Raw genomic sequence first — 115,343 nt, forward strand, 5'->3', positions numbered from 1 at the left:
CTTAAGGTGGTTATTGCGGCGGGGCTCACCTCTTCCCATCCCGAACAGAGAAGTTAAGCCCGCCTGCGCAGATGGTACTGCAGTTATGTGGGAGAGTATGTCGTCGCCTTTCTTTTGAAAAACCCTATCCGAACTGGATGGGGTTTTCTGTTTTATATATTTTTCTGAAAACCTGCGGATCTTATGAAATCTGGAAATTAAAAAGCCTATTTAATGCCGCGCTGCGTTAGTTATGGGAGCGGCATCTCCCGATTTAGAAAAACTGCGGCTAAAAAGCCTTGTTTTTCTAAATCGGGAATACAGCGGACAGCCCGACCCGCAGGGGAACGCCATGATTGTAATCTTACTGGTTTTATAAGTGTTAAATTATAGTCAATTGTTTGAGGTAAATATTGATACTTTAGACTTTTTGGATTTGAATGAGTATTTTTGTGTTTAAATTATTTATTTAAATATGAAGAAAAATATTTTATTGTTAGCACTTCTAGCTGTAACAGGTTTAAGTGCGCAACAACGTCCAAAGTTAGTTGTGGGTATAGTTGTCGATCAGATGAAAATGGAATATTTATATCGTTTTTCAGACGATTTTTCTCCAAATGGCTTTAAGAGGTTAATGAATGATGGATTTACTTTCCAGAATATGCATTATAATTATATGCCAACTTACACAGCTCCAGGACATGCTTCAATTTACACAGGTACTACACCTGCTACTCACGGAATTGTTGGTAATGAATGGTTTAGTAGAACTCTTGGAAAAGAAATGTATTGCACAGATGATGCAGGAGTTAAAACTGTAGGTGACGGTACTGCTGAAGAAGGTGCAATGTCTCCAAAAAACCTTCAAAGTACTACAATTACTGACGAAGTTAGAATGGCTACCAATTTTAACGGAAAAGTTATTGGGATGAGTTTAAAAGATCGTGGAGCAATATTGCCAGCAGGTCATTTTGCTAATTGGGCTTTTTGGTTTAGTAAAACAGGATCTTTTATTTCTAGTAGTTTTTACGGCGAAAAATTGCCTGATTGGGTTACAGAATTCAATAATGAGAAAAACTACCTAAAATATATTAATAAAGGCTGGGATTTGTATAAGCCGGTTTCTGTTTATAATGAAAGCCTACCAGATAATAATCCTTATGAAGGGAAATTGTATGGCAGTGCAGCTCCTGTTTTTCCATACGATTTGAAATCAATGTATGAGAAGAATGATGCTGGAGTAATTAGAGCTACTCCTTTTGGTAATGATTTGCTGGCTGAATTTGCAAAAAAGGCAATCGAAAAAGAAGAATTAGGAAAAGATAATATTACAGACTTCCTAACAGTTAGTTTTTCTTCTACAGACTATGTAGGTCACTTGCTTGGACCAAGATCTATGGAACTTCAAGATACTTATTTGAGATTGGATCAAACAATTGCTGATTTTTTGGCTTATCTGGACAAAACAGTTGGTAAAGGAAATTATTTGCTTTTCTTAACAGCTGATCATGCTGGAGCTGAAAACGTGATTTATCTAAAAGATCGTAAATATAATGTAGACAATTATCCTTCTAAAGAGGTTAAGAAAAGTTTACAGGATTTTTCAACTAAAACTTTTGGTGTAGATTTGATTCAAAACTATTCTAATTTTAATGTGTTTTTTAATAAGCAGATTATAAAAGATAAAGGTTTAGAGCTAGCGAATGTTAAAAAAGCTTTTAAAGAGTTTTTAATTACTCAACCGCAAGTTAAGAAGGTTTATACAGAAGAAGAAGTTTTGGCGAATGCTGGAAATGATTATTCTTTAAATTTTGTAGCGAAAGGTTATGACGTTACGCAAAACGGAGATTTGGTTATTGTAGATAAACCTGGAGTTATTGAATATACAGCTACAGGTACATCTCATGGAACTATTTATAGTTATGATACACATGTTCCAGCAATTTTTTACGGATGGCACATTAAAAAAGGTGAATCTTATGATAAAAAAGCAATTACAGAAATCGCTCCCACTATAGCTCAGAAAATTAAAGTTACTTTTCCGAATGGAACTGAAGCTAAAGTAATGACTGAAGTTTTAGATAATAAAAAATAAGCATTAATTATATTTTAAAAGCCTGTCTTCGCGACAGGTTTTTTTATGCAAAAAAAAAGGCTTTTCAATAAAGAAAAGCCTTTTGTAAAAGTGATTTAGTAAGCACTTGTTTAAGTATTAGCCTATGCGTTTGCTAACACTATTTCTTCGTTAAAAGGAAGATTCCAAGCTTCTGCAACTCCTTTGTAAAGGATTTTTCCATTAGCTACGTTTAATCCTTTTTTCAATTCTTCATTTTCTGCACACGCTTTTTCCCATCCTTTGTTTGCTAGTTGTACAGCATAAGGTAAAGTTGCGTTTGTTAAAGCTAAAGTAGAAGTGTAAGGTACAGCTCCTGGCATATTAGCAACACAATAGTGAACGATATCGTCAATAATGAAAGTTGGGTTTTCGTGAGTAGTTGGAGTACAAGTTTCGATACATCCTCCTTGATCTACAGCTACGTCAACAACAACAGTTCCTGGACGCATTAATTTAAGCATATCACGAGTAATTAAGTGAGGTGCTTTTGCTCCTGGAATTAAAACTGCTCCAACAATTAAGTCAGCATCTTTAATTGCTCTTGTAATATTGTAGTGGTTTGACATTTCTGTATTTACGTTTGCAGGCATGATATCATCTAATTGACGTAAACGTGGTAAGCTTAAGTCCATGATAGTTACTTGAGCACCTAATCCGGCAGCCATTTTAGCAGCTTGAGTTCCTACGATTCCTCCACCTAAAACTAATACTTTTGCTGGTGGAACACCTGGAACACCTCCTAAAAGAATTCCTCTTCCTTTTAGTGGTTTTTCTAAGTATTTAGCTCCTTGTTGAATTGCCATACGACCTGCAACTTCAGACATTGGAACTAATAATGGTAAGCTTCTGTCTGTTTTTTCTACAGTTTCGTAAGCTAAACAAACAGCTCCTTTTTCTAACATTGCATGAGTCAATTCTTCAGAAGAAGCAAAGTGGAAGTAAGTGAATAATAATTGATCTTTTTTGATCAATGGATATTCAGAAGCAATTGGCTCTTTTACTTTGATGATCATTTCTGCAATAGCATAAACTTCTTCAATTGTTGGTAAAACAACTGCTCCAGCTTCAGCATATTCCGCGTCAGCAAAACCACTTCCTAAACCAGCAGTAGCTTGAACATAAACTGTATGTCCGTGTTTTTTCATTTCAGAAACACCTGCAGGAGTTAAGGCAACTCTGTTTTCGTTATTTTTTATTTCTTTAGGAACACCTATTATCATTTTGTTATATTTTTTGTTATTTATTGAAATTGTTTTACAAATCTACAGATAGAGAATAAATTATGGTTTAATGCTTGATAAATAAGAAAATATTATTTTATTTTTTACTTTTACAGAAAAATATTCTGTTTTGACTTGGAATTTATTCTTCAAAAAGAAAAAAAGACTAAATCGGACTAATTTTAATAAAACGTTTTCGTTATGGTTTTAGATGAAATTGACAAAAAAATCCTACGTCTTTTACAGGAAGATGCGCATTATACTTTAAAAGACATCGCAAACAAAATAAATTTGTCTTTAACTCCTGTTCACGATCGAGTGAAACGTCTTGAAAAAGATGGGATTATAGAGAAATATGTCACTCTTTTAGACAAGAAAAAACTGGGAAATAATTTGACCGTTTACTGCCAAGTTACTCTCACTAAGCAAACTTACGATACTTCGGAAGGGTTTAATCAGTCGATTTTGGATTTGCCTGAAGTTGTGGAATGCAATTACGTTTCTGGAAATTTTGATTATATGCTTAAAATTATAATTCCTGATATGGAAAGTTATCATCATTTTCATCAGAAAAAACTATCGGTCCTGCCTGAAGTTTCTTTAATAAATACTGTTTTTGTTATTTCTGAAGTAAAAAGTACAACTGTACTTCCTATATAAAGAAAAACCACCAAGTTTGACTTGATGGTTTTAAAAAACAGTTAGTTTGGCTGAATTAATAATAAGTATAACGTCTTACTTTGGCAATATATTTTGCTAAGCGAATAACTTGATGGCTATATCCATATTCGTTATCGTACCAAATATATAGTACGATATTTTTTCCGTCTTTTGAAACAATTGTAGCATTGCTATCATAAATAGATGGAGCAGAAGTTCCAACTATATCAGAAGAAACCAATTCGTTGTTTAAAGAATACTTTATCTGCTCAACCAATTCTCCTTCAAGAGCATATTTCTTCATGATTTTATTAATCCCCGCAATTGAAGTTGCTTTTTTAACTTCTAAATTTAAAACCACAAGTGATCCATTTGGAACAGGAACTCGAATAGCGTTGGAAGTTAATTTTCCTTCTAATGTTGGTAAAGCTTTTGCCACGGCGCTTCCTGCTCCAGTTTCGGTAATAACCATATTTAAAGCTGCAGCTCTGCCACGACGATATTTTTTATGCATATTGTCAACCAAATTTTGGTCGTTTGTATATGCGTGAATGGTTTCTAAATGTCCTTTTACAACACCAAATGTTTCTTCAACTACTTTTAAAATAGGAGTAATGGCATTTGTTGTGCAAGAAGCAGCAGAAAAGATATTTAATTCGTCAGGATTAAAATCATTATGATTTACACCATGAACAATATTCGGCACGCCTTTTCCAGGAGCAGTCAATAAAACCTTACTTGCTCCATTTGAAGTTAAATGTCTTTTTAATGCTTCTTCAGTTGTAAATGCTCCCGTATTATCAATAACTAAAGCATCATTAATTCCGTATGTAGTATAATCAATTTCTTCAGGGGAATTTGCAGTAATAATATGAACTGTTGTTCCGTTAATAATTAGGGCATTGTTTTTAGAATCGGCTATTACAGATCCTTGAAAATCTCCGTGAATGGAGTCATATCGCAATAGAGAAGCTCGTTTCTCTAAACTTGATACATCATTTTTATCACGGGTTACAATTGCTCTCAATCGCAATTGACTTCCTTTTCCTGTTTTAGACATTAGCTCTCTTGCCAATAAACGTCCGATTCTTCCAAAACCATACAAAACAACGTCTTTCGGCTGAATTTCTTTTGAAGATTTTGCTTTTTTCAATTTTTCAATAACAAAATATCTAGCGTCAGGATATTTTTCATCTTCTAAACGATACTCGTAAGTTAATTTTCCGAGATCTATTTTTGCTGGCGGAAGATCTAAAGACAAAACCACTTTTGCAATTTCAACCGAATCGAAAATAGTTATTGGTTTGCCTACAAATTCACCAGCATATTGATGAAGATTGATAATATCGCTTAAGTTTTTATCCAATAATTGATTTTTAAATAAAACCATTTCGATTGATTTGTCATACCATAAATCGCTTATGGTTTTGATTAATTCGACTCCGGCTTTTCGTCGGTCGACTTGTAATGTTACCTCTTTTTGGTACAATGTTTTGTTACTCATAATTGAAAAAATAAAATGCTCACTATTTTAAAATTTGGCGCAAAAGTATCTATTTCAATCGATTTCGTAAACTATTTTAGCATTTATTTTCGAAAATAAAAAAGCCACCTTAAATTTCTTAAGATGGCTTTTTTGAAGTTTTTTAGTTTCAGTTCAAGAACTGTAAACGGAACTTAAATAATTATTCTGAAGATCTCTCCGTTTCTGTTGATCATTTCAATTCGAACACTTTGTCCTTCGTCTTTTTTACTTAAAAGTTTTGAAACTGTTTCAACATTTGTTGCTTTAACGTTATCAATACTCAAAATGATGTTTCCTAACAATTCGTTTTGATATTGCATTAAATTCTCGTTGGTGATGTTTTTAATTTTAACACCATAATCAATTCTAAACTTTTTCTTGTCAGCAGCATCAATGTTTTCTAATTCAATTCCTTTAACTTCGGCGCTGTAAAATTCGTTTTTACTTAAAGTTACAGGAACAGTTTTTGTTTTTCCGTCTTTGATATAAGTTACTTTAACCACATCGTTTGGACGTTTTGTATTGATGTAACCTGATAAATCGGCATAAGTAGAAATATTCTGCTCATCAAGTTTTACAATAATGTCTCCTTTAGTTAAACCAGCTTTCTCTGCACCAGAATTTTTAGAAACTCTATTAATATAGAAACCTTGAGTTTCGGTAATGCCCAATTCTTTAGAAGCCATGCTGTTTAATTCACCACCTTCAACGCCAAGAATTCCTCTTTGCACATTTCCATATTCCATAATGTCCTCAATAATCTTGCGTGCAATATTAGAAGGAACAGCAAAAGAATACCCAACATAAGAACCAGTCATTGACGAAATCATGGTATTAATTCCAATTAATTCACCGCGTGCATTTACTAACGCTCCACCGCTATTACCTGGGTTTACAGCAGCATCAGTTTGAATGAAAGATTGGATTCCGCTTTGGTCTAAATTTCTGGCTTTCGCCGAAACAATTCCGGCAGTTACAGTTGAAGTCAAGTTATAAGGATTTCCAACTGCCAACACCCATTCACCCACTTTTACGCTATCAGAATTGGCAAAAGCAGTGTAAGGAAGTTTTTCGTCAGCATTGATTTTCAAAAGTGCAATGTCCATTTTCGAATCAGTACCGATTAACTTCGCTTTGTATGATTTTTTGTTGTTTAAAGTAATTTCAATTTCTGTAGCGTCTTTAATTACGTGATTGTTCGTAACGATATACCCGTCTTCAGAAATAATTACACCAGAACCAGTTCCTACTTGTTCTTGCTGTTGCTGTCCACCATATCCGTAGAAAAACTCTAGCATTGGGTTGCTGACAGTTCTTCTAGAAACATTTTTTACGTGAACAACAGTATGAATTGTTTTGTCTGCGGCTTCAGTAAAATCTAGTATTTCGGCACCTAAACCAACATTTTTTCCGTAAGAATTAGGGGCAAGAGTTACAACAGAATTTCCTTTGCCAAAAAAAGAATTGTTGCTTTCAAATAATAACTTGTAAGCACCAAGAGTAATAGCACCACTTAATAATGACACTAAAAATAAGGCTGAAAATCTTTTCATATTAGAATTTGTAATTAAGTTATTAGGATTTACGTTTCATGTTTTATTTAACGTAAAATTACTTCAAAAAATTATTTGTAAAAACGGTTTAACGCTCTTTAACAATGATTAACATTTCATTAATTAATAGTTCGTACTTTTGTACATCTAACAACTAAAAAATGCAAGTAGAATTTTATAAATATCAAGGCACAGGAAACGATTTTGTAATGATTGATAACCGTACAAATTTTTTTCCAAAAGAAGATGTAAAACTTATTGAGCGTCTGTGCGACAGACGTTTCGGAATTGGAGCTGACGGATTAATTCTTTTAGAAAATGATTCAGAAACCGATTTCAGAATGGTTTATTACAACTCTGATGGAAACCAAAGTTCGATGTGCGGAAATGGCGGCCGTTGTCTGGTTGCTTTTGCCAATCAATTGGGTGTAATTGATGATAAAACGACTTTTATCGCAACTGATGGATTACACCATGCTTCTGTTAATGCTGATTCGATTGTTTCTTTGCAAATGATTGATGTGAACGAAATTCAGAAAAAAGATTCTTATACTTTCTTAAATACAGGTTCGCCTCACCATGTTCAAATTGTAGACGATTTGGAACATTATAATGTAAAAGAAAACGGAGCCGCAATTCGTTATGGCGAATTATATGGAGAAAAAGGGAGTAATATCAACTTTGTAAAAAAAGTAGATAATGATACTTTTTCTTTGAGAACATACGAAAGAGGAGTAGAAGACGAAACTCTTGCTTGCGGAACGGGCGCTACAGCCGTTGCAATTGCTATGAATGCAATTGGAGAAACCGATAAAACTTCGATAAATTTAAATGTTGAAGGCGGAAAATTGGTAGTTTCTTTTGATAAAGATAATGATGGTTACACGAATGTTTTCTTGACAGGGCCTGCAAAATTTGTTTTTAAAGGAACAATTGAGATATAAATATAAAAATTCCAATTTTTTAAAATCACAAATTCCAATCCCGATAGCTATCGGGACTAAAATCTAAAATTGTAAATGATCACACTCAAAGGCGAAAACATTTATTTGCGTGCACTCGAACCTCAAGATTTAGAGTTCATCTATTCTATAGAAAATGATGAGAATATCTGGGAAGTCAGTAATACGCAGAGCCCTTACAGCCGTTTTTTGATTAAACAATATTTAGAAAATGCCCATCAAGATATTTATGAGGCAAAACAGCTTCGTTTGGCGATCTGTCAAGACGAAGATTTTCCTGCTGTTGGATTGATTGATTTGTTTGATTTTGATCCTAGAAATAATAGGGCGGGAATTGGCATTGTAATTCAGAAAGAGGAAAATCAAGGGAAAAATATTGGTTCTGAGGCTTTAGAACTTTTAATTAAATATTCTTTTTATAATTTAAATCTTCATCAATTGTATGCAAATATTGGTGTGCAAAATGTAGCCAGTATTGCACTTTTTACTAAATTTGGTTTTAAGAAAATCGGAATAAAAAAAGACTGGATTTTGTATCATAACCACTATCAAGATGAAGCAATTTTTCAGCTAATTAATAAACAAATTTAAATTTTAAGCTTTGAGTCTAAAAAAAATAATCACGATAAGTGCCGTAGCCATAATTTCAGCTTTATTGATTTATGGTTTTATTTTAATCAGTAAAATATTTAGTTCTAATACTAAATTTGAAGAAAAAGAAGTATACGTTTATGTGCCAACAGACGCGAATTATGCTGATGTAAAAAAGATTTTAGCACCTTATGTCAAGAATTTTGACAATTTTGAAATGGTTGCTGAAAAAAGAGATTACCCAGAAAATGTAAAATCAGGACGTTTTCTTTTAAAGAAAGATATGAACAATATCGATTTGGTTCGTGCCATGCGTTCTAATATTCCAGTTAAATTGGTTTTTAATAATCAAGAGCGTTTAGAAAATTTTGCAGGAAGAATTGGTGCAGAAATCGAAGCTGACAGCACATCTTTAGTAAAAGCATTTAGAGATTCTACTTTTTTAGCAGCAAATGGTTTTAATGAAGAAAATGTTTTTGCAATGTTTATTCCAAACACTTATGAAGTTTATTGGAATACTTCTGCAGAGAAGTTTCGTGATAAGATGATTAAAGAATATCATAATTTCTGGACAGATGAAAGAATTGCCAAAGCGAAAGCACAAGGTTTAACTCCAGTTCAGGCTACAATCTTAGCTTCAATCGTTCATAAAGAATCGGTTAAAAAAGACGAAAGACCTCGTATTGCGGGTGTTTATCTGAATCGTTTACGTTTAGAAATGCCATTGCAAGCAGACCCAACGGTTATTTATGCTTTGAAACTAAGAGATAATAATTTTGATCAAGTGATTAAAAGAGTTTTTTATAATGATTTGGTAATGAGATCTCCGTATAATACTTATATAAATAAAGGACTTCCTCCAGGGCCAATTGCGATGCCTGATATTACAGCATTAGAAGCAGTTTTAAACCCAGAGAAAAACGATTATATTTATTTCTGTGCAAGTGTTGAACGTTTCGGATATCACGAATTTGCAGCAACATTGGCAGAACATAATGTAAATGCGAAAAAATATTCAGATTGGATCGCGAGTCAAGGAGTGACAAGATAAGTTTGCATTAAATAAAATATTAGAAACCGAAGTGAATTTTAGCTTCGGTTTTTTTATTGCAAAATGCTTTCGAAAACGCAAAAAATATGGAATTGTTAATTTGTGTGTTTTTTGATCTTTATTAATAAAAAAATAAGCAATTTTCGAAGTTGAATTTTATAAAATTCAAAAACTGAATTTCAAGATTCGCATAAAAAAACGCTTTTATTCCGTAAGTTAATTCTTTCTTTTTAATAAAAAATGCTTAAAATTTATATAAAATTAGATTTTTTTTTGCCGTAAAAATTGATTTTTAAAGTTAAAAAATCATTACCAAAATCTTTCGGAATCTATTAGTATACTTGGGATGAAAGCGATTTTAGAATTTGTCTTAAAAATGCTAAATCACTGGTTTTTAGTATATTTTGAAAATGTCTTATCTTTGCACCGTAGAAATTTCAAGAGAGTGACAGTGTCTTGAAGAAAAACAATTTATGATAAAGAAATGGTATTTTTATGCGAGTTTAGTCGTTATTATTACATTTTTAAGTTTGGGATTTATTCCCTCTAGTCACGAAACCAAACCTTGGTTTTTAATTGAAAAAACAGATGGATCAGAATACATTTTTCCATCAAAAGAAAAGGATGATTATCCGAACACCAACGTCCCATACACAGGCAATCATCTTATAGGATTTAAAGAAGCAGTAGCTTTTAAAGAATCACAAGGGAAATACAGATTAGTGAATTCTCTTGGTTATATGGGCAAATATCAATTTGGTTCTAAAGCTTTAAGAGCAATCGGAATTAATGATAACAAAGCCTTTTTAAAAGATCCTGCATTACAAGAAAAAGCTTTCATGGCTTTGTTAGCCAAAAACAAATGGATTTTAAGAAACGAAATCGAAAAGTATGAAGGCAAAATCATCAGTGGTATTGAAATTACCGAATCTGGAATTTTAGCTGCAGCGCATTTAGGCGGGGCAGGTTCTGTAAAGAACTTTTTCAAAAATAAAGGAAGCAGACATTTTAGAGATGCTTTTGGAACTTCTTTGAAAAGCTATATGAGAGATTTTGCGGGTTACGATCTTTCTTTTATAGAAGCGGATAGTAACGCAACAGTTAATGACTAAACGTAAAAAAGAAAAATCCCTTTAAAAGGGATTTTCTTTTTTAATCTATTAAGGCTTCTAAGATTTTTATAGCCGCTTCACTTATTTTAGTTCCTGGACCAAAAACTGCTGATGCGCCAGCATCAAACAAGAATTGATAGTCCTGAGACGGAATTACGCCGCCCACAATTACCATTATATCATCGCGTCCGTGTTTTTTTAGTTCTTCTATAACTTGCGGAACCAATGTTTTGTGACCCGCTGCAAGTGATGAAACACCTAAAATATGAACATCATTTTCTACAGCTTGTTTTGCTGCTTCTGCGGGAGTTTGAAAAAGTGGACCAATGTCAACATCAAAACCTACATCTGCATAACCTGTAGCTACGACTTTTGCTCCACGATCGTGCCCGTCTTGTCCCATTTTAGCAATCATAATTCTAGGACGTCTTCCTTCTTGTTTGGCAAAAACATCTGCTAGTTGTTTTGCCTTCTCAAAATTTTCGTCATTTTTTATTGCTGCACTATACACTCCGCTAAAAGATTTAATTTGTGCTTTAAAACGGCCGAAAACAGTTTCCAATGCATTGCTTATTTCGCCAAGTGTTGCTCTGTTTCTAGCGGCTTCAATGGCATTTTCTAATAAGTTTCCTTGGCCTGTCTGTGCACAAAGGATTAATTTTTCTAGTGACTTATTTACTTTTTCAGAATCTCGCGTTTGTTTTATTTCTTCAAGACGCTCTACTTGCTGTTTGCGAACCAGCTGATTATCTACATCTAAAATATCTAACGGATCTTCTTTTTCTAAACGATATTTATTTACGCCTACAATAATGTCTTGTCCGCTGTCAATTCTTGCTTGTTTTCTTGCAGCAGCTTCTTCAATTCGAAGTTTCGGAATTCCAGCTTCAATGGCTTTTGTCATTCCGCCGAGTTCTTCTACTTCTTCAATTAATTTCCAAGTTTTTTCAACGATATCATTGGTTAAACTTTCAACATAATAACTTCCAGCCCAAGGATCTACCGTTTTTGTGATTTTGGTTTCTTCTTGAAGAAATATTTGGGTATTTCTAGCAATTCTAGCTGAGAAATCTGTTGGGAGGGCAATAGCTTCGTCTAAAGCATTTGTATGCAAAGATTGTGTTCCGCCAAAAACTGCAGCTGAAGCCTCAATACAAGTTCTAGCTACATTATTGAATGGATCTTGCTCAGTTAAACTCCATCCGCTGGTTTGGCAATGTGTTCTCAATGCTAGAGATTTGTCACTTTTTGGATTGAACTGTTTTAATAATTTAGCCCAAATCATACGTCCAGCCCTCATCTTGGCAATTTCCATAAAATGATTCATACCAATTGCCCAAAAGAAAGACAATCGTGGTGCAAAGTCATCAATAGTCATTCCTGTAGATAATCCAGTTCTGATATATTCTAAACCATCTGCCAAAGTATAAGCTAATTCAATATCTGCGGTTGCGCCAGCTTCTTGCATGTGATATCCAGAAATAGAGATCGAATTGAATTTTGGCATTTTTTTGCTCGTAAATTCAAAAATATCAGCAATAATTTTCATCGAAGGAGTTGGAGGATAGATATAGGTATTTCGTACCATAAACTCCTTTAAAATATCGTTTTGGATGGTTCCTGCTAATTTTTCAGGAGAAACACCTTGTTCTTCAGCTGCAACAATATAAAATGCCATAATTGGAAGAACAGCTCCGTTCATAGTCATAGAAACAGACATTTCATCTAACGGAATCTGGTCGAAAAGTACTTTCATGTCTTCTACAGAATCTATCGCAACGCCAGCTTTTCCGACATCGCCCACAACTCTTTCATGATCTGAATCATAACCGCGATGTGTAGGAAGGTCAAAAGCAATGGAAAGTCCTTTTTGACCTGCAGCCAAATTTTTTCTGTAAAAAGCATTGCTTTCCTCTGCTGTAGAGAATCCAGCATATTGGCGAATTGTCCAAGGGCGTCGCACATACATTGTGGCGTATGGGCCACGTAAGTTAGGCGCAAAACCAGCTCCGAAATCAAGAAATTCTAAATCTTCGATATCTTTCTCCGAATAGTTTTTTTTGATTTCAATTCCTTCAGCAGTCGTAAAGTTTTCGGTCAAGTTTTCTAATTCTTGACTTTCAACTTTCAACTTTTGACTTTGAAGCGTAATATGTTTAAGGTCTTTTCTCAATTGTAAAATATTATTTAAAATTGGTTTAGTTCACTATTTCTGGATGTGTGAAAAACGGATTTTATAACAATCTTATTATCGTAAATAGAATAATGTATGGCGTAAGGAAAAGTCTTTAAAAAGACAATTCTTGTTTTGTCATATCTTATTTGGAATAAGAATGGATCTTTTTTTAGAATTGCAAGGCTTGCTTTAAATGAATCGTTAAATCTTATTGCTAAATTAGGGTGAATGTCTTTGTACCAAAGCAATGACTTTTTATAATCTGACTTTGCTTCTGTAATAATCTCTATTTTATAATTCATTTTCAATTTCCTTTAAAAAATCATCAATGTCAGTCGCATCGCTTGGATTTTTTAAGTATTTCTCTGTCCTTTCTCTCACTTGGTCAATTTGCCACTGTGGAATTTTGTATTCATTATTTTGAATAGGCAAAATAATTACTTCTACTTCATCTGCTTTAAAATCATCAGGTAAAATAACAGTTACTGAATGGTTTTTAACCGTTATTATTTGTCTAATTGCTTCCATAATTATTTAGGTTTATATTCAAATATAGATTTTTGAAATCAATTTCTATTCCAATTCCAATCTTTCTTGCTCCATTTTCTCCGCTAATCTTTTTTCGATTATTGGCGTAATTAATGTTTTTCTTGGTTTTATTTTAACGAAAGGAAACAATTCTAAATCGTGTTTCATTCTGTCTTCTTTGTTCGGATATTTATTTGTGCCTAATAAAACTTCTTTTTTAGCATCAAATAATTCCTGCTCTTTATTTGCACTTTCTTGAATTTTCTTTTTGATTGTTCCGTCGTTTAGAAGTTTTAAAAATCCGCCGTTTGCTTCAATCTCTTTAAACAAAGCCAGACTTTTTTCGGCGAGTTGCATCGTTAAACTTTCGATATAATAACTTCCATCGGCTGGATTATTTACTTTATCAAAATAACTTTCGTGTTTTAAAATCAGAAGCTGGTTTCTAGAAATTCGATCACCAAATTCGTTGTCTTTATGATATAAAGCATCATACGGTAAATTAGCGATTGCATCTGCGCCTCCCAAAATTGCCGACATGCATTCGGTTGTAGTTCTTAACATATTTACGTTGTAATCGTAAATAGTTTTGTTTCGTTTGGTTGGCGTTACCAATAAATGGCATTTAATTTCTGAATTATATTCTGCAGCAATTAAATCAAAAAGCATTCGAAGTGCGCGGAGTTTAGCAATTTCAAAGAAATAATTTGTTCCAACAGAAACTTGAAAAACAATTGATTTTGCATTATCAGCAAAACGATTTAGATATTCGTTTGCATGCGCTAAACTGTAAGCAATTTGTTGTGTGATATTGGCTCCCGAATTTTGATATAATCCTAAATCTACACTTAGTATATTTAAGTTAGTTGTATTTTTAAAAACCAGATTTAAAGTATCAAAATTTGTTTTTTCAGAAGTAGAGAACCAATTTCCTTCACGTGCCAATTGTCCAATTGGATCAAAATTGCAATAAAAATGTGCTTTTTTCTGAAGCGAAATAGTATCTAATTTTTTTACGAAATCGATTGAAATGAAATTGAAATGAAAATAAACGGTTCTATTTTCTAAAGGAAGATTTTCCAATAGTTTTTCAATGTCGATTTTTTCGTTTTGAATAGTAAAACGAAGGCTTTCTGCGCCTCTTTCTAAAGTGTTTAAAGCGCGTTCAATAGATTTTTCTATATCGAAAACAAAGATATTCTGGCAGATTTTAAAATCTGAGGCTTGAGTATTTACATTTGCTGCTTTTGTAAATTCATCGCTATGATAAAAAGGTTTTACCTGAATATCTTCTGGCGAATTCCATATAACAGTCTGATTGTAATCGGCTCCATCCAATTCAAACTGAATTTTTTGTTTCCATTGTTTGGATGAAATCGGATTAAAATCGTCGAATAGGTTAGTGGCCATTTTATGTTGTTTGATTATTCTTTTTCTTGAATCGTGTCTCCTTCAAATTGAATGATGTAAATATCTTCGCTGTCTTTTTTCATAAAATACTTTTCGCGTGCGTATTTCTCAATTTGTTCAGGATTTTTGAGCAATTTAATCTGCTCTTGGTCTTTTTTGATTTCTTCTTGATAATATTTTTTATTATCCTGAAGTTCATTGATTTGTCCATCTAAAAAACGATGGTCAAAATAGGAGTAATTGTCTAGAAATAACATCCAAACTATAAAAAATAGCAAAACCCAAACGTATTTGTTACCAAGGTATTTAAACCATTTTTTGTCTTTGTATGGATTTTTAAATTTCATTTCTAAACGAATATTTCTTTTGAATTTGAGTGTTGTCTCTAGCCCCGATAGTAGTGAAAATCCTTTTGTGTCTCGTTTCTTTAACGAGACACAAAAGATTACATCACTTATTTTTTATTTCAAGCGGAGTTCAGTGAACTTCGTTTGTAACGAATAGCGGGACACGAGCGAAGCGAATTGGCGTAGCAATCAGCTCCTAATTATTATGGTTTAAATTTACGATAAAAATTATGAAATTCTCTGATTAATTACAGCGCGAACTACATCAATTGCTACCGTATTGTATTTGTCATTCGGGATAATGATGTCTGCAAAAGCTTTAGATGGTTCGATAAATTGCTCATGCATAGGCTTTAAAGTTGTTTGATAACGATTTAAAACTTCGTCAATATCACGTCCACGTTCTGAAATATCTCTTTTTAAACGACGAATTAATCTTTCGTCAGAATCCGCATGCACAAAAACTTTAATGTCAAACATGTCTCTCAATTCTGGATTTGTCAGAATTAAGATTCCTTCTACAATCATTACTTTTCTAGGATGTGTAGAAACGGTATCATCGGTTCTATTGTGCTGAATGAAAGAATACACCGGCTGGTCAATTGTTTCTCCTGCTTTTAGCGCTTTTAAATGTTTTACCAATAATTCGAAATCAATCGCTCTTGGGTGATCGAAATTGATTAATGCTCTTTCGTCAAATGATAAATTATCAGTTTGTTTATAGTACGAATCCTGAGAAATCACCCCAACTTCAGTATGTGGCAATTCGTTCATGATTTGGTGTACTACCGTTGTTTTTCCACTTCCTGTTCCTCCTGCAATTCCTATAATGAGCATAAATTTGATGTTATAATTTGTTCCGCAAAAATAATAATTTAACTGAATTGAATAAACATATTGTTTGTTTTAAACCATATAAGCGATGTAAGTTAATTTTAGTCAATGGATGATAATGAAAATAGTTTTTCACTGAATTTATAGCACATATAATGAGAAAAGAATAGATAATTTCTATTGCATATTTATATAATAAGCTGTGTAATTCTTTAAGCTTAAATGAACTTATAAATAAACTCTAAACTTATAATTCCTTATATGAACTTATTGGTGAAAAATCAAAAAGTCCTCACAGGAAGCGAATAAACATATTTGTTTGTTTTAAACCATATAAGTGATGTAAGTTAATTTTAGTCACTGGATGATAATGAAAATAGTTTTCACTGAATTTATATCATATATAATGAGAAAAGAATAGATATTTCTTTTGAACATTACATAGACTGTCAATAATAAGTTGTGTAATTCTTTAAGCTAAAATGAACTTATAAATAAACTCTAAACTTATAATTTCTTATATGAACTTACATGGTAAAAAAAACTAAAAAAAATCCCGAAAGTAAACCTTCGGGATTTCGTGCAATCAGTATAGTTTTAAAAATATTCTGAATTTAGTAAGCACTTGTAATTATTTATTCTTTTTTGCTTTTATCATCATTTCAAGCTGATCCCAAAGTTCTTCTGGAATTGCTTCTAATAAGTTAAATTGTCCAGCGCCTTTTAACCATTCGCCTCCGTCAATCGTAATGACATCTCCGTTGATGTAAGATGAAAAGTCAGAAACTAAATAAGCTGCTAAATTGGCTAATTCTTGGTGATCTCCCACTCTTTTTAGTGGCACTTTTTTAGCCATATCGAATTTTTCTGAAAGATCTCCTGGCAATAATCTGTCCCAAGCTCCTTTTGTAGGGAATGGTCCTGGAGCAATGGCGTTGGAACGGATTCCGTATTTTGCCCATTCGACAGCCAAACTTCTAGTCATAGCTAAAACTCCAGCTTTTGCAGTAGCACTAGGAACAACGTAAGCAGAACCTGTCCAAGCATAAGTAGTAACGATATTTAAAATCGTAGCCGATGTTTGTTTGGTGTCTATCCAGTGTTTTCCAAAAGCCAGTGTACAGTTTTTAGAACCTTTAAGTACGATATCTATCACAGTATCAAATGCATTTGCCGACAATCTTTCTGTTGGCGAAATAAAATTTCCTGCCGCATTATTTAAAAGAACATCTACTTTACCGAAAACTTTTAAAGTTTCCTGAAGCATATTTTCTACTTCTTCGTAATGACGAACGTCACATTGTAGAGGAAGACATTTGCCTCCAGTTTGGCTTTCCAATTCGGCAGCTGTAGTTTTTAACTTTTCTAAATCTCTAGAAGTTATGGCTACTTGAGCTCCTAATTCGAGAAAATATTTGGTCATAGCTTTACCTAAACCACTTCCGCCGCCTGTAACGACAATAACTTTGCCTTGTAAAGCATCGTCACGTAACATTTTATCTGTATAGCTCATACTTTTTCTTTTTTACAATATTAGTTAAATAAAATAGGATGCACGCATAATAATGTTATAAAATTTGAGAAATTTTATATTTCAGATAATTTTTTTGCTGCAGACTCAAGCGTGAAGTTGTCTTTGGCGAAACAAAAACGAATTAATTTCTGGTCTTTATGATCGGAATAAAAAGTCGAAATCGGTATTGCGGCAACTCCGTGATCAATAATCAGATTTTTGCAGAAAGTTACATCGTCATCATTTGAAATGCTGGCATAAGAAGCAACTTGAAAATAAGTTCCTTCGCAAGGTTTTAATTCGAAACGACTGTTTTGAAGCAATTTCTGAAAATAATCTCTTTTTTCCTGATAGAATTTTCCAAGCAAATTTACATCGACAACATCTAAATATTCGCTAATTGCAAATTGAGAAATGCTGTTTACACTGAAAACCAAAAACTGATGCACTTTTTTGATTTCTTTCATTAAATGTTCTGGCGCAATTGTATAGCCGATTTTCCATCCCGTAATATGAAATGATTTTCCGAAAGAAGAAACCATGACGCATTTATCTAAAAGAAAATCTTTGGTGTGTGCCGAAATATGTTTTTCTTCGAAAGTGATGTATTCGTAAACTTCATCAGACAAGATGATAATGTCAGGATATTTTTCAAGAAGATTTTTTAATTGAATAAAATCATTTTCGGTTAAAATTTTTCCAGTTGGATTATGCGGATTATTGATAATCATCAGCCTTGTTTTTACAGAACAGGCTTTTTCAATTCTTTCCCAATTTGGAGTATAATCATCATTTAATGCCACTCGAACAGGTTTAGCTTTACAAAGTAAAACAGGAGATTCATAAGAATCGTAACTCGGATCAAGAATAATTACTTCATCATTTTCTTTTACTAAAGCTAAAATCGTAGTAAAAATCCCTTGAGTTGCGCCAGCAGTAACCAGAAGTTCAGTTTCTGGATTTATGGTTCTTTTATAAGAATCAAAAGTTAGTTTAGCAATTTTATTCATTAACGGCGGATAACCTGCCATTGGTGTATATTGATGAACGTTTTCTTTTGCTAATCTCGCCACAATATCTGTAAGTCTTTCATCAACAGGAAAATTTGGAAATCCTTGCGAAAGATTTATCGCATTGTATTCGGCTGCCATTTTTGACATGACAGTGAAAATGCTTGTGGTTACGTTTGGGAGTTTGCTCATGATGAAGTTTGATTAGGAGGAGCTTGTTTGATGAAATTAGAAACAATTAAATTTTAATTAATAGTTATGGGAATTGCATATAAAACTCTAACTTCTTTTCCTTGTAATTTTCCTGGAGACCATTTAGGAGATAAATTTAAAACTCTAATTGCTTCATTAGCAGTATTGAAACCAACATCTTTTATGATTCTTATTTCATTTAACGATCCATCTTTTTCAATAATAAAAGTAGCAACTACTTTCCCTTTTACGTTAACAGGTTTTTCTTTTGGAGTAACATAGTTCTGAGCGATAAGCTTGTAAAATTCATTCAAGCCTCCTGGATATTCAGGTTTAATATCTATTCCAGCAGTATTGTAAACCATATCCTCATCATCAGGGATGTTGGTTTTAGTATTTTTAGATTGGCAAAATGTATTTTGTGTAATGCAAATTAAAATCAGAATTAAAAACTTTTTCATAGATGATGGTTGTAAAGTTAGTTTACATTTTATGAATAATAAAAATAGTAGGACGTTTATCAATATCAATTTTCAATTTTTTCCAATCGGATACTTTCAAGGTTTTAATAAATTCTGTTGGCAAAGTAATATCGGTTGCGATACATAAATGTGTGGACGGATTTAAAATCTGCAATAGATCTTCAATTAATTTATTGTTTCTATATGGAGTTTCAATAAATAGCTGAGACTGATTTTTGTCCTGAGATAATCTTTCAAAATGACGAATTGCCGATTTTTTCTCGTCTTTATCAATTGGTAAATAGCCATTGAATGTAAAACTTTGGCCGTTCATTCCAGAAGCCATCATCGCCAATAGGATAGAAGAAGGGCCAACTAACGGGACAACTTGAATTCCCTTTTCATGAGCCAATTTTACAATTACAGCACCAGGATCAGCAACGCCTGGACAGCCGGCTTCGCTCATTAAACCCATATTTTTTCCTTCTAATAAAGGTTTGATGAAATCTAAATGTTCGCTAGTTTCGGTTCTTTTATTTAAAGTAAAAAGAACTAATTCTGATTGTTTTTTCTCTGGATAAACCGCTTTTATAGATTTTCTGGCAGTTTTGTCATTTTCAACAATATAATGGTCGATAACTTCTATCGTTCTTCTAACAGTTTGAGGTAAAACATCCATCGGATCGCTTTCGCCCATTGTGGTTGGAATTAAATATAGTTTTCCGAAAGATTTCATAATGCGTTTTGTTTTAAATTAAAAAATTCAATTATCTCTTTTTTAGAAACAATTGAATTGTATTAGGAGTGTTTTTTAAGAAGCTGATCTGCAATAAGATCAGTTACTTCGTCCAGCATTTGGTAAACGTTGTCAAAACCGTTTTCCGAACCATAATATGGATCTGGAACATCGACATTTTCGTTTGGAAATAATTCGTTCAAAATCATGCGGATTTTGTTTTTATGTTCTGGAGTTTTGGCTAAATGTAGCACATCGCGAAAATTCGAACCATCCATTACATAAATATAATCGAATTCATCAAAATCAGAAACTTGAATCTGTCTTCCTTTTTGAGCGCTGATGTTAATTCCGTTTTTTCTGGCAACTTCAATAGAGCGTTTATCAGGACAATGTCCGATATGCCAAGAACCTGTTCCAGCAGAATCTACAAAGAATTTATCTTGAGGTAATTTTGAAGCTAAAATTCCTTCGGCTAGGGGAGATCTACAGATATTCCCTAAACAAACCATTAAAACTTTTATTGGCATGAGTTGCGTTTACAGCGTTAGCTTTTTATTGATATCTTCAACAAACTTTTTAAACTGTTTGTCTGTAGAAACTAAATTGTCTACTGTTTTACAAGCGTGAAGAACAGTTGCGTGATCGCGATCTCCAATTTGTGAACCAATATTTGCTAAAGAAGCTTTAGTGAATTTTTTTGCAAAGAACATCGCTAATTGTCTTGCTTGCACCACATGCCTCTTTCTGGTTTTAGATTGAAGAGTTTCAATATCCAATTGGAAATAGTCTGAAACAATTTTCTGAATATAGTCGATAGAGATTTCTCTCTTTACGTTTTTAACAAATTTCTCTACAACACTTTTTGCCAATTCAATCGTAACTTCTTTTTTGTTGAAAGAAGATTGAGCGATTAACGAAATGATAGCCCCTTCTAATTCTCTAACATTAGATTTGATGTTTCTCGCAACATATTCCAAAATATCTTCCGGCATTTCTACACCATCACGATATAAAATGTTTTTTAAGATTGAGATACGAGTTTCATAATCAGGCTGATGTAATTCTGCAGATAATCCCCATTTAAAACGAGACAATAATCTTTGCTCAATATCCTGCATATCAACAGGAGCTTTATCTGAAGTAAGAATTACTTGTTTTCCGTTTTGGTGTAAATAGTTGAAAATATGAAAGAATACATCTTGTGTTCCAGATTTTCCAGATAAAAACTGAACGTCGTCAATAATTAATACGTCGATCAATTGGTAAAAATGAATAAAGTCATTACGATTATTCTTTTTAACAGAATCGATATATTGTTGCGTAAAAATCTCAGCAGAAATATATAAAACGGTCTTTTCCGGATACTTATCTTTTACTTCTACGCCTATAGCATGCGCTAAGTGTGTTTTTCCTAAACCAACTCCACCAAAAATCAATAATGGGTTAAATGAAGTTCCTCCTGGTTTGTTGGCAACCGCCATACCCGCAGAACGAGCCAAACGGTTAGAATCTCCTTCTAAGAAATTATCAAAACTGTAGTTCGGATTTAACTGAGACTCAATTTTTAAATTTCTAATTCCAGGAATTACAAACGGATTTTTTAATTCAGGATTTAAGTTTTTAAACGGAGCATCAACCTCTTGCGGTTTCATTGGCACTCTGTTGGCACTTGGCAGCTGCTCGGTAAACGGCTGTTTATTGCCATAAGTGTTCTCCATTTTAATTTTATAGAGTAACTTTGCGTTTTTTCCCAGTTCTTTGGTAAGCGCAACTTTCAATAATTTTACATAGTGCTCTTCGAGCCATTCGTAGAAAAATTTACTTGGAACCTGAATGTATAATGCGTTATCGGTTAGCTCAACTGATTTGATTGGTTCAAACCAAGTTTTATATGCTTGGTCTTGAATATTATCCTTTATAAAGGACAAACAGTTTTCCCATACCGATTGAGCAGTTTTAGTCATAGATTCAGATAAATTTTTATTATTGTTATAAAGATTCTCCTAATAAAAGAGGAGCAATTTTATTCCGTATTTCGGGATAACAAATATGTGAACAAATTTCTGTAAAAAAAAATATTTTGGTATCTAATTTTATAAAAAAAAGTTGTAAAGAGGCTTTTTAAATTCGAATTTTTTTAATATTTTATCAATGAAAAATCACCAGACTCAAGTACGAGTTCGTTACTCAGAAACTGACCAAATGGGAGTCGTTTATCACGGCAATTATGTTCCTTATTTTGAAATTGGACGCGTGGAATGGCTTAGAAATAAAGGGGTTTCGTATAAAAGCATGGAAGAAAGCGGAATTGGCCTTCCAATTGTGAACATGAATATCAATTATAAAAAGTCGGCGAGATATGACGAACTTTTAACAATTCATACCACTTTCAAAAGTCACTCTTCTGTCAAGATTGAATTTGATTGCGCGATCTATAATGAGACAAATGAGTTATTAACAACTGCGACGTTTATTTTAGTATTTGTTGCGTTAAAAACGGGTCGTCCAACAGCTCCTCCAGAGTACATTTTGGATATATTTAAAACGCTTGAATAATTGTTAAAACGCGATGCTTTTTTGTAACGTTTTATACTAATTTAATATCGATTTCGAACATTAAATCAAAAATGCTGAACACGGTTTCGGCATTTTTTTTTCGTGTTTTGGTCACAATTTTACCAATTGGCAAACCCGATATTTCATCCATTTCCATTTCCTGAGAAACGATTTCTAATTTCTTTTCTTTAATTACTCGCATTACTTTATTCATGTTTTTATAATCAAAAGAAATTAAAAATTCGACATCAATGGTTTTTTCTACAATTTCGCAAATCTGTAATGTTTCTTGAGCCGTAGTTCTGTAAGCGCTTATTAAACCGCCAACACCTAATTTTACTCCTCCAAAAATACGAACGACTACAACTAGAACGTTGGTTAAGCCAAAAGATTGTATTTGGCCGTAAATTGGTGCGCCAGCTGTATTGCTTGGTTCGCCATCATCATTGGCGCGATACGAAATTTTGTTTCCAACGCCAATTTGGTAAGCGTAACAATAATGCACTGCGTGCGGATGCTGTTTTTTGAGTTCTTCTATAATGGGTTTTACTTCGTCTTCATGGTCAATCGGAAATGCATAGCCAAAGAATTTACTGCCTTTTTCTTTAAACAGTATTTCTTCAGATGCGCTTGCAATAGTTTGATAAGTGTCGTTAATTTCCAAAAGAGATAATCTTAATTTTATTTTTTAGCCACAGATTAAAGGATTTTAAAGGATTCCTTTTTTTTAAATCTGTGCAAATCTTTTAATCTGTGGCTTATTTTATCTTAAAGTATATTTTTTTTATAAAGATCAACCACATCTTCTTTTCCGACTTGAAGATTCCAGACTTTAATTCCTAAAGCTGCTGCGCTGTCTGTGTTTTCGGTTTTATCATCAACAAACAAGGTGTTTTCGGCAGTCAAATTATTTTCGTCTAATACAAATTGGTAGATTTTTGGATCTGGTTTTCTCATTCCGATATCAAACGAAAAATATACTTTTTCAAAACAGGCATAAAAATCTTTGTAGAAAGAAACGCCACTTTTTTCTTCAAATGTATTGATATGAATAGAATCGGTATTGCTGAGCAGAAATAAACGATATTTTTTTGATAATTCTTGAAGAAACTCCAATCTATAAAAAGGGAAATCTGCCAAAACAGCATTCCAAGCTTTTAAAATATCTTCTTTAGAAGCATTTGGCAATTGTTTTTGAAAACCGCCAACAAAATCTTCTGGCGAAATTGCTCCAACTTCAAACGAAAGATTCAATTGGTCAAAATCAGAATTCCATTCCGTCATTCCTAGTTTTTGCAAACCAGAAATTGTGGCAGGTTTATCCAAGTTGATAAAAATATCTCCAAAGTCAAAAATTATAGCATTAATCATAATTTCTAATCAGTATTAATTCGTCACTTAAAATATTGGTTTTTGAACTATTTTTCCTCGAAATAACAGGCGCTTTTGTTCCTGTTGAAAAATTTGCTTTTCCGATAAAAATTCGGGCTTCATCCCAAAGATTCTCATCTATAAAAGATTGAAGTGTTTGTCTTCCACCTTCAATAATTACAGATTGAATCTGATTCTGATATAAGACATCCAAAATCTGCGGAATTATATTTTTGTCAAAATCAATTGCTTCAAACTGCGTATTTCCTTTTGAAGTTTTTAATGCTTTAGAAAAAACAATTGTTTTTACCGTTTCATCAAAAATAAAACTGTTTTCTCCAATTCGATTGTTTTGATCGACAACGATTCTTGTCGGATTATTTCCAAACCAATCTCGGGCATTCAGCTTAGGATTATCGTCAACAACAGTTTGTGTTCCAACTAAAATAGCCTGTTCTTCAGTTCGCCATTTGTGAACCAATTGTCTCGAATACTCATTTGTAATCCAAATCGGTTTACGATCTTGACCGATGGTTTTTTCTGGAGCCAAAAAGCCATCTAGACTTTCTGCCCATTTTAAAATAATATAAGGTCGCTTTTTTTGGTGAAAAGTAAAAAAACGTTTATTCAATTCGTTGCATTCGTCTTCTAAAATCCCAACCGTAACATTAGCACCGGCTTCAATCAGTTTTTTTATTCCTCTTCCAGCAACTTTTTCGTTAGGGTCAACCGTTCCCACAACAACATTTGTAATTTTATTGGCAATAATCAGATCGCAGCAAGGAGGCGTTTTGCCAAAATGGCTGCAAGGTTCTAAACTCACATAAATAGTTGCTTTTTTTAGCAAAGATTTATCTTTGACAGAATTAACTGCATTTACTTCAGCATGCGGTTCGCCCGCTTTTTTATGCCAGCCTTCGCCAATAATCTGATTTTCATAGACAATTACACTGCCAACCATTGGGTTCGGGTAAGTTGTTCCAAAACCATTTTGAGCAAGCTCTATACAGCGTTTTATGTATTTTTCATGTATATTCACAGTGCAAAAGTAGTTAATTTTGAGTTGATCGCTAGCGTAAAAAAATCTAGTTATGAAACAATCTCAAAAGTTGTAACGGTATCAAAAAACTATCTTTATTTTTGTATTTATAATGAATTAGAATAAAAAAATGGTAAATTGGCTAATAAGGGCAATTAAAAAAGAAGACAATCAAGCAGTTGCAAGTTTGATACGATCTGTTTTTGATGAAATGGAAATTCCAAAAGTGGGAACGGCATATGAAGATCCATATCTGGATTTGATGTTTGAAGAATACAGCAAGCCCAAATCGGTTTATTTTGTTGTCGAAAATGAAGGAGAAATTGTTGGCTGTGCGGGAATTGCGCCTTTGGAAAATGGAGATCCTGAAATTTGTGAATTGCAGAAAATGTATTTCCTTCCAAAAACAAGAGGTTTGGGAATTGGAACGCAAATGATGGAAAAATGTTTAGATCAAGCCAGAGCTTATGGTTTCAAAAAATGTTATATCGAAACCATGCCATTTATGCATGCTGCACAAAAGCTATATGTAAAATCTGGTTTTGAATATTTAGATGCTCCGTTAGGTTCGACGGGACATTGTTCTTGCCCTGTATGGATGCTGAAAGTTTTGTAATTAAAATGTAACAATTTTAAGCTAACAAGACTTATTGAAGATAAAAATGTCAGTTTTCTGCTGATATAAAATGCTCAAAAACTAAAAATGAAGATTAAACAATATCGTACTCAGTTTATTAAAGAATTAGCTCCTTTTTACGATGCGTACGAAGCGGAGAGCTTTTTTTATCTGATTTTGGAAGATAAACACCAGCTTCGTCAGATTGATTTGGCTTTAAATCACGAATTAACATTTGAGGAGAATGATTTTGTAATATGGGACGAACTGCTGAAACAGCTTAAAAAAGAAGTTCCAATTCAATATTTGCTTGGGAAAACAAATTTTTACGGTTTGGATTTTGAAGTAAATGAAAATGTGCTGATTCCGAGACCTGAGACAGAAGAATTGGTCGAATGGATTATTAATGAGAATGCTGGTTCAGAAAAATCTAAAAAAATAAAAATTCTTGATATTGGAACAGGAAGTGGCTGTATTGCTATTTCGCTGGCAAAAAATCTTCCAAACGCAGAAGTTTTTGGAATTGATGTCTCTAAAAAAGCTATTGAAACGGCAAAAAGAAACGCTATCACCAATAATGTCGATGTTACTTTTATGCTTCTAAATATTTTAGAGACAGAAGAGTTTACTTGTCAGTTTGATATAATTGTTTCGAATCCGCCGTATGTTCGAAATTTAGAAAAAGAAGAGATTAAAAAAAATGTGTTGGATTATGAACCACATTTAGCGCTTTTCGTAGAAGATAATGATCCGCTTGTTTTTTATCGAAAAATTGTTTCTCTGGCGCATAAAAGTCTTCGTGAAAATGGAAAATTATATTTCGAGATCAATCAATATCTTGGAAAAGAAATGGTTGAGCTTTTAGAAAATATGAAATTTAAAGATATCGAACTTCGAAAAGATATTTATGATAATGACCGAATGATAAAAGGGGATATTTAGAGTGTTCAGTGTTCAGTTTTTTAGTATTCAGTTTTGCTTTATAGTTTTTAATTAAACTGATCACTAAAAAACTGAACACTGAACACTAAACTATTCATAACGCAACGCTTCAATAGGGTCTAATTTTGATGCTTTAATAGCTGGATATAATCCCGAAACCAATGCCACGCAAAAACTCGTCGCAAAAGCAGCAAAAATTGCCATCCACGGAATTACAAATGCAAAACTCATAGCTGTTGCTATAGCAAAACCGAGCAAAATTCCTAAAATGATTCCGACTAGACCTCCAATTTGACCAATCAATAAAGTTTCGATAAAAAACTGAAAAGCAACGGTAGATCTTTTTGCTCCTAAAGCTTTACGAACACCAATTTCGCGAGTGCGTTCTGTAACCGAAACGACCATAATATTCATTAAAGCAATAGAGGATCCTAAAATCGTAATTACAGAAATAGTCCAAGCGGCTATACTTAAATATTGCGTTATACTGAGAATACGGTTAATTAAATCGTCGCTTCTCACTACTCCAAAATTATTATCGCGCACTGGGCTTAGCTTGCGAACTCTTCGCATAGTGCTTGTGGCATTGTCAATGGCTTCGTCTAAAACTTCTTTTTTAGAAACCATAACGCTTACGGTATAATTTATGTTTGGCGCAGTAAACAAAGATCTCGCTACCTGAATCGGAATTAAAACACGCAAATCCTGACTATTTCCAAACGTCGAACCTTTTTCTTTTAATACTCCGATAACTTTAAAGCGTGCACCTCGAATAGAAATGATTTTATCGATCGGATTTATGTCTTTTAAAAGTCCTTTTTCAAAATCAGAACCCACAACACAAGAATAAGTATTATTTTCAATATCAAACTGATTAAAACTTCTTCCTAAACTAGTTTCAAGTCCAGAATTGGTAATAAAATGTTCGTCAACTCCAACTACAGTAATTTCTGGGTCTGTTTTTTCACCTAAATATTTTACTTCCGCAGTTGTGGTTGCAGTAAAAGAAAGAGAAGTTTCTGTAAAAGGGTATTTGTATTTTGTTTTGAAAGCAACAGCTTCTGGATAAGAAATAATCGGGTTGATTACTTCGCGTTCATTCCCGCCGCGGTTTCGAACTTTATTTTCGTATTGGTTAATATTGAAAGTATTGGCGCCCATTGAAGCAAAATCGTTCGAAATAGTATTGTCCAAGGCCGAAACAACGGTTAAGATTCCGACCAAAGCCGTAATCCCGATAGCAATAATTAAAACGGTAAGAATAGTACGCAGCAATTGGGTTTTTATAGAACCAAACGCAATTCGAATATTTTCTTTAAATAATTTTAGCATCATGACCAATTTGTCACGAAAATACGTTTTTTGTTACAAGTTTGTTTTCTAACAGTTAATATTTATTTTAAAAAGTAAGATATTTGCAGGCGATTTAGCATTTGCAGAAAATCAAAAAATCAAATAAATAAATGTCAAAGTGTTTTAGAATTTAAGATTCAGAAAAAAATCTAAAATCTAAAATCAACAATCTAAAATAAATAAGATGGCTTCAAAACCAAGTATACCAAAAGGAACAAGAGATTTTTCACCAGCAGAGGTGTCAAAACGTCAATATATTATTCAAACTATAAAAGCGAATTTCGAAAAATTTGGTTTCCAGCCAATCGAAACGCCTTCGTTTGAAAATTCAGATACCTTAATGGGGAAATATGGAGAAGAAGGAGATCGTCTGATTTTTAAAATCTTGAATTCAGGAAATTTTTTCTACAATAAAAGTAAAATTGAACTGCCAGAATCAATTGAAGAATTACAGTTAAATTCTGCAGAAAAAATATCTTTAGAACAGAGAATTGAATTAAATAAATTCACAGGAAAAATTTCTGAAAAAGCGTTGCGTTACGATTTGACAGTTCCGTTTGCTAGATATGTCGTGCAACACCAAAGTGAAATTGAATTTCCCTTCAAAAGATACCAGATTCAGCCAGTTTGGAGAGCAGATAATCCGCAAAAAGGGCGTTTTAGAGAATTTTTTCAATGCGATGCCGATGTTGTAGGTTCAAAATCGCTTTGGCAGGAAGTGGAATTGGTTCAATTATATGATACTGTTTTTACGGCTTTAGGTTTAGAAGGCGTTACAATCAAAATCAATAACCGTAAAATTTTATCTGGAATTGCTGAGGTAATTGGTGCATCAGACAAATTAATTGATTTTACAGTTGCATTGGATAAACTGGATAAAATTGGAGAAGACGGTGTTAAAAAAGAAATGATCGAAAAAGGAATTTCTGAAGAGGCTTTAGTAAAAGTACAGCCACTTTTTAGTTTCTCAGGAACTTTTACAGACAAAATAGCACAGCTTTCGGAATTATTGTCATCTTCTGAAGAGGGAATGAAAGGTGTTGAAGAATTGAAATTTATTTGTGACAACGTTGCTGTTTTAGGACTTTCGACAGCTACTTTAGATTTGGATGTGACGCTTGCTCGTGGATTAAATTATTACACCGGAGCTATTTTTGAAGTTGCGGCTCCAAAAACAGTAGCGATGGGTTCTATTGGCGGCGGCGGAAGATATGACGATTTGACTGGTATTTTTGGTTTAAAGAATATGAGTGGTGTCGGAATTTCTTTTGGATTAGACCGAATTTATTTAGTTCTTGAAGAATTACAGTTGTTCCCAGAAACTGTTGCAGCTACCTCAAAAGCGATATTTTTGAATTTTGGAGATAAAGAAGCTTTATATGCTTCACAGGCGATTCAGAAATTGAGACAAGAAAATATAAAAGTAGAATTGTATCCTGATAGTGTAAAAGTTGGAAAACAATTTCAATACGCAGACAAACGTTTGATTCCGTTTGCCGTATTGGTTGGAGATCAGGAAATTGCTTCAAATTCGTATGCGTTAAAAAATTTAGTTTCAGGAGAGCAAGTAACTGTTGATTTTGAAGGATTGAAAAATGCTTTGCTAGCTTAAGTTTAACCGCAAAGAGCGCAAGGGTTTACGCAAAAGGCGCAACGATTTTTTGCCACAAATTGCACGAATTTTTACGAATTTTTTTAAATATAGCCCACGGTTTCAATCGTGGGAGCGCAAAGATTTTTTTTGACACAGATTAAAAAGATTAAAAAGATTTTTTTAGCCACAAATTGCACAAATTTTCGCGAATTTTTTTAAACATAGCCCACGGTTTCAATCGTGGGAACGCAATGTTTTTCTTGTTTCAAGTAGATTTTACAGATTTAGAAAAATTAATTTGAATTTATAATCTAAAGATTCAGAGAGACTTGGCTTAAATCGGTTTAAATCGGGGAAAAATAACTTGGTAGAGAAGAAAAAAAGCATTTAATTTGCCACCTCAAGTTACGGGCGTAGTTCAAGGGTAGAATAGCGGTCTCCAAAACCGTTGATGGGGGTTCGAATCCCTCCGCCCGTGCAAAACATAGTAGATGACAACTCTGTCAGATAAAAAAGCTCAAGCATAAAAAAAAGCTTCGTCTCTATAGGCGAAGCTTTTTTTAATATAAGGTAAATTTGAATTAATAATTATTTAGAGGCCGAAGCCAACCCTTAAATTCAATTTTTGGTGATAATAATTAATGTTTATTGGTCTCAAAGATAAGATAAACTAAAACGTAATAGTCTTAAAATTATAATAAATTTTTTCTGCTCAATTATGTTTTTTAAATGTCTCATAATTAATAAAGTGACAATTTGACATTTTATAAGATTTGGCAGTACTTTTGCAATCTAACAGAAAGAAATAAAAAATGAAGTTTAAAAATATTTTTAAAAATAAAAGTAATATGACTACGGAAAATACAGAATTCGATCAGGAATTAGATGATGCAACGATAGAGACTAACGCTAATGGAGAGCAATTAATTGTTGAAGAATTAAGTGTTGAGGAGCAGTTAGCTCAAGACTTAGCTAAAGAAAAAGATAAGTTTTTGAGATTATTCGCCGAATTTGAAAATTACAAAAAAAGAACTTCAAAAGAGCGTCTTGAATTATTTAAAACAGCAAACCAAGAAGTTTTATTGGCTATGCTTCCAGTTTTAGATGATTTTGACAGAGCTGCTGTAGAAATTAATAAATCTGATGACGAAAATCTTAAAAAAGGAGTGGAGCTAATTCACGAAAAACTAAAAAGTACTTTAGTTTCTAAAGGTTTAGAACAGGTTGATGTAAAAGCAGGCGATGATTTTAATGCGGATTTTGCTGAAGCAATTACTCAAATTCCCGCACCTTCTGATAAATTAAAAGGTAAAATTGTTGACGTTATTGAAAAAGGGTACAAATTAGGAGACAAAATTATTCGTTACCCTAAAGTTGTAACTGGAAACTAAAATGCAGATAAAAATTTCAAATGCATTTTTGGAATTTGGAATTTTAAAATTTGGAATTTAACCTTATTATGAAAAAAGATTTTTACGAAATACTAGGCATTTCAAAAAATGCTGATGCTGCCGAAATTAAAAAAGCATATAGAAAAAGCGCTTTAAAATACCATCCTGATAAAAATCCAGGCGACAAAGAGGCAGAAGAAAACTTCAAATTGGCGGCAGAAGCTTACGAAGTTTTAAGTGATCCGCAGAAAAAAGCAAAATACGATCAATACGGTCATCAAGCATTTGATGGTTCTGGGGGATTTGGCGGTGGTCATGGCGGTATGAATATGGATGACATTTTCAGCCAGTTTGGTGATATTTTTGGAGGCGGATTTGGCGGTTTCGGAGGTGGAGGCGGTGGCCCTCGCCGTGCGAAAGGAAGCAATCTTCGAATCAAAGTGAAACTTACTTTAGAGGAAATTGCAAATGGAGTTGAGAAAAAAGTAAAAGTAAAACGTAAAGTTCAGGCTAAGGGCGTAACGTATAAAACTTGTACGACTTGTAACGGTCAAGGTCAAGTAATGCGTGTAACCAATACCATTTTAGGAAGAATGCAATCTGCATCTACTTGTCATACTTGTGGTGGTTCTGGACAAATCTTAGATAAAAAACCTTCTGAAGCAGATGCTCAAGGAATGGTTCAAGAAGATGAAACAGTATCAATCAAAATTCCTGCGGGAGTTGTTGATGGAATGCAGTTAAAAGTTGCAAACAAAGGTAACGATGCGCCAGGAAACAGTATTCCAGGAGATTTAATTGTAGCGATTGAAGAAGTGGAGCACGAATTCTTGAAGCGTGAAGGTGAAAATGTTCATTTCGATTTATACATCAGTTTCCCTGAAGCAGTTTTAGGAGCTTCTAAGGATATTGAAGCAATTAACGGAAAAGTTCGTATTAAACTGGAAGAAGGAATTCAATCTGGAAAAATATTAAGATTAAAAGGAAAAGGAATTCCGAGTTTAAACGGTTATGGAAGCGGAGATTTACTGGTTCACGTAAATGTTTGGACACCAAAAACATTAAATAAAGAACAAAAACAATTCTTTGAAAATGCTTTGACAGACGACCATTTTGCTCCAAGTCCAGAGAAATCAGAGAAATCATTTTTTGAAAAAGTAAAAGATATGTTCTCATAATCGGAACTTTTTAAAATTATAAATAAATTAAAAACCCATTCTAGCATAAATTAGAATGGGTTTTTTGCGTAATATGACACAATTTCGCTTCGAATTATTTACTTTTACAGTCGCTGAACCGTAACAGGCAAAGTGACGCAGTAAATCCTTAAAAATAGCATGAGTAACTTACTAGAAGTACATAAAGTCGTAAAAAAATACGGCGACTATGTAGCACTTAACGAAGTTTCATTAAATGTGCCAAAAGGCAGTATATATGGACTTTTAGGTCCGAATGGAGCCGGAAAAACTTCCCTTATCAGAATCATAAACCAAATTACCCTGCCAGACAGCGGTGAAGTGATTTTGGATGGAGAAAGATTACAGCCTAAACATGTCCAAACAATTGGATATCTTCCAGAAGAAAGAGGTTTGTACAGTTCGATGAAAGTGGGAGAACAATGTTTGTATTTGGCGCAAATGAAAGGGCTTTCTAAAGCTGAAGCTAAAAAGCAATTGGATTATTGGTTTGACCGATTAGGAATTCAAGGCTGGTGGAACAAGAAAATACAAGAACTTTCTAAAGGAATGGCACAGAAAATCCAGTTTGTGGTTTGTGTTTTGCATAAACCAAAATTGCTCATTTTAGACGAACCTTTTTCTGGATTTGATCCTGTAAATGCGAATGTGATTAAAGATGAAATTTTGGCATTGAAAGAACAAGGCTCAACGATTATTTTTTCGACTCACAGAATGGAAAGTGTAGAGGAACTTTGCGAAAATATAGCTTTAATTCATAAATCAAATAAACTAATAGAAGGTAAAATTGGCGATGTAAAACGACAGTTTAGAACCAATAGTTTTGAAGTTGGAATCTTGACGAGTAATGTTGAAGGTTTGATGTATGATATTACACAAAAATTTACCGTTTCTCCAGCTAGTTTCAAATCGCTAAATGATGATTTGAAATTAAATATCCAGATTGGAAACGCGGCGCCAAATGAATTATTAAATGTTCTAACACAGCGCGGACAAGTGACACATTTCGTCGAAAAAATTCCAAGCGTTCACGATATTTTTATTCAAACGGTTACTGAAAACACAAAATAAAATTCCAAAAAATAAATTCCAAATTCTAATTGTTAGGTTTTGGAATTTTTAAATTGAAAATTACGAAGAATGAGTATAATTTCGTTGATTATAAAAAGAGAATTTATTGCCAAAGTCCGCAATAAATCTTTTGTTGTCATGACTTTTTTAAGTCCGCTTTTATTTGTCGCTATTGCCCTTTTTATAGGTTATTTAAGCTCAATGAAAGCAGAAACCAAACGCATTGCAATTCATGATGAAACTGGACTTTTTGCTTCAGATTTTTTAAAAGAAAATAAAAAAGGTGCCGAGTTTAAATATCTTAATTTATCTGAAGTTGATGTAAAAGCTTTAAAAGACAGCATCACAAAAGAAAATTTCAACGGACTGATTGTTATTCCGAAAACAAAAAATATAAAAGATTTAGAAAGTAAGATTGAGTTTATTTCTAATAATAGCCCGAGCATTTCTTTTATCGAAAGTACACAGGATATTATAGGAAATAAAATTACAAAACTAAATCTCGAAGAAGCAAAACTGGATACTTTGGCTATTCAGAAAGCGCAATCTGATGTGAATATTCATTTGGTTAAAGCTTCTGGAGAAGAAAGTTTGAAAGGATTAAACGAAATTAAAATCGGAATTGGAGGTGCATTTGGTTACTTGATTATGATGTTTATTATTATTTACGGAAATATGGTAATGCGAAGCGTCATCGAAGAAAAAACAAACCGAATTATCGAAATCATTATTTCATCTGTTAAACCGTTTCAGCTAATGATTGGTAAAATTGTTGGAACTTCGCTAGCAGGAATTCTGCAATTTATAATCTGGGCAATAATTGGTCTGGGATTAATGTTTGCAGCTTCGGCATTTTTTGGAGTAAATGTGGGGCCAACAGCGAGAATTTCACCAGAAATGATGCAATCAGCACAGCATCAATTATCAGGGTCTGCACAAATGTATATCGCCGAATTATGGAACCTGCCAATTGCAAGTATCATAATCGGATTTGTGATTTATTTTATTGGAGGTTATTTTCTTTACAGCTCATTTTACGCTGCAATTGGAGCCGCAGTCGACAATCAGACCGATTCTCAGCAATTTCTGCTTCCAATCTTAATGCCTCTGATTTTGAGTGTTTATATCGGATTTTTTACTGTAGTAAATGACCCTCATGGAAGTGTTGCCGTTATCTTTTCGATGATTCCGTTAACCTCGCCAATTGTAATGCTAATGCGAATTCCGTTTGGCGTGCCGTGGTGGCAAATCGCAATTTCGGTATCATTATTGTTTGCTACATTTTTCCTTGTGGTTTGGTTCGCTGCAAAAATTTACCGTGTAGGTATTTTAATGTACGGCAAAAAGCCAACATGGAAAGAATTGTATAAATGGCTTAAATATTAACTTTATAGTTGCAAAGTTTCAAAGTCAGAAAGACACAAAGTTTTTCTCTCTGTCACTTTGAACCTCTGTTACTTTGAATCTTAAAAGAAAATGAGTAAAATCCTAATTATAGAAGACGAAGCAGCGATCAGAAGAGTTTTGGTGAAAATTTTATCAGAAGAAAATGATTTGTATCAGGTTGATGAGGCTGAAGATGGGGCTGTGGGACTTGAAAAAATAAAAAATAACGATTACGATTTGGTTTTGTGCGATATCAAAATGCCAAAAATGGACGGTGTTGAGGTTTTAGAAGAAGTAAAAAAGATAAAACCCGAAATTCCGATGGTTATGATTTCTGGTCATGGCGATATGGAAACGGCGATTCAAACCATGCGTTTGGGAGCTTTTGATTATATTTCGAAACCGCCAGATTTGAATCGTTTGTTGAATACGGTTCGTAATGCTTTGGACAAAAAACAATTAGTAGTTGAAAATAAAATCCTGAAGAAAAAAGTCAGCAAAAACTACGAAATGATTGGGGACAGCGAATCGATTAATCATATTAAAGTGATGATTGATAAAGTGGCACCAACAGAAGCCAGGGTTTTAATTACGGGACCAAACGGAACGGGAAAAGAATTAGTAGCGCATCAGCTGCACGAAAAAAGCGAACGTTCTGCTTTTCCTTTAATCGAAGTGAACTGTGCGGCAATTCCGAGCGAGTTGATCGAAAGTGAATTGTTCGGACATGTAAAAGGTGCTTTTACATCGGCAGTGAAAGATCGTGCCGGTAAGTTTGAAGCTGCAGACAAAGGAACTATTTTCTTAGATGAGATTGGTGACATGAGTCTTTCGGCGCAAGCCAAAGTATTGCGTGCATTACAGGAAAGTATGATTACACGTGTAGGTGCAGACAAAGATATTAAAGTCGACGTTCGTGTGGTTGCGGCAACCAATAAAGATTTAAAAACAGAAATTGCCGAAGGCCGTTTCCGTGAAGATTTATACCATCGTTTAGCAGTAATTTTAATCAAAGTTCCACCATTGAATGAAAGACGTGACGATATTCCTGCTTTGATTTCGCATTTTACAGAAAAAATAGCGTCTGAGCAAGGAAATGCGGTTAAGTCGTTTTCGGCGCAAGCCATTAAATTATTGCAAGAATACGATTGGACAGGAAATATTCGTGAACTTCGAAATGTGGTGGAAAGGCTGATTATTTTGGGAGGTAACGAAATCTCTGAAACCGACGTAAAAATGTTCGCAAGCAAATAAGATTTGAGATAAGATTTTTCAATCTAAAATCTAAAATCAAAACTCTAAAATTTAGAAATGAAACTAAAAAAAATAAACGAGAAATTACAAGACGGTCTAATTGAAAATGGTCTGACGGAAGCCAATGCTTTGCAAATGGAAACTTTTTCGACGATAAAAAGTGGTGCCGACTGTGTAATTATTTCGCCAAACGGAAGCGGAAAAACAACTACGATTGTTTTAAATGTAATTCAGCAATTGGTAGGAAAAAATGAAGAGTCGCCTCGTGCCTTGATTATTGTAGAAGACAAAGAAAAGGTTTTGGCTATGGAAGAGCTTTTCGAAAAATACGGTAAATACACCAATCTTGAAGTCTACGGCGTGCATGATAAAGGCGACATGGATTATGACAAAAATTATGTTTCAACAGGAATTGACGTTTTGATTGGAACGCCAACAAAATTAAATGATATGTTTAGTACGGCGGGTTACAACGTAAATCGTCTCAAAATGCTGATTTTAGATGATGCAGATCCAATTTTGAAATTACGTCACGAACCTAAAATTATGCGTATTTCAAACAGTATTGCTAAAACACAGCGAATCATTTTTGCTGAAACTTTGTCAGAACGTGTTGAGATTCTAGCCGACAGAATGCTGATTGAACCGTATTTGTTTGATATGGATGAAGAAGGGGAAGAAGAACTCGACGAAGAAGAGGATGATATTGAAGAGGAAGAATAAATAATCAGTCTCGGTTTTCAGTTTGCATAAACTAAAACCGAGATTTTTGATTTAAATAAAATTATAATTTAAGTAAAAGAATAGATCATGGGACTAATGAAAGTGTTTTCGGGAAGCGAAGTATTAGCACTTGCTTTGCAGGAAAGATTAGAAGAAGCTGGAGTAGAAACAGTAAAAAAAGATAATATCCAATCGGCTCGCTTGGGCGGATTTGGACAAACAGATTTGGCAGTCGAATTGTTTATTCAAGAAACAGATTTCGCAAAAGCAAATCCAGTTGTTGAACAGTTTAGAATGAGTATTTAAGATAAGCTATTTAGTCCCTAGTCCTTAGAGAATAAGAAATAAGGACCAAGCTAGGGACTCAGCTAAGTACTAAGGACTAAAAAAAGGACTAAAAAAAGGACTAAAAATGCAATACAAAATGTTAGTGCTCGACATGGATGATACCTTGTTGACAGACGACCACAGAATTTCAGATTTAAATAAAAAAGTACTTTTAGAAGCGCAGGCGAAAGGGGTTTATGTAGTTTTGGCTTCTGGAAGGCCTACAATTGCAATGATCGCTTACGCTAAAGAATTGGAACTAGATCTTAACGATTCGTATATGCTTTCGTTTAATGGAGCGATAATAAGTCGTGTAAAAGACAATCTGATTTTATTCGAACAGAAATTAACTGTCGAACAAATTCATGCTTTATACGATTATAGCGTTAAAATGAATACACATATCATCACGTATTTAGATGATGAAATTATTAGCGAAACAGATTCTGAATACATAGAAATCGAAAAGGAAATTACAGGAATGGCGCATCGCAAAGTTTCTAGCTTTAAAGATTATGTTGACAGGCCAGCGGTTAAATGTATTTTATTGCAAGATCCAGAGTATTTAAAAACGGTTGAAAAAGATTTAATCGATTTTATGCCGCATTTAAGTGTTTCGACATCAAAACCTTTTTTTCTTGAGGTAGCACAATTAGGCATTGATAAAGCGGCAAGTTTGAAACGTTTAGCCGAAGAAAAGCTGGGAATTCATCAAAGTGAAATTATAGCTGTTGGAAATGCAGGAAATGATCTGACAATGATCGAATATGCAGGACTTGGCGTTTGGGTAGACAATGTGACACCCGAATTGCGAGATAAAGCAGATTTAATCGTATCTTCAAATAATAATGATGGAGTGGCTGAGGTTGTGCAGCGCTTTATTTTAAATTAAAAAGAGATGAAAAAGCCAATTGAAACAGAACGTTTGATTTTAAGAGAGATGTTGCTTTCTGATGCAGAAGGCATGTTTGAATTGGATTCGAATCCAAATGTGCATTTGTTTGTTGGAAATAAACCCGTAAAACATATTGAAGAAAGTATTGAATATATCAAGTTTGTTCAAAAACAATACAAAGATTTCGGGACTGGAAGATGGGCTGTTGTATTAAAAGACACAAATGAATTTATTGGCTGGTCTGGAATTAAATTTATTACAGACGAAATCAATAATCATAAAAATTTCTATGAATTAGGATATCGTTTTATCGAAAAACATTGGGGAAAAGGATATGCGTCTGAAGCAGGAAAAGCTTTTGTAGATTACGCATTTAATGAAATGAAAGTTGAAGCACTTTATGCTTACGCAGATGCTGGAAATGAAAACTCAAGAAAGATTCTCGAAAAATTAGGTTTCCATTTTGTGAATTCTTTTACTTATCAGGAAGAATTAGAAGTTTGGTACGAACTCAAAAATCCAAACTCAAACTAAGAAATGTATTCCAAATCTTTACATACTTAAAAGTCAGTAAAGATTTGGAAACAAATCAGAGTTAAAATATTATTTTTTTGCTACAGAAACAAAATATTTATTTCCGTCACCCATAGTTAATTTTACACGCTCGTCGCAAAGATCGATTGCAAAATTTGCGCTTTCGTAACAGCTGCAAGTTGTGTTTTTGTCTTTAGACATTTCTGTTTTACAGTTGTTGTTTTTAAAGCTAGCCAATTGTGGTGTGTATAAACTAACCAAGTCAGTAGAAGCAGTTACTAAAGAAATGATACTTGCAGAATTGTTGTTTGTAATTCTGTATACAATTCTGTCCGTGTAGTTTACTTCGTTAACAGTTACTTTACGAATGTAGGTATAAGCTGTAGATCCTTCACCTGGTTCTTTAACTTCAAACTTAAACCCAACTGCACGAATAGCAACATCAAATTGCTGTTGTGAGTTAAAGCTTGCCCAAGTCGTCAATGTACTAATTGTAGGGAACGGATTTGCGTTTGCGGCTGGAGCATTAGTTTGCGCTTGCGAACTAAATAGGGTTAAGAACATCAAGCAGATCGTGGGTAAAAATGCTTTCATAAAGCGTGGTATTTGTATTTTAATTTTGCCTACTCTCTTTGGTTTTCGGCTTTCCCATTTCATTTTGTAACACAAAACAACAACATAACGAGTAAAATTCAAAATTGTTATGCCCGAATTATTATTAAATTAATTAAAGCTTATTAAAATTCTTTAATATGAATTTATTGCTAACAAGATTCATAACAATGGTAAATGTAAGAAATTTTGAATTTATAATCGAAAAAAATGTACTTAATCGATAAAATTTGCTTTTAGTCGATTATTTTGTCATTTTATTCTTATCAGAATGTTAAAATGTTAAAAATACGAGTGCTTTCTTATTCGAAAAAAAAAAGTAAAAAGATTAACTTTTGAATGTTTCTAAATTAACATTAATGCAAATTATTGATTGGAAGTGAATTAATCGCTTTCTTTTGATGAATATTGTTTGTAAATTTGCAGCCTTAAATTTTTTGACAACGATTTCATTAATTTAAGACAGATTATGGAAAATAGAAAGAAAGTTGCCTTTTATACGCTGGGTTGTAAACTGAATTTTTCAGAGACTTCTACAATTGCCAGAAATTTTAATGACGAAGGTTTTGACCGCGTCGATTTTGAAGAAATAGCAGATATTTATGTCATTAATACTTGCTCTGTAACAGAAAATGCAGATAAGCAGTTTAAGCAGGTAGTAAGAAAAGCAATGAAGCTTAACGAAAAAGCTTTTGTTGCTGCAGTTGGCTGTTATGCGCAATTAAAACCAGAGGAATTGGCGGCTGTTGATGGTGTTGACTTGGTTTTGGGTGCAACAGAAAAATTCAAAATCACAGACTATATTCATGATTTGAGTAAAAATGATATGGGTGAAGTTCACTCGTGCGAAATTGCCGAAGCGGATTTCTACGTAGGAAGTTATTCTATCGGTGATCGTACACGTGCCTTTTTGAAAGTCCAAGACGGCTGCGATTATAAATGTACATATTGCACCATTCCGTTAGCACGTGGAATTTCGAGAAGTGATGCTTTAGAAAATGTATTAAAAAATGCCAAAGAAATTTCAGCTCAGAATATTCGCGAGATTGTTTTGACTGGTGTAAATATCGGTGATTACGGAAAAGGGGAGTTTGGAAATAAAAAACACGAACATACTTTCTTAGATTTAGTTCAAGCTTTAGACAAAGTAGAAGGAATTGAACGTTTAAGAATTTCGTCTATTGAACCAAATTTATTGAAAAACGAAACGATCGAATTTGTTTCTAAAAGCCGCACTTTTGTGCCGCATTTTCATATTCCGCTACAGTCGGGAAGCAATGATATTTTAAAATTAATGAAACGCCGTTATTTGCGTGAAGTTTATATTGATCGTGTAAACAAAATTCGCGAAGTAATGCCACACGCTTGTATTGGTGTTGACGTAATTGTTGGTTTTCCTGGAGAAACAGACGAACACTTTTTAGAAACGTATCATTTCTTAAACGAATTAGATATTTCATATTTACACGTTTTCACCTATTCTGAAAGAGATAATACAGAAGCGGCAGATATGGAAGGTGTTGTTCCTTCAAATGTAAGAGCAAAAAGAAGTAAAATGCTTCGCGGATTATCAGTAAAAAAACGCCGTGCTTTTTATGAAAGCCAATTGGGAACCAACAGAACGGTTCTTTTTGAAGGAGAAAATAAAGAAGGTTATATTCACGGATTTACAGAGAATTACGTAAAAGTAAAAACACCTTGGAATCCTGAACTAGTAAATACTTTACAAGAAATCAACTTAACGAAAATCGACGAAGACGGAAGTGTTCGTTTGGAGTTTTTGAATAAGCTGGCTGAGGTTTAGATTTTTGTTTCGCAGAGATTCGCAGAGAATTCTCAGAGATACACTAATTTTTTTGCAAAGATTATTATAGATTACAATATTGTCAAGGCGCACAGCAGTGCGTCTCACGCAAAGTTTAGACATACAGTTTGTCATTTTTCCAAAAAAGAAGAAATGACAAAAAAACGACAAAGCTCTTTAATTTAATAAAGAGCTTTGTCGTTTTATATAAAATCCTCTGTGTGTCTCTGTGAAAACTTAGCGTATCTCTGCGAAATAAAAAATTACTCCTTTTCCCCAACCACCAATTTCAAAGAATTAATATAATCGGTATCAAATTCGATAACGCGAATTTTTTCAGGATTAAAATCCAATTCTCCGCCAAATTGACCTCGAATGTCAATAAAATTAATCGTCAATTCTTCATCTGTCAATTCTATTAATTTTCCTAGATAAGCAGATTTAGACGATTTTTTTGCAATTTGAAAAATGCCGTATTTCTCAGAAATAAATTTAATGATTGAAGCCAAATCTTTGATCGGAATAATGTCATCTGAATTGATTTTTAGACCTTTCAAACGAATTACTTTTTCGGTAAAGGCCAAATCATGATCTCGGTTTACAGCTTCAATGTTCTTATTTCTAAGAATAACAAAACCATCCAAAATAAAGTCTACAGGATTATTTCGAAGCAAAATCCATTCGTCAGAATAATCAATAAGAAAACCCGTAAAGATCTCTTTCTTATCCTGAAATTCTATTTCGACCAATTGTCTTAAATATTGTTCCATATTTTTTTAAATTCCAATTTATTTAAAATCCCAAATTCCAATTTAAATTCCAAATCCCAAATCTTAAAGTTAGACAAATTGGAATTTGGAATTTAAAAATTTGGAATTTATTTTAAGGATTCGTCGACCAAATACTGCTGTTTTTAATAAACACTCTTCGGTTTAATTTTAATTGCGCGATAATTAAATCTGCCATATCTTCAGACTGCATTACTTTCTCTGGATTTCCGTCAGTAAGGTTTAAGTCTTTTGCCATATCGGTTGCAACAGTACTTGGCGTTAAAGCCGTAACACGAATATTGTGTTTTCTCATTTCCTGCATCAAAGAATCGGTTAAACCTAAAACAGCAAATTTAGAAGCACTGTAAGCACTTGTCAATGCATTTCCGTTTAAACCAGCGGTAGACGAAATATTGATAATATCTCCAGTCTGTCTTTCGATCATGTTTGGAATAATAGCACGAGTAGTGTAATACGTTCCCATTAAATTTACCTGAATAATTCTTTCCCAAGCTTCTGGTTCCAGTTCTAAGAATTTTCCAAAAGAAGCAATTCCGGCGCTGTTAATTAAAATGTCAATGTGTTTAAATTGGGCTAAAGCTTGTTCTACGGCTTTGTTGATAGAATTAATATCAGAAACGTCAGCAGATAAAGCCAAAGCTTTTACGCCTAAATTCGAAGCTTCGTCAGCCAATTGTTCAACGTCTTTTTGAGTTCTTGAAACTAAAATCAGGTTTACACCTTCTTTTGCCAAAGCAATTGCCACAGCTTTTCCTATTCCTTTTCCTGCGCCAGTAATAAAGGCGTTTTTATTTTTTAAGTCGGTCATGATGGTAATTTTTAGAAATGCAGAAAGCATCATTATAAGTCTTACAAAAATAAGCTTTTGAAAACTAAAATGATGCTTTAAAATATATTCTTAATCTAAGTTTAACAACTTTCGGTTATTCTTTCAAAACCATGTCAATACACATTACAGCTCCTAAAATCAACTGTCTCAACGGACTGTCAGCTGCAACGGTATCTTCAATTTGAAGTGCATAATTATCTGCGCTCGTAAAAAACTCTTTTCCTAATCCTGCCCATTTTTTATTTACTTGAGCAAGCTGTTTTCCTTCGTGAGAAAATTTAAAATCCCAACCCGTCCATTTTCCTTGAAGTGTTGCAACTGGTTTTTCATTTTTGTCCATAATTTCAAATCTTCCTCCAATAGAAAAGAATTTTTGTTTGAAAGTTCCGATCAAACGATCTTTTTCGTCTAAAACTTCTACTGTCGATCTGAATATGGCAACGCCTCTTCTTACCGTAATTAACTTTTCGCCATCAGCAGTTGTAATTTCAACATTAAATGGAGTAGCTCTTTTATAATCTGTAAATCGGAATACTTTAGTGAAAAAACCAAGATTGTTTTCTCTGCAATTCATAATGATTTGATTGGTTTCTGGATGGTAAATATCGTAATTGTTTGCAGCTTTAAACATTCCGACATGTTCTTTTACTAAAAATAGATTTTGGCTTAAAATAGGATTCATACGTGTGTAAAATAAATTTGTGTAAATAAAAAATCAAATGTAAAAAAATATTTATGAAATGTTTTGAGGGATTCCTCATAGGTACAGTGTTTTCTGATCTTAAAGGAAAAAAATCTTTATCAAAAGCTATAAAACTTTGACAAAGATCTTTCTTGGCTATGTGAATTAATAAAAGTAAAATGCCTTTGTAGATTATCTAAAATCTATTATTCTATGTCTTGAAAAATTAATTAAACTGTTTTGAAGTTTCTACCAATCTAATAAACTCAGCTTTATAACCATCGATATCATTTGATAAACCTTGTTTAGCCAAAACCGCAATATCATTAGAAGATTTATTTGAAATTAATTTTGAATCTCTCAATTTCAATCCGAACCAAGCAACGGCAGAACTGAATTTCATATCGTCGCTGGCTTTTTCTAAAGCAGCAGATTTGTTTTCGATTATCTGAACCATTTCGATGCTTTTTTCTCCATCAGGTTTTTTGTAACGGAATTTTATGGTTGCCAATTCATTGCTGTAATTATTCGAATTAGGTTCTGCTTTAGTATATTTTAAATCATCTGGCTGTTCGGCTAAATAATCGCTTTTTACACCAGCTGGAATAATTTCATACAAAGCCGTAACCGTATGATTGCTTCCTAATTCTCCAGCATCAATGGCATCATTTTTAAAATCTTCTGGACGAAGTTTTCTGTTTTCGTAACCAATCAAACGATACGCTTGAACTTGTTTCGGATTAAATTCGATCTGAATTTTTACATCTTTCGCGATAGCAAACATCGAACCTTTAAATTCTTTTCCAAGAAAACGATTTGCCTCCTGAATATTATCGATGTAGGCATAGTTTCCGTTTCCTTTATCGGCTAAGATTTCCATTTTGCTGTCTTTGTAATTTCCCATTCCGTAACCCAAACAAGTCAAGAAAACGCCCGTTTTTCTTTTTTCTTCAATCAGTTTTTCCATATCAGAATTAGAAGAACTACCTACGTTAAAGTCGCCGTCTGTTGCTAGAATTACACGATTGTTTCCGCCTTTAATAAAATTTTCTGTTGCCTTTTTGTATGCCAATTCAATTCCGGCCCCGCCCGCAGTGCTTCCTCCAGATTGCAATTTATCTAGTGCATCAATAATTGTTTTTTTCTCGTCGCCAGAAGTTGGAGGCAAAACCATTCCTGCTGCGCCTGCGTATACAACAATTGCAACTTTGTCTTTTGGTCTTAATTCGTTAACTAAAATTTTCAAGGATTGTTTTAATAAAGGCAATTTGTTCATATCGCTCATAGAACCCGAAACATCAATTAAGAAAACGAGGTTTGAAGCAGGTAAATTTTCGGTTGGAATATTTTTTCCTTGCAAACCAATTTTCAAGATTTTATTTTTTGAATTCCAAGGCGAGTCGCTTACTTCTGTATTTATAGAAAACGGATGCTCATTTTTTGGCTGTGGATATGTGTATTTAAAGAAATTCACCATTTCTTCTACACGAACGGCATCTTTCGGAACTTGCTGTCCATTATTTAAAAATCGTCTAACATTAGTGTAAGAAGCATTGTCAACATCTATAGAAAATGTAGAAAGCGGTGCCGTTTTTGGACTTTCGAAAGCATTTTCAACAAAAGCGTCGTAATCTTCTTGAGTCGGTTCTGTTGGAATTGGCATGATATTTAATTTTTTGTCCAATTCTTTTTCTGAAAGATTTTTGTAAAGTTCATTTTTTGTTGAAATAATCACAACGCCATTAGTGGCTCTGCTTCCGTAAACTGAGGTCGCTGCTTGATCTTTTAAAACAGAAACATTATCAATATCATTCGGATTAATTTTTGACATTTGATTGGCCTTTGCAGGTACTCCATCAATAATATACATCGGTTCGTTTTTTGGAGTAATATTGGCGTTTCCGCGAATCACAATTGGACTTGGCATATAATTGGCGCTACTTTGCACTTGAATTCCAGCCGTATATCCTCGAACCATTTCTGCCTGAACCATTTTCTTTGCTTTTCTTTCAGTGCGCGCATAACTTCGATCTTCGTACTCCGAATCACTTCTGCCATAGCCAACAACGACAACTTCTTGCAAGCTTGCCATTTCTGGAAGCATTTTTATATTAATGATATTGGAGTTTTGAACTTTTTGTCTTTGGGTTTTATAACCAATAAAAGTGATAACTAGCATATCTCCTGTTTTTGCCTGAATGCTATATTTTCCATCAAAATCGGTTTGAGTGTTGGCTTTTGAGGTCTGGTTGATAATAGTTACACCTGGAAGCGGTTGTTTATTTTCGTCTGAAATGATTCCAGTAATTGTTCTTTCTTGCGCCATGGTTACGAAACATATAAGCATAGCAATGGCTGATGAAATAAGTTTTAGACTTTTCATGATAATAAGTTTTAAAAATTAATGTTTTGATTTTGCTTTGTCAAAGCTGCAGACTTTGACAAAGCGTAAGATTATTTTTTCGGAGCTGGTTTTCCGTTTTTAGTAGTGATTATGACAACTCCTTTTTTACCTTTTTCGCCATATTTCGAAGTGGCTTCAAGATCTTGCAAAACGGTTATTGTTTTTATTTCCTGTTTATCCAATGGCGCATACGGACTCGTAGGGTTTTTGCCAAAAAGATCTTGTTCAGAATAATAAATGCCATCGATAATGTAAAGAGGTTCATCTAAAACAACTAGAGAATCAACATTTTCGGGCTGGAAATTCGACATTTCTGCCTGCATCATTTTGTCTTTTTTGGCATCGTCACTGTGGGCAATTGCGTTCCCGTTAAAGACTACCAAAGGTGGATTTTTCTTCGCTTTTTGTGCTGATGGTGCGGCAGAATAAGCAACTCTAGCAGATTCCATTACTTTAACTTCTGAGTATTCTCTTTCTGCAGCAGCATCTTTTTTTGAAAGATTATTATCTTCTTCATAATATTCATTTTTACGAGCATTTGCAGTTACGACAACTTCTGCGTCTATTTTTGGCGCTGGCGCAGATTGAACAGGTTCTGCCTGCGGAACTAGTACTTCTTGAACTGCAACTCGTTCTTTGCTTTTGGTCTGTTTTTCTAAAATCTTAACCGCTTCTTCGTTAGAAACAATTCCAGAATCTGGAGACGTAGTTATAGCTTTATCGTTTAAAATTGGTTTTTCGGGCTGTTTAATTTCTTTTTCTTCTAAAACTACTTTTGGAGTTTCGTTTTCCAATTCTTTATCTGAATGTAAAAACTGATAGCCTAATGAAACAAGTAAAAGGAGAGAAGCCGCAACAGCGATTTTTTTCCATAGAGAAATTGTTTTTTTATCTTCTTTTTTGTCCAGTTTTTCTTCAACGCGCGACCAGACCTTTTCCATTCCTGGAAAGTCTTGAAACTCGGCTTTTTGCGAAGCTTCTTTTATTTTATCGAATAATTTATCTTGATTGTCCATGACTATTTTGCTTTTTGATAATACAGTTTATTAACCAGTTCTTTCAGTTTGGTCTTAGCGGCATTCAATTGTGATTTTGAGGTGCCTTCAGAAATCTTCAGCATTTCGGCTATTTCTTTATGAGAGTAACCTTCAATAACAAAAAGGTTAAAAATAGTTTTACAGCCGTCTGGAATATGGTTTAATAAATTAAGTAAATCTTCTTCTTCCAATGTATTTAATTCGTCGACAGAAGGCTGAGAAATCAGCTTTACGTCGTCGAGATACATATTAAAGTTGGTTGCTTTTCTAATTGACGCCAAACAATGATTTACAGTTATTCGTCGAGCCCAAGCTTCAAAAGCATAAGCCTCTTTTAACTGATCTAGTTTGGTGAAAATAGTAAAGAAGGCATCGGCTAGCGCTTCTTCGATTTCTTCTTCCTTTTTTAAATATCTTTTGCAAAGGCGGTACAACTTAGGCGCCATGTATTCGTACACCTCGCGCTGGGCATCGCGGTGCATTTTTTTACAGTTTGCTATTTGAGTCTCGTTTATCACAATTGTTGTCTTTCTTATATAGAGAGATAAAAAGATAAAAAGGTTGGGACAGGGGTGAAAAAAATATTAAAATATTTTTTTTAAGGTTCAAAGAGACAAAGTTACAAAGGTTCATAGGTTTTTCGTAGAGACGCACCGCAGTGCGTCTAACGTTTTGTTTGCTACGTTTTTTTTCGCCACGAATTACACGAATTGCACAAATTTTCTTTCGTTGAAATTTTTGCCTTCACTTACACGAATTTTTCTCTCGCAGATTTTGGAGATTTAGCAGATAATAAAAAATCTGTCTGATCTGCGAAATCTGCGAGAGCAAAAATCTTTGTGCATCTCTGTGTTTATTCTGTGAATCTCTGCGAAACCCCAAAAATTGGAATTTGGAATTTTTTTATTGGAATTTTATTTAACCGGCAACGCCAATTTATAAATCTTAGTTTCCAAAAGTTCTGTATCATTGTCTTCACAAAGCAAAAACTCGATTTTGTTGTTTTCTTTTTTGAATAAAGTCAGGCCTTCAAATTTATTAGTTGAGGTAATTTTTTGAGTGAAATCTATTTTCATGGTTTTTACATCAATTCTTCCGATGAAACTTCCTAAGATTTCGCCATCGTCGTAAGTCGATTTAGTGTCTTCTGCAGTTGAAAGAAAATAAATTTTATCGTCGACTAAAACGGCATCGGTAAAACTAGAGCGAACGCCTTTTATTTTTGGGAGTTTGTAGTTAACAGAAATCAGCGCAAATTCTTCTCCGAGATTTTTAGAGTGAATCGTAAAAATCGTGTTTTTATTAGAAATACCATTTCCGCGATTGAATAAATACCAGTTTTCGCCATCAAAAATAGCACCTTCCAGATTAAAATCTTCGGGTTTTATTTCTCCAAAATTCTGCATTACAGCATATAGATCGACTAAGTTATTTTTTTGTAAAACCGTTTTAGATTTAATATCAAACTCAATCATTTTGTTTCGGTTTTCGGTAGAACCCGAACCAAAAACATAAAGCGTGTCGTTATGATGTGTTAAAGATTCAAAATCGGGTTTCAGGTTTTTCGGAATATTTGCAGTTGGGTTATCAATTAAAGCATGCTGATTCAATAGTTTACTCTGCATATTGTATTCGTACAAGAATCCGCTGTTGTCACCAATTACGTAAAGTGCGTCATTGTTGTAAAATAATCCAGATGCTGAACCGATTCCGATAATTTGAAATAGTATTTCTAAGGTGAATTTTTCCATGAATGTTGTTTTGAAAAGTATTGCAATGAATAGCAGTCCCGATAGCAATCGGGATTCGTAAAATTACTATATTTATAAGACAAAAAATGAAAAAGATATGAAATCAATAGACCCGAAAGATTTTAAAGTTATTGAAAAAATTAAATTGAAAGACATTCCAACTTTATTAAACATAGAAGCCGATGATGAAGAAAAGGAAGAAAAACTGGATAAAGTTCAAGCCAAATTAAGCGATTTGCAAGATGTGATGTATGCGCATAATAAGTACAGCGTTTTGATTTGTCTGCAGGGAATGGATACTTCGGGAAAAGATAGTTTGATTCGAGAAGTTTTTAAAGAATTTAATCCGCGTGGGGTGGTGGTGCATAGTTTTAAAACACCAAATTCAACAGAATTGGAACATGATTATTTGTGGCGACACTATATTGCGCTTCCAGAAAAAGGGAAATTTGGCATTTTTAACAGAACGCATTATGAAAATGTTCTCGTAACACGCGTGCATCCTGAATATATTTTGGCAGAAAATTTACCAGACATCAATTCTGTAGATGACATTACGCCAGAATTTTGGCAAAACAGAATTGAGCAGATTAACAATTTTGAAAAACATATTTGCCAAAACGGAACAATTGTCATGAAGTTTTATCTCCATTTGAGCAAAGAAGAACAGCGTCAGCGTTTATTGCGACGTTTGGAAGAGGAAAAACACAATTGGAAGTTTTCGCCTGGAGATTTAAAAGAACGCGGTTATTGGGATGATTACATGAAATATTACGAAGAAGCGATCAACAGCACTTCGACACCACATGCGCCTTGGTATATTGTTCCTGCCGATGATAAAGAGATGTCGCGTTATATTGTGGCTAAAATTATTTGGGAAGAAATGAAAAAGCATACCGATATTAAAGAGCCAGAATTAGACGAAAAAACCGCAATACATATCGAGTTGTATAAAAAGGAATTGGGAGAGAAGTAGATAATTGAGATAATTTGTCAATTAGATAATTTTATTCCTTTTTGTGAAAATAAATTTTAGATTCCAAAATCGGTGGATAGTTAAACCTGATAGGTTTCTAATCTAAAATCTAAAATCCACAATCTAAAATTAAAAAACCCGACAGACTCCTCAGACTGTCGGGTTTTTACCAAAAACAAAATAATAAATTAAACCTATTTTTTATAGTTTAAAACCGTAAGCAACACGCAATGCTACTTGATTGGTTCTAAAGTCATGATAATCTTCGTAACGAACACTTAGATCGATGTACTTGTTGGCATATCCAATACCTGGTGCCCATAAAAAAGTGGTTTGGTTGTAACCGTTTGTTACTGCAAAACCAGCTCCAAGTTCACCTAAAACATAAAATTGATCTTTTAAAACAAAAGCTTTAAAACCCGCTTTGGCCGGAATAAATCCAAGATCTTTTATGTCATTTCCAAGGTCATCTTTCCCCATAAATAAATTTGTAAATCCCGTTGTTAAGGTTAATGATGTTTTTTTAGAAAGATCGTACTGTAAACGTACATCTCCACCCAGAGACCAGTCATAATCGTTGTCGGTTGGAATTCCTCCATTTACTCCGAAACCTAATCTAAAACCCTGATCGTAATTTGTCGCTTCTGTTTCTTGAGCGAAAGTCGTGTTGGCAAATAAAATTGTGAACGCAGCTAGGCATAACATCTGTAATTTTTTCATGGCTTATATTTTTGAAATTTCTATGATGTAAAATTATAGGGAAGGCGTTTGGTGTTTGTTATACAATTTTTAAAAATCGTTACATAATATTGACTTCGTCTTATTTTTGTCTTAAAATCGGGATATATTTTTATTGATAGGATAGAATTCGAAGCTTCTGACTATCTTTGCCGACTAAAATAGAATACAAGTGAATTTAAAGCAGTACACCAAAGAGTTTTCGTATAATTTAAGACTGGCATATCCCGTGATTTTGGGTATGGTCGGACATACCTTAATTGGTATTGTCGATAACATAATGGTTGGTAAAATCGGAAGCACGGAGTTGGCGGCAGTTTCACTTGGCAACAGTATGATTTTTATAGCAATGTCTTTAGGGATCGGGTTTTCTACAGCGATTACGCCAATTGTTGCCGAAGGAGATGCAGAGAAAAATGATACTAAAATTAGATCTGCTTTTCATCACGGGTTATTTTTATGCACTATTTTAGGCTTGGTGCTTTTTACCGTAATCATGTTTGCAAAACCGATTATGGAATTGCTAAACCAACCGGCAGATGTTATTGTGCTTGCAAAACCTTATTTAGGATGGGTTGCTTTTTCTTTGATTCCGTTAGTAATGTATCAAGGGTATAAGCAATTTGCAGACGGAATGTCGCTAACCAAATATTCGATGTACGCAATGGTAATGGCAAACGTACTTCACGTGGCTATAAACTATGTTTTAATTTACGGAATTTGGATTTTTCCAGAAATGGGAATTATCGGAGCAGCATTGGGAACCGTAATTTCGAGAATATTTTTGGTCATGTTTATGCATATCATGCTTTCGCGAAGAGAAGATTTAAAACGCTTTTTTAAAGGTTTTAGCTTTAACGAAATTAAAAAAGCTACCATAAAAAAGATTATCAGCATCGGATTTCCTTCTGCCATGCAGATGCTTTTTGAAGTCGTATTGTTTACCGCTTCGATCTGGCTTTGCGGAAATATCGGAAAAACAAGTCAGGCCGCAAATCAGATTGCTTTGAGTTTGGCATCGCTTACCTTTATGTTTGCCATGGGATTAAGTGTGACTTCTATGATTCGTGTCAGCAACCAGAGAGGCTTGATGGATTATAAAAAACTAATTGTTGTAGCGCGTTCTATCTTTTTGCTTGCTATAATTTTAGAAACCGTTTTTGCTATTTTCTTTATCGTTTTCCACGAATACCTTCCTAATATTTTCTTGAATATGGAAAATACAGGGCAAATTTTAGATAATGAAGAAGTAATTGGCATTGCCTCAAAACTGCTTTTAATTGCGGCAGTTTTCCAGATTTCTGACGGAGTTCAGGTTGTGGTTTTAGGAGCACTCCGCGGATTGCAAGATGTAAAAGTCCCAATGTACATTACATTTGTAGCTTATTGGGTTATTGGTTTTCCGATTTCTTATTATTTGGGCGAACACACCGAATTGAAAGCGCAAGGCGTTTGGATCGGACTTTTGGCAGGTTTGACTGCTGCGGCGATTTCGCTATACATCCGCTTTCATTATTTAACTAAAAAATTAATTAATAATCCAGTTTCAAATAGCTAAATTTGAAATATTTAAAACAAAAATAAACATGGAATTACCTAAATTTTTACTTGGAGATAATACTGATTTTCCAGATGATATTTTTATCATTCACCTAGACTATCCAAGATTTATTATCAATTTGAAAGATGATGAGGTGGAGTTTTTAGAAGAAGCGGAAGATCTTGACGAAGCTGAATTAAACGCCGAAATGGAAGGTTTGATTGAAAAAGCAAATGAGTTTTATGACAGAGAAATAAACCGTTACGAAGAGTAAGCTGTTTTTCTGATTTTACGTTCTTATACTATTTTAATGAAAAATTTACGTTTTTTAAAACCGGTTTTTAGTTTTATTGCAATCGGATTGTTGATTACAACTCTGAGCCGGATATTTTTATTTTTTCTTTTTAAAGAAAGAGTAGTGCAGACGCCAGATTTCTGGTATATTTTTCCGATCGGTCTTCGAATGGATTTGATATTACTTTGTTATTTGTCGTTTCTTCCAGCATTGCTAATTACTTTTCTGCCGAATAAGTGGATTAAATTCACCAACAGATTTCTGGTAATTTACAGTTTCTTATTTCTGTTTCTAATTCTTTTTGTAGAATTAGTTTCGCCAGATTTTGTAAAACAATACGATACCCGCCCGAACAAGATTTTCTTAGATTATCTTATTTATCCAAAAGAAGTAGTCGGAATGCTTCTAAAAAGTTATCTGACTTCTATTATTGTGACTTTCCTTATTTTGGGAGTGGTAATTTATTTTGCTTTCAAAAAGGGAAAACAATTATTCTATACCACAAGTGCAGATTATAAATTCAAATTAATGGTTTTTCCATTAGTTGCTTTTTTATTGTTTTTTGGAGCGCGTTCGAGCTTGACTTCAAAACGCCCAATTAATGCCAGTAATGCTGTTTTTTCAACAGATCAGTTAACCAATACTTTGGGATTAAATTCATTTTATACGGTTGCTTTTGCGGCATATTCGATCAAAAATGAAGGAAACACCAAGATGTACGGTAAAATGGATGAAGCCGAAGCAATTGCCCGTGTAAAAAAATACATGATCGCAGCTCCAAATGATTTTACCGATGCTGATATTCCGTTTTTGCATGTACAGCAGCCAGATTCTGTTGTAAATAAGCCTTATAATCTGGTTATCTTTTTGCAGGAAAGTTTAGGTGCAGAATATGTTGGAATCTTAGGAGGAAAACCGCTGACTCCAGAATTTGATAAATTGTCTAAAGAAGGAACTTTGTTTACTAATTTATATTGCACAGGAACTAGAAGTGTCCGCGGAATTGAAGCCGTTGTAACAGGATTTTTACCTTCGCCATCAGAAAGTGTTGTAAAGCTTGGAAACTCGCAACAAGGCTTTTTTACATTGGCTGAAGCATTAAAACAAAAAGGTTACGAAACAAGCTTCATTTATGGCGGAATGGCAAATTTTGACAATATGGCTTCTTTCTTCAACGGAAATGGTTTCAGTGATATTGTAGATCAGGAAGATTTTGAATCGGATGGAAATAAATATGCCTTTAAAGGAACTTGGGGTTATTCTGATGAAGATTTGGTAACCAAAGCCAATCAGTATTTTAAATCGAAAGGAGACAAACCATTTTTCTCTTTAATGTTTTCGACTTCAAATCATGAACCTTTTGAATATCCGGCAGGAAGAATAAAGCCTTACGATAAAAAGCCTGCGACGGTAAATAACGCCATGAAATATGCCGATTTTTCTATTGGAAAGTTCTTTGAGATGGCTAAAAAAGAGGCTTATTTCAAGAATACAATTTTCATTGTAATCGCTGATCATAATACGAGAACGTACGGGAAGAATTTAGTTCCGATAAATAAATTCCATATTCCGGCATTCATTATGGGGCCTGGAGTTGCAAAAGGAGCTGTTTACGATCGATTAGCAAGTCAAATTGATATTCCTCCAACATTATTGGGGTATTTAGGGCTTCCTTTCGAAACACCAATGGTAGGACGAAATTTAACAAAATTAGATCCGAAAGTAAAAGGAAGATCTATCATGCAGTTTAATGACATCAATGCTTTTAGAGTCGAAAACCAAGTCGTTATCATGCAACCGAATTTGAAACCGCTTCAATTCGAAATTAAAAACGATACCACTTTAGTTCCAGTAAAACTAAACGAAGATTTCGCAAAAGACGCTTTAGCACACGTCATTACCGCTGGAAATCTTTACAAGGAAAGCAAGTATAAGTTGAGGAAAAAGTAGTAACAAAGTAACAGAGATGCAAAGAGACAAAGTAAAAAACTTTGTGCCTCTGTTTCTTTGTTACTTTGTCACTTTATTAAAATATAATTTCAATAAACTAGAAGCAGCTGCAAACGATGAAATTTCATTGTTTTGCACTGCTTTTTTGCTTTCTTCTAATAGTGAAATAATTTCGGGTTGATTGTAGAAATTTTGTTTCAATTGCTCGTTGATGGTTTCCATCATCCAGAAATGGTTTTGTTCATTTCTTTTTTCTTCGAAAAATCCACTTTCTTTTGTCAATTCAAAATAATCTGAAATAGTATTCCAAACTTCAGGAATTCCGTCTTTTGTAAGCGAACTGCAAGTGGTAACTTTGGGTTGCCAATTTGATTTTTTTGGAGGAAATAAATGCAGCGCCCGATTAAATTCCACTTTCGCCTGATTGGCCTTTTTTATATTGTCGCCATCTGCTTTATTTATTACGATGGCATCAGCCATTTCCATAATACCGCGTTTAATGCCTTGAAGTTCATCTCCTGCGCCAGAAATTTTTAAAAGCAAAAAGAAATCAACCATACTGTGAACTGCGGTTTCGCTTTGTCCAACGCCAACCGTTTCGATAATAATAGTGTCAAAACCTGCGGCCTCGCAAAGAATAATCGTTTCTCGGGTTTTGCGTGCGACACCACCCAGAGTTTTGCCAGAAGCACTTGGTCTAATAAAAGCATTTTCATCTTTAACCAATTCTTCCATTCGAGTTTTGTCACCCAGAATACTTCCATGAGAAAGCGAACTGCTCGGATCAACCGCCAAAACAGCCACTTTTTTACCTAATTGTGTCAGATGTTTTCCAAAGGCTTCAATAAAAGTGCTTTTTCCAACGCCTGGAACACCTGTAATCCCAATGCGAACCGATTTATTGGCATGTGATAAACAGCCTTGAACAACTTCACTGGCTTTCTCAGAATGATCTGGATTGGTACTTTCAATTAAGGTAATGGCACGGCTCAAAGAAGTTCGGTTTCCGTCTAAAATTCCATCAATTAATTCTTGAGAAGTGGGCTGCTGTCTTCGTCTGGTTTTAATTTCATTAATAGCCGAAATATTGGTGATTTCTGGTTGCGAAATCCCAGCTTTTTCATTTAAAGCACTCGATTGTTTTCTTAAATCAGACACAGCATTTTTTTCTCTTGTAAAAGTAAAGAAAACAAAAACAGTTTCAAAAAGTTAGTTTGCCACGGATTACACGAATTGCTACTAATTTGTTATGTTCAAAATGAGGAGAAAAATAAGTTAGCCACGAATTACACAAATTTTCACAAATTTTATATTCAAAATCAGCAGAAGAATAATTTGTGGAAATTTGTGTAATTTGTGGCTAAAAAAAACTTAGCGCCTTAGTAGCTTAGAAAAAATTAATAACCAGCAGTAAAACGAACTTGGTGGTGTTTTGGATTTTCAACTTCATCGGCAATTACAACCGCTAAATCTTCTACAGAAAGAATACTTCTTTGCTCCTCGTTGAAAACTGGATTTTCTAACCCTAAACGGTATTTTCCAGTTCTACCTGTTTTAGTTCCAGCGTGCATTTCGAAAGCAGGACTAAAGAATGCCCAATCCAAATCTTTTTCTTCTTTAATAATATTTAAATAATGTCTTGCAGCATTGGCACCAGGGAAAATTTCTTTTGGAAAATCTGGAGTATCAACCGCTTGCAAATCTGGAGCGACATACAAACTTCCTGCACCACCGATAGTGATAAAACGTTTTACACCCGATTTTTTAACCGCTTCCTGAATTGCTTTTGAACCATTCAAAAAGTCATCGTAGATATTTGGGTTAGTCCATCCTGGGTTATAAGCATTAATAACAACATCGTGACCTTTTAAGATTTCTGCCAAAGCATCCACATTAAAAATATCTGCGGCAATCCAAGTTGCATTTGCTGAGTCTTTTGGAGTTCTTGCAATAGCCGTAATTTCATGTTTTCTGTCTGCTAATTCGTTTAAAATTGCTGAGCCTACAAATCCTGTAGCTCCAATAAGTGCGATTTTCATAATATATAAATTTATTTAGTAATAAAAAATGTTACAGTTTAGGGTAAAAAAATAGTTTTAAAATTGATTCGAAAAATCTTCCAATGAAATCCCTTCCAGTTGTGCGCTAACTTTTTGATTCATTTCGCTGTATAAATTCTCCAAATGCTGATTGATGTTTTTTCCAACAGGACAATCAGGATTCGGCTGATTTTTTGCAAAGCCTAAACCAATCGTTTCAAAGGTCATTTCGAATATTTGTTTTAAAGTCAGTTCAGCAGCGTTTACTGCCAATTTTGTACCGCCATTTTTTCCTTCTTTACTTTCTACAATATGATGTGCTTTTAAATTGGCAATTTCTTTTCGAACCAAAACAGGATTCAGATTGATACTTCCCGCAATAAACTCCGATGACAAATAATCATTTGGGAATTTATGCAGTAGAGTAAGAATGTGAATCGTTATGGCAAATTTACCTGAAATCATACTGTAATAAAATATGTTACAAATTTACATCTTTTTGTAACACAAAATACTAATTTAACTAAAAATTAATTCTTTACCTCAAAATTTAAATACTTATTTTTGTGTTGATCTTATAATATGAACAACTTTCTTTTAATATTTTTCTTTCTTACGCTAGGTTTGGTTTTACAGCACGTAAAACAATTTCCTACTCATATTTATAAGACACTCAATAAAATCGTTATTTATTTCTGCCTTCCTGCGATAACTTTATATCATATTCCGAAAATAAAATGGAGCAGTGAATTGCTGTTTCCGATAGGAGCGGGGTGGATTACTTATATTCTGGCTTTTATATTTTTTCATTTTTTAGGAAGAAGAAATGGATGGTCCAACAAATTAATCGGATGTCTGATTCTGACGGCTGGTTTAAGCAATAGTTCTTTTCTTGGTTATCCTATTATTGAGGCTTTGTTTGGAAAGAAAGGTTTAGAAACCGCTGTTTTGGTCGATCAGCCGGGAACTTTTGTGGTGGTTTCGACACTTGGCGTTTTTACTGCCGCTTTTTATTCTAAAGGAAGTCCGAACAGTTGGGGGATTTTAAAGAAAGTTATTTTGTTTCCGCCATTCCTAATGTTTGTTTTGGCTTGTCTGATGAATATTTTCGATTATAATTTGAATGAAAATCTAGAATTTTTGTTGCTGAAAATTGGAAGTTTGGTAACACCGTTGGCATTGCTTTCCGTTGGTTTGCAATTAACTTTTGATAGAAAAAGCCAGCATTGGAAATTTTTACGTCTCGGACTTTTCTTTAAGCTGCTTTTGGTTCCTTTTATAATTATGGTGCTTTACGTTTTTATTTTCAATCAACGATCAGAAGCTATAAAAATTACTTTGATGGAAACTGCAATGGCGCCCATGATCACAGGTGCAATCTTAGCTTCAACTTACGGATTAAAACCAAAATTGAGCAGTATGATGATTGGTTTCGGTATTCCAATTTCTTTTATAACATTGGCTTTCTGGTATTTTGTTTTACATTTTATCTGATTTAGAATCCGAAGGATTCAAATGTTTATAGAATTTTATGCTGACTTTGAGTATGACCCCTACGGGGTCAAATATCTGTGGCGGGAATTAAGTGCTATAAATATTTGAATCCTTCGGATTCTTTTACTTTATATTTTCTCTCATCTACTATTTCAGCACTAAAATCATTAATTATATAGAGCAAGTAGAATTTTAACTTTATTTTAATTTTTTGATGTTTTCTAAAAACATTTTTTAATTAATTTTAGAGGAACTAAAAACTATAAATTATGTCAACATTAAGATTAGGCGATATAGCTCCAGATTTTCAAGCAGAAACTACACAAGGACCAATTAGTTTTCACGAATGGTTAGGAGATTCTTGGGGCGTTTTATTTTCGCATCCAGCAGATTTTACTCCAGTTTGTACAACTGAATTGGGAACTGTAGCGAACTATGTTCCTGAATTCAAAAAAAGAAATACTAAGGTTATTGCTTTGAGTATAGACGGTTTAGACTCACACAAAGAATGGATTAAAGATATTAACGAAACTCAAAATACAGAAGTAAATTTCCCAATCATTGCAGATGAGGATAAAAAAGTAGCTAATTTATACGATATGCTTCATCCAAATGCAAGTGATAAATTTACTGTGCGTTCTGTTTTTGTGATCGGACCAGATAAAAAAATCAAATTAACGTTAACGTATCCTGCTTCTACAGGAAGAAATTTTGACGAATTACTTCGTGTTATTGACAGTTTACAACTGACTGCCAATTATAGCGTTGCAACTCCAGCAAACTGGAAAGACGGAGAAGATGTCGTAATTGCACCAGCAATTCCAGACAGCGATATTCCGGCAAAATTTCCAAAAGGACACACGCCGATTAAACCTTATTTGCGTTTAACACCGCAGCCGAATAAATGATTTTTGAGCTACTAAGGTGCTGAGATGCTAAGCTTCTAAGGCTTTTAGCTTCTTAGTTTTTAAATATAAAGCGCTGAGATTATAAATTAATCTCAGCGCTTTTTTAATTTCTGTGCACGGGCTTCGACTTCGCTCAGCCTGACAAAGCTTCGTGACTTAGAGTCTTAGTGGCAAAAAAAACTTAGCACCTTAGAAGCTTAGCATCTCAGCACCTCAGAACCTTATTTCGCCGCCAACAAAGCGGCCATTTTTTTCTTATCTCCAACAACCCACAAAATATCATTTTTTTCTAATATCAAACTAGATTCTGGATTTAGAATACGGTTTCCGTTTCGTTCAATTCCTACGACCATTCCGTCTGTTTTAGCTCTAAATTGGCCGATACTTTTTTTAATGAATTCGTCTTGAGAAACTTCAAGCTGACGTAAAACAATGTCAGTTTCTTCCACTTTACCAGGTGGTTCTGTTTCATTTTGGGTTAAGAATTTTGTGAATTCTGTAATCTGGGCATCGGTTCCAATTACGCAGATTTCGTCGCCTGGAAACAAACGTTCATTCTTGGTCGGAATCGGAATGGTCACATCTCCTCTTTTAATATAAGCGATATTAATTCCTAACTGCTCACGAATTTTTAGCTCTTGTAAAGTTTGCCCAACGAGATTAGATTCTTTTTTAATTTCGAAGAAAGACATGTGGCCGTCCCAAGGCATTAAATTGGCATATCTTCTGTCGATCTTTTTGTTTTCACGATCGTTCAGGTTTTTCAAAAAGTGATTTTCAATTTTATGATATTGCTCATTTAGTTTTTTAGGGAATATTTGATACGCTCCAATTGCAATAATTAGCGCTACAAAAGCCACCAAAGGAGAGAAGAAAATATTTAGTAAAAAACCAACAAAGAATAAACCAAGACTCATTCTAATCAAAATAAGCATTAAAAGTGCGCCACGGTATTTACGTTCTTCCCAAAGTGCTTCGACTTCATCAACTTTTACACGACGGAGCGAAAGCGCCCATAAAAACGGTGCAATTACAACTAGAGTCAGCAAAGCAGCCAAAGTGTTTCCAAATCTGGTGTCGGCTACCAATGGTGCTACAAATTTGGATGACAATAATATAATAGCTGTAATAATGATGGTGTGAAGGATAATTTGTGTAATCGAAGAACGAAGGACAATCTGCCAAGTGCTGACCGATTTAATCGCTTGAGCATTTACACTATAGCGATTGATATTTTTAACCCATCTTTTAGGCATTTTTGATTCTAAAAAGAAAGCAAATCGCTCTGAATATTTAATTAAGAATGGTGTAGTAAATGTGGTAATTGCTGATACAGCAACGATAATCGGGTATAAGAAATCACTAGTTACTTTTAAAGTCATTCCGAGAGTTGCAATAATAAACGAAAACTCCCCAATTTGCGCTAAACTCATTCCGGTTTGAACAGATTGTTTTAACGGCTGACCAGAAATCAATGCTCCAATAGAAGAACTGAAAGCTTTTCCGAAAATGGTCAATAATGTAATGATGGCAACTGGAAGTGCATAATTAACCAACGTTACAGGATTAATTAACATTCCGACAGATACAAAGAAAACGGCACCAAAAAAGTCTTTTACAGGCTGAATTAAATGCTCGATTTTTTCTGCCATTGTAGTTTCAGCAATAATAGACCCCATGATGAAGGCTCCTAAAGCTGGAGAAAACCCAACATTTGAAGCAAAAATAACCATCATTAAGCATAATGCCAACGAAATAATAAGCAGCATTTCGTCTGTCATCAGATGTTTTGCCTTCTTAAAAATAGTTGGGATAATAAAGATTCCTCCTAAGAACCAGATAATTAAAAAGAAAATTAATTTTAAAACAGATTGTAATAATTGAGTTCCTGAAACCTGGTCGCTTACCGCAATTGTTGATAGTAAGACCAGCATCAAAATGGCTACAATATCTTCGACAATTAAAGCCCCGAAAACAATTCCGACGAATTTTTTTCCTTTCACACCCAATTCATCAAAAGCCCTGATAATAATGGTTGTAGAGGAAATAGAAAGTGTCGCTCCCAAGAAGATACTATCCATTTTTCCCCAGCCCATCCACTGTCCGACGCCATAACCAATTACGGTCATAAACAAAATCTGTGTTATTGCGGTAACAGACGAAGTCCCTCCAACCTTCATTAGTTTCTTGAAGCTGAATTCGAGTCCTAAACTGAAAAGTAAAAATATAACCCCAATTTCTGCCCAGACTTCAACACTTTTCATGTCAGTTATAGAGGGGAAAAAATCAAAATGGTTTCCGGCTAAAAATCCTGCAATCAGGTAACCTAAAACCAAGGGCTGTTTTAGTCTTCTAAATAATAGAACGGCAATTCCGGCAGTCATTAGGATTAATCCTAAATCACTAATTAAAGGTTGTAAATGGTGTGTAGTTTCAGCAGCATTTAATGCAATCATAGGTGGTATTTTATAAGTAGTATTTTTTTAATTATTAAAATAGAATTTCTTCAAGAACTTTTTTAATGGGTTCAAGCTGTTCTAATGTTGCGGCTTTCGATTCAGTTATACACATTCCAACTACATTTGTTTTTTGTTTGATTTCTTTGATCAAATGATAAACATCGTCAATTTTAAAACCATTACTTGTTGGAAACATGGTATACTTAAATTCTGATTCATCCAAAACATCTAAATCAAGATGAATATAAATAGTATTATAAAGCTTGATAATATGTTCTAAAGCAGCATAATCGCATTTAGAAACAGATTGTATTTTATTTAATTTTATGTATTCAATTTCAGGTTCATCTAAATCTCTTAAACCTACAAAACATATTTGCTGAGGTTTAATGTTTGAGAAAAGAAGCTTTTTTATTTCTTCATTGCCTTCTCCAAGAAGCGTTCTTAAAGGCATTCCGTGAAATGTCTTGCTTGGCGAGCTTTCTGGAGTATTTAAATCTGCATGTGCATCAATCCAAATTATGCCTAAATTATTCTTGTAAATTTCATTCAAATAAGAGATTGGAATGATTTCAATTCCACAATCTCCTCCAACAGTCTGGATTTTTTGTGCTTTACTTTCTATAACGGCTGTTTTGAAAAATTCGGCCTGCTTTAAAATGGAATTATATGCAATAATATTGTGTTGAGACTCTAGATCTTTTTCATAAAGAGGAATCTCTTTAAAGTCATGATCTTTAAAAAATAACTTTAAAGTTTCTGCGCCAATCTTTAATTCATTAGTTATTCCTGAACCTTGCCATTGTGGATTTATAAAAAGCATAGCATAGTGTTTTAATAAATAATAGGTATAAAAAAAGCTATCTCGATAAAGATAGCTTTTTTTGGTAAAATATTTGGTATTTTTCTTAAATTCCTGTGTAATTACTAGGAGTTATAGCTAATAATTCTGCTCTAACAGAATCTGAAACTTCTAAAGTTGCAATGAAATTATGAATAGCATTTTTGTCGATAGCTTCGTTGGTTCTCGTTAAGCCTTTTAAAGCTTCGTAAGGGTTCGGATATGCTTCACGACGTAAAATAGTTTGAATCGCTTCTGCCACAACTGCCCAGTTTCTCTCTAAGTCTTCAGCAAATTTACTTTCGTTTAAAAGCAATTTGTTTAAACCTTTTAGAGTTGCTTCAAAAGCAATGATTGTATGTCCGAACGGAACTCCAACGTTACGTAAAACAGTACTATCTGTTAAGTCACGCTGTAATCTTGAAATTGGAAGTTTAGCAGCTAAATGCTCAAAAATAGCATTTGCAATTCCTAAGTTTCCTTCAGAATTTTCAAAATCAATTGGGTTAACTTTATGTGGCATTGCAGATGAACCAATTTCTCCTGCTTTGATTTTTTGTTTGAAATAATCCATCGAAACATACGTCCAAATATCACGATCTAAATCGATAATAATGGTGTTGATTCTTTTTAAAGCATCAAAAAATGCTGCAAAATGATCGTAGTGCTCAATTTGAGTTGTTGGAAAAGAATGCTTTAAACCAAGATCGGTCTCAACAAATTTATTTCCGAATTGTTTCCAGTCAATTTGCGGGTAGGCTACGTGGTGTGCATTAAAGTTTCCTGTTGCTCCTCCAAATTTTGCTGCAAACGGAATGTTGAATAACAAACGCATTTGCTCTTCTAAACGTTCTACGAAAACCAAAATTTCTTTTCCTAAACGAGTAGGAGAAGCTGGCTGTCCGTGCGTACGTGCCAACATCGGAATGTCCTTCCATTCAACGCTTAATTCTTTTAATTTGGCAATTACAGCAATTAAAGTTGGCATATAAACTTGCTCAAACGCTTCTTTTGTAGAAAGCGGAATAGCAGTATTATTAATGTCTTGAGATGTTAATCCGAAGTGAATGAACTCTTTGTATTGAGATAAACCTAATTTTTCAAAAGCATCTTTAATAAAATATTCAACCGCTTTTACGTCGTGGTTGGTTACTTTCTCTGTTTCTTTAATCCAAAGCGCATCTTCTGTAGAGAAGTTTTTGTAGATGTTTCTCAAGCTTTCAAACAAACTAGAGTCAATACCTTGCAATTGCGGCAATGGAATTTGGCATAACGCAATGAAGTATTCCACTTCAACTAAAACGCGGTATTTTATTAAAGCTTCTTCAGAGAAAAAAGGTGCTAAATTTTGAGTTTTATTTCTATATCTTCCATCAATTGGCGATATAGCATTCAGTTCGTTTAGAGTAGTCATTGTTATGTTGTTTTTTCGAAAGGTGCAAATATAAACAGAATTTAGCGATTACAGGTAATTAAAAAGCGCATTTGTGCATTCAAATTGAATTTAATCGGTCTCTTAAATCGGCAACTCCTTCAGAAGCAAATTTTGCAATTGTTTCTACTTTATTTCTAATATTAGGAATAGCGATCGGTTTTGGATCAATGTAAAAAACAGGAGTTGTGCTTGGAGTATAAGAAATTAATCCGGCTGCTGGATAAACTTGGAGCGAAGTCCCGATTACAGCAAAATAATCTGCCGTTTCAGTAATGTCAATCGCTTCTTCGAGCGCAGGAACTTCTTCGCCAAACCAAACAATATGCGGACGCAATTGGTGCCCATTGGCATCTAAATCTCCCGTAACCAAATCTTCTGTCCAATCTAAAATTAGATTTTTATTTTGTGTACTTCTTACTTTAAGCAATTCGCCATGCAAATGCAACACTTTTGTGCTTCCAGCGCGTTCGTGCAAATCATCAACATTTTGCGTAATGATGTGTACGTCGAAATCTTTTTCCAATTCAGCCAAAATAATATGACCAAGATTCGGATTTACTTCTTTTAATTGCTGACGCCTTTTGTTGTAAAAATCCAGCACCAATTCCTGATTTTTATGCCAGCCTTCTGGAGTTGCAACTTCCATTACATCATGTCCTTCCCATAAACCATCGCTGTCACGAAAAGTTTTTATTCCGCTCTCAGCGCTAATTCCGGCTCCAGTTAAAACAACAAGTTTCTTTTTCATTCTTAGTTTTATTAAAAGATAAAAATAGTGATTTCTTGGTTCGAATGTCTCGAAAAATGTAAGGATTAGCTATTCTGTTGAAATAAAATAATGGGTATTTATACTCTTTCTCTCTCTTTTTAAATTAATTAGTTTTAATGCTGCATTTTATAAAAGTGATTCTAAATGATTTTAATTCAATTTACGGGACTATCTGGTTCGGGAAAAACGACTTTGGCAGAAAATGTCAAGCATCTTTTGCTTCAAAACAATTATGAAGCTGAAGTTGTAGATGGCGATGTTTATCGACAGACAATCTGTAGAGATTTAGGATTTTCTAAAGAAGACCGCTGTGAAAATGTAAGACGTCTTTTTAACGTTGGCCGAGGTTTGATTGGAGAAAAGAAAATTGTTTTGATGTCGGTTATCAATCCGTATGAAAATCTTAGAAACGAATTGAGGTCTTTTGAATTTGTAAAAACGGTATTTCTGGATTGCACCATTCATAATTTGATTGAAAGAGACCCAAAAGGATTGTACAAAAGGGCTTTGTTGCCAGATGATGATCAAAATAAAATTAGAAAATTTACAGGAATAAGCGATGTATTTGAAATTCCAGAAAAAGCAGATTTAATATTAAAAACAGATTCAGAAACGGTTTCTGTGTCTGCCAGTAAACTGTACAACTTTATAATTAGCAATTTAAATTCTTAGGCTTATGAATCCTTCTTCCTGCCAGCTTCCAATTTCTTTTTCGATAGAAAAATTGCAAAAAGATTTAGTGACTTGCGAAACCAATTTATGGACTCCGCATTTTAATACCAATCGATATGAAGGAAAATGGACAAGTGTTTCTTTGCGATCGCAATCGGGTTTAGAAAATGATATTTTTTCTTTTCCAGATAAAGAATATAAAAATACGCCCTTGCTTAACAGCTGTCTTTATTTTAAGGAAATAATGGATTGGTTTGAATGCGAAAAAGAAGCGGTGCGATTATTAAGACTCGGACCTGAAAGCGAAATTAAAGAGCATGTTGATAATGATACTTCGTATGAAGATGGATTTTTCAGGATTCATGTTCCTATTATTACCAATTCTGAAGTCTATTTTTATGTAGATCACAAACTGGTTCCGATGAAAATGGGAGAGTGCTGGTATGCTAATTTTCAATTACCCCATAGTGTGCAGAATAAAAGTTTAGAACCTAGAATTCACTTAACAATAGACTGCATAAGAAATGATTGGTCTGACGAATTGTTTTCTAAAATGGGTTTTGATGTAAATTATGTGCACAAAAATGAATATTCTGATGAAGTGAAAAAGCAAGTGATTGCAGAACTTTCTAGAAATCCGTCAGAAATTAATGCTCGTCTTATTGCCGAACTTCAATCACAAATGAATGCATAAAATGGAAAATATAAAAGAGCTTGTTGCAAACTGGATTCCGATTAAGTTGGTTGAAACGGAAAATGAAGTTTATTTTGAATGGATGTATTTCACGGATATTCCTTTTGCAGAGCCTTTTTTTGAAGAAACAATAGTCAAATGTAAAAGCCATGCCTATAATGCAAAGCGTTTTAGATTTACAAGTACAATCGAAAATCTAATTGATTGGTCTAAAGAACTCGATTCTATCGAATTAAAAGGATTAGTTTTTCATGTTTCAAGATGCGGATCTACGATGTTGAGTCAGTCTTTGGCCACTTCGTCTGAAAATATTATGGTTTCTGAAGCCCCTATTATCGATCAGATTTTGAGAAGTGCTACTTTCGACGAAAATCTCAAAATAGATTTATTGAAATCGGTTTTTAGGTTATTAGGACATAAGAGATTTCCAGAACAGAAGCATTTAATTATAAAGCTGGATGCTTGGAGCATTTTTAAGGCTTCTTATTTACGATTGGTTTTTCCGAAAGTTCCTTTTGCGTTATTGTTTCGAAATCCAGGAGAAGTTTTAAGATCGCACCAAAAGATGGCAGGGATGCACATGGTTCCTAATTTAATTCCGTTGAGTGTTTTCGGAATAACTTCTGAAGAAATCGAACAAGTAAGTTTTCAGCAGTATCAAGCTTTGGTTCTGGAAAAATATTTTCAAGCTTTTCTAGATTATTATGAAACAGATGACAATGTGATTATGCTGAATTATAATGACGGAATGAAAAATGTTGTAGAAAGATTTATCACTTTTATAAATGTCGATTTCTCCGAAAATGAATTAAATGCTATGTTGGATCGACTCAAAAAACATTCTAAAAATGAAAGTGCCGTTTTTATGGGAGATTCCTATAAAGACGATGCTTTGCCAGTTGATTTAGTTCGAGTCGAGGCACTGCACCAAAAGCTTAGCGCCAATTTTATTAAAGATTTGGCAGGATGAAAATTAGCGAGAAGACTTCTTTCTCTTTAATTTATTATTTTTGCGCCAAATAGAAATAAAAATGATTGATTTAGATTACCTCGCATTCTTAGAAAACATATTGACAGAAAACCGAAAAGAAAGATTTTTAGAAGTACTGACGAATCGTACCAAACATTTTACTGTTGCTGTTGAAGATGTTTTTCAAATGCATAACACAAGTGCCGTAATGAGAAGCTGTGAAGTTTTTGGAATTCAGGAATTGAATGTAATTGAACAGCGTTTTGGAAAACGAATCGATAAAGAAATTGCTTTAGGTGCTCAAAAATGGGTTGACATCAATCGTTTTGATTCGGTTTCAGGATGTCTTTCGGATTTAAGAAATAAAGGATATCAAATTATTGCAACTACTCCGCATGAAAAAGATTGCATGCTTGAAGATTTTGATATTACAAAACCAAGCGCTTTGTTTTTTGGAACAGAAAAAGAAGGTTTGTCACAAGAAATCATGGACAATGCCGATGGTTTCTTGAAAATTCCAATGGTTGGTTTTACAGAAAGTTTGAATATTTCAGTTTCTGCGGCAATTGTTATTCAAAACATAACCAATAGATTGAGAAGATCAGATATTAATTGGCATCTTTCTGAGGAAGAAATTTTAGAAAAGCGATTGCTTTGGGCTAAAAACTCTATTAAAGATATAAAAAGAATCGAAGCTCGTTATTATGAAGATAATCCTAGATAATATTTTTTAGTTTGCCACAAATTACACAAATTTCCGCGAATTTCTTTTAAAATCTGTCAAATAAAAAATTAGTGCAAATTCGTGTAATTCGTGGCAAAAAAACTCATAAAAAAAATCCCCGACTACTTCAGTAATCGGGGATTTTATATTTATTGAGAGTTTATTATTTTACTAAAACCCATTCGCCAGAAGCGATTAAGCTCTCTGCTTTTTTAAACTTCATTTCTTCAGTTTTGCCAGTTGCAACTTCTTGAACCGTAACAGTATCATTTCTGTTGATTTTTGGCATATCTCTAACGATAGTTTCTGTAACCTGACGCTGTTGTGTTTCTCCAGCTTCACGGTTGATGCTTTCGCTATTTGGAATTTCGTCTTTACTTAATTGTAAGTTTTCTTTTTGACGAACTTCTCTTGCTTCGTGAATTTCTGGAACGTTTTGAGCAGGTAAATCACCTTTGAATAAGAATGAAATAACTTCTTTGTTAACGTTGTCCAACATTCCTCTAAACAAGTTGAAAGCTTCTAATTTGTAGATAAGCAATGGATCTTTTTGTTCGTGAACAGCCAATTGAACAGATTGTTTCAATTCGTCCATTTTACGTAAATGTTTTTTCCAAGCTTCATCAACAATAGAAAGCGTGATGTTTTTCTCAAAATCAGCAATCAATTGAGCACCTTCGCTTTCGTAAGCTTTTTTCAAGTCCGTAACCACATTCAAAGTTTTGATTCCGTCTGTAAATGGAACTACAATTCTTTCGAAATGATTATTTGGCTCTTCAAAAACTCCTTTTATAATTGGGAAAGCTTCTCTTGCGCTTCTTTCTGTTTTTTCAGTGTAGAAAGCTAAAGCTTCTTTGTATACTTTTCCAGTAACTTCGATGTCAGATAATTTAGCAAAATCAGCCTCAGAAATTGGAGATGTAATTCCGAAATAACGAATTAAATCAAATTCAAATCCTTTGAAATCGTTTGTTACTTTATTATTGCTTACAATTAATTCGCAAGTATCATAAAGCATATTCGCGATATCCAATTTCAAACGCTCACCAAACAATGCGTGACGACGACGTTTGTAAACTACTTCACGCTGAGAGTTCATTACATCATCATATTCTAATAAACGTTTACGAACACCAAAGTTGTTTTCTTCTACTTTTTTCTGAGCACGTTCGATAGATTTAGTCATCATAGAATGCTGAATAACTTCACCTTCTTTAAGTCCCATTCTGTCCATTACTTTCGCAACTCTTTCAGAACCGAATAAACGCATCAAGTTATCTTCAAGAGAAACGTAGAACTGAGAACTTCCTGGATCTCCCTGACGACCAGAACGACCACGTAACTGTCTGTCTACACGACGAGAATCATGACGCTCAGTACCCACGATTGCCAAACCTCCTGCAGCTTTTACTTCTGGAGATAATTTAATATCGGTACCACGACCAGCCATGTTTGTTGCAATAGTTACAACTCCAGCTTTACCAGCTTCTTCAACGATTTGCGCCTCTTGCTTGTGCATTTTAGCATTCAATACGTTGTGAGTGATTCCTCTCATTTTAAGCATACGGCTTAATAATTCTGAAATCTCTACAGAAGTTGTTCCAATAAGAACTGGTCTTCCAGCTTGAGATAATTCAGTAACATCTTCGATTACGGCATTGAATTTCTCACGTGTTGTTTTATAGATGTAATCTTCTTTATCGATTCTTGCAATTCCACGGTTTGTCGGAATTTCAACAACATCCAATTTATAAATCTGCCATAACTCACCAGCTTCTGTAACCGCTGTACCAGTCATACCAGCCAATTTATTGTACATTCTGAAGTAATTCTGTAATGTAACAGTAGCAAAAGTCTGAGTAGCAGCTTCAATTTTTACATTTTCTTTAGCCTCAATCGCTTGGTGAAGACCGTCAGAATAACGACGTCCATCCATGATACGACCTGTTTGTTCATCGACAATCATAATTTTGTTGTCCATGATAACATACTCTACGTCTTTTTCGAATAAAGCGTAAGCTTTTAAAAGTTGTGTAAGAGTATGGATACGCTCGCTTTTTACACCAAAATCTTGGAATAATCTTTCTCTGGCTTCAGCTTCAGCGTCTTTGTCTAATTTTTGTTTTTCGATCGCAGCGATTTCTGTCCCAATATCTGGTAACACGAAGAAATCTGCATCTGTATCTCCAGAAAGGTATTTAATACCATTATCTGTTAATTCAACCTGATTATTTTTTTCTTCAATCACAAAATACAAAGCTTCGTCAACTTTGTGCATCTCGCGATTGTTGTCTTGCATGTATTGATTTTCAGTTTTTTGAAGCAATTGTTTAATTCCTTCTTCACTTAAAAATTTAATTAATGCCTTATTTTTAGGTAAACTTCTGTAAGCTCTTAATAATAAGAAACCTCCATCTTTAGTATTTCCTTCTTTGATTAATTTTTTAGCTTCAGCTAAGAAACCATTCGCTAACTGACGTTGTTGCGCAACTAAGTTTTCAATTTTTGGTTTCAATTCGTTGAATTCATGACGATCTCCTTGAGGAACTGGTCCAGAAATGATAAGCGGAGTTCTAGCGTCATCAATTAATACCGAGTCAACCTCGTCGACAATCGCAAAATTGTGTTTTCTTTGCACTAAATCGCTAGGAGAGTGTGCCATATTATCTCTTAAGTAGTCAAAACCAAATTCGTTGTTGGTTCCGTAAGTGATATCGGCGTCGTAAGCTTTTTTTCTTTGCTCCGTACTTGGTTGGTGATTGTCGATACAGTCAACAGATAAACCGTGGAATTCGAATAAAGGTGCTTTCCATGTACTATCACGTTTTGCTAAGTAGTCATTCACCGTTACTAAGTGAACTCCATTTCCTGTCAAAGCGTTTAAGTAAAGTGGAAGAGTAGCAACCAAAGTTTTACCTTCTCCAGTTTGCATTTCGGCAACTTTACCTTCGTGCAATACCATACCACCAATTAACTGAACATCATAGTGAATCATGTCCCAAGTGATATCTTTTCCGGCAGCATTCCATTTGTTAGCCCAGATTGCTTTATCGCCTTCAATAGTAATATATGATTTTGCAGCTGAGAATTCGCGGTCTTTTGCAGTTGCAGTAACTTCAATATGAGAGTTTTCTTTAAAACGGCGAGCCGTTTCTTTAACTACAGAAAACGCTTCTGGAAGAATTTCCAATAAAGTTTTTTCAGAGATTTCATAGGCTTCTTTTTCAAGAGCATCTATTGCATCATAAATGTCTTCTCTTTTATCGATGTCTTCGATGTTTTCTACTTCAGCTTTAAGCGAAGCAATTTTAGCATCTTTATCAGCTCTAGCTTCTTTTATTCTGTCTTTAAAAAAAACGGTTCTTCCTCTTAATTCGTCATTTGACAGACTCATTAAAGGAGCTTCGAATGTTTTAATTTTATTTAAGTAAGGTTGTAAAGCTTTGACATCTTTCTGCGACTTATCGCCGACAAAGACTTTAATAATACTGTTTATGAAACTCATGATTTATTGTATTTCTTTATTATATATATGTATTTGAACCAAAAAAAAAGTCTCTATGATGAGAGACTTTTTCATTTGGTTTATTTTTTAATATTCATCCTCATTCCAAAGATAATCTTCGTCTGTTGGATAATCAGGCCAAATTTCTTCCATTGATTCATATATCTCACCTTCATCTTCGATTGATTGAAGGTTTTCTACTACTTCTAATGGAGCACCAGCTCTAATAGCGTAGTCTATAAGTTCGTCTTTGTTAGCAGGCCATGGCGCATCACTTAAATAAGATGCTAATTCTAATGTCCAATACATCTGTTATCTATTTAGTTTGTGCAAAAATAAATTTTTTACTGAAAAAGACAAGTAAATTTTGATTTATTTTAATAAAAATTAAGAACGTCACTTGTAAAATTCCAAAAATCAAATTCCAAATCCCAAAAACAGCCCGTAAAACTTCGATTTTTGTTGGAATTTGGGATTTAGAAAAATTGAAATTTGCAGAAATTTATTTTCTGGGAATCCATTTCACTTCCTCTGCTTTTAGATCTGAGGACAACTTTCGTGCCAAGACAAAAAGGTAGTCAGAAAGTCGGTTTAAGTATGTAATAGCAATTTCTGGAACGTGTTCATTATGGCTTAAATGTACAGCTAAACGCTCTGCTCGACGGCAAATACAGCGTGCTATATGACAATGTGACACGGTTGGATGACCGCCTGGTAAAACGAAATGTGTCATTGGAGGAAGGCTTTCGTCCATTTTATCTATTTCATTTTCGAGCAATTCAATATCAGAATCAATTATGCCTAGATTTTCTAAGCGAAGTTTTCCATTTTTTAAAACTTCTTTTTCTTGTGGAGTTGCCAAAATGGCACCAACAGTAAAAAGACGATCTTGAATTTCTATTAAAATGGCTTTATAGTGCGAATCGATTTCCTGATCACGAATTAATCCGATATAAGAATTTAATTCGTCAACAGTGCCATAACTGTCAATTCTAATATGGTCTTTAGGTACCCGAGTTCCTCCGAAAAGAGCCGTTGTTCCTTTGTCACCTGTTTTGGTATATACTTTCATTTTTTATTCTAGATTGTAGATTTATGATTTCAGATTGAAAAGCTGTTGTCTAAAATTTTTAGATTTAGAAAAATAATCTAATGTCTAAAATCAGAAATCTAAAATTATTTAGTTGTGTCGCTTTCTATCAAACCGTCACGTAAACGGATAACTCGGTGCGCATAAGCGGCAATATCTTCTTCGTGAGTTACTAGAATTACAGTGTTTCCTTGTGCGTGGATATCGCCGAAAAGTTTCATGATTTCTACAGAAGTTTTACTGTCTAAGTTTCCAGTTGGTTCATCGGCAAGAATAATAGAAGGTTTGTTGACCAAAGCGCGGGCAACTGCAACACGCTGACGCTGTCCTCCAGAAAGCTGATTGGGTTGGTGATCCATTCTATCGGCTAGATTTACTTGTTTTAGAACTTCAGTGGCACGGGCAATTCGTTCCGATTTTCCGTAACCTGCATAAATCATTGGCAATGCAACATTATCTAGAGCAGTAGTTCTTGGCAAAAGATTAAAAGTCTGAAAAACAAAACCAATTTCTTTGTTCCGAATTTCAGCCAATTCATCATCTCTCATCTTGCTGACATCTTTTCCGTTTAAAACATAATGGCCAGAAGTGGGCGTATCTAAACAGCCCAATAAATTCATTAATGTAGATTTTCCAGATCCAGAAGGTCCCATCAAAGCGACATATTCGCCCTTGTTGATTTCTAAATCTATTCCTTTTAAAACATAAACCGTTTCATTGCCCAAAATAAAATTTCGTTTAATGTCGGTTATCTTAATTAATGGTTCAGCCATTTCGTTTTACAATTTTGGATTTAAAAGTACAAAACACTTTTCAATAAAACCATAAGTAGTTCAGAATTGAATTTTGTTACATATAATGGTAGAGTACTTTTTTAAATTAATAGAATTTTATAAACCTGAACAAATATTGTTATACAATTTTGTTTAATTTTTGTATAATTGTCATTATTTTATGTTTTTTATAGTTTTAAAACATTTTTAATTTTGAAAACATGATAATAATGTAATTTATTGACTTGGTTATTGAGTAAATTTGGTTATATAATTAATTAAATAATCAGAATTATGAAAAATATCAAAATAACTATCGTTATCGCATTAATTGCATTAGGTTTTACATCGTGTAAAGATGAAAAACAAGAGAAAGCTCAAAAAACAGTAGACAACTATGTTGTTTATGTTGACTCTGTTAAAAATGTGGCAGCGGCTGATTTGAAAGACAATTGGCAAAGTGTAGAAGCAGAGTATGATAGAAGATCTCAAGAAGCTCAAGCAGCTTTAGCAGATATTAAAGACAATACTGCTGCGACTGAGAAAGTAAATGCAAGTAAAATTAAATACGAGGAATTTAAAAATGAAATTACCGCCCAATTTGCCCCTCCAGCTTCTAGTCCGAAACAATCATTGAGAGATGCCTTGTTTGGTGCAGGAAAAATTGGTGATGATATGAATTTTAGCTGGGTTAATGCTCAGAATATTCATAGCGTTTATCAGCAGTTTGTTCATACAGTAGAAAACAATAAAGATAGTTATTCTAGAGAAGACTGGGATGAAATCAAATTAATGTATGAAGCTCTTGACAGCCGTAAAAATACAGTAGAAAAAGAAGGTTTGTCTGCAGAGGATAACCGTAAAATTGCTGGTTTGAAAGTTAAATTTGCACCAATGTATACTGTAAACAGAATGGGAGCTAAATCTGAAGAAAATAAAGATGCTAAAAAATAAGATTTTTAAAATTTTGAATTAGTAAAAAAGACGATCAGAAATGATCGTCTTTTTTTTGTTCTATTTTTTACTTTCTACTTTCTTTTTCATTAAATCAAGCTCTTTATTTTGCTCTTCTAACTTTTTGTTTAAATCTATTACATACAATGTTAATTCTTCAATTTTTTGAAGTAATTTAGAATCCATTTCGCCTAAATATATACCATTTTTCAGAACTTCTTTTTCACTTGGTATATTTTCTAAGTGACCTTTTTCTTTGATGTGTTTTTCAACTTCTGAAAGAGTTGGTAGATTGTATTCTTTCTGGAATACATAATCTGACCATCCATCCATATCCACTTTTACTTCTTTCGAATGGATTGTACCCTTAACGTCTAGTTTGTTTTGAGGGTTTTTTGTTCCTATTCCAACATTGCCAGAGTTTATGTATGAAATACCTGAACCTGATAGCAGAACACGAGTTTCATAGTTATCTATTCCATTTGCAACATCGATTTGAAATGTATTATTTATAAAACCATTAGTTGCTCCACCAGGTCTCAATATTAAATTGTTATGAGCATAGGCTCCTTTTGGAGACCCCATAATTAAAGAGTGACCCTGCCAATAAATATGTGAAATACCCCATCCGTTCTCGCTTTCGTTACTATTAATTGCTAATTCTTTTACTGTTAGAGTTTTTGCGTTAAAATCTATTTGACTGTTATTTAAATTGCCAGAATTATAAACTTTTTTCCATTCTGACCATATAGATCCTCCATTATTTGTTGATTGTCGATAATAAAATTCATTTTCAGTACTAAATGCCAGTTGTGTCCTCCAATCTGATCCTCCTGCTCCTGCCCAATGTCTAAGCCCTAAAACGGTACCATAATTTGAAGGAGCATTAAGTACACCTGGTGTATATAATGTTAAATCATTTGGAAAAGCATTTAAATCATTTATTACCGAACTTTGCACTAAGAATTGTGCATTTGATATTGTTGTTAAAAGTGTTAAAAGTATTGTTGGAACTAGTTTGATTAGATAAGCTTGAAAAAATAATGTTTTTTGGTTCATAACAAGAGCGTAATTTTATTAATAATTCAAAAATAATAATTATTTTCTATTTTAACATGATTAATCGTATTTTAAAATTAAACCCTTATTATAAAATGTTGTTTTGGCTGTTCGTATCTGAAAAATATAAACCCCCATTGGAATGTGTCAATCGTAACTTTTACTTGTGAATGGTTTTTTATAATTTCCCATGCTTCTTCCATATCTTCTGACCAGTGAATATCATCAAAAATCCATACTGAATCATTATCTATAGTTGGCAACAAGAGTTCAAAATATTCTAAAGTCGCTTTTTTAGAATGATTTCCGTCAAAATAAATTAGATTGTAATTTGACGCTTGAATGTTCTCAGAAATTAAAAAAGATTCAAATTCAGAAATTACATTTTCGACATTATTACAATCAAATTCATTCAATTGATTTTGCGCAACATTGGCAGTATTTGGACAGCCTTCGATAGTAATTACTTTGGCTTTTGGGTTTCCTAATGCTAAAGCAGAAGTTGCCAAACCTAAAGAAGTTCCAATTTCCAGAATAGTGGAAGGCTGAAAGTAATTCGTTATACGAAATAATAATTCGGCTCGTTTTTGCGAAATTCCAGCTGTTTGTGCAATTTTAGAAATTTGTCTTCTATTAGATTTAAAAACTCTTGAACCAGCTCCAAAATCGGTTACTTCAATGAAGTTTTTGTTTCCTAAAAGCGATTTTCTATATTTTTTTAGAATTGCATATTCTGATTTTGCCTTCTTATCATAAAAGCATTTTGTCAGTAAATTAAAAACAAAGGGCGAATGAACCGCATGTTCGTTTTTAGAATGCCAAAGAAATTTTAGATAAGCTTTGATTTGAAACAGCATTGTTTTTTTCGTTTTGCCGTAAGTTTAGTTAGCTGCTGCAACTTTGGTTAATTTTAACTCAAAAATCAAAACAGAACCAGAAGGAATGTTTTGTACTTTAGTATTTCCGTAGCCTAAACGTGACGGAATTAGTAAGATTCCGCTTCCTCCTTCTTTAAATTTAGGCAATCCTTCCTGCCAGCCTAAAATAAATTTGTTTAAAGGATATGTTATTCCAGTAGTACTTTGGTCAAATACTGTTCCATTGGTCAATGTTCCTTTGTACTGAACTGTCACAGTTGATGTGCTTGTTGGGCTTTCTCCAGTTCCCTGCTCGTTGATAATATAACATAATCCGCTTGAAGTTTTGGTAGCAGTTAAGTTGTTTTTAGTTAGATAATCCTGAATCTCTTTGTCGTTTTGAGCAGTATAATCTGTTGTGTCAATTCTCTCTAAACCAGAATCACTAGAACAAGAGATAAAAAGTGTCATAACCATTAAGGCTGTTAATAAATGTTTCATTGTAATATGGTATTTGTTTTAATGTGTTGAATATAAAAAAAAATGTTTGTTTCGCAAATTTCGCAAAGGATGCTCAAAGAAGAACAAAAAAAGCTTGGCGTATCTCTGTGTTTCTTTGTGAATCTTTGTGTAATTAGCTCTCAAGTTTAGCAGAAAGCTCAAACCAGCGTTCTTCTTTTGCGTCTATTTTATTGATTATATTTTGAAGTTCATTGGCTTTTTTCTCGATATCGGCATCGGCAACTTTTCCGTCAGAGAATAACTGTTCGATCTTAGTTTTTTCAATTTCTAAATCTTTAATTTCCCTTTCGATTTTTTGATATTCTTTCTGCTCGTTAAAAGTGAGATTTCCTGTTGGATTATTTTGTTTCCAGTCTTTTTTTTCTGCTTTGTTTTCTTCTTTTTGAGCAACATCAGCACTGTCTTCATAAGCTCTGAAATCAGAATAGTTTCCTGGGAAATTTTCGATTTCTCCTTCTCCTCTAAAGACAAATAAATAATCAACAATCTTGTCCATAAAATAACGGTCGTGAGAAACAACCAGCAGACATCCGGGATAATCTAAAAGGAAACTTTCTAAGACATTCAAAGTCACAATGTCCAAATCGTTTGTTGGCTCATCAAGAATCAAGAAGTTCGGATTCTGAATTAAAACGGTACATAAATACAAACGTTTTAATTCACCACCGCTTAATTTTTCAACATAATCGTATTGTTTTTTCGCATCAAAAAGAAAACGCTCCAATAATTGTGAAGCCGAAATAATTTTTCCTTTTGTCAATGGAATATACTCTCCGTATTCTTTTATAATGTCAATAACACGTTGTCCCGGTTTCGGATTAATTCCAGATTGCGTATAATAGCCAACTTTTATGGTGTCGCCTTTTACAACACGCCCGCTGTCTGGTGGAATTGTTCCTGTCAAAAGATTTAAGAAAGTCGATTTTCCAGTTCCGTTTTTACCGATAATTCCGATTCTTTCTCCACGCTGAAAATCAAAACTGAAATTGTCCAAAATAACACGGTCTTTGAACTTTTTAGAAAGTTTGTGAAGCTCGATAATTTTGCTTCCCATTCTTTCCATATTTATTTCAAGCTCCACCTTATTTTCTTTACGTCGGCTTTGTGCTTTTTCTTTAATAACATAAAAATCGTCCTGACGAGATTTAGATTTGGTCGTTCTCGCTTTTGGCTGGCGGCGCATCCATTCTAATTCTTTTACAAATAAGTTTTTAGCTTTATCTATACTCGCATTTTCAGAAGTGATTCTTTCTTCCTTTTTCTGAAGATAATAAGAATAATTTCCTTTGTATTGATATAGTTTTCCGTTGTCTAATTCGATTATTTCGTTGCAAACACGCTCCAAAAAGAATCGGTCGTGCGTTACCATAAATAGCGTAATATTTTCCTTAGCAAAATAGCTTTCAAGCCACTCGATCATTTCAAGATCTAAGTGGTTAGTCGGCTCATCTAGAATTAGTAAGTCTGGACGATTAATTAGAATTATGGCTAATGAAAGACGTTTTTTTTGTCCTCCAGAAAGATTTTTTACTTTAAGTTTAAAATCTTCCAGCTTTAATTTAAACAAAATTTGTTTGTATTGCGTTTCAAAATCCCATGCATTGTGCTGATCCATTGCATCAAAAGCCTTTTGATAAGCTTCTTCGTCAGCAGGATTTTCTAAAGCTTTTTCATAAGCTTCAATAACTTTAAGCGTTTCATTATCTGAAGCAAAAATACTTTCTTCAATAGTCAATTCATCCTGAAGATTATTATCCTGCGAAAGAAATGCCATTCTAATTCCTTTTCTTAAAACAACTTGCCCGGTATCAGGCTCTTCCAAACCATTAATAATACTCATTATGGTTGTTTTTCCAGAACCATTTTTAGCAATAAAAGCGATTTTTTGGTCTTTATTGATTCCAAAAGAAATGTTGTCAAAAAGGACTCTTTCGCCAAATGACTTCGATATATTTTCTACAGATAAGTAATTCACTTTGTAATTGTAAGTTATAAATTATGGGTTATGGATGTTTTCTAAAACATAACTTTCTGCAAAAGTAAACTATTATCTTGCATTTGCGAATTATTTATGAAGATACAAACCAAGCAGCGAACTCAAATCGAAATAATGAATTTGCTGGGGATTGTTTAAAATGGGTTTTCGAACAAGAGATTCATTTGTAATAAAATAATGAAGTCCATCTTTTGTTGCAATTCCTTCTACTTGATGAAAAGGAAGTTTTAAATCGATTCTTCTTTTATTTCCAGATAAAAAATCACGATTTTTAAAATCGTATAGAAGATATAAAAATGGTTTTCCAGCTTTGGTGTAACCGCACAAAGCAATTAGTTTTTTCTCTTTCAAATATGTGGCGCCAGTTACTAACCCTTTACTATCTAAAGTCGTATTTAATTTCGCAATCTGCATTCCTGACTCATTCGGAAGCGAATAAATGGAGGTTTTAGAAGATTTCCATTGTTTGGTAAACAAATAAATGCTGTCTTTGGAAACAATAAAAGCTTCGCAGTCAAAATTAGTTTTATTAGGTTTTGAAGGAGAAAAATCAGTCTGATCGGAATAAGAAAATGAGATAGTCTCAATTTTTGGGTTTTCGTGTAAAAATGATTTTTTTTCAATTTTAAGTATTTTCAAGTCAGTTCTGTTTCCAGAATAATTATTTCCAAAATCTCCAATGTAAATATGTGTGTTGTCTTGAGCGATTTCTTCCCAATCATGATTGATAACTTCAGGAAGAACAATTTTTTTCTTGATTTTCCCTAATGAATCCAAACCATAAATTGTAGTATCGTGATCGTCGTTATGCGTCCATAATAAATTCTCAAAGGAAATTAATCCTGAAGTTTCTTTTAATGAGTCACTTAAGCGAAAAGAATATTCGGGTTTTAATTTTACATTTTCATAAAAACAACTGCCGTCATTTATTATAGCTTTCGAATCAAAATTTTTTGAGATACTATCAGTACACCCCAAAACTTGACTTTGTGAGGTTATACTTATTAATAAAAACAATAGGACAACTTTCATTTTATACTGCTTAGACACCGTAAAGTTAAGACTTTAATATCTTCTACGATCTATTTTAGCGGATACACATGAAGCCATAATTGTGATAGAATAAGGTAATTCTCACTTTTTAACTTTTATTTAATCTGTATGCTAAATACTTTTGCAAAAAATAGAAAAAACGAAAGTTCTCTATTTTATGTTGACCGAGAAAAATAGGTTCTAAATTTCCAATTTCATGTGACTTGGAGATGCGGAGCTGTACCATGAAATGAGAAATCTGCCATTTATAATTATGAAAATAGGAATAACTTTTAGTGCTTTTGATCTGCTCCATGCAGGGCATATTAAAATGTTGGAAGAAGCTAAGCAAAAATGCGATTATTTAATTGCAGGATTACAAACCGATCCAACAATTGATAGACCCGAAAAAAATAAACCAACACAAACCGTTGTAGAAAGATACATCCAACTTAAAGGTTGCAAATTTGTGGATGAAGTTATTCCGTACACTACAGAACAGGATTTAGAAGATATTTTACGTTCTTATAAAATTGATATCCGTATAGTTGGGGATGAATATAAGAACAAAAATTTCACCGGAAGAGATTATTGCGAAGAGAAAGGTATAGAAATATATTATAATACTCGTGATCATCGTTTTTCTAGTAGTGGTTTGCGTAAAGAAGTTGCTTTTAGAGAATTATCATTGGCTAAATAATTTAAAATAATGAACAAAAACACTAAAATTTATATTGCAGGCCATAATGGAATGGTGGGTAGTGCTATTTGGAGAACATTGGTCAACAAAGGATTTAACAATTTAGTAGGTATTTCCAGCGTGGAATTAGATCTCAGAAACCAGCAAGCAGTTCAAGATTTTATAGCAAATGAAAATCCAGAAGTTGTTATTGATACAGCTGCACGTGTCGGAGGAATTTTAGCTAACAACAATTTTCCATATCAATTTATTATGGAGAATATGCAGATTCAGAATAATTTAATCGATTCTGCTTTACAAAATGGAGTTGAAAAATTCATTTTTTTAGGAAGTTCATGTATTTATCCAAAATTTGCTTCACAGCCTTTAAAAGAAGAATATTTACTCACAAACACTCTTGAACCAACAAATGAGTGGTATGCAATTGCTAAAATTAGTGGTGTTAAAACATGTCAGGCCATTAGGAAACAATTCGGAAAAGATTATGTTAGTCTTATGCCTACTAATCTTTATGGGCCATACGATAACTTTGATTTAAACACGTCTCATGTTATGCCTGCCATGATAAGAAAATTTCATGAAGCAAAAGAAAATAATCACGCTGCTGTAACTTTATGGGGAAGCGGATTGGCAATGCGCGAATTTTTATTTGTCGATGATATGGCTGCAGCAGTAGTCTTTGCTTTAGAAAACAAATTGCCTGAATATTTATATAATGTAGGAATTGGTGAAGATTTGACAATTAAAGAACTAGCTGACTATATTAGGGAAATTGTCGGCCATCAAGGAGAAATAATTTGGGATACATCAAAACCAGACGGCACTCCAAGAAAATTAATGGATGTTTCTAAAATGCATGATTTAGGGTGGAGACACCAGATTAAACTACAAGATGGGATTCAGAAAACATACAATTGGTTTTTAGAAAATCTAGAAAACTTTAAAGAGGTTAAGTTGTAATTGTTGTTTAGAAATTAGATTTTATCTCTTAATTCAGAATAATTCAAAGAAGTTGAAAGATACTTCAAAATCCATAACAAAATGAGCATGCAAAAAGTAGCGCTTGTAACTGGTGTTACAGGTCAGGACGGGTCATATTTAGCCGAACTATTATTAGAAAAAGGATATCAGGTACACGGAATAAAAAGACGTGCATCTTCTTTTAATACCCAGCGTATTGATCATATCTATCAGGATCAGCATGAAAACCATGTAAATTTTAAATTACATTACGGTGACTTGACTGATTCGACAAATATTATCAGAATAATTCAAGAAGTCCAACCCGATGAGATTTATAATTTAGGCGCTATGTCTCACGTAAAAGTATCTTTTGATTCTCCTGAATATGTTGCAAATGTCGATGGATTAGGAACCTTAAGAATTTTGGAAGCCGTAAGAATTCTAGGTTTAGACAAAAAAACGAAAGTTTATCAAGCTTCAACCTCAGAACTTTATGGAGGTTTGGCAGAAAATAAAAATGAAGAGGGTTTTTATGATGAAAACTCACCATTCTATCCACGCTCGCCGTACGGAGCAGCCAAAATTTATGGATTTTGGATCACTAAAAATTATCGAGAAGCCTATAATATGTTTGCTTGCAATGGTATTCTATTCAATCATGAATCGCCAAGAAGAGGCGAAACATTTGTAACGCGTAAAATTACAATGGCAACCGCAGCTATTGCAAAAGGAAAACAAGATTGCCTTTACCTTGGAAACCTAAATTCTCAAAGAGATTGGGGACATGCGAAAGATTATGTTGAAGCAATGTGGAGAATTTTGCAGCAGGATATACCAGAAGATTATATAATAGCAACAGGGATAACTACTCAAATTAGAGATTTTGTAATCATGTCTTTTGCTGAGGTAGGAATAGAACTCACTTTTGAGGGAGAAAATGAAAACGAAGTAGCTAAAGTGGCAGTTTGTAATAATCCTTTATATCAATTAGAAAAAGGAAAAGTTGTTGTTCGTGTAGATCCAGAATACTACCGTCCAACTGAAGTAGATCTTTTAATTGGAGACCCAACAAAATCTAGAACAAAACTTGGCTGGAAGCCTAAGTATGATTTGGATTCTTTGGTTAAGGAGATGGTAGCGAGTGATTTGAGGTTGTATTGATGTTTTTTGGATCTAATGAAGCAAAAAATATTAAATATTAAATCAAAAATTAAAAATAATAGATCTATTGTTTCGAACTTTTCGTACTTAACATTATTTCAGATATTTTCGTTATTATTTCCTTTTTTAACCTACCCTTATTTATTAAGAGTATTGGGTTTTGATACTTATGGAAGGATAATTTTTGCACAAGCAATAGCCGCTAACCTATGTATTTTTATCAATTTTGGTTTCAATGTATCAGGTACAAATAATGTTGCTACGAGTAGGGAGCATCCATCAAAACTTTCAGAAATTGTTTCAAGTATATATACAGTAAAGTTTATTATTTGGCTTTTTTGTCTGTTGATTTACTTTGTGTTAATTCATATTATCCCCTTTTTGAGAGCTGATAAATGGCTCTATATGATTGCATTTTTTATTTCTTTCAATGATTTATTTTTCCCTATATGGTTTTTTCAAGGGATAGAAAAGATGAAGTATATTACATTTATAAATTTAGGAGTACGCTCTTTATTTGTAGTACTTGTTTTTATTTTCGTCAAAAATCAGAATGATTACTTAATTGTACCATTATTAAATGCAATAGGGGCTCTTCTGGGAGGAGTTATCGCATTATGGGTAGTTAGAAAGATTGAAAAGATAAGACTCATACCTCAATCTGTCTCAACTTTGAGACACTATTTTTCAGACAGTTTTCCATTATTTATTTCTTCTTTATCGGTGCAAATATATATAAATGGCAATAAGCTTTTGGTAGGCTCTTTTTTAGGAATGACGGAAGTAGCAATTTATGATATGGGAGAAAAAATAACATCAATAGTAAAAATGCCAATTGCAATGATTTCGCAAGCAACTTTTCCTAAAGTAAGCCGTGAGAAAAGTATTCGATTTATTAATAAATTAATGTGGGGAACATTAGCCTTAATATCATTCATATATATAGGGGTTTTTGTTTTAGCAGATTTAATTGTTGTTCTTTTATCTAGAACTCATAACTTGGTAACTGTAGATGTTGTTAGAATTTTAGCCTTTTCAAGTATACTTGTAGTATTCAATTATTTTATAGGTACACATAGGTTAATTCCTTTTGGACATAAGAAAGTGTATTTAATAAATACAATTATAAGTTCTTGTTTTTTTTTATCAACCATAGTTATGTTTATTGTTTTTAAAATAGTTACAATATATTCAATAGCTTATTTGGATTTGTTTACAGAATTGGTTGTATGTCTTGTTAATTTGTATAGTTGTCACAGATTGAAATTGTTGTTTGAAAGAACTACTGATATATGAAGTCTTTCGTTATTTTGTTGTCTTTATTTTTTTCTGCAATTGGATATTCAATTGTAGAAATGGCAGGCCAGCATATTTATATTTTATATCTTATTTTTATTTGGTTAAACGGTATTCAGTTATTCTATATAAATAATAAGAGTTATAAATACGTAATACTATCTAATTTTACTTTTGTTAGTTGGACAATATATGGAGGATTAAACCTTTTTCGTCAATGTTGGATTGGAGTAAAAGATTATAATGGAACTTTATCATTAGTGTATATTTCTCATATAGCTGGAACTTTTTTATTGTTTATTGGGTATCGATTAGGGATGAACCGAAAAATAAAAAAAGGTTTTAAAGCAAGTGAAAACATTATTACAGAAAGAAGTTTTCTTATAGTAAGTGTACTTTATATACTATTACAGTTTTATATTATTCAAGCTTCAGGTGGTTTCGTGGCATATTTCTTTGCCGCATACAGTACAAAAGTTGAATCTTCATTAGTAACTTTTGCATCTCTTTTTGGAGGTATTTTGTCTAACGTAGGATATTTAGCTATTCCTTTTTTTTTAAGTAAAAACTATTCTTTGAGATGGAGATTTTATTCTTTCTTTATTTTTATATTTTACATGATAATGGGAGGAATAGTAAATGGCAGTTCTATTAATAACTTAAATGCTATGCTTGCTGTATTCAGTTTTTTACTATTTACAGTTAAGGACCTGTCTTCATTAAAAAAATATAGAAATAGAATGTTAGTACTTTTATGCACTACTGCTATCTTGGGTATTATTATAAGACAAAATCGTACGAATATTGATAACATAAAAGTTTACTCTATTGAGCATTCGGTTAATAGTATTATGGAAATGAGCACTTTTGATGGAGCTCAGCATTTAACTTGGGTATATGAAAATTTGGAGCCAAAATATACATTAGAGCAATTTATTGTTCCATTTGCAAACCCATTGCCTCGTAAAATTTTCCCTTGGAAGCCTGTAGATTTAAGTAGAATTGTAGGTCAAAAAACAGAAAAACTTGATTTAGAATATCAATTTGCAGTGATAGTTACGCCAATGGGTGAATTTTATTATGATTTCGGAATCATAGGAATTGTAGCCGGTATGATTTTTATCGGTTTTGTAATTGGAGTAATACAAAAAAAAATAAACTTCTCGTCCAAAACTAATATGAATGTTTTTATTTTAATTAGTTGTTGTATTTACTCAGAAATTATTGCGGGTTGGTACACTGGCTGGGGTATACGTATGGTAAGATTTTCAATATTTGTAGCATTTCTTTTGATTGTCCAAAAAACGTTTAATTCTAATTTCAGAAAAGTATAATGGATTTAATTAGTATTATTATACCTATATATAATGTAGAAAAATACTTGTCCAATTGCATTGATAGCATTTTGAAGCAAAGTTATAGCAACATAGAGATTATTTTAGTAAACGATGGTTCACCTGATCGCTCTTATCAAATATGTGATGAATATGCTTTGAAAGATAATAGAATAAAGGTCATACACAAAGAGAATGGGGGGGCATCAAGTGCTAGAAATGCAGGATTAAAAGTTGCACGAGGGCAGTATATTGGTTTTGTAGATAGTGATGATATAATTAGCCCAGTAATGTATGAAATCTTATACAGTCAGATAAAAAAATATGATGTAGATGTTGCACATATAAAATCAACAAGTGAACTAGCTAAATTGTGTACAAAAAAAAATGTAGATGATAAGTTAGTGGAAATAGTGGAAAAGAATGAATTAATGCACTTCGCATTTAATAATTTAGGAGTTGCAGTTTGGAATGCTTTATATAGACGTGAGGTATTAAATGGGATCTTTTTCGTTGAAGGCGCATTAAATGAAGATGTTTTATGGTCATATAATGTAAGAAAGCAGTGTGAAAGATTAATAAGAATCAACCTAGTGCTGTATTATTGGAATTTAGAGCCAATTAGTTTATCACGTTCTCAACTTTCTATTGTAGACAATCCCTATTGCTATATTGAAAAAGATTTAATTAATTCTTATGCTGATAACCATACGTTGCTCGCTTGTAAAATGAAAAGCATTGAATTTGATTTCCGTCTTATTACTCGGGGAACTATATATGGATTTAAAACAGTTGAAATAGAGAAGCAATATAAGAAAAAGCAAAATTTATATATTAGAGATATTAGGAGTAATTTGATTAACATTATTAAAAGTCAATTGTTTTCCAATATTGTAAAAGTTCAATTAGTATTGTTATCAATAAGCACTCCTTTATATGTTTTTTTGAGAAAAGCATATTTCAAAACATAACTTGAATGTTTAAAAAAAATATCGGAATTTTCAGATGAGTCAACTTAAATCTTACACAATAACTTGTCATAGACCGCTAAACTATGGAGCAGTTTTACAGGCTTATGCCCTAAATACAAAACTTAAATCACTAGGTGTTGATGCTAAAGTGATAGACTATTACCCTAGCTATTATATGGCTTCTAATAAAAACCTGTTGGCAAGAGTTTTAAGGCAGATTTTCAGATTGCCAGACTGGATTGTTGGTAAAAAGAACTTTGGTGAATTTATAAAAAATAATTTACCAATGACTGCTATAACCTATAAGAATATTGAAGAACTTAAAGATAATATACCTTTAGCAGATGTTTACTTGGCAGGAAGTGATCAGATATGGAATTGTCATGAATTAGAGAATGGCAAAGATGATGCTTTTTTCCTGACTTTTGCCCCAAAAGGAGCAAAGAAAATTGCTTATGCCGCAAGTTTAGCGATGCCTAAAATACCAGATGAACAAGTTGACAGATATAGGAGGTTTATTAATGCTTTTGATGCAGTAGCAATCCGTGAAAAAGATGGGCTTCAGTTAGTGAAGAACTTAGGTGTTGAAAAAGCTGTTAACGTTCTAGATCCGGTATATTTACTTCAAAGTAATGATTGGGACAGAATTGCAGAGCATAATAGTTTTAAACCAAAATATAAATATGTATTAGTTTATGCATTTAATAGACAGAAAAATATTTTTGAATATGCTCGAAAATTAGCAAAAAAACTAGGTATAAAAGTATATACTATAAATACAAATATTGAGGATTATTTGCTTGATACAGATAAGTATTTTTATAATGCAAGTCCTAATACTTTTGTGAATTTGGTAAAAAATGCAGAAGCCGTTGTAACAAATTCATTTCATGGACTCTCATTTTCTGTGATTTACAATAAACAATTTCATCTTTTTACAAGGAAGAGTAGTTCTAATTCGCGTATGGTTAATTTGTTAACTGATTTAAATTTGTCTGAACGTATTGTTGATTCAACAGATTTACTTGAAAATGATATTGATTTTTCGATTACAAATGAAATAATTGATCAAAAAAGAAATTTTTCTGTAGGTTATATTAAAAACAATATTTTTAACAATGGTCATAATTAATAATACTAATCCGTTGATTTCTATTATTGTGCCATTATATAATGTTGAAAAATATTTGGTACAATGCCTGGATTCAATTATTAGACAGACTTATAGTAATCTAGAGATATTGTTGGTAGATGATGGCAGTTCGGATAGTTCTGGAATTATTGCAGATATGTATGCTGAAAAAGATAATAGAATTAAAGTATTCCATACAATAAATAAAGGTGTTTCCTCTGCTAGGAATTTGGGATTAGATCAGGCAATTGGTCAGTATGTAGTTTTTGTAGATAGTGATGATTATCTTTCATCGGATTTTGTAGAGTATTTGTTAAGAATTGCTGACCAAACGACAGCAGAGTTTTGTTTGTCTAAAAACGTTTTCTCTACAGGAAGTATGAATCAGATAGTTAATGATAGTGTAAAAGTTTACTCACCTGAAAAGGCAACTAGTAATCTTTTATATCCGGGTATACCAATAGGTAGTTGGAATAAAATATATAAAAGAAGTCTCTTAGTGGAGAAAAATATTAAGTTTCCTACTGATTATTTTATGGGTGAAGGATTAAATTTTATCACTACAGTTTCTCAATTAGCGAACAAAACAGGTGTTGGGCAAAGAAAGATTTATTTTTATCGTACTGATAACATGGAATCAGCAACCACTAAGTTTGGCATGAACAAACTTGTTAATGCTTTTGAAGCAATAGGTAATATAAAGAAGAATCTGATATTAAAAGCACCCGAAGTTATTGTAGCTTTAGAGTTTCATGAATGGTGGACTTACTTTTATTCCTTAGAAAAGATGATTTTTACGTCATCTCAAAAAAACTATCCTGCACAATATAGAGATTATTCTAAACACCTCAAGAGCAATGCTTTTAAGATGTTCTTAAAAGCGGAAGTTTCAATAGTCACTAAAATTAAAATACTTAGTATTTGGATAAGCCCTAAGTTTACAGCCAAAGTTATCATTTGGTTGAAGAAAAATATTAGAAATAATTAAAGGTATCAAATCTTATTCTTTTTATAAGGATTTAAGAAATCCTATTTTAGTTGTTAAAGATATAATTGTACAAAAAAGATTAATCAAGAAACTTTTATTTTAAGTTAAAAAAGTAAGTTTTCATATTATACTCAATGAGAATTTTAATAATAGGTCCTTTTCCTGACCCTGTAAATGGTTGTTCGTTAGCAAATCAAATTTTATTCGAGCAATTAAATCATAATCCTCAGTTAGAGATGATGAAGATTAATACTAATACAGCTAATATTTCATCTCAAAAGGTTGGTACATTTTCTTTAAAAAAAGTTTTCTTTTTTTTAAAGACATATAAAAATATCTCCTTAATAAAGAAAGCTGAAATTGTATATACTACTCCAGGACAAACTTTTTTTGGAGTAATTAAATACCTGCCTTTTTATTTGTTTTGTACTCTTTATAAAAAGCAATATGTTATTCATATTCATGGAAATCATTTAGGGAAAGAGTATGAAAATTTAAAATGGATAAAACGTTTTCTTTTTAAATATTCTGTAAAAAAGGCCTCTGCAGGTATTGTATTGTCAGAAAGTTTAAGAAATAATTTTAAAGGACTATTAAATGACGATAGGGTTTTTGTAGTTGAAAATTTTGCCTTAAATGAGTTGGTAGAGAAAAACGTAAATAAAAAACCTGCTGATAAATTACGATTACTTTATTTGAGTAACTTAATGGAAGAGAAGGGTATTTTTGATTTTTTAGATAGTTTAATTTTATTAAAAAATAATAATATATCATTTAGTGCCGATATCGCAGGAAAAATTGAAGATGGTCTTGCTTCAGTAATTGAGAAAAAATTTTCACTTTTAGAAGGATATATTAAATACCATGGCATTGTCCAGGGGGAGTCAAAAATTAGTCTTCTAGCAAATAATAATGTTTTTGTATTGCCTACCTATTACAGAATGGAAGGACAACCTATTGCGGTCATAGAAGCAATGGCAACAGGGAATATAATTGTCACTACCAACTATTCTGGAATACCAGATATTCTTGATAGTAAAAATGGTTTTTTTGTGAAGCCTAAAAATCCGCAAGATATTTTTTATACTTTTTTATATATAAGTGAAAATATTAATGCGCTTACCGACAGCATTGCTGTATGCAATGTAAAACATGTAAAAGATAATTTTACAGAAATTAAGTTTGCGCAAAAAGTACTTAAAGTTTTTAAACAATTAATAATAGTTGATCTAGCTATCGTAAACACACACCAATAACATAGTTTTTTACGAACTAAAAATATGCATTTTATTGGTTTAAATGCATAGCTCCATTACGTTTAAAAAATACAGATGTTTTTTCATTAAAAGGATTGTTGGCTAGTGCAAAATTTTGTTACTGCTTTTTTTTTGAATATTATTCAACGATTTTAATAATAGTAATAATTTGAAATAATGAATTCAACATTTTCCAAAACCATGTTATATGAATTTGATTCTTCAGTTGGATTAGATCGAGGAGCAGGTAAAATGAAAGAGATTTTATGGTATGCAATTAAAGTAGTTTTCTTTCTTTCAGCATTACCTTATCCGTCCAAATTTAAAACATTCTTACTCCGATTATTTGGCGCAGAAATAGGAAAGGGAATTATTATAAAACCAAGAGTTAATATTCATTTTCCTTGGAAATTAAGAATAGGTAATAATGTTTGGATTGGAGAGGAAGTTTTTCTTTTAAACTTTGAAATGCTGAATATAGGTAATAATGTTTGTATAAGTCAACGGGCTTTTGTTTGCGGAGGAAACCATAATTATAAAATTTCATCAATGCCCTACCGAAATGGTGCCATTACATTAGAAGATGGCTGCTGGGTTGGAGCTGGAGCATTTGTAGGTCCAAATGTTGTTGTTGGCATAGATACTGTTGTTTCAGCAGGATCTATAGTAACGAATTCTTTGGCCTCTAATAGCGTTTATAGAGGTAATCCTCTGCAATTTATAAAAAAACGCTGGTAAAATTTATTTAATAATGACTATTACAATTATTACGGTTTGCTACAATCGCAAAGCAACCATTGAACATTCGATACAGAGTGTTTTGAATCAAAATTACCCAAACGTCGAATATATTGTTATAGATGGTAATTCTTCAGATGGCACACAAAAAATTATAGAATCCTATTCCGATAAAATTTCGATCTATATTTCAGAACAAGATAAAGGAATGTATGATGCCATTAATAAAGGTTTGAGTTTAGCTACCGGCGATGTGATCGGATTATTACATTCTGATGATGTTTTGTATGACACTACTGTAGTTTCGAATATAGTAGAGACCTTCAAAAAAAATCCGACTGTTGATGCTTTATATGGCAATGGACTTTATGTTACTAATGATGATAAGCAAAAAATTGTTAGAAACAGAATTGGCGGTGAATACAATTATAACAAATTAAATGAAGGCTGGTTACCATTGCACCCTACAGTTTATATTAAGAAAAAAATTATAGAAAAATATGGCAGTTATAATCTGAATTTTAAAATAGGTTCTGATACAGAGTTTTTATTGAGGTACTTATATAAATACAAAATAAAGATAATGTATCTAAATCAATATATAGTAAAGATGAGAATGGGGGGCTTAAGCACAGATTATCATAGAGCACTACAAGTATTAATCGAAGATTATAAAATCTATAAATTTCATCAACTATCTGCTATAAAGGCAGTTTTTCAAAAAAAAATGCTGGCTGTAAGGCAGTATATTCTAAAATAAGCCATGTGTAATATTAATAATTTGGGAAGATAATGAAAATTCTTGAGAGACTGGCCCAATACCGCTTTTCCCGTTATTTCAAACTAATTTTTATTATTTCAGATTTAGCAGTTTTCAATTTATGCATTATATTATCTATTATTGCAAGATATGGTAATGTAGGAAGATTGCATTTAAAAGAAGTACAGACCATATCATTATTAGGTAATTTAGTATGGATTTCCTTATTGCTCTTTAATGATTCGTATAGAATAATTCGAATCGAACCTATAGAGTCGATGCTAACAAGAACAATTAAAAAGATTGTAATTCATGCATCAATAATTATAGCATTTGTTTTCTTTTTAAACTATTCTGATATATCTAGATTTAGGTTAGGTTATTTCTATATATTCTTTTTTATACTCCTGATGTTTTCCAGATATACATCGATGAAATTATTAAAATGCATTAGGGCTAAAGGCTATAATTTTAGAAATTTTGTCATTGTTGGAGCAAATGTAGCGGGAAAACAGATTAGAAAAACTCTAGCTAAGGATTTAACAAATGGATATCGGTTTTTAGGTTTTTTTGATGACAGTCCAATAACACTTGAAAAAGAGGAAACTTACATTGGAACTTTCGATGAAATAGAACAATTTATAAAAAGAGAAAGCGTCGATGAAATGTATATTGCACTCCATATTAACCAAATTTCTACAATAAATAAGTTGATACAAATTTGCGATCAGAATATGGTGCGAATCAAATTTGTTCCCGATTTTCAACAATACACAAAATCTAATAGAGTTCAAGTTTCATATTATCAAAATACTCCGATTTTAATTTTTCACCCTGAACCTTTAGAATACGCAGTCAATCGATTTATAAAAAAAGTATTCGATCTATGTTTCTCTGCACTTGTAATCCTGTTAATATTTCCTTGGCTGTTTCCCGTTGTAATGTTTATTATAAAAATAGAATCTCGTGGGCCAGTATTTTTTAAGCAAGAACGTTCTGGAAGAGATAATCAATCTTTCAAATGTTTAAAGTTTAGAAGTATGAAAGTAAATAATACTGCAGATAGTAAGCAGGCGCAAAAAGGAGATAGCAGAGTGACAAAGTTTGGTGCATTTATGCGTAAGACCAGTATAGATGAACTTCCCCAGTTTTTTAATGTTTTGATTGGAGATATGTCAGTTGTGGGGCCAAGGCCGCATATGGTAAATCATACCAATCAATATCGAGAGCTAATCAATAATTATTTGGTTCGTCATTATGCAAAACCGGGGATTACTGGGTGGGCTCAGGTAAATGGCTATAGAGGTGAAACCAAGGAGCTTATAGATATGAAAAACAGAGTTGATTATGATATTTGGTATATCGAAAACTGGAGTTTACTGCTAGATTTTAGAATCATTATTAAAACAGTTCTAAATATTTTCCATGGTGAGAAAAATGCGTATTGAGTGTAGTACAGCTTCTTATAAATACTTTCAAAAAATAATTGCAATGCGATTATTAAAATTTTTAATAAAATGAAATCTAAAATGTTTTGGATAAAAAGCGTTGTTTTTTTATCACTATTATTCTTGTTCTCCTGTGCTTCACGGAAAAATATTGTTTACTATCAGGATATTGATAAAATTACCGATAAGGGAGGAGAATCCTATGAAGTTAAAATACAGCCTGATGACTTATTAATGATTATAGTTTCTGCAGATGACGCGGAAGCGGCTTTGCCATTTAATTTAAAAACCTACAGTACTTCTGGAAATAGATTAGACATAACACGTGGACAGGAAACTGTACAGCAATACCTAGTTGATTTTGAGGGAAATATTGAGTTTCCAGTTTTAGGAAAAATTAAAGTGGGAGGATTGTCTCGTACTGAAGTACTTCATTTACTGCAAAATAAAATTAGTGGCTACATCAAAAATCCAATTATCAATCTTCGTATTACCAACTTTAAAATTTCTTTACAAGGTGAGGTCAATATGCCTGGAACCTATTCTGTAGCTTCTGAAAGAATTACTTTAATAGAGGCATTGAGTATGGGGAAAGATTTAACTGTTTACGGGAAAAGAAACAACATCTTAATTATAAGAGAAACTAACGGCAAGAAATCTTATAACAGAGTAAATATTACCAAGTCTGATTTTATTAATTCTCCATTTTATTATTTAGCTCAAAACGATGTGGTGTATGTTGAGCCAAATAAAACAAGAGTGAATTCGTCTGCAGTAGGACCAAATACTTCGGTGATAATTTCTGCTGTTTCCATTTTAGTTTCACTTTCAGTTCTAATATTTAAATAAAGTAAACATGCAAAATCAAGATTTTTATGATGATTTTACAAACGAAGATAATGATGGCTTGAATCTCCGTGAGCAGTTTGAAAAATATATTATTTATTGGAAATGGTTTTTATTGAGTGTATTTATAGGACTTATTTGTTCTTTTATGTATTTGCAATATGCAACATATAGGTATGAAGCGAGTACAACCGTATTGGTAAAAGATGAGAAAAAAGGTGGCATGCTTTCTCAACTATCTGTGTTTTCAGATTTAGGTTTGGGTTCAAATATGAAAAGTAATGTAGACAACGAAATTGAAATTTTAAAATCTAGAACATTAGTTGAAAAGACAATTCAAAAATTAAATCTTAATATATCATTGTGTCATAAAGGAACTTTAAAGGACTATAATGTTTATGGAGAAGCTCCCATAAAAGTTCTTTTTGTAGATAAGTCAAATCTTTTTGATGAATCTGAGATGAGCTTAAAGTTGAAGTTTTTAAACCAAAATACATTTGCACTGGAAGATATAGCGGATAAAAACGAAAGTATTCTTGTTTCTAACAAGAAAGAATATAGATATGGGGAAAAAATAGTTATGTCAATTGGAACATTCATTGTCGAAAAAACTGCTTTTTTTGAAAAAAAATATTCAGATCAGTTTGAGTCCGTTTACATTGATGTCAAACCATTGGATAATATTGCAGAGAGATTTCAAAACTCACTTAAAGTTGAGCTTGTAAGCAAGACCAGCAGTGTAGTTACTATCTCTGTTTCTGACCCAGTTTCTCAAAAAGCAAAAGATTTCTTGAATACAATGGTTCAAATTTATAATAAAGATGCCGCAGAGGATAGAAATTTAGTTTCTGAAAAGACGTCTGATTTTATTACAAATCGTTTAATCTTTATTTCTGAGGAATTAAGCGGGGTTGAACAGAATGTTGAAAGTTTTAAAAAAACAAACCAATTGGCTGATATAGATTCTCAAGCTAAGCTGTTTATTGATGGCTCTAATGAATATAATAAAAAAGGTGTAGAAACTGAAATTCAATTGAATGTGGTTTCTTCTCTTTTAGATTTTCTAAAAAAAAGCACTAATTCAGATTTACTACCAACAAACTTAATTTCAGATCAAGGAGAATCAAGTTCTCTGATGAATTCGTATAATCAGCTTGTTCTTGACCGAAATAGGATTTTAAAATCTGCTACCGCTGAAAACCCTGCTGTTTTAAAACTTAACGAGCAAATTTCATCTTTAAAATCAAATATTTCTCAAAGTTTGAAGCAAATACAGTCTAATCTTCAAATTAAAATTCACGATTTAAGAGGACAAGAAGGAATTTTAAAGAATAAAATCGAAAAAATTCCACAGCAAGAACGTCAATTCAGAGTAATAGAAAGACAGCAGAAAGTAAAAGAGGAGCTCTATATCTATTTACTTCAAAAAAGAGAAGAAACAACAATTTCTTTGGCAGCGACAGAACCCAACGCGCGTGTAATAGATGCCGCTAAAGAGGAAAAACAGCCGATAAGTCCTAAGAAAAAAATGGTTTATCTGGTAGGGGTTTTATTAGGGTTACTAGTTCCGTATGGAATAATTTATTCAAAAGAACTTTTAGATACTAAAATTAAAAGTAAATCAGATTTAGATGGCAATACACTAATTCCATTTATAGGAGACATTCCTACTTTTGATAATGCAAAAGAAATCATTAAATCTGAAAGCAGAAGCAGTTCTTCAGAAGCGATGAGGATTGTTCGAACTAATTTGGATTTTATGCTAAATAACGTTCCTCCAAATGTTGCCAAAACCATTTTTGTCACCTCTACTTTTGCTGGAGAAGGAAAAACACTATTATCTGTAAATTTAGCAGCTACTTTTGCTTTAACTGGAAAACGAGTTTTGTTAATTGGTATGGACATTAGAAGCCCAAAAATTGATGAGCTTATGGTTTTACCTAATATAGGATTAACAAATTATCTGTCATCAAATGTAAAAAAAGTAGAGGATTACATTGTAAAGCATCATGATTACAATGATTTATATATTTTGCCAGCAGGGTTAATTCCGCCAAATCCTGCAGAATTGTTAATGAGCAGTAAAATTGATGAGCTTTTTATTCAATTGAAAAACGAATATGATTACATTATTGTAGACACGGCTCCTGTGGCTTTAGTGGCAGATACATTGCTTATTGCAAAAAATGCAGATGCATTTGCCTATGTTATACGAGCAAATAAGCTAGATAAACGAATGCTTTCGTTTGCTAATTCCCTTTATAAAGAAAAGAAACTTCCTAATATGTGTATTGTATTAAATGACACGGTTTCCTCAAAAGGTTACGGATATGGTTATGGTTACAATGAAGTAAAAAAGAAAAAGAAATGGTTTTAAAAATATAACTAAAAATTAAAAAGTTATTAAAGCGGTCTATTGCTATAGGTCGCTTTTTTTGTTTTGATCGAATTCTTTTTGCGAAAAACCTTAATTAAAAGTTTAAGAAAATTGTTCTAAAGATAAGATTAAAGTGTGATTAAAATCTTATTTTCGTCGCCAGTACAAAAACAATCAATTTCCAGAAGAAGAAAGTAATGAGATTTTTACAAAAATTGTCAGATTATCGATTTTCGCGTTACTCCAAAGTCCTCTTTGTTTGTTGGGATTTGATTATACTGAATATTGCAATTTATCTCTCATTTATAGTTCGATTTGGAACTATAGATAATCTCTTGACAAAAGACGAAAGAACAATTTCATTGTTTACAAATTTAATTTGGATAGGACTTTTACTGCACAAAGATTCTCATAGGATTATCAGGATCGAATATATCGAAACAATACTTCAAAGAACAATAAAGAAAATTTTTATACATATAGCATTCGTAGTTTTTTTTGTTGTTATTTTAAAATACTATGATATATCGAGGCTGAGATTATTATGCTTCTATCTTTTTTTCTTTATTTTTTTGGTGATCTCCCGATATGTATTAATGAAGGTTTTAAAATATATGCGTGCAAAAGGGTATAATTTTAAAAAAATTATCATTGTTGGAGCAAATAATACAGGAGAAAAAATACATAAAATATTAGCTAAGGACCTGACTTACGGCTATAAATTTTTGGGCTTTTTTGATGAAAATCAAACAGAAAATCTAAATCCATTGACCATTCGAGGAGGTTTTGATGAAGTCCAGGAATTTATTATTACAGAAAAAGTAGATGAGGTTTATGTGGCTTTGCATATAGATAAGGTTGATACTATAACTAAGCTTATAAAAATATGTGAGCAAAATATGGTACGTATTAAAATTATTCCAGATTTTCAGTTGTATACAAAATCGAGTAAGGTCGAAATCGCTTTTTACGAAAACACTCCAGTTTTAATGCTCCGTTCTGAACCTCTTGAATTAGCGGTGAATAGAATTATAAAAAAAGTTTTTGATGTCTGTTTTTCAATATTAGTTATACTGCTTATTTTTCCATGGCTTTTTCCCATTGTAATGCTAATTATTAAATTAGAATCTAAGGGGCCGATATTTTTTAAGCAAGCTCGTTCGGGTCGTGACAATAAATCGTTTGTTTGCTTTAAGTTTAGAAGCATGTATCTCAACGATAAAGCTCATGATCAGCAGGCTAGAAAGGGTGATAGCAGGGTTACTAAATTTGGTTCTTTTATGAGGAAGACGAGCATCGACGAGCTGCCGCAGTTTTTTAATGTTCTTTGGGGCAGTATGTCTGTTGTTGGACCAAGACCACATATGATTAATCTAGCCAAGGAATATGGCGAATTGATTGATAATTATTCTGTAAGGCATTTTGCAAAGCCAGGAATAACTGGTTGGGCGCAGGTTAATGGCTACAGAGGAGAAACGAAGAAATTAAAAGATATGGAAAATAGGGTAGAGTGTGATATTTGGTATATCGAAAATTGGAGCTTGCTCTTAGATATAAAAATTATCGTTCGCACTCTTATTAATGTACTAAAAGGTGATGATAACGCTTACTAAGATCATAAGTCTTAAAACTTAAAAAACGTATTATTTTTAATGACCTCTCTTAAAGCAATTTCATTTTTGATTTTAATTTTTTGATCGAAAGCTGCAATATGATTTTTATGGTGCACATCAGAACCTGCAAAATTATATAATCCCTTTTTTAGAAGTTCGTCTGCAACTTTTGTGATTTTTTCTCCATAATAACCAACTGTGGCTAATAAATTTAGCTGAAACAAACAGCCTGCATTTTTTAACTTTTCATATTCCGAAAAGTTGTTGTGGTAAAATAAATATCTTTCCGGATGAGCAAGTACAGGAATATAACCTGCAACTTGCAATTCGAATAAAACTTTATACAATTGAATAGGTGCATTTATATACGACATTTCGACCAAAACATAATTGTCTTTTAGCGTAAGTAGTTTTTGCTCTTTTAAAAGATTTTCAAACCAATTGTCAATAAAATATTCTGCTGCAGCTCGAATCGGGATTTCAATTTTATTTTCTACTAATGCCTTTTGAGTCTCTTCCAGTTTTAATTGTATCGTTTCGGGAGTATTATTCCAGATGTGATAATTAATATGAGGACTGGTTATAATCTGAGAAATCCCAAGATCTTGCAAAGACGATACTAGCTTAATTGATTTTGTTATGTCTTTTGCGCCATCATCAATTCCAGGCAGAATATGTGAATGAATATCTACAAAACTACCGTCTAGAAGTTCTTTTAAAACAGGTTTTGATTTGAAAAATGATAACATGAGACAAATAAGTATTAATCAATTTTATAGAGAGCAAAATTAATCTAGAATTTGTAATAAGACATTTTAGAATTATGTTATATTTGATTTTTAGTAACAAAGTAAAAAATTATGAAAATAAAAGAGAATCTGTTTAATCAGCGTATTATTTCTATCGATGCTTTGCGTGGAATTACCATTTTTGTAATGATTTTTGTAAATGAACTGGCAAGTATCAAAAACGTACCGCAATGGATGAAACACATGCCTGCAGATGCAGATGCCATGACTTTTGTTGATTTAGTTTTTCCTGCTTTTTTATTTATTGTCGGAATGTCTATTCCGTTTGCTTTTAATGCTAGATTGATAAAAGGAGACAGTCCGAAAACAATCTGGACACATACTTTAAAAAGAGCAATTGCGCTTATCGTAATTGGTGTTTTTATGGTCAATGCCGAATATGGTTACGATGCTTCTAAAATGATAATTGAACCCGCGTTTTGGGGACTTTTGGCTTACTTGATGCCAATTCCGATTTGGAATAAATACCCGAAAAATTTTCCGCTTTGGTTAAAAAATGTACTTCAATATGGCGGGATACTCGTTCTAATAGCTTTATACTTTTTATATGTTCAAGAAGAAACTGGAGAAATTGGAATTACGCCAAAATGGTGGGGAATTCTCGGTTTGATCGGATGGGCATATCTTTTTACTGTAATTTATTATTGGCTGGTAAATGGAAATCTTTGGGCAATGATCGGATTTTTGATTTTTTCTGTTGCAATGAATTCTTTAAACTTAACCGAGAACTCTTTTGTCCAAAATATTTCTTGGATAAGTTTTATTGCCGGACATCTTACACATGCATCGCTTTCAACCGCTGGAGTTATAATTTCGTTGTTGTTTTTTGATCGAAAGATAAGTTCCAAAATCAATTGGCCTGTAATTGGTTTTATTGTTTTATTCACTTTGACAGCCATTTTACTTCGTCCGTATTTCGGAATTTCTAAAATAAAAGGAACACCTTCTTGGACAATGTTCTCGGCAGCAATTTGTACAGTCTTTTTTTATTTTCTGTATTGGCTGATGGAAGTTAAAAAACAAACCAAATGGAGTGAATTTTTTATGCCTGCCGCCGCAAATCCGTTACTGATTTATATTTTGCCAGGCGTTATTTATTATTTCAATAAAGCACTTAACATTCATATTCTGCCAGAATATTTTTCAGAAGGAGTTCCAGGAATTATCTGGTCTTTGGTATTTTCTACGATTATGCTTTTTGTAATGAAAATTTTGAATAGATATAAAATTCAGATGCAACTTTAGTTTAATGGTCAGTGTTCCGTTTTTTAGTAATCAGTTTTGTTGATTCTGAACACTAAAAAACAACCTTCTTTATCTTCAATACAGAGCCTGAAACGGGATTGTAATTCACAAAATTAAGCTTACAAATATTGTTGATGTTTAGTGTTTTTCCGTCTGGAAGTTCATCTTGTTTGAAATCGGTCCAAGGAATTTTTATCGTAGAAAAATGTTTTGGAGACGCAGGAAGACTTACTCTCGGGTGCGAACCTCCGTGTACACAGCCTGTTCCTTCGGCATTTCCTTCTCTCGCCTGCAGTTTTATAATTTGTGTCCACTGATAGGTAATCTCTACATATTTAGATTCGTTTGAAAGATTCGTCGGAACTCCGTCGTTGGTTTCAGAATTTGTAATCATTACGTTTAGCTCCATTTCCCCTTTTGGATTTTCTTTTGCTGTCACCAAAACAATTCCTTTTTTCAAGCGTAAAGCATTTATTGCTTCTTCATTTTCAACCGACGGTCCGGCAATAAACCATTTGTTCGATTTAATAAGATCGGTTCTGTTTTGTCCTTCAATTCTAAGCACAGAAACAAATACTAGGACCATTACAATTGAAAAATTCTTCATGATTGAGTTTTTACCATATAATCAAATATAGTTTTTTAAGAAATTAAAAATGCTGCTTAATTCATTTAAAAATATTTAAATTTGTAAGAGAAGGTTTTTAAGATATTGTGAGTGAATAGTTTAAAAATTAAATACATCTTCGTTTTACTTTTAATAGGATCGTTTTGCCAAGCTCAAAATGATAGTACAGCCGTGGGTACACGAGATATTTTAGATGTAATTCATAAAATTTTTGACAAGCAAGATACTATTCGTCCCGAAAGAAAGAGAAAACTAACTTTTTCATTATTGCCAGTTCCTGTCGGCGTTAATTCAAGCACAGGTTTGGTTGTCTCTTTTCTGACTACATTTTATTTGGGCGATCCAGAAACCACCAAAATGTCTCAGGTCACTTTTTCACCTTATTTTAGTTTTAGCAAGCAATTTGTCTTTCCAATCCAATCTTATATTTATTCGAAGGACAATAAATGGAATCTAATTGGAGATTATCGGTATATGATTTATCCTCAAGATACTTATGGATTGGGTATAGATAACTCCGAGAAAGAAATGTCAACACTCGATTACCAGCAGTGGCGTTTTTATCAGTTTATTACGCGGCAAGTTGTGGGAAATTATCGTTTGGGAGTTGGTTTTCTTTTAGATAATTATCAAAATATTTCTGAAGAATCATACATAGACGGAGAAACCGATTATTATAAATATATGAATGGCGATTATTCTAACGAAACTTCGTTTGGATTTGCTATTCAAGGATTGTACGATTCTAGAAAAAATATAATAAACCCAAAAGAAGGTTTGTATGTTGAAGCCGATTTACGAATAAATACCAGCGGAGTAGAAGGAGATAAATGGCAGTCTTTGTATTTTGATGCCCGAAAATACCATTCTTTTAGTAAAACCAAACATCGTGTTTGGGCTTCTAGAGCTTTTTACTGGTCAACATTTGGCGGAAAACCACATTATTTAGATTTGCCAAGTATTGGTTGGGATCGTGAAGGGAAAACAGGACGCGGATTTACAAAAAACAGATATCGAAGCAATGCTTTAATTTATTTTGAAACCGAATACAGAACCGATATCAGCCGTAACGGATTCTTCGGCGCCGTATTTTTTACTAATATTTCCTCAGTTTCTAAATTAGATACCTATCAATTTAAAAAATGGAATCCCGCAGTTGGAACCGGAATCCGTGTAAAATGGAATAAGCGCAACGGCAGTAATCTGGCGCTAGATTACGGAATTAGTAAAAACGATTGGTCGCTGCGTTTGGGATTGTCTGAAAATTTCTAACTTCGGCCAAAATCTACAGAACCATTTTTCATGCAGTTATCGGTTGTTATTCTCAATTACAATGTGCGCTACTTTCTCGAACAATGCCTTTTAAGCGTTCAGGAAGCGATTGCGGCAATCGATGCTGAAATTATTGTAATCGATAATAATTCATCGGACGAAAGTGTTTTGATGCTGAAAGAAAAATTTCCTGACGTTAAACTAATTGAAAATAAAGAGAATTTTGGTTTTCCAAAAGGCAATAATATTGGTTTTCGTCAAGCGAAAGGGAAGTACGTCTGTATTTTAAATCCTGATACAGTTGTTGCAGAAGATACTTTTACAAAGATTTTGGCTTTCGCCGAAAGGCAGAACAATCTCGGAATTATCGGCTGCAAACTAATTGACGGAACTGGAGAATTTCTGCCAGAAAGCAAACGCGGAATTCCAACGCCCTGGGTTGCCTTCACAAAAATTTTCGGATTGTATAAAATCTTTCCTCAAACCAGACTTTTTAATCAATATTACGCACAGCATTTAAAAGAAAATGAAACAGGAAAAGTGGATATTCTTGTTGGCGCTTTTATGTTTTTAGAAAGAAGTCTGTATGAAGATTTAAATGGTTTTGATGAAAACTGTTTTATGTATGCTGATGATATCGACTTGTCTTACCGCGCCTTGCAAAAGAAAAAGACTAATTATTATTTTCACGAGACCACTGTTTTACATTATAAAGGAGAAAGTACGGTGAAAGATGAAAAATATATGATGAGGTTTCAAGAAGCGATGAATTTCTTTTATCAGAAGCATTTTAAGAAATCATGGTTTTTCAGTTTTTTCATCCAAATCGGAACTTGGTTTTTTTCTTTTGTGAAAATGTTTCAGGGGAATGCGAGAATAAAACCCAATCCAGAATCGTATGTTTTTTATTCTTTAAATGAAGATTTGTCTCAAAAATTAGCTTTAACTTTAAAAAATAAAGTCCGGTTTTTAAAAATCCCGAAAGAAAAAATGGTAAATTCGTGCCTGATTTTTAAGGGAAAAAAGGTCGAAATTATTTTAGATAATCAATACATTTCATTCAAAAAATGTATCGAAATCATAGAAACTCTTAAAGATAAGAGGATTACTTTTAAAATTTTACCCAAAAAGACCCATTTTATTATTGGAAGCAATTGCAGAAATGACAGAGGGCAAATCGTAAAAATTGAGTAAAAAATTATATTAAGTGTAATTTATGTTTAAAATATTCGTTAATTTCGCAATCTGAAAATCAAAAACATCTTTTAGATTAACAATATGGCAAGATTTGAATTAAAGCTTCCAAAAATGGGAGAAAGTGTCGCTGAAGCAACTATTACCAATTGGTTGAAAGAAGTAGGAGACAAAATTGAGGCTGATGAAGCCGTACTCGAAATTGCAACCGATAAAGTTGACAGTGAAGTGCCTAGCGAAGTATCAGGGATTTTAGTTGAGCAATTGTTTGGTAAAGATGATTTAGTGCAAGTAGGGCAGACCATTGCGATTATTGAAACTGAAGGAGGCGACGCGCCAACTGCAGCAGTAAATAATACTGAAGAAACTGCCGCTCCTGCCGAAGCTGCTGAAATTGAAAAAACAATTGAAGCAGTTAAAGAAACGGTAACGACTTCTCAAGACTTCTCAAGTTCAGATAAATTCTTTTCTCCATTAGTAAAAAATATTGCAAAAGAAGAAGGTATTTCTTTAAGCGAACTTGAAAATATTGCGGGTTCTGGTAAAGACGGACGAGTAACAAAAGAAGATATTCTAAAATATGTAGAAGATCGTAAATCTGGAGCAGTTCAAACACCAAAACAAGTTGAGGAAACTCCAAAAGAAGTGGTGGAAACTCCGAAAGTTACAGTCGAAGCTCCGAAAGTAGTTGAGCCAGCGGTTCAAAAAAGCCAGCAGGCAGTTCCAGTTTCTGTAAATGGCGGTGACGAGATTGTTGAAATGGACAGAATGCGTAAACTGATTTCAGGTTATATGGTAGCTTCGGTTCAAACTTCGGCTCACGTTCAGTCTTTTATTGAGGTTGATGTAACTAATATTGTAAAATGGAGAGATAAAGTAAAAGCGGCTTTCGAAAAAAGAGAAGGCGAGAAATTGACTTTTACTCCAATTATGATGGAAGCTGTTGCAAAAGCTTTGAAAGATTTTCCCGGAATGAACATTTCTGTTGACGGAGATTATATCATTAAAAAGAAAAATATCAATTTAGGAATGGCAGCGGCTCTTCCAAACGGAAATTTAATTGTTCCTGTAATTAAAAATGCAGATCAGTTGAATTTAGTTGGAATGGCAAAAGCGGTTAACGATTTAGGAAACCGTGCAAAAGCTGGAAAACTTAAGCCAGACGATACGCAAGGTGGAACTTATACGGTTACAAACGTTGGTACTTTTGGAAGTGTTTTCGGAACTCCGATTATCAACCAGCCGCAAGTTGGAATTCTAGCTCTTGGAGCAATTCGTAAAGTGCCTGCGGTTATTGAAACGCCAGAAGGAGACTTTATCGGAATCCGTCAGAAAATGTTCTTGTCGCACTCTTACGATCATAGAGTTGTAGATGGAGCGCTTGGTGGAAGTTTCGTCAAAAGAGTAGCTGAATATTTAGAAGCTTTTGATGTGGATAGAGATTTCTAAAATTCAATTATAAAATAAATTCAAATCCGATAGGTTTAAAACTTATCGGATTTTCTTTTGTAAGAAAAGAATTAAGTGGAAATGCGTGATCTTATTGAAGACTTATTTTAGAAAAGTTAAAATCGCGATTTGAAAGCTTTTTTAGACAAAAAAAATCAGAATAAAGGAAGATATTCCGCTTTAAAAATTACATTTGTAAACTTATAAAAATTAGAAATGGAATTAAAACTTAACAAACCAATTTGCTTTTTTGATCTCGAAACAACGGGAATTGATATCGGTAAAGATAGAATCGTAGAAATTTCAATATTCAAAGTTTTTCCTAACGGAAACAAAGAAAGTAAAACCTGGCTGGTTAATCCAACAATTCCAATTCCTCCACAAACAACTGCAGTTCATGGCATCACAGACGAAAAAGTGGCCAACGAACCTACTTTTGCAGAACTTGCTCCGCACATTCATAATATGATTAAAGACAGTGATCTTGGCGGATTCAATTCTGATCGTTTTGATATTCCGCTTCTGGCCGAAGAATTGCTTCGTGCGGGAGTAGATTTTGATATGAAAAATAAAGTTTCTGTAGATGTGCAGACTATTTTCCATAAAATGGAAGAGCGTACTTTGAGTGCGGCTTTAAAATTTTATTGCGGAAAAACGTTAGACAATGCGCACTCGGCAGAAGCAGATACAATGGCAACTTACGAAATTCTAAAAGCGCAGTTAGATCGTTATCCAGAACTGGAAAACGATATGAAATCTTTGTCTGAATTTACAACTCGTAAAAAAATCGCCGATTTTGCCGGAATGATCGCTTTTGATAAAGATGATGAAGAAATTTTTACTTTTGGAAAACATAAAGGAGCTAAAGTGGAAAAAGTTTTGGAAACAGAACCAGGATATTTCAGCTGGATTCAAAATGCTGATTTTCCTTTGTACACCAAAAAAGTTTTGACAGCAATTAAATTAAGAAAATTAAATACGAAGTAAAGGTGCTGAGCTGCTAAGGTTCTAAGAAGCTAAGTTTTGCTTTCTTAGAACCTTAGCGCCTTAGAATCTTAGAACCTATAAAAAAAATGAAAATTATTTGTGTCGGCAGGAATTATGCTAATCATATAGAAGAGTTGAAAAACGAACGCCCTAGTGAGCCTGTTGTTTTTATGAAGCCAGATTCGGCAGTTTTGCTGAAACAGCATCCATTTGTTATTCCCGAATTTTCAGAAGATGTTCATCATGAAGTTGAAATAATCGTAAAGATTAATAAGGTTGGAAAATATATTGAGCCAAAATTTGCTCATAAATATTATGATGAAATAAGTGTTGGAATCGATTTTACAGCTCGAGATCTGCAAAGTAAACTGAAAGAAAAAGGACTTCCGTGGGAAAAAGCCAAAGCTTTTGACGGTTCGGCAGTTATTGGTGATTTTTTGCCAAAAACTGATTTTGTTTCTATGGAAAATCTTAATTTTGAATTAAAAAGCAATGGCGAAACAGTTCAAAAAGGAAATTCAGAAATGATGCTTTGGAAAATTGATGAACTGATTGCTCACGTATCTCAATTTTTTACATTAAAAATTGGGGATATTATTTTTACGGGAACGCCAGCAGGTGTGGCGGCTGTAAAACCAAATGATGTTTTAGAAGGCTTTTTAGAAGATAAAAAATTATTCAGAATACAAGTAAAATAATGGCTTTAAAATACAACCTTTCGAAAGTATATGCGCTTTCAGATAATGACCCTGAATTTGTAAATCAGATTTTAACCTTGTTTGTAACAGAAGTACCAGAAGATTTAAAACAAATCAAGGAAGGAATTAAAAAGAAGGATCATAAATACGCCTATTCTTATGCACACAAAATAAAGCCGACTTTAGATTTAATGGGGCTTAATGTTGCTTTTGAAGAAATCTTGCAGGTAGAAGCTTGGACAAAAGCTGAAGGCAAGAAAAAAGATATTATCGAGACTTTTAAAAGTATTAAAGTACAAGTAAAAGAAGCGATTAAAGAAATTAAAAAAGACTTTGATCTTTAATATAAATTTTGACTTATTTCTGTTGTTTGAATAGGAATAAGTCAAAATCATTTTTAAATTTTGTAAACGGCTTATAGTTTGTAAAAGCTGTTATTACCTCCTTCAAGACAAAGTTTAAATAAATCTACTTATAAATTATTGACTTGCGTAAGCAAGGAAAAAAATACTTCACTGATATGAAAGCAGCTATTATTACTATTGGAGATGAAATCTTAATTGGCCAAATCGTTGATACAAATTCAGCTTTTATTGCTAAATCACTGGACAGAATTGGAGTTGAGGTAGCAGAGATGCTTTCTATCAGCGATGATAAAAAACATATTTTAGATACGTTTTCTCATTTTCAAAACAAAGTAGATGTTGTAATTGTAACTGGCGGACTTGGTCCAACAAAAGACGATGTTACAAAGAAAACGTTCTGCGAATATTTTGATGATGAACTAGTAGTTGATCAAAAGGTTTTGGCACACGTAACAGAATTGATTGAGGGCTTTTATAAAAGACCAATTTCTCAAATGAATAAGGATCAGGCATTGGTTCCTTCAAAATGTACGGTTTTGCCAAATAAAGTTGGTACTGCGCCTGGAATGTGGATGAGGAAAGAAAATACCGTTTTTATTTCGCTTCCTGGAGTTCCGTATGAGATGAAATATTTAGTTGAGGAAGAAATAATTCCAAAAATTGTTCACGAATACAAACGTCCCTATATTATTCATAAAACCATTTTGACTTATGGTCAGGGCGAAAGTTTAGTTGCAGAGCGTATCGAACATTGGGAAAATAATCTGCCAGAATTTATAAAACTGGCATATCTGCCAAATCCTGGCCGTGTACGTTTAAGATTAACGGCAAGAGGAACAGATAAAGAGCTTTTAGAAAAAGCGATTGAAGATAATGTAACCTCGCTAGATGCTATTATTCATGATATTATAGTGGGTTACGATGAAAATGAAACAATAGAAGCAGTTGTAGGCAAATTGCTGGCGAAACAAAATAAAACGATTGCAACAGCTGAAAGTTTTACGGGGGGAAAAGTAGCTTCTTTATTATCTGCTGTGCCTGGAGCGTCGGCTTATTTTAAAGGAAGTGTTGTTTCGTATGCGACTGAAGCTAAAATAAATGTTTTGGGAGTTTCTAAAGATTTAGTTGAGGAGTATTCTGTTGTAAGTGCGCAAGTTGCATCTGTAATGGCTTCGAATGTTAAAAATTTAATGCAAACCGACTATGCAATAGCAACGACGGGCAATGCAGGACCTTCAAAAGGCGATTCTGATGCTGAAATTGGTGCAGTTTTTATTGCTTTGGCAACACCAAACGGCGTAATTGTGGAAGAATTTAACTTTGGACAACCGCGTGAAAAAGTGATAGATAGGGCAACAGTTAAGAGTTTAGAAATATTGCAGAAAGAAATTTTAAAAATTGTGCAATAATTTTTTGCTACAATGGTTTATTTTTCTTTTCTTTGCACCCTGATTTTGAATAACGATAAAAGATAAGTATAATGTCAAGAGTTTGTGACCTTACAGGTAAAAGAGCGATGGTAGGAAATAACGTTTCTCACGCTATGAACAAAACTAAGAGAAAGTTTTCTGTAAACTTAGTTAAAAAGCGTTTTTATCTTCCAGAAGAAGATAGATGGATTACTCTTAGAGTAGCAGCATCTACGATAAAAACAATTAATAAAAATGGAATCACTGCAGTTTTGAAAAAAGCGCAGTCAGAAGGATTTATCAAATAATCTTTTCCTAAATAAATATATAGCAAGATGGCAAAGAAAGGTAATAGAATCCAAGTAATTTTAGAATGTACTGAGCACAAAACTTCTGGTGTTCCAGGAACTTCTAGATATATTACAACTAAGAACAAAAAAAACACTCCAGATAGATTAGAGATTAAAAAATTTAATCCAATCTTAAAAAGAGTAACTGTTCACAAAGAAATTAAGTAATAATTAGAGATTTTTATAAATCTCAAATGGTTTGGCCATTCGAGTTTTATGAAAAGTTCAATAACATTTGAATCATGGCAAAGAAAACCGTAGCATCGTTACAAACATCTTCTAAGAGATTATCAAAAGCCATCAAAATGGTGAAATCTCCTAAAACTGGTGCATATACATTCGTAGAATCTATTATGGCTCCTGAAGAAGTTGATGAATTCTTGAAAAAGAAATAATTACATTTACATTATATAGAAAAGCTACTTTCTTTCGGAAGTAGCTTTTTTATTACCTATATTTGTCTAAAAATTTGAAGAATCGTAACAAATTGTCTTTTTTTGAAAAACAATTGCGCTTTCTTTAAAGATTTGGGTTTCTTGTCTGAAAATCAAGAAATCTAGTAAATCTAAATAATCTACAAAAAAATGAGTTTTTTTAAAAAATTATTCTCTACCGAAAAAAAAGAGACTTTAGACAAAGGTCTTGAAAAAACGAAAACTACTTTTTTCTCGAAGTTAAGCAAGGCCGTAGCAGGAAAATCTAAAGTTGATGATGATGTTTTAGATAATCTGGAAGAGGTTTTGGTGGCTTCAGATGTAGGAGTAAATACGACTTTGAAAATTATTTCAAGAATTGAAAAACGTGTTGCTGAAGATAAATATCTAGGAACAGAAGAATTAAATCAGATTCTTCGTGATGAAATAGGTGCTTTATTGTCTGAAACCAATACGGGTGAAGCGACAGAATTTGAAATTCCGAAAGATAAAAAACCGTATGTTTTAATGGTGGTTGGTGTAAATGGTGTTGGAAAAACAACGACTATTGGAAAGTTGGCCTATCAATTTAAGAAAGCAGGTCACAATGTGGTTTTAGGAGCGGCAGATACGTTTCGTGCGGCGGCGATTGACCAATTGCAAGTTTGGGCAGATCGTGTAGGTGTTCCTATTGTAAGGCAGCAAATGGGAAGTGATCCAGCTTCTGTAGCTTTTGATACTTTGCAATCAGCTGTGGCTCAAAATGCAGATGTGGTGATTATTGATACTGCTGGTCGTCTTCATAATAAAATCAACTTGATGAACGAATTGACAAAAGTAAAACGTGTAATGCAGAAAGTTGTTGCTGATGCGCCTCATGATGTACTTTTAGTTTTAGACGGTTCTACTGGTCAGAATGCTTTTGAGCAGGCTAAACAATTTACAGCAGCGACAGAAGTAACTTCGTTAGCTGTAACTAAATTGGACGGAACTGCGAAAGGTGGTGTTGTAATTGGTATTTCAGATCAGTTTCAGATTCCGGTTAAATATATTGGGGTTGGTGAAGGAATTGAAGATTTGCAAGTTTTCAATAAATACGAATTCGTAGACAGTTTCTTTAAATAATTTATAATGGATTTCAAAAATATATCGGCACTTACTTTTTATTTTGCCAGTGTAATCAGTTTTGTTTTAGCAAATGTTTTCAAGGATAAAAATCTTTCTGTTTACTATATTTTGCTTGTTGCTGGTGTCGTTTTATTCTTTTTAGGAGTTTTAAAGAGAATAAAAAGTAATAAATAGTAAGAATAAAAAATATAAATGAGCCTTTAAGTATTTGATTTAAAGGCTCATTTTTTATTGATGTAAAGCATTTATTTTTTTTAGATTTTTATTGAAAAATAAATTAAGAGATAAAAATTTCTTTTGATCATTATAAGGTTATCTTTGTAGTCCGAGAATTTTTTTGAAAACGGGAACCCTAGCCCTGATGGGAGCGGCATCTCCCGATTTAGAAAAAAAAAGCTTTTTAGCTGTAGTTTTTGTTTATCGGGAATACAGCGGACAGCAGGAATCAGCTCCTAATTCTTCGACTTCATTCTGGTTAAAAAGAATAAATTTTAATATTTTTATTTATGAAAAACACTTTTATAGTTTTGTTTGTTTCGCTATTGTTTGTGAGTTGCAAACAGGAAATAAAACCGGCAGATATTGCTAAATTGAATGGCTATTGGGAAATTGAAAAAGTGGTTTTTGCGAAAGGTGAAGAGAAAGAATATAAAATGAACGAGACTTTTGATTTTTTTCAGATTAAAAACAATAAAGGAGTTCGAACGAAGGTAATGCCACAATTTGATGGTACTTTTTTAACTACAGATACCTTTGAGAATGTATCGGTTCGTTTTACTGGAGAGCAGGTTTTATTGGATTATAAAACGGATTATACCAAATGGAGCGAAGAAATTATATCGCTTTCTGATGACAAATTGGTGGTTAAAAACCCGCAAAAAATAGAATATCATTATAAAAAAGCAGCACCCATAAATTTATTGAATGATGGCGAAAAGACTAAATAACGAAACTCCTATAAGTGCTGTTTTACAGCAGATCATTCAGGTAAACAAATTGCAACCTGGAATGGATCAAATTGATGTGCGTGATGCGTGGAAAAACCTTATGGGAAGTGGTGTAAATACGTATACTAAAAATGTTGTCCTTAAAGGGAGTACGCTTTATGTTGAGTTAGGTTCTTCTGTTTTGCGCGAAGAATTGGCTCATGGAAAGTATAAAATTGTGAAAATGATCAATGAAGAGCTTGGGCGCGAAGTGGTGAAGGATGTGATCTTGAGATAAGGTTCTGAGTTGCTAAGGTTCTAAGCTGCTAAGTTTATATAAAAAAAACATCCGCCGAGGCGGATGTTTTTTTTATATGAGATTTTTAAATCTAAAATCTAAATTCAGAAATCTAAAATTATTAGAATTGCTCTCTTCCTGCGAAGTGGAATGCACCTTCGATAGCAGCATTTTCGTCGCTGTCAGATCCGTGAACTGCATTTTCTCCGATTGAAGTAGCGTATGCTTTACGAATAGTTCCTTCAGCAGCTTCAGCTGGGTTTGTAGCTCCAATTAAAGTTCTGAAATCTTCTACTGCGTTTTCTTTTTCTAAAATAGCAGCAACAATTGGTCCTCTAGACATAAATTCAACTAATTCTCCGTAGAAAGGTCTTTCTGCGTGAACTGCGTAAAATGCTTTAGCATCAGCTACAGTTAATTGAGTTAATTTTAATGAAACGATTTTGAAACCACCATTAGTAATCATTGCTAAGATATTCCCGATGTGTCCGTTTGCAACAGCATCTGGTTTAATCATTGTAAAAGTTCTATTTGTTGCCATTTTTTATTTTATTAAATTTTGTGCAAAAGTATACTTTTTTTATGAATTGATTTTAATAAATTCATAATTTAAATAGGTTACAATGATGTTTTGAGCAAGAAAGATATTTTTAAACCATATAAGCTCATGTAAGTTCATTTAATTGATTAAGGAGTTGCTATTTGACTATTCCTGTAATATGAACTTATATAGCTTCTATGGTTTAAAAAAAAGACGCACTGCGGTGCGTCTCTACATAATATGGTGAAATTTTTTACACTTTAAAAATTAATTTGTTTCTGTAGAAAATCCATAATATAAAGGTCCAGATGGCAACGTATGTCAACGCGCCTGCTAAAGATGCAGTCATTGGATTACTAAAGAAAGGAGCAATTCCGAAACGGTATAAATAATCTAAAAGATTGGTTTGTTCTTCTGGATTGCTAGGGTTTTGGAAACGAATCATGGTCAATGCCTGCGGGATAATCTGTGAGGCAAAGAAAACAATCATTGGGTTTACGCCCCAAACCACAAATAGTTTAAAGCCTTTTTTGTGTTCTTTTATATCAATTATATAATATAAAGCTGTTAAGCAAACAGTTGCCAATCCTGTAGTGTATAAAACATAACTGCTTGTCCAAATTGATTTGTTTATGGGGAAAACTAAATCCCAAATTAATCCGAAAAAGATTAGTGCGGTGCCTATCATACCCATTCTTTGGGCTTTTTGAATTTTAGTGACATTAAGCAATAAAATTTGGCCGATGAATAAACCGATGATTCCATTTACAACTGATGGCAATGTGCTTAAAATTCCTTCTGGATCCCAAGTATTGGTTTCGTGATACATATGCCCTTTTAAAAGTATGCTGTCAACCCAAGCGGCTAAATTGGTGCCTCTTTCTAAATTGGCTTCTCCAAATCCTGGAACTGGAATTAAAGTCATAACCGCCCAATATCCAAAAAGTAAAACCGCTCCAGTTATGATTTGGGTTTTTCTAGATGTTTTTAAGTATAAAAGCGAAACCACAAAATATACGATAGCAATACGCTGTAAAACTCCAGGGAGACGAACATCTTGATAATTTTCAAATCCGCCGTAAGCTAAAATTAGATAAATGGCTAATATACCAAAAGCAAAGATGTTTTTTAATCGAGTACTGAAACTGCCCATTAAAGCATAACCAATCGCACAAGTAATGATTAGTCTTGCTGTTAGAAGCGGAATTCCTTCTAGTCCAAATAATTGAATTTTTCCAAAGAAATTAAAGAAAATCCCCAAACAGAGCATTCTTAAAGAACGAATCAGAATTTTATTGAATGTAGTTTCGTCGTATTTTTTCTCAGGCATTGCAAGCGGTACAGCGACTCCCATTATAAAAATGAAAAACGGAAAGACAAGATCGGTTGGTGTACAGCCGTTCCAGTGTGCGTGCAAAAGCGGCGGATAAACATTCCCCCAATCACCGGGATTGTTTACGATAGTCATCAATAGAATAGTCAGTCCGCGAAAGACATCAAGCGAAATTAGGCGTTCTCTTACCATTAGGTTAGTTAGTTAATAGGTTATAAAATATAATTCTATTTGGTTTGAGAGAGCAGTAATCTAGGAGATGTGCTGGTTATTTGTTCCTAAAATTATTGCTTTTAAATTTCTAAAGATAATTATTTTTAGATGATTATAATGTCAAAATTATGTTCTAAAGGTTTTAGTTTCTGAATCAAAAGCGGAATCAATTGTTCTCCTCTTTCTAAATAAAATTCAGAAAAATTAGCCTGACGTTCTTGAAGACTTTGATTAGGAAATAATTCGCATTGTAAATCGGTAACACGTTCTATTTGATCTGCGAGTTTTCTTTTTTGTGCTTTTAATAAACGTTTCTCTAGATTTTCTAGACCTTTCTTTTGTTTTACTTCTTGTGCTTTTACAGCGCCTGAGAAAGATTTGTCGGTCTTTTCGGCCAATTCAAAAAGATAAGCAAACTGTTTTTCAAGTACTTCTCTTTGAGGAGTCAAATCTATCGGAAATGGAGAAAGTTTATGCGTAATTTCGTTAACTAAATTCTGAGATTTATTGAATAAATCTTTCCAAGATAAATTTAAATTATCAGCTTTTTTAACTTGTTTTTCTGTAGCTAAAAGAACAGAATTTCGAACTAATAGTATTGGAAAAGTAATGTTTACAGCATCAAAGAAGCCTTTTAATTCTAGCCAATAAGCAATTTCTCCGCCTCCGCCAATGTAGCATAGATTTGGTAAAATAATCTCTTGATATAACGGACGCATGATTACGTTTGGACTGAATTTTTCAGGATTGCTTTCTAGTAATTTAAAAATTTCGTCTTTTGAAAATGAGATTTTGGTGTTGTTTACTATGTATTTGTCATTTTCAAAAATGATTCTTTCACGAAGTTTATCTTCAATATAAAATAAATTAATCTCACGCGGATTTACCTGAACGGTATACTCTGATAATGCTTCAATTGATTGTTGAACAGCTTTAAAAGAAGTTTGATTTTCTAATTCTTCTTTTACAAACGGAATAAAAGCACGTTTTAGATCGGCATCGTCTGCATCTATAATCACTAAACCGTAATTTGCGAAAAGGGCATTGGCTAAATAACGAGTTGCATCAGCTAGATTTTCATGTTTTAAATAAGCATCTTCAAAAAGTTTTTTTAAAGTATTGGCATTAGTACTCGAACCTAATTCTTTAGAATAAACTTCAAACAAGTCTTCTAGGCCGTTAGTTGAAAGTCTTCCGACAGGGCCAGTACTTTCTGCATTCCAGCGGATTTTTTTTCCTTTAAAATTAAAATAATTAATTTCTTCAAAATCGTGATCTTCTGTTGCCATCCAGTAAATTGGGACAAAATTTTGCGAAGGATATTTCGATTTTAATTCTTTAGTTAAATTAATCGTAGAAATAATTTTATATAAAAAATACAACGGCCCACTAAAAAGATTTAACTGATGTCCAGTTGTAATGGTAAAAGTGTTTTCGAGCGCTAAAAGCGAAATATTTTGATTGGTTAAATCTGAAGCTTCAATATTTTGATATTGTTTCTGAAGAGTTTCAACCAATACAGTTCGGTTGCTATGATTAAAATTGGCTGATTTTTCAGCAATTTGTTTTTCGAAATTTTCTAGGCTTGGAAAATGGTTGTACAGCGGTTTTAACTCTGGTTTTTGATCTAAGTAATCTTGCATTAATTTAGAGAAATATCCAGAAGTTTGAAAGCTGATACAGTCGGTAGGCATAATTTTAAATTTATTTTTGACAGCTGTAAATTTAATGAAAATATACAGTTAAAAACGCTATTAACAATTGCTTAAGAATTGATTTTTAATTTTTGTTTTAAAACGCCTAAAATCAAGTTTTTAAAATGAAGTGAAATGTGTTGTTTTTAAATCGAAATCACATTGTATTTGTTAAAAAAGCATAAGTGTTTTAAAACTAATTCTTGTAAACATGAATTATTAATAATGAAACTATATTTTTGCAATAAAAAAGTTATATCTATTTTAAATGAAGCCTAAACAGAATTCTTTGAGACATGTCCTTTTCGGAAGTCTTATTGGTACTACAATCGAATTTTTTGATTTTTATATTTATGCCAATGCAGCCGTATTGGTTTTTCCACAATTATTTTTTCCGAGCTCAGATTCGACAATGGCGACTCTGGAATCTTTAGCAACTTTCTCTATTGCCTTTTTATCGCGACCATTGGGATCTGCATTTTTCGGACATTATGGCGATAAGATTGGACGTAAATTTACGCTTGTTGCGGCTTTATTAACAATGGGAATTTCGACCGTAACGATCGGATTTTTACCAAGTTATGAAAGCATAGGAGTTGCGGCGCCATTATTATTAATGCTTTGCCGATTCGGACAAGGTGTTGGTTTAGGAGGAGAATGGGGAGGAGCCGTTTTATTGGCGATAGAAAATGCTCCGCCAAACAAACGCGCGTGGTACGGAATGTTTCCGCAATTAGGAGCTCCAATAGGATTGCTGCTTTCGGGAGGAACTTTTCTGCTACTGACAGATTCTATGAGTAATGAAGATTTTATGAATTACGGCTGGAGAATTCCTTTTATTGCCAGCGCCCTTTTAGTTATTGTTGGTTTTTATATTCGAACAAAAATTACGGAAACACCTTCGTTTGAAAATGCTAAAAAAGAGGAAGAAGAGGTAAAAGTGCCATTTTTAGAACTGGTAAAATCATATAAAAATCAATTGATTTTTGGAACACTTGCAGCCATAACAACATTCTTGGTTTTCTACCTAATGACGGTATTTACATTAAGCTGGGCAACTTCTGATTTAGGAATTGTAAAAAGAGACGGATTATTAATCCAATTGTTTTCAGTATTGTTTTTTGCCATTTTTATTCCAGTTTCGGCAGTAGTGGCAGATAAAATCGGACGTCGTAAAATGCTTATTGCAGCGACTGCTGCTATTGCGGTTTTCGGATTTTTCTTTTCTTATTTTTTAAGTGAAGGAAATATTACTCTAGTTACGATTTTTGCCTGCATCGGAATGTCTTTAATGGGATTTACTTATGGTCCGTTAGGAACTTTTTTATCCGAATTGTTTCCAACCAATGTTCGTTATTCTGGAGCTTCGTTGACTTTTAATATGGCTGGAATTCTTGGAGCAGCTTTTGCACCAATGATTGCAATTTGGTTAGCTAAAACGTATGATGTGAGTTATGTGGGCTTTTATTTAGTCGCTGCTGCGCTGATATCTTTAATTTCATTTTTGGTGATTAGTAAGGACGAACATAAGTTTTAAAAAGAGAAAAAGAAACTATTAATATGTAGAACCTCCAGTTTTAATTGGAGGTTTTTTTGTATCGAATCCGAAGGATTCAAATGTTTATAACATAAAGATTGCGTTGTACATTCGACCCTTTCAGGGTCGTACTCACCGTGACAACTCTTTTCTATAAACATTTGAATCCTTCGGATTCTTTTCTTGAAATAAAGCAATAAAATCTTTTCACCAAAAAGTCGCCAATATCCCGTATTTTTGCAAAAAAAAATAATTCCCTTTTGAAAACGAAACTTTTTGTAATCACGCCACCATTTACCCAACTGAATACCCCGTATCCGGCAACGGCGTATATAAAAGGCTTTCTAAACACTAAAAATATCGAATCGGTTCAGGCAGATTTGGGTATTGATGTGATTTTAGAACTGTTTTCTAAGAAAGGACTTATTGATTTGTTTCAGGTTTCAGAATTTAAAGTTTCAAGTCTTGAAATCTCTGATAATTCTAAACGAATTTTTGCACTTCAAGATGAATATATCAAGACGATAGATTCTGTAATTCAATTTTTGCAGGGAAAAAATCCAACTTTGGCTTTGCAGATTTGTCAGGAAGATTTTCTGCCAAAAGCTTCTCGTTTTGCACAGTTAGAAGAACTCGATTGGGCTTTTGGAACCATGGGAACGCAAGACAAAGCAAAACATTTGGCTACTTTATATCTTGAAGATATTTCAGATTTTATAGTAGAATGTGTTGATGAAAATTTTGGTTTTAGTCGATATGCTGAACGTTTAGGACGAAGCGCTAATTCTTTTGATGAATTATATGCTGCTTTACTGCAAGAGCCAACATACATCGATTCAATT

112 protein-coding genes, 1 tRNA gene and 1 rRNA gene (1 of these 114 running past the window's edge) are annotated in these 115,343 nt (G+C 33.1%); 65 read left to right on the forward strand and 49 right to left on the reverse strand.

Annotation, left to right across the window (positions count from 1 at the left end; translation table 11 throughout):
* The first annotated feature begins 2 nt into the window (after positions 1-2).
* Positions 3-112 (forward strand): 5S ribosomal RNA (gene rrf, locus AC3E9W_RS05155).
* Positions 113-454: 342 nt separating this feature from the next.
* Positions 455-2,074, forward strand: coding sequence for an alkaline phosphatase PafA (gene pafA, locus AC3E9W_RS05160; protein WP_488767304.1), 1,620 nt, complete (start codon positions 455-457; stop codon positions 2,072-2,074).
* A 122-nt stretch (positions 2,075-2,196) separates the two neighbouring features.
* Here the strand turns inward: pafA and ald are convergent, their stop codons facing one another.
* Positions 2,197-3,315 (reverse strand): alanine dehydrogenase, encoded by a 1,119-nt coding sequence (gene ald, locus AC3E9W_RS05165; RefSeq protein ID WP_306156242.1) that lies wholly within the window; start codon positions 3,313-3,315, stop codon positions 2,197-2,199.
* A 201-nt stretch (positions 3,316-3,516) separates the two neighbouring features.
* Here ald and AC3E9W_RS05170 point away from each other — a divergent pair, with 201 nt between their 5' ends.
* Positions 3,517-3,975 carry an Lrp/AsnC family transcriptional regulator gene (locus AC3E9W_RS05170; RefSeq protein WP_488767305.1) on the forward strand — a complete coding sequence of 153 codons (459 nt, stop codon included), beginning with the start codon at positions 3,517-3,519 and terminating at the stop codon, positions 3,973-3,975.
* 55 nt (positions 3,976-4,030) lie between these two features.
* On the opposite strand, the gene AC3E9W_RS05175 is transcribed toward AC3E9W_RS05170, so the two are convergent.
* A complete protein-coding gene (locus tag AC3E9W_RS05175; protein WP_488767307.1) occupies positions 4,031-5,479 on the reverse strand; it encodes a glyceraldehyde-3-phosphate dehydrogenase in 1,449 nt (482 codons plus the stop codon).
* Between the two features lie 173 nt (positions 5,480-5,652).
* The gene (locus tag AC3E9W_RS05180) at positions 5,653-7,053 is read right to left on the reverse strand and encodes a trypsin-like peptidase domain-containing protein (RefSeq protein WP_306156239.1); all 1,401 of its coding nucleotides are present in this window, start codon (positions 7,051-7,053) and stop codon (positions 5,653-5,655) included.
* 161 nt (positions 7,054-7,214) lie between these two features.
* Here AC3E9W_RS05180 and dapF point away from each other — a divergent pair, with 161 nt between their 5' ends.
* From dapF to AC3E9W_RS05200, 4 genes are all read left to right on the forward strand, one after another.
* The gene (dapF, locus tag AC3E9W_RS05185) at positions 7,215-7,997 is read left to right on the forward strand and encodes a diaminopimelate epimerase (protein ID WP_488767308.1); all 783 of its coding nucleotides are present in this window, start codon (positions 7,215-7,217) and stop codon (positions 7,995-7,997) included.
* A gap of 75 nt (positions 7,998-8,072) precedes the next feature.
* Positions 8,073-8,606 carry a GNAT family N-acetyltransferase gene (locus tag AC3E9W_RS05190; RefSeq protein ID WP_306156237.1) on the forward strand — a complete coding sequence of 178 codons (534 nt, stop codon included), beginning with the start codon at positions 8,073-8,075 and terminating at the stop codon, positions 8,604-8,606.
* Between the two features lie 10 nt (positions 8,607-8,616).
* A complete protein-coding gene (mltG, locus tag AC3E9W_RS05195; RefSeq protein WP_306156236.1) occupies positions 8,617-9,657 on the forward strand; it encodes an endolytic transglycosylase MltG in 1,041 nt (346 codons plus the stop codon).
* Positions 9,658-10,130: 473 nt separating this feature from the next.
* Positions 10,131-10,769, forward strand: a complete 639-nt coding sequence (locus tag AC3E9W_RS05200) for a peptidoglycan-binding protein LysM (protein WP_456896885.1) — start codon at positions 10,131-10,133, stop codon at positions 10,767-10,769.
* 40 nt (positions 10,770-10,809) lie between these two features.
* Here the strand turns inward: AC3E9W_RS05200 and scpA are convergent, their stop codons facing one another.
* The 12 genes from scpA to dnaA form a co-directional block, all read right to left on the reverse strand.
* A complete protein-coding gene (gene scpA, locus AC3E9W_RS05205; RefSeq protein WP_488767311.1) occupies positions 10,810-12,942 on the reverse strand; it encodes a methylmalonyl-CoA mutase in 2,133 nt (710 codons plus the stop codon).
* 14 nt (positions 12,943-12,956) lie between these two features.
* On the reverse strand, positions 12,957-13,247 hold the full coding sequence (locus tag AC3E9W_RS05210; RefSeq protein WP_488767313.1) for a type II toxin-antitoxin system RelE/ParE family toxin: 291 nt from the start codon (positions 13,245-13,247) through the stop codon (positions 12,957-12,959).
* Positions 13,237-13,473 carry a hypothetical protein gene (locus AC3E9W_RS05215; RefSeq protein WP_125723345.1) on the reverse strand — a complete coding sequence of 79 codons (237 nt, stop codon included), beginning with the start codon at positions 13,471-13,473 and terminating at the stop codon, positions 13,237-13,239. Before AC3E9W_RS05215 ends, AC3E9W_RS05210 begins: the two co-directional genes overlap by 11 nt.
* 45 nt (positions 13,474-13,518) lie before the next feature.
* The gene (locus AC3E9W_RS05220) at positions 13,519-14,883 is read right to left on the reverse strand and encodes a methylmalonyl-CoA mutase subunit beta (protein WP_488767316.1); all 1,365 of its coding nucleotides are present in this window, start codon (positions 14,881-14,883) and stop codon (positions 13,519-13,521) included.
* Positions 14,884-14,897: 14 nt separating this feature from the next.
* On the reverse strand, positions 14,898-15,230 hold the full coding sequence (locus tag AC3E9W_RS05225; protein ID WP_125723347.1) for an FtsB family cell division protein: 333 nt from the start codon (positions 15,228-15,230) through the stop codon (positions 14,898-14,900).
* A 228-nt stretch (positions 15,231-15,458) separates the two neighbouring features.
* Positions 15,459-16,067: a uridine kinase gene (udk, locus tag AC3E9W_RS05230; RefSeq protein WP_250837162.1), complete on the reverse strand. Its 609-nt coding sequence runs from the start codon at positions 16,065-16,067 to the stop codon at positions 15,459-15,461.
* A gap of 628 nt (positions 16,068-16,695) precedes the next feature.
* Complete coding sequence (locus AC3E9W_RS05235; RefSeq protein WP_198858279.1) at positions 16,696-17,577, reverse strand: SDR family oxidoreductase; 882 nt, start codon at positions 17,575-17,577, stop codon at positions 16,696-16,698.
* Between the two features lie 74 nt (positions 17,578-17,651).
* Positions 17,652-18,779: a methionine aminotransferase gene (locus tag AC3E9W_RS05240; RefSeq protein WP_488767318.1), complete on the reverse strand. Its 1,128-nt coding sequence runs from the start codon at positions 18,777-18,779 to the stop codon at positions 17,652-17,654.
* Between the two features lie 53 nt (positions 18,780-18,832).
* Complete coding sequence (locus AC3E9W_RS05245; protein WP_306156231.1) at positions 18,833-19,240, reverse strand: energy transducer TonB; 408 nt, start codon at positions 19,238-19,240, stop codon at positions 18,833-18,835.
* A 22-nt stretch (positions 19,241-19,262) separates the two neighbouring features.
* Complete coding sequence (locus tag AC3E9W_RS05250; protein ID WP_306156230.1) at positions 19,263-19,976, reverse strand: SAM-dependent methyltransferase; 714 nt, start codon at positions 19,974-19,976, stop codon at positions 19,263-19,265.
* 62 nt (positions 19,977-20,038) lie between these two features.
* Positions 20,039-20,506: a low molecular weight protein-tyrosine-phosphatase gene (locus AC3E9W_RS05255; RefSeq protein ID WP_488767320.1), complete on the reverse strand. Its 468-nt coding sequence runs from the start codon at positions 20,504-20,506 to the stop codon at positions 20,039-20,041.
* A gap of 9 nt (positions 20,507-20,515) precedes the next feature.
* On the reverse strand, positions 20,516-21,943 hold the full coding sequence (dnaA, locus tag AC3E9W_RS05260; RefSeq protein WP_095931847.1) for a chromosomal replication initiator protein DnaA: 1,428 nt from the start codon (positions 21,941-21,943) through the stop codon (positions 20,516-20,518).
* Between the two features lie 187 nt (positions 21,944-22,130).
* Between dnaA and AC3E9W_RS05265 the strand changes: the two genes are divergently transcribed.
* Positions 22,131-22,535 carry an acyl-CoA thioesterase gene (locus AC3E9W_RS05265; RefSeq protein ID WP_488767322.1) on the forward strand — a complete coding sequence of 135 codons (405 nt, stop codon included), beginning with the start codon at positions 22,131-22,133 and terminating at the stop codon, positions 22,533-22,535.
* A gap of 31 nt (positions 22,536-22,566) precedes the next feature.
* On the opposite strand, the gene AC3E9W_RS05270 is transcribed toward AC3E9W_RS05265, so the two are convergent.
* From AC3E9W_RS05270 to ribD, 3 genes are all read right to left on the reverse strand, one after another.
* Positions 22,567-23,199: an IMPACT family protein gene (locus AC3E9W_RS05270; protein ID WP_488767324.1), complete on the reverse strand. Its 633-nt coding sequence runs from the start codon at positions 23,197-23,199 to the stop codon at positions 22,567-22,569.
* Between the two features lie 104 nt (positions 23,200-23,303).
* Positions 23,304-23,906: an HAD family hydrolase gene (locus AC3E9W_RS05275; RefSeq protein WP_488767325.1), complete on the reverse strand. Its 603-nt coding sequence runs from the start codon at positions 23,904-23,906 to the stop codon at positions 23,304-23,306.
* Entirely contained in the window at positions 23,899-24,945 is a 1,047-nt protein-coding gene (gene ribD, locus AC3E9W_RS05280) for a bifunctional diaminohydroxyphosphoribosylaminopyrimidine deaminase/5-amino-6-(5-phosphoribosylamino)uracil reductase RibD (protein WP_488767326.1), read from the reverse strand. Before ribD ends, AC3E9W_RS05275 begins: the two co-directional genes overlap by 8 nt.
* A gap of 130 nt (positions 24,946-25,075) precedes the next feature.
* Here ribD and AC3E9W_RS05285 point away from each other — a divergent pair, with 130 nt between their 5' ends.
* Together AC3E9W_RS05285 and prmC are read left to right on the forward strand one after the other, a co-directional pair.
* A complete protein-coding gene (locus AC3E9W_RS05285) occupies positions 25,076-25,561 on the forward strand; it encodes a GNAT family N-acetyltransferase (protein WP_488767328.1) in 486 nt (161 codons plus the stop codon).
* Between the two features lie 87 nt (positions 25,562-25,648).
* The gene (gene prmC, locus AC3E9W_RS05290) at positions 25,649-26,503 is read left to right on the forward strand and encodes a peptide chain release factor N(5)-glutamine methyltransferase (protein WP_488767330.1); all 855 of its coding nucleotides are present in this window, start codon (positions 25,649-25,651) and stop codon (positions 26,501-26,503) included.
* A 90-nt stretch (positions 26,504-26,593) separates the two neighbouring features.
* Here prmC and AC3E9W_RS05295 read toward each other — a convergent pair whose 3' ends face one another.
* Positions 26,594-27,838, reverse strand: coding sequence for an ABC transporter permease (locus AC3E9W_RS05295; protein WP_306156222.1), 1,245 nt, complete (start codon positions 27,836-27,838; stop codon positions 26,594-26,596).
* 202 nt (positions 27,839-28,040) lie between these two features.
* On the opposite strand from AC3E9W_RS05295, the gene hisS reads away from it, so the two are divergent.
* From hisS to AC3E9W_RS05350, 11 genes are all read left to right on the forward strand, one after another.
* Complete coding sequence (hisS, locus tag AC3E9W_RS05300; RefSeq protein WP_488767332.1) at positions 28,041-29,468, forward strand: histidine--tRNA ligase; 1,428 nt, start codon at positions 28,041-28,043, stop codon at positions 29,466-29,468.
* A 389-nt stretch (positions 29,469-29,857) separates the two neighbouring features.
* Positions 29,858-29,928 (forward strand) — tRNA-Trp (locus AC3E9W_RS05305).
* Positions 29,929-30,262: 334 nt separating this feature from the next.
* Positions 30,263-30,841, forward strand: a complete 579-nt coding sequence (locus AC3E9W_RS05310) for a nucleotide exchange factor GrpE (protein WP_306156220.1) — start codon at positions 30,263-30,265, stop codon at positions 30,839-30,841.
* 68 nt (positions 30,842-30,909) lie between these two features.
* Positions 30,910-32,019 (forward strand): molecular chaperone DnaJ, encoded by a 1,110-nt coding sequence (gene dnaJ / locus AC3E9W_RS05315; RefSeq protein ID WP_125723360.1) that lies wholly within the window; start codon positions 30,910-30,912, stop codon positions 32,017-32,019.
* Positions 32,020-32,178: 159 nt separating this feature from the next.
* On the forward strand, positions 32,179-33,108 hold the full coding sequence (locus AC3E9W_RS05320) for an ABC transporter ATP-binding protein (protein WP_488767334.1): 930 nt from the start codon (positions 32,179-32,181) through the stop codon (positions 33,106-33,108).
* Positions 33,109-33,177: 69 nt separating this feature from the next.
* Complete coding sequence (locus AC3E9W_RS05325) at positions 33,178-34,494, forward strand: ABC transporter permease (protein ID WP_488767336.1); 1,317 nt, start codon at positions 33,178-33,180, stop codon at positions 34,492-34,494.
* A gap of 90 nt (positions 34,495-34,584) precedes the next feature.
* Complete coding sequence (locus AC3E9W_RS05330; RefSeq protein ID WP_306156216.1) at positions 34,585-35,748, forward strand: sigma-54-dependent transcriptional regulator; 1,164 nt, start codon at positions 34,585-34,587, stop codon at positions 35,746-35,748.
* A gap of 57 nt (positions 35,749-35,805) precedes the next feature.
* Entirely contained in the window at positions 35,806-36,471 is a 666-nt protein-coding gene (locus tag AC3E9W_RS05335) for a DEAD/DEAH box helicase (protein ID WP_488767338.1), read from the forward strand.
* 87 nt (positions 36,472-36,558) lie between these two features.
* Positions 36,559-36,777: a putative signal transducing protein gene (locus AC3E9W_RS05340; protein ID WP_488767339.1), complete on the forward strand. Its 219-nt coding sequence runs from the start codon at positions 36,559-36,561 to the stop codon at positions 36,775-36,777.
* A 106-nt stretch (positions 36,778-36,883) separates the two neighbouring features.
* Positions 36,884-37,690 (forward strand): Cof-type HAD-IIB family hydrolase, encoded by an 807-nt coding sequence (locus tag AC3E9W_RS05345; RefSeq protein WP_488767341.1) that lies wholly within the window; start codon positions 36,884-36,886, stop codon positions 37,688-37,690.
* Positions 37,691-37,696: 6 nt separating this feature from the next.
* Positions 37,697-38,227, forward strand: coding sequence for a GNAT family N-acetyltransferase (locus AC3E9W_RS05350; protein WP_488767342.1), 531 nt, complete (start codon positions 37,697-37,699; stop codon positions 38,225-38,227).
* 69 nt (positions 38,228-38,296) lie between these two features.
* On the opposite strand, the gene AC3E9W_RS05355 is transcribed toward AC3E9W_RS05350, so the two are convergent.
* Positions 38,297-38,821: a hypothetical protein gene (locus tag AC3E9W_RS05355; RefSeq protein WP_125723368.1), complete on the reverse strand. Its 525-nt coding sequence runs from the start codon at positions 38,819-38,821 to the stop codon at positions 38,297-38,299.
* A gap of 487 nt (positions 38,822-39,308) precedes the next feature.
* On the opposite strand from AC3E9W_RS05355, the gene mtaB reads away from it, so the two are divergent.
* A complete protein-coding gene (mtaB, locus tag AC3E9W_RS05360) occupies positions 39,309-40,643 on the forward strand; it encodes a tRNA (N(6)-L-threonylcarbamoyladenosine(37)-C(2))-methylthiotransferase MtaB (RefSeq protein ID WP_488767344.1) in 1,335 nt (444 codons plus the stop codon).
* A gap of 263 nt (positions 40,644-40,906) precedes the next feature.
* Here the strand turns inward: mtaB and AC3E9W_RS05365 are convergent, their stop codons facing one another.
* From AC3E9W_RS05365 to AC3E9W_RS05395, 7 genes are all read right to left on the reverse strand, one after another.
* Positions 40,907-41,413 (reverse strand): hypothetical protein, encoded by a 507-nt coding sequence (locus AC3E9W_RS05365; protein ID WP_488767346.1) that lies wholly within the window; start codon positions 41,411-41,413, stop codon positions 40,907-40,909.
* A gap of 112 nt (positions 41,414-41,525) precedes the next feature.
* Positions 41,526-42,242: a 3-ketoacyl-ACP reductase gene (locus AC3E9W_RS05370; RefSeq protein WP_306156209.1), complete on the reverse strand. Its 717-nt coding sequence runs from the start codon at positions 42,240-42,242 to the stop codon at positions 41,526-41,528.
* A gap of 115 nt (positions 42,243-42,357) precedes the next feature.
* A complete protein-coding gene (locus tag AC3E9W_RS05375; RefSeq protein ID WP_488767348.1) occupies positions 42,358-42,945 on the reverse strand; it encodes an LURP-one-related family protein in 588 nt (195 codons plus the stop codon).
* A 226-nt stretch (positions 42,946-43,171) separates the two neighbouring features.
* The gene (locus AC3E9W_RS05380; RefSeq protein ID WP_488767350.1) at positions 43,172-45,328 is read right to left on the reverse strand and encodes a vWA domain-containing protein; all 2,157 of its coding nucleotides are present in this window, start codon (positions 45,326-45,328) and stop codon (positions 43,172-43,174) included.
* 71 nt (positions 45,329-45,399) lie between these two features.
* A complete protein-coding gene (locus AC3E9W_RS05385; protein WP_488767352.1) occupies positions 45,400-46,365 on the reverse strand; it encodes a hypothetical protein in 966 nt (321 codons plus the stop codon).
* A 2-nt stretch (positions 46,366-46,367) separates the two neighbouring features.
* On the reverse strand, positions 46,368-46,868 hold the full coding sequence (locus AC3E9W_RS05390) for an RNA polymerase sigma factor (RefSeq protein ID WP_306156206.1): 501 nt from the start codon (positions 46,866-46,868) through the stop codon (positions 46,368-46,370).
* A gap of 432 nt (positions 46,869-47,300) precedes the next feature.
* Entirely contained in the window at positions 47,301-48,137 is an 837-nt protein-coding gene (locus AC3E9W_RS05395; RefSeq protein ID WP_488767353.1) for a DUF6929 family protein, read from the reverse strand.
* A gap of 97 nt (positions 48,138-48,234) precedes the next feature.
* Between AC3E9W_RS05395 and AC3E9W_RS05400 the strand changes: the two genes are divergently transcribed.
* A complete protein-coding gene (locus AC3E9W_RS05400; protein ID WP_488767355.1) occupies positions 48,235-49,113 on the forward strand; it encodes a PPK2 family polyphosphate kinase in 879 nt (292 codons plus the stop codon).
* 201 nt (positions 49,114-49,314) lie between these two features.
* Here AC3E9W_RS05400 and AC3E9W_RS05405 read toward each other — a convergent pair whose 3' ends face one another.
* Positions 49,315-49,833, reverse strand: coding sequence for a hypothetical protein (locus AC3E9W_RS05405; protein WP_306156199.1), 519 nt, complete (start codon positions 49,831-49,833; stop codon positions 49,315-49,317).
* A 190-nt stretch (positions 49,834-50,023) separates the two neighbouring features.
* Here AC3E9W_RS05405 and AC3E9W_RS05410 point away from each other — a divergent pair, with 190 nt between their 5' ends.
* From AC3E9W_RS05410 to AC3E9W_RS05420, 3 genes are read left to right on the forward strand one after another with little or no spacing between them, the layout of a single operon-like run.
* On the forward strand, positions 50,024-51,409 hold the full coding sequence (locus tag AC3E9W_RS05410) for an MATE family efflux transporter (protein ID WP_306156198.1): 1,386 nt from the start codon (positions 50,024-50,026) through the stop codon (positions 51,407-51,409).
* A 28-nt stretch (positions 51,410-51,437) separates the two neighbouring features.
* Positions 51,438-51,665 (forward strand): DUF8828 family protein, encoded by a 228-nt coding sequence (locus AC3E9W_RS05415; RefSeq protein ID WP_072973177.1) that lies wholly within the window; start codon positions 51,438-51,440, stop codon positions 51,663-51,665.
* Positions 51,666-51,701: 36 nt separating this feature from the next.
* Positions 51,702-53,636 carry an LTA synthase family protein gene (locus AC3E9W_RS05420; protein WP_488767358.1) on the forward strand — a complete coding sequence of 645 codons (1,935 nt, stop codon included), beginning with the start codon at positions 51,702-51,704 and terminating at the stop codon, positions 53,634-53,636.
* A gap of 60 nt (positions 53,637-53,696) precedes the next feature.
* On the opposite strand, the gene meaB is transcribed toward AC3E9W_RS05420, so the two are convergent.
* The 3 genes from meaB to AC3E9W_RS05435 form a co-directional block, all read right to left on the reverse strand.
* Positions 53,697-54,794, reverse strand: coding sequence for a methylmalonyl Co-A mutase-associated GTPase MeaB (gene meaB / locus AC3E9W_RS05425; protein ID WP_488767359.1), 1,098 nt, complete (start codon positions 54,792-54,794; stop codon positions 53,697-53,699).
* Positions 54,795-55,033: 239 nt separating this feature from the next.
* Positions 55,034-55,675 carry an NAD(P)-dependent oxidoreductase gene (locus tag AC3E9W_RS05430; protein WP_488767360.1) on the reverse strand — a complete coding sequence of 214 codons (642 nt, stop codon included), beginning with the start codon at positions 55,673-55,675 and terminating at the stop codon, positions 55,034-55,036.
* 57 nt (positions 55,676-55,732) lie between these two features.
* Complete coding sequence (locus tag AC3E9W_RS05435; RefSeq protein ID WP_113679775.1) at positions 55,733-56,140, reverse strand: RrF2 family transcriptional regulator; 408 nt, start codon at positions 56,138-56,140, stop codon at positions 55,733-55,735.
* A 117-nt stretch (positions 56,141-56,257) separates the two neighbouring features.
* Here AC3E9W_RS05435 and AC3E9W_RS05440 point away from each other — a divergent pair, with 117 nt between their 5' ends.
* Together AC3E9W_RS05440 and AC3E9W_RS05445 are read left to right on the forward strand one after the other, a co-directional pair.
* Complete coding sequence (locus AC3E9W_RS05440; RefSeq protein WP_488767362.1) at positions 56,258-57,169, forward strand: AEC family transporter; 912 nt, start codon at positions 56,258-56,260, stop codon at positions 57,167-57,169.
* Between the two features lie 269 nt (positions 57,170-57,438).
* Positions 57,439-58,077: a peroxiredoxin gene (locus AC3E9W_RS05445; protein WP_488767364.1), complete on the forward strand. Its 639-nt coding sequence runs from the start codon at positions 57,439-57,441 to the stop codon at positions 58,075-58,077.
* Positions 58,078-58,298: 221 nt separating this feature from the next.
* On the opposite strand, the gene AC3E9W_RS05450 is transcribed toward AC3E9W_RS05445, so the two are convergent.
* The 4 genes from AC3E9W_RS05450 to AC3E9W_RS05465 all read right to left on the reverse strand — a co-directional run bounded on the left by AC3E9W_RS05450 (position 58,299) and on the right by AC3E9W_RS05465 (position 63,560).
* On the reverse strand, positions 58,299-60,533 hold the full coding sequence (locus AC3E9W_RS05450) for a cation:proton antiporter (RefSeq protein ID WP_488767366.1): 2,235 nt from the start codon (positions 60,531-60,533) through the stop codon (positions 58,299-58,301).
* A gap of 34 nt (positions 60,534-60,567) precedes the next feature.
* On the reverse strand, positions 60,568-61,359 hold the full coding sequence (locus tag AC3E9W_RS05455) for an arginase family protein (protein WP_488767368.1): 792 nt from the start codon (positions 61,357-61,359) through the stop codon (positions 60,568-60,570).
* Between the two features lie 85 nt (positions 61,360-61,444).
* Positions 61,445-62,791: an adenylosuccinate lyase gene (purB, locus tag AC3E9W_RS05460; protein ID WP_456896962.1), complete on the reverse strand. Its 1,347-nt coding sequence runs from the start codon at positions 62,789-62,791 to the stop codon at positions 61,445-61,447.
* 79 nt (positions 62,792-62,870) lie between these two features.
* Entirely contained in the window at positions 62,871-63,560 is a 690-nt protein-coding gene (locus AC3E9W_RS05465) for an SIR2 family NAD-dependent protein deacylase (RefSeq protein WP_488767370.1), read from the reverse strand.
* Positions 63,561-63,725: 165 nt separating this feature from the next.
* Between AC3E9W_RS05465 and cysC the strand changes: the two genes are divergently transcribed.
* The 4 genes from cysC (at position 63,726) to AC3E9W_RS05485 (ending at position 66,641) form a co-directional block, all read left to right on the forward strand.
* A complete protein-coding gene (gene cysC, locus AC3E9W_RS05470) occupies positions 63,726-64,253 on the forward strand; it encodes an adenylyl-sulfate kinase (protein WP_488767372.1) in 528 nt (175 codons plus the stop codon).
* A 4-nt stretch (positions 64,254-64,257) separates the two neighbouring features.
* Positions 64,258-64,947, forward strand: a complete 690-nt coding sequence (locus tag AC3E9W_RS05475) for an aspartyl/asparaginyl beta-hydroxylase domain-containing protein (protein WP_488767373.1) — start codon at positions 64,258-64,260, stop codon at positions 64,945-64,947.
* Position 64,948: 1 nt separating this feature from the next.
* Complete coding sequence (locus AC3E9W_RS05480; RefSeq protein WP_488767374.1) at positions 64,949-65,917, forward strand: sulfotransferase family protein; 969 nt, start codon at positions 64,949-64,951, stop codon at positions 65,915-65,917.
* Positions 65,918-65,978: 61 nt separating this feature from the next.
* Complete coding sequence (locus AC3E9W_RS05485; protein WP_306156186.1) at positions 65,979-66,641, forward strand: TrmH family RNA methyltransferase; 663 nt, start codon at positions 65,979-65,981, stop codon at positions 66,639-66,641.
* Between the two features lie 163 nt (positions 66,642-66,804).
* Here the strand turns inward: AC3E9W_RS05485 and secA are convergent, their stop codons facing one another.
* The 4 genes from secA to AC3E9W_RS05505 all read right to left on the reverse strand — a co-directional run bounded on the left by secA (position 66,805) and on the right by AC3E9W_RS05505 (position 72,009).
* Complete coding sequence (gene secA / locus AC3E9W_RS05490) at positions 66,805-70,146, reverse strand: preprotein translocase subunit SecA (protein ID WP_306156185.1); 3,342 nt, start codon at positions 70,144-70,146, stop codon at positions 66,805-66,807.
* Between the two features lie 87 nt (positions 70,147-70,233).
* Positions 70,234-70,455, reverse strand: coding sequence for a DUF2795 domain-containing protein (locus tag AC3E9W_RS05495; protein WP_007138072.1), 222 nt, complete (start codon positions 70,453-70,455; stop codon positions 70,234-70,236).
* 193 nt (positions 70,456-70,648) lie between these two features.
* Complete coding sequence (locus tag AC3E9W_RS05500; RefSeq protein WP_488767375.1) at positions 70,649-71,218, reverse strand: cob(I)yrinic acid a,c-diamide adenosyltransferase; 570 nt, start codon at positions 71,216-71,218, stop codon at positions 70,649-70,651.
* A gap of 104 nt (positions 71,219-71,322) precedes the next feature.
* The gene (locus AC3E9W_RS05505; RefSeq protein WP_306156179.1) at positions 71,323-72,009 is read right to left on the reverse strand and encodes an ABC transporter ATP-binding protein; all 687 of its coding nucleotides are present in this window, start codon (positions 72,007-72,009) and stop codon (positions 71,323-71,325) included.
* Between the two features lie 294 nt (positions 72,010-72,303).
* Here AC3E9W_RS05505 and AC3E9W_RS05510 point away from each other — a divergent pair, with 294 nt between their 5' ends.
* Positions 72,304-72,963, forward strand: a complete 660-nt coding sequence (locus AC3E9W_RS05510) for a DUF6565 domain-containing protein (RefSeq protein WP_488767377.1) — start codon at positions 72,304-72,306, stop codon at positions 72,961-72,963.
* Positions 72,964-73,023: 60 nt separating this feature from the next.
* On the opposite strand, the gene AC3E9W_RS05515 is transcribed toward AC3E9W_RS05510, so the two are convergent.
* The 5 genes from AC3E9W_RS05515 to AC3E9W_RS05535 form a co-directional block, all read right to left on the reverse strand.
* Positions 73,024-74,022, reverse strand: a complete 999-nt coding sequence (locus AC3E9W_RS05515; RefSeq protein ID WP_488767379.1) for a pyocin knob domain-containing protein — start codon at positions 74,020-74,022, stop codon at positions 73,024-73,026.
* A gap of 77 nt (positions 74,023-74,099) precedes the next feature.
* Complete coding sequence (locus AC3E9W_RS05520; RefSeq protein WP_488767381.1) at positions 74,100-74,879, reverse strand: O-methyltransferase; 780 nt, start codon at positions 74,877-74,879, stop codon at positions 74,100-74,102.
* Between the two features lie 24 nt (positions 74,880-74,903).
* On the reverse strand, positions 74,904-75,380 hold the full coding sequence (locus tag AC3E9W_RS05525) for an FKBP-type peptidyl-prolyl cis-trans isomerase (RefSeq protein WP_456896981.1): 477 nt from the start codon (positions 75,378-75,380) through the stop codon (positions 74,904-74,906).
* 133 nt (positions 75,381-75,513) lie between these two features.
* A complete protein-coding gene (locus AC3E9W_RS05530) occupies positions 75,514-77,376 on the reverse strand; it encodes an ABC-F family ATP-binding cassette domain-containing protein (protein ID WP_488767383.1) in 1,863 nt (620 codons plus the stop codon).
* Positions 77,377-77,466: 90 nt separating this feature from the next.
* Positions 77,467-78,429 (reverse strand): T9SS C-terminal target domain-containing protein, encoded by a 963-nt coding sequence (locus AC3E9W_RS05535; protein WP_488767384.1) that lies wholly within the window; start codon positions 78,427-78,429, stop codon positions 77,467-77,469.
* Between the two features lie 274 nt (positions 78,430-78,703).
* On the opposite strand from AC3E9W_RS05535, the gene AC3E9W_RS05540 reads away from it, so the two are divergent.
* The 15 genes from AC3E9W_RS05540 to AC3E9W_RS05610 all read left to right on the forward strand — a co-directional run bounded on the left by AC3E9W_RS05540 (position 78,704) and on the right by AC3E9W_RS05610 (position 96,012).
* Positions 78,704-79,129, forward strand: coding sequence for an adenylyltransferase/cytidyltransferase family protein (locus tag AC3E9W_RS05540; RefSeq protein ID WP_488767386.1), 426 nt, complete (start codon positions 78,704-78,706; stop codon positions 79,127-79,129).
* Between the two features lie 9 nt (positions 79,130-79,138).
* The gene (locus AC3E9W_RS05545; RefSeq protein ID WP_488767388.1) at positions 79,139-80,089 is read left to right on the forward strand and encodes a GDP-L-fucose synthase family protein; all 951 of its coding nucleotides are present in this window, start codon (positions 79,139-79,141) and stop codon (positions 80,087-80,089) included.
* 81 nt (positions 80,090-80,170) lie between these two features.
* The gene (gene gmd, locus AC3E9W_RS05550) at positions 80,171-81,253 is read left to right on the forward strand and encodes a GDP-mannose 4,6-dehydratase (protein WP_488767390.1); all 1,083 of its coding nucleotides are present in this window, start codon (positions 80,171-80,173) and stop codon (positions 81,251-81,253) included.
* A 15-nt stretch (positions 81,254-81,268) separates the two neighbouring features.
* Positions 81,269-82,549, forward strand: a complete 1,281-nt coding sequence (locus AC3E9W_RS05555) for an oligosaccharide flippase family protein (protein WP_488767392.1) — start codon at positions 81,269-81,271, stop codon at positions 82,547-82,549.
* Positions 82,546-83,883 carry an O-antigen polymerase gene (locus AC3E9W_RS05560; protein WP_488767394.1) on the forward strand — a complete coding sequence of 446 codons (1,338 nt, stop codon included), beginning with the start codon at positions 82,546-82,548 and terminating at the stop codon, positions 83,881-83,883. The genes AC3E9W_RS05555 and AC3E9W_RS05560 overlap by 4 nt, the downstream gene beginning before the upstream one ends.
* Positions 83,883-84,854, forward strand: coding sequence for a glycosyltransferase (locus AC3E9W_RS05565; RefSeq protein ID WP_488767395.1), 972 nt, complete (start codon positions 83,883-83,885; stop codon positions 84,852-84,854). Before AC3E9W_RS05560 ends, AC3E9W_RS05565 begins: the two co-directional genes overlap by 1 nt.
* A gap of 34 nt (positions 84,855-84,888) precedes the next feature.
* Positions 84,889-85,986: a polysaccharide pyruvyl transferase family protein gene (locus AC3E9W_RS05570; RefSeq protein WP_488767397.1), complete on the forward strand. Its 1,098-nt coding sequence runs from the start codon at positions 84,889-84,891 to the stop codon at positions 85,984-85,986.
* A complete protein-coding gene (locus AC3E9W_RS05575; protein ID WP_488767399.1) occupies positions 85,973-86,974 on the forward strand; it encodes a glycosyltransferase family 2 protein in 1,002 nt (333 codons plus the stop codon). Before AC3E9W_RS05570 ends, AC3E9W_RS05575 begins: the two co-directional genes overlap by 14 nt.
* A gap of 134 nt (positions 86,975-87,108) precedes the next feature.
* A complete protein-coding gene (locus AC3E9W_RS05580; RefSeq protein WP_488767401.1) occupies positions 87,109-88,230 on the forward strand; it encodes a glycosyltransferase family 4 protein in 1,122 nt (373 codons plus the stop codon).
* A 177-nt stretch (positions 88,231-88,407) separates the two neighbouring features.
* Complete coding sequence (locus AC3E9W_RS05585) at positions 88,408-88,968, forward strand: WcaF family extracellular polysaccharide biosynthesis acetyltransferase (protein ID WP_488767403.1); 561 nt, start codon at positions 88,408-88,410, stop codon at positions 88,966-88,968.
* A 13-nt stretch (positions 88,969-88,981) separates the two neighbouring features.
* On the forward strand, positions 88,982-89,728 hold the full coding sequence (locus AC3E9W_RS05590; protein ID WP_488767405.1) for a glycosyltransferase family 2 protein: 747 nt from the start codon (positions 88,982-88,984) through the stop codon (positions 89,726-89,728).
* 32 nt (positions 89,729-89,760) lie between these two features.
* The gene (locus tag AC3E9W_RS05595) at positions 89,761-91,176 is read left to right on the forward strand and encodes an undecaprenyl-phosphate glucose phosphotransferase (RefSeq protein WP_488767406.1); all 1,416 of its coding nucleotides are present in this window, start codon (positions 89,761-89,763) and stop codon (positions 91,174-91,176) included.
* Positions 91,177-91,245: 69 nt separating this feature from the next.
* The gene (locus AC3E9W_RS05600; protein WP_488767407.1) at positions 91,246-92,025 is read left to right on the forward strand and encodes a polysaccharide biosynthesis/export family protein; all 780 of its coding nucleotides are present in this window, start codon (positions 91,246-91,248) and stop codon (positions 92,023-92,025) included.
* 7 nt (positions 92,026-92,032) lie between these two features.
* Positions 92,033-94,399 carry a GumC family protein gene (locus AC3E9W_RS05605; RefSeq protein ID WP_488767408.1) on the forward strand — a complete coding sequence of 789 codons (2,367 nt, stop codon included), beginning with the start codon at positions 92,033-92,035 and terminating at the stop codon, positions 94,397-94,399.
* 197 nt (positions 94,400-94,596) lie between these two features.
* A complete protein-coding gene (locus tag AC3E9W_RS05610; RefSeq protein ID WP_488767409.1) occupies positions 94,597-96,012 on the forward strand; it encodes an undecaprenyl-phosphate glucose phosphotransferase in 1,416 nt (471 codons plus the stop codon).
* Positions 96,013-96,023: 11 nt separating this feature from the next.
* Here the strand turns inward: AC3E9W_RS05610 and AC3E9W_RS05615 are convergent, their stop codons facing one another.
* Entirely contained in the window at positions 96,024-96,761 is a 738-nt protein-coding gene (locus AC3E9W_RS05615; protein WP_488767410.1) for a tyrosine-protein phosphatase, read from the reverse strand.
* Between the two features lie 111 nt (positions 96,762-96,872).
* Between AC3E9W_RS05615 and AC3E9W_RS05620 the strand changes: the two genes are divergently transcribed.
* On the forward strand, positions 96,873-98,066 hold the full coding sequence (locus AC3E9W_RS05620) for a DUF5009 domain-containing protein (RefSeq protein WP_488767411.1): 1,194 nt from the start codon (positions 96,873-96,875) through the stop codon (positions 98,064-98,066).
* Between the two features lie 52 nt (positions 98,067-98,118).
* Here the strand turns inward: AC3E9W_RS05620 and AC3E9W_RS05625 are convergent, their stop codons facing one another.
* On the reverse strand, positions 98,119-98,673 hold the full coding sequence (locus AC3E9W_RS05625; protein ID WP_488767412.1) for a hypothetical protein: 555 nt from the start codon (positions 98,671-98,673) through the stop codon (positions 98,119-98,121).
* A 111-nt stretch (positions 98,674-98,784) separates the two neighbouring features.
* Between AC3E9W_RS05625 and AC3E9W_RS05630 the strand changes: the two genes are divergently transcribed.
* The 14 genes from AC3E9W_RS05630 to AC3E9W_RS05695 all read left to right on the forward strand — a co-directional run bounded on the left by AC3E9W_RS05630 (position 98,785) and on the right by AC3E9W_RS05695 (position 109,183).
* A complete protein-coding gene (locus tag AC3E9W_RS05630) occupies positions 98,785-99,966 on the forward strand; it encodes a hypothetical protein (RefSeq protein ID WP_488767414.1) in 1,182 nt (393 codons plus the stop codon).
* A gap of 30 nt (positions 99,967-99,996) precedes the next feature.
* A complete protein-coding gene (locus AC3E9W_RS05635) occupies positions 99,997-101,160 on the forward strand; it encodes a glycosyltransferase family 2 protein (RefSeq protein WP_488767415.1) in 1,164 nt (387 codons plus the stop codon).
* A gap of 84 nt (positions 101,161-101,244) precedes the next feature.
* On the forward strand, positions 101,245-102,609 hold the full coding sequence (locus tag AC3E9W_RS05640; protein ID WP_488767416.1) for a dihydrolipoamide acetyltransferase family protein: 1,365 nt from the start codon (positions 101,245-101,247) through the stop codon (positions 102,607-102,609).
* 216 nt (positions 102,610-102,825) lie between these two features.
* Positions 102,826-103,596 (forward strand): 3'-5' exonuclease, encoded by a 771-nt coding sequence (locus tag AC3E9W_RS05645; protein ID WP_306156146.1) that lies wholly within the window; start codon positions 102,826-102,828, stop codon positions 103,594-103,596.
* Between the two features lie 86 nt (positions 103,597-103,682).
* Positions 103,683-104,294 (forward strand): fumarylacetoacetate hydrolase family protein, encoded by a 612-nt coding sequence (locus AC3E9W_RS05650; RefSeq protein ID WP_306156145.1) that lies wholly within the window; start codon positions 103,683-103,685, stop codon positions 104,292-104,294.
* Positions 104,294-104,638: an Hpt domain-containing protein gene (locus AC3E9W_RS05655; RefSeq protein WP_008468078.1), complete on the forward strand. Its 345-nt coding sequence runs from the start codon at positions 104,294-104,296 to the stop codon at positions 104,636-104,638. Before AC3E9W_RS05650 ends, AC3E9W_RS05655 begins: the two co-directional genes overlap by 1 nt.
* A 176-nt stretch (positions 104,639-104,814) precedes the next feature.
* Positions 104,815-106,068, forward strand: a complete 1,254-nt coding sequence (locus AC3E9W_RS05660; protein WP_488767418.1) for a competence/damage-inducible protein A — start codon at positions 104,815-104,817, stop codon at positions 106,066-106,068.
* 71 nt (positions 106,069-106,139) lie between these two features.
* Entirely contained in the window at positions 106,140-106,376 is a 237-nt protein-coding gene (gene rpmB / locus AC3E9W_RS05665) for a 50S ribosomal protein L28 (protein ID WP_008468080.1), read from the forward strand.
* Between the two features lie 27 nt (positions 106,377-106,403).
* On the forward strand, positions 106,404-106,586 hold the full coding sequence (gene rpmG / locus AC3E9W_RS05670; protein WP_008253902.1) for a 50S ribosomal protein L33: 183 nt from the start codon (positions 106,404-106,406) through the stop codon (positions 106,584-106,586).
* A gap of 74 nt (positions 106,587-106,660) precedes the next feature.
* Positions 106,661-106,813, forward strand: coding sequence for a DUF4295 domain-containing protein (locus AC3E9W_RS05675; RefSeq protein WP_008468081.1), 153 nt, complete (start codon positions 106,661-106,663; stop codon positions 106,811-106,813).
* A 189-nt stretch (positions 106,814-107,002) separates the two neighbouring features.
* Positions 107,003-107,956, forward strand: coding sequence for a signal recognition particle-docking protein FtsY (gene ftsY, locus AC3E9W_RS05680; protein WP_306156121.1), 954 nt, complete (start codon positions 107,003-107,005; stop codon positions 107,954-107,956).
* A 6-nt stretch (positions 107,957-107,962) separates the two neighbouring features.
* Positions 107,963-108,133, forward strand: a complete 171-nt coding sequence (locus AC3E9W_RS05685) for a hypothetical protein (RefSeq protein ID WP_456897026.1) — start codon at positions 107,963-107,965, stop codon at positions 108,131-108,133.
* Positions 108,134-108,465: 332 nt separating this feature from the next.
* Entirely contained in the window at positions 108,466-108,906 is a 441-nt protein-coding gene (locus AC3E9W_RS05690) for a lipocalin-like domain-containing protein (protein ID WP_488767421.1), read from the forward strand.
* Positions 108,887-109,183 carry a DciA family protein gene (locus tag AC3E9W_RS05695; RefSeq protein WP_306156245.1) on the forward strand — a complete coding sequence of 99 codons (297 nt, stop codon included), beginning with the start codon at positions 108,887-108,889 and terminating at the stop codon, positions 109,181-109,183. The genes AC3E9W_RS05690 and AC3E9W_RS05695 overlap by 20 nt, the downstream gene beginning before the upstream one ends.
* 121 nt (positions 109,184-109,304) lie before the next feature.
* Here the strand turns inward: AC3E9W_RS05695 and AC3E9W_RS05700 are convergent, their stop codons facing one another.
* The 3 genes from AC3E9W_RS05700 to bshC all read right to left on the reverse strand — a co-directional run bounded on the left by AC3E9W_RS05700 (position 109,305) and on the right by bshC (position 112,964).
* Positions 109,305-109,724 carry a nucleoside-diphosphate kinase gene (locus AC3E9W_RS05700; RefSeq protein WP_223704072.1) on the reverse strand — a complete coding sequence of 140 codons (420 nt, stop codon included), beginning with the start codon at positions 109,722-109,724 and terminating at the stop codon, positions 109,305-109,307.
* Between the two features lie 253 nt (positions 109,725-109,977).
* Positions 109,978-111,249, reverse strand: a complete 1,272-nt coding sequence (locus AC3E9W_RS05705) for an acyltransferase family protein (RefSeq protein ID WP_488767423.1) — start codon at positions 111,247-111,249, stop codon at positions 109,978-109,980.
* Positions 111,250-111,374: 125 nt separating this feature from the next.
* Positions 111,375-112,964, reverse strand: a complete 1,590-nt coding sequence (bshC, locus tag AC3E9W_RS05710; protein WP_488767425.1) for a bacillithiol biosynthesis cysteine-adding enzyme BshC — start codon at positions 112,962-112,964, stop codon at positions 111,375-111,377.
* Positions 112,965-113,253: 289 nt separating this feature from the next.
* Here bshC and AC3E9W_RS05715 point away from each other — a divergent pair, with 289 nt between their 5' ends.
* Positions 113,254-114,501: an MFS transporter gene (locus AC3E9W_RS05715; RefSeq protein ID WP_488767426.1), complete on the forward strand. Its 1,248-nt coding sequence runs from the start codon at positions 113,254-113,256 to the stop codon at positions 114,499-114,501.
* 260 nt (positions 114,502-114,761) lie between these two features.
* A protein-coding gene (locus tag AC3E9W_RS05720) for a B12-binding domain-containing radical SAM protein (protein ID WP_488767428.1) crosses the window boundary here: on the forward strand, positions 114,762-115,343 show its 5' portion. Its footprint extends 1,638 nt past the window's final position; only the first 582 of its 2,220 coding nucleotides appear in the window; the start codon lies at positions 114,762-114,764; its stop codon lies off the right edge, out of view.

Source organism: Flavobacterium sp. 38, assembly GCF_057799715.1.

Bases quoted from the DNA above. Each gene is read 5' to 3' on its own strand.
- AC3E9W_RS05220 (WP_488767316.1), bottom strand. From the start codon at position 14,883: ATGGCCACTAACCTATTCGACGATTTTAATCCGATTTCATCCAAACAA.
- AC3E9W_RS05545 (WP_488767388.1), top strand. From the start codon at position 79,139: ATGAACAAAAACACTAAAATTTATATTGCAGGCCATAATGGAATGGTG.
- AC3E9W_RS05275 (WP_488767325.1), bottom strand. From the start codon at position 23,906: ATGATTAATGCTATAATTTTTGACTTTGGAGATATTTTTATCAACTTG.
- hisS (WP_488767332.1), top strand. From the start codon at position 28,041: ATGGCTTCAAAACCAAGTATACCAAAAGGAACAAGAGATTTTTCACCA.
- rpmG (WP_008253902.1), top strand. From the start codon at position 106,404: ATGGCAAAGAAAGGTAATAGAATCCAAGTAATTTTAGAATGTACTGAG.
- AC3E9W_RS05355 (WP_125723368.1), bottom strand. From the start codon at position 38,821: ATGAAAGCATTTTTACCCACGATCTGCTTGATGTTCTTAACCCTATTT.
- AC3E9W_RS05690 (WP_488767421.1), top strand. From the start codon at position 108,466: ATGAAAAACACTTTTATAGTTTTGTTTGTTTCGCTATTGTTTGTGAGT.
- AC3E9W_RS05240 (WP_488767318.1), bottom strand. From the start codon at position 18,779: ATGAGCAAACTCCCAAACGTAACCACAAGCATTTTCACTGTCATGTCA.
- mtaB (WP_488767344.1), top strand. From the start codon at position 39,309: ATGGAAAATAGAAAGAAAGTTGCCTTTTATACGCTGGGTTGTAAACTG.
- AC3E9W_RS05635 (WP_488767415.1), top strand. From the start codon at position 99,997: ATGCAGTTATCGGTTGTTATTCTCAATTACAATGTGCGCTACTTTCTC.
- AC3E9W_RS05320 (WP_488767334.1), top strand. From the start codon at position 32,179: ATGAGTAACTTACTAGAAGTACATAAAGTCGTAAAAAAATACGGCGAC.
- AC3E9W_RS05390 (WP_306156206.1), bottom strand. From the start codon at position 46,868: ATGCACCGCGATGCCCAGCGCGAGGTGTACGAATACATGGCGCCTAAG.
- AC3E9W_RS05395 (WP_488767353.1), bottom strand. From the start codon at position 48,137: ATGGAAAAATTCACCTTAGAAATACTATTTCAAATTATCGGAATCGGT.
- AC3E9W_RS05695 (WP_306156245.1), top strand. From the start codon at position 108,887: ATGGCGAAAAGACTAAATAACGAAACTCCTATAAGTGCTGTTTTACAG.
- AC3E9W_RS05245 (WP_306156231.1), bottom strand. From the start codon at position 19,240: ATGAAAAAGTTTTTAATTCTGATTTTAATTTGCATTACACAAAATACA.
- dnaJ (WP_125723360.1), top strand. From the start codon at position 30,910: ATGAAAAAAGATTTTTACGAAATACTAGGCATTTCAAAAAATGCTGAT.
- gmd (WP_488767390.1), top strand. From the start codon at position 80,171: ATGAGCATGCAAAAAGTAGCGCTTGTAACTGGTGTTACAGGTCAGGAC.
- AC3E9W_RS05445 (WP_488767364.1), top strand. From the start codon at position 57,439: ATGTCAACATTAAGATTAGGCGATATAGCTCCAGATTTTCAAGCAGAA.
- AC3E9W_RS05325 (WP_488767336.1), top strand. From the start codon at position 33,178: ATGAGTATAATTTCGTTGATTATAAAAAGAGAATTTATTGCCAAAGTC.
- AC3E9W_RS05200 (WP_456896885.1), top strand. From the start codon at position 10,131: ATGATAAAGAAATGGTATTTTTATGCGAGTTTAGTCGTTATTATTACA.
- AC3E9W_RS05505 (WP_306156179.1), bottom strand. From the start codon at position 72,009: ATGGCTGAACCATTAATTAAGATAACCGACATTAAACGAAATTTTATT.
- AC3E9W_RS05340 (WP_488767339.1), top strand. From the start codon at position 36,559: ATGGGACTAATGAAAGTGTTTTCGGGAAGCGAAGTATTAGCACTTGCT.
- AC3E9W_RS05480 (WP_488767374.1), top strand. From the start codon at position 64,949: ATGGAAAATATAAAAGAGCTTGTTGCAAACTGGATTCCGATTAAGTTG.
- AC3E9W_RS05380 (WP_488767350.1), bottom strand. From the start codon at position 45,328: ATGAAAAGTCTAAAACTTATTTCATCAGCCATTGCTATGCTTATATGT.
- AC3E9W_RS05705 (WP_488767423.1), bottom strand. From the start codon at position 111,249: ATGGTAAGAGAACGCCTAATTTCGCTTGATGTCTTTCGCGGACTGACT.
- AC3E9W_RS05215 (WP_125723345.1), bottom strand. From the start codon at position 13,473: ATGGAAGCAATTAGACAAATAATAACGGTTAAAAACCATTCAGTAACT.
- AC3E9W_RS05285 (WP_488767328.1), top strand. From the start codon at position 25,076: ATGGTAAATTGGCTAATAAGGGCAATTAAAAAAGAAGACAATCAAGCA.
- AC3E9W_RS05190 (WP_306156237.1), top strand. From the start codon at position 8,073: ATGATCACACTCAAAGGCGAAAACATTTATTTGCGTGCACTCGAACCT.
- AC3E9W_RS05400 (WP_488767355.1), top strand. From the start codon at position 48,235: ATGAAATCAATAGACCCGAAAGATTTTAAAGTTATTGAAAAAATTAAA.
- AC3E9W_RS05475 (WP_488767373.1), top strand. From the start codon at position 64,258: ATGAATCCTTCTTCCTGCCAGCTTCCAATTTCTTTTTCGATAGAAAAA.
- AC3E9W_RS05365 (WP_488767346.1), bottom strand. From the start codon at position 41,413: ATGGAACAATATTTAAGACAATTGGTCGAAATAGAATTTCAGGATAAG.
- AC3E9W_RS05585 (WP_488767403.1), top strand. From the start codon at position 88,408: ATGAATTCAACATTTTCCAAAACCATGTTATATGAATTTGATTCTTCA.
- AC3E9W_RS05370 (WP_306156209.1), bottom strand. From the start codon at position 42,242: ATGACCGACTTAAAAAATAAAAACGCCTTTATTACTGGCGCAGGAAAA.
- AC3E9W_RS05210 (WP_488767313.1), bottom strand. From the start codon at position 13,247: ATGAATTATAAAATAGAGATTATTACAGAAGCAAAGTCAGATTATAAA.
- AC3E9W_RS05415 (WP_072973177.1), top strand. From the start codon at position 51,438: ATGGAATTACCTAAATTTTTACTTGGAGATAATACTGATTTTCCAGAT.
- AC3E9W_RS05465 (WP_488767370.1), bottom strand. From the start codon at position 63,560: ATGAAAAAGAAACTTGTTGTTTTAACTGGAGCCGGAATTAGCGCTGAG.
- AC3E9W_RS05520 (WP_488767381.1), bottom strand. From the start codon at position 74,879: ATGCTGTTTCAAATCAAAGCTTATCTAAAATTTCTTTGGCATTCTAAA.
- AC3E9W_RS05605 (WP_488767408.1), top strand. From the start codon at position 92,033: ATGCAAAATCAAGATTTTTATGATGATTTTACAAACGAAGATAATGAT.
- AC3E9W_RS05700 (WP_223704072.1), bottom strand. From the start codon at position 109,724: ATGGCAACAAATAGAACTTTTACAATGATTAAACCAGATGCTGTTGCA.
- AC3E9W_RS05580 (WP_488767401.1), top strand. From the start codon at position 87,109: ATGAGAATTTTAATAATAGGTCCTTTTCCTGACCCTGTAAATGGTTGT.
- AC3E9W_RS05515 (WP_488767379.1), bottom strand. From the start codon at position 74,022: ATGAACCAAAAAACATTATTTTTTCAAGCTTATCTAATCAAACTAGTT.
- AC3E9W_RS05420 (WP_488767358.1), top strand. From the start codon at position 51,702: ATGAAAAATTTACGTTTTTTAAAACCGGTTTTTAGTTTTATTGCAATC.
- AC3E9W_RS05570 (WP_488767397.1), top strand. From the start codon at position 84,889: ATGAGTCAACTTAAATCTTACACAATAACTTGTCATAGACCGCTAAAC.
- AC3E9W_RS05375 (WP_488767348.1), bottom strand. From the start codon at position 42,945: ATGAATCCTATTTTAAGCCAAAATCTATTTTTAGTAAAAGAACATGTC.
- AC3E9W_RS05385 (WP_488767352.1), bottom strand. From the start codon at position 46,365: ATGGACAATCAAGATAAATTATTCGATAAAATAAAAGAAGCTTCGCAA.
- AC3E9W_RS05265 (WP_488767322.1), top strand. From the start codon at position 22,131: ATGAAAAATCACCAGACTCAAGTACGAGTTCGTTACTCAGAAACTGAC.
- ald (WP_306156242.1), bottom strand. From the start codon at position 3,315: ATGATAATAGGTGTTCCTAAAGAAATAAAAAATAACGAAAACAGAGTT.
- AC3E9W_RS05645 (WP_306156146.1), top strand. From the start codon at position 102,826: ATGGAATTAAAACTTAACAAACCAATTTGCTTTTTTGATCTCGAAACA.
- AC3E9W_RS05575 (WP_488767399.1), top strand. From the start codon at position 85,973: ATGGTCATAATTAATAATACTAATCCGTTGATTTCTATTATTGTGCCA.
- AC3E9W_RS05675 (WP_008468081.1), top strand. From the start codon at position 106,661: ATGGCAAAGAAAACCGTAGCATCGTTACAAACATCTTCTAAGAGATTA.
- pafA (WP_488767304.1), top strand. From the start codon at position 455: ATGAAGAAAAATATTTTATTGTTAGCACTTCTAGCTGTAACAGGTTTA.
- AC3E9W_RS05595 (WP_488767406.1), top strand. From the start codon at position 89,761: ATGAAAATTCTTGAGAGACTGGCCCAATACCGCTTTTCCCGTTATTTC.
- cysC (WP_488767372.1), top strand. From the start codon at position 63,726: ATGATTTTAATTCAATTTACGGGACTATCTGGTTCGGGAAAAACGACT.
- AC3E9W_RS05310 (WP_306156220.1), top strand. From the start codon at position 30,263: ATGAAGTTTAAAAATATTTTTAAAAATAAAAGTAATATGACTACGGAA.
- AC3E9W_RS05650 (WP_306156145.1), top strand. From the start codon at position 103,683: ATGAAAATTATTTGTGTCGGCAGGAATTATGCTAATCATATAGAAGAG.
- AC3E9W_RS05600 (WP_488767407.1), top strand. From the start codon at position 91,246: ATGAAATCTAAAATGTTTTGGATAAAAAGCGTTGTTTTTTTATCACTA.
- AC3E9W_RS05350 (WP_488767342.1), top strand. From the start codon at position 37,697: ATGAAAAAGCCAATTGAAACAGAACGTTTGATTTTAAGAGAGATGTTG.
- ftsY (WP_306156121.1), top strand. From the start codon at position 107,003: ATGAGTTTTTTTAAAAAATTATTCTCTACCGAAAAAAAAGAGACTTTA.
- AC3E9W_RS05525 (WP_456896981.1), bottom strand. From the start codon at position 75,380: ATGAAACATTTATTAACAGCCTTAATGGTTATGACACTTTTTATCTCT.
- AC3E9W_RS05485 (WP_306156186.1), top strand. From the start codon at position 65,979: ATGATTGATTTAGATTACCTCGCATTCTTAGAAAACATATTGACAGAA.
- AC3E9W_RS05405 (WP_306156199.1), bottom strand. From the start codon at position 49,833: ATGAAAAAATTACAGATGTTATGCCTAGCTGCGTTCACAATTTTATTT.
- AC3E9W_RS05180 (WP_306156239.1), bottom strand. From the start codon at position 7,053: ATGAAAAGATTTTCAGCCTTATTTTTAGTGTCATTATTAAGTGGTGCT.
- AC3E9W_RS05615 (WP_488767410.1), bottom strand. From the start codon at position 96,761: ATGTTATCATTTTTCAAATCAAAACCTGTTTTAAAAGAACTTCTAGAC.
- AC3E9W_RS05565 (WP_488767395.1), top strand. From the start codon at position 83,883: ATGGATTTAATTAGTATTATTATACCTATATATAATGTAGAAAAATAC.
- purB (WP_456896962.1), bottom strand. From the start codon at position 62,791: ATGACTACTCTAAACGAACTGAATGCTATATCGCCAATTGATGGAAGA.
- AC3E9W_RS05335 (WP_488767338.1), top strand. From the start codon at position 35,806: ATGAAACTAAAAAAAATAAACGAGAAATTACAAGACGGTCTAATTGAA.
- AC3E9W_RS05560 (WP_488767394.1), top strand. From the start codon at position 82,546: ATGAAGTCTTTCGTTATTTTGTTGTCTTTATTTTTTTCTGCAATTGGA.
- AC3E9W_RS05330 (WP_306156216.1), top strand. From the start codon at position 34,585: ATGAGTAAAATCCTAATTATAGAAGACGAAGCAGCGATCAGAAGAGTT.
- AC3E9W_RS05510 (WP_488767377.1), top strand. From the start codon at position 72,304: ATGAAAAATATCAAAATAACTATCGTTATCGCATTAATTGCATTAGGT.
- AC3E9W_RS05450 (WP_488767366.1), bottom strand. From the start codon at position 60,533: ATGATTGCATTAAATGCTGCTGAAACTACACACCATTTACAACCTTTA.
- AC3E9W_RS05255 (WP_488767320.1), bottom strand. From the start codon at position 20,506: ATGCCAATAAAAGTTTTAATGGTTTGTTTAGGGAATATCTGTAGATCT.
- AC3E9W_RS05500 (WP_488767375.1), bottom strand. From the start codon at position 71,218: ATGAAAGTATATACCAAAACAGGTGACAAAGGAACAACGGCTCTTTTC.
- AC3E9W_RS05555 (WP_488767392.1), top strand. From the start codon at position 81,269: ATGAAGCAAAAAATATTAAATATTAAATCAAAAATTAAAAATAATAGA.
- AC3E9W_RS05170 (WP_488767305.1), top strand. From the start codon at position 3,517: ATGGTTTTAGATGAAATTGACAAAAAAATCCTACGTCTTTTACAGGAA.
- AC3E9W_RS05685 (WP_456897026.1), top strand. From the start codon at position 107,963: ATGGATTTCAAAAATATATCGGCACTTACTTTTTATTTTGCCAGTGTA.
- AC3E9W_RS05610 (WP_488767409.1), top strand. From the start codon at position 94,597: ATGAGATTTTTACAAAAATTGTCAGATTATCGATTTTCGCGTTACTCC.
- AC3E9W_RS05455 (WP_488767368.1), bottom strand. From the start codon at position 61,359: ATGCTTTTTATAAATCCACAATGGCAAGGTTCAGGAATAACTAATGAA.
- dnaA (WP_095931847.1), bottom strand. From the start codon at position 21,943: ATGACTAAAACTGCTCAATCGGTATGGGAAAACTGTTTGTCCTTTATA.
- bshC (WP_488767425.1), bottom strand. From the start codon at position 112,964: ATGCCTACCGACTGTATCAGCTTTCAAACTTCTGGATATTTCTCTAAA.
- AC3E9W_RS05225 (WP_125723347.1), bottom strand. From the start codon at position 15,230: ATGAAATTTAAAAATCCATACAAAGACAAAAAATGGTTTAAATACCTT.
- AC3E9W_RS05430 (WP_488767360.1), bottom strand. From the start codon at position 55,675: ATGAAAATCGCACTTATTGGAGCTACAGGATTTGTAGGCTCAGCAATT.
- AC3E9W_RS05495 (WP_007138072.1), bottom strand. From the start codon at position 70,455: ATGTATTGGACATTAGAATTAGCATCTTATTTAAGTGATGCGCCATGG.
- rpmB (WP_008468080.1), top strand. From the start codon at position 106,140: ATGTCAAGAGTTTGTGACCTTACAGGTAAAAGAGCGATGGTAGGAAAT.
- AC3E9W_RS05540 (WP_488767386.1), top strand. From the start codon at position 78,704: ATGAAAATAGGAATAACTTTTAGTGCTTTTGATCTGCTCCATGCAGGG.
- AC3E9W_RS05175 (WP_488767307.1), bottom strand. From the start codon at position 5,479: ATGAGTAACAAAACATTGTACCAAAAAGAGGTAACATTACAAGTCGAC.
- udk (WP_250837162.1), bottom strand. From the start codon at position 16,067: ATGCTCATTATAGGAATTGCAGGAGGAACAGGAAGTGGAAAAACAACG.
- prmC (WP_488767330.1), top strand. From the start codon at position 25,649: ATGAAGATTAAACAATATCGTACTCAGTTTATTAAAGAATTAGCTCCT.
- AC3E9W_RS05660 (WP_488767418.1), top strand. From the start codon at position 104,815: ATGAAAGCAGCTATTATTACTATTGGAGATGAAATCTTAATTGGCCAA.
- AC3E9W_RS05535 (WP_488767384.1), bottom strand. From the start codon at position 78,429: ATGAAAGTTGTCCTATTGTTTTTATTAATAAGTATAACCTCACAAAGT.
- AC3E9W_RS05295 (WP_306156222.1), bottom strand. From the start codon at position 27,838: ATGATGCTAAAATTATTTAAAGAAAATATTCGAATTGCGTTTGGTTCT.
- secA (WP_306156185.1), bottom strand. From the start codon at position 70,146: ATGAGTTTCATAAACAGTATTATTAAAGTCTTTGTCGGCGATAAGTCG.
- AC3E9W_RS05440 (WP_488767362.1), top strand. From the start codon at position 56,258: ATGAACAACTTTCTTTTAATATTTTTCTTTCTTACGCTAGGTTTGGTT.
- dapF (WP_488767308.1), top strand. From the start codon at position 7,215: ATGCAAGTAGAATTTTATAAATATCAAGGCACAGGAAACGATTTTGTA.
- AC3E9W_RS05345 (WP_488767341.1), top strand. From the start codon at position 36,884: ATGCAATACAAAATGTTAGTGCTCGACATGGATGATACCTTGTTGACA.
- AC3E9W_RS05235 (WP_198858279.1), bottom strand. From the start codon at position 17,577: ATGAGCTATACAGATAAAATGTTACGTGACGATGCTTTACAAGGCAAA.
- AC3E9W_RS05625 (WP_488767412.1), bottom strand. From the start codon at position 98,673: ATGAAGAATTTTTCAATTGTAATGGTCCTAGTATTTGTTTCTGTGCTT.
- AC3E9W_RS05435 (WP_113679775.1), bottom strand. From the start codon at position 56,140: ATGATTTCAGGTAAATTTGCCATAACGATTCACATTCTTACTCTACTG.
- AC3E9W_RS05620 (WP_488767411.1), top strand. From the start codon at position 96,873: ATGAAAATAAAAGAGAATCTGTTTAATCAGCGTATTATTTCTATCGAT.
- AC3E9W_RS05250 (WP_306156230.1), bottom strand. From the start codon at position 19,976: ATGAAATCTTTCGGAAAACTATATTTAATTCCAACCACAATGGGCGAA.
- AC3E9W_RS05655 (WP_008468078.1), top strand. From the start codon at position 104,294: ATGGCTTTAAAATACAACCTTTCGAAAGTATATGCGCTTTCAGATAAT.
- AC3E9W_RS05640 (WP_488767416.1), top strand. From the start codon at position 101,245: ATGGCAAGATTTGAATTAAAGCTTCCAAAAATGGGAGAAAGTGTCGCT.
- AC3E9W_RS05590 (WP_488767405.1), top strand. From the start codon at position 88,982: ATGACTATTACAATTATTACGGTTTGCTACAATCGCAAAGCAACCATT.